The sequence below is a fragment of the Bradyrhizobium sp. LA2.1 genome (assembly GCF_040547725.1).
Taxonomy (GTDB): domain Bacteria; phylum Pseudomonadota; class Alphaproteobacteria; order Rhizobiales; family Xanthobacteraceae; genus Bradyrhizobium; species Bradyrhizobium barranii.
On record NZ_JBEPQI010000009.1, the window covers coordinates 225,618 to 336,944 of the forward strand.

111 protein-coding genes and 1 tRNA gene (2 of these 112 running past the window's edge) are annotated in these 111,327 nt (G+C 64.7%); 55 read left to right on the plus strand and 57 right to left on the minus strand.

Going from position 1 to position 111,327, the window contains the following annotated elements:
- Together ABIB95_RS19940 and ABIB95_RS19945 are read left to right on the plus strand one after the other, a co-directional pair.
- Positions 1-85, plus strand: the end of a protein-coding gene (locus tag ABIB95_RS19940) for a cytochrome b/b6 domain-containing protein (protein ID WP_354241398.1). It extends 545 nt beyond the left edge of the window; only the last 85 of its 630 coding nucleotides appear in the window; the start codon falls outside the window, past its left edge; its stop codon occupies positions 83-85.
- A gap of 72 nt (positions 86-157) precedes the next feature.
- The gene (locus ABIB95_RS19945) at positions 158-940 is read left to right on the plus strand and encodes a molybdopterin-binding protein (protein ID WP_063980374.1); all 783 of its coding nucleotides are present in this window, start codon (positions 158-160) and stop codon (positions 938-940) included.
- A gap of 137 nt (positions 941-1,077) precedes the next feature.
- On the opposite strand, the gene ABIB95_RS19950 is transcribed toward ABIB95_RS19945, so the two are convergent.
- Entirely contained in the window at positions 1,078-2,280 is a 1,203-nt protein-coding gene (locus tag ABIB95_RS19950; RefSeq protein WP_354241400.1) for a YbfB/YjiJ family MFS transporter, read from the minus strand.
- Between the two features lie 131 nt (positions 2,281-2,411).
- On the opposite strand from ABIB95_RS19950, the gene leuB (ABIB95_RS19955) reads away from it, so the two are divergent.
- Both leuB (ABIB95_RS19955) and ABIB95_RS19960 read left to right on the plus strand, forming a co-directional pair.
- Positions 2,412-3,524, plus strand: a complete 1,113-nt coding sequence (leuB, locus tag ABIB95_RS19955; RefSeq protein WP_231143761.1) for a 3-isopropylmalate dehydrogenase — start codon at positions 2,412-2,414, stop codon at positions 3,522-3,524.
- A 139-nt stretch (positions 3,525-3,663) separates the two neighbouring features.
- Positions 3,664-4,302, plus strand: coding sequence for a DapH/DapD/GlmU-related protein (locus ABIB95_RS19960; RefSeq protein WP_354241402.1), 639 nt, complete (start codon positions 3,664-3,666; stop codon positions 4,300-4,302).
- Between the two features lie 73 nt (positions 4,303-4,375).
- On the opposite strand, the gene ABIB95_RS19965 is transcribed toward ABIB95_RS19960, so the two are convergent.
- Positions 4,376-4,762 carry a hypothetical protein gene (locus tag ABIB95_RS19965; protein WP_028158592.1) on the minus strand — a complete coding sequence of 129 codons (387 nt, stop codon included), beginning with the start codon at positions 4,760-4,762 and terminating at the stop codon, positions 4,376-4,378.
- Positions 4,763-4,919: 157 nt separating this feature from the next.
- Complete coding sequence (locus tag ABIB95_RS19970) at positions 4,920-5,708, minus strand: hypothetical protein (protein WP_354241404.1); 789 nt, start codon at positions 5,706-5,708, stop codon at positions 4,920-4,922.
- Between the two features lie 116 nt (positions 5,709-5,824).
- Between ABIB95_RS19970 and ABIB95_RS19975 the strand changes: the two genes are divergently transcribed.
- Positions 5,825-6,859, plus strand: coding sequence for an aspartate-semialdehyde dehydrogenase (locus ABIB95_RS19975; RefSeq protein WP_063980378.1), 1,035 nt, complete (start codon positions 5,825-5,827; stop codon positions 6,857-6,859).
- Between the two features lie 104 nt (positions 6,860-6,963).
- Here ABIB95_RS19975 and ABIB95_RS19980 read toward each other — a convergent pair whose 3' ends face one another.
- Complete coding sequence (locus ABIB95_RS19980) at positions 6,964-7,608, minus strand: carbonic anhydrase (RefSeq protein ID WP_071908674.1); 645 nt, start codon at positions 7,606-7,608, stop codon at positions 6,964-6,966.
- Between the two features lie 169 nt (positions 7,609-7,777).
- Between ABIB95_RS19980 and ABIB95_RS19985 the strand changes: the two genes are divergently transcribed.
- Positions 7,778-8,659: an HpcH/HpaI aldolase/citrate lyase family protein gene (locus ABIB95_RS19985; protein ID WP_071908673.1), complete on the plus strand. Its 882-nt coding sequence runs from the start codon at positions 7,778-7,780 to the stop codon at positions 8,657-8,659.
- Between the two features lie 116 nt (positions 8,660-8,775).
- On the opposite strand, the gene ABIB95_RS19990 is transcribed toward ABIB95_RS19985, so the two are convergent.
- The gene (locus ABIB95_RS19990) at positions 8,776-9,576 is read right to left on the minus strand and encodes a Crp/Fnr family transcriptional regulator (RefSeq protein WP_063980381.1); all 801 of its coding nucleotides are present in this window, start codon (positions 9,574-9,576) and stop codon (positions 8,776-8,778) included.
- Between the two features lie 205 nt (positions 9,577-9,781).
- Complete coding sequence (locus tag ABIB95_RS19995; RefSeq protein ID WP_354241406.1) at positions 9,782-9,925, minus strand: hypothetical protein; 144 nt, start codon at positions 9,923-9,925, stop codon at positions 9,782-9,784.
- 78 nt (positions 9,926-10,003) lie between these two features.
- Here ABIB95_RS19995 and ABIB95_RS20000 point away from each other — a divergent pair, with 78 nt between their 5' ends.
- Complete coding sequence (locus ABIB95_RS20000; protein ID WP_354241408.1) at positions 10,004-11,695, plus strand: caspase family protein; 1,692 nt, start codon at positions 10,004-10,006, stop codon at positions 11,693-11,695.
- A 22-nt stretch (positions 11,696-11,717) separates the two neighbouring features.
- On the opposite strand, the gene ABIB95_RS20005 is transcribed toward ABIB95_RS20000, so the two are convergent.
- From ABIB95_RS20005 to ABIB95_RS20020, 4 genes are all read right to left on the minus strand, one after another.
- Positions 11,718-12,137, minus strand: a complete 420-nt coding sequence (locus tag ABIB95_RS20005; RefSeq protein WP_135213882.1) for a hypothetical protein — start codon at positions 12,135-12,137, stop codon at positions 11,718-11,720.
- Between the two features lie 291 nt (positions 12,138-12,428).
- Complete coding sequence (locus ABIB95_RS20010; RefSeq protein WP_354241410.1) at positions 12,429-13,214, minus strand: glycosyltransferase family 32 protein; 786 nt, start codon at positions 13,212-13,214, stop codon at positions 12,429-12,431.
- Between the two features lie 80 nt (positions 13,215-13,294).
- Positions 13,295-13,900 (minus strand): 3-isopropylmalate dehydratase small subunit, encoded by a 606-nt coding sequence (leuD, locus tag ABIB95_RS20015; protein ID WP_014490662.1) that lies wholly within the window; start codon positions 13,898-13,900, stop codon positions 13,295-13,297.
- A 106-nt stretch (positions 13,901-14,006) separates the two neighbouring features.
- A complete protein-coding gene (locus ABIB95_RS20020; protein WP_071908670.1) occupies positions 14,007-14,576 on the minus strand; it encodes a pyridoxamine 5'-phosphate oxidase family protein in 570 nt (189 codons plus the stop codon).
- Between the two features lie 99 nt (positions 14,577-14,675).
- On the opposite strand from ABIB95_RS20020, the gene ABIB95_RS20025 reads away from it, so the two are divergent.
- Complete coding sequence (locus tag ABIB95_RS20025) at positions 14,676-15,479, plus strand: helix-turn-helix transcriptional regulator (RefSeq protein ID WP_354241544.1); 804 nt, start codon at positions 14,676-14,678, stop codon at positions 15,477-15,479.
- A 4-nt stretch (positions 15,480-15,483) separates the two neighbouring features.
- Here ABIB95_RS20025 and ABIB95_RS20030 read toward each other — a convergent pair whose 3' ends face one another.
- Entirely contained in the window at positions 15,484-15,882 is a 399-nt protein-coding gene (locus ABIB95_RS20030) for a metallopeptidase family protein (RefSeq protein WP_354241412.1), read from the minus strand.
- A 166-nt stretch (positions 15,883-16,048) separates the two neighbouring features.
- On the opposite strand from ABIB95_RS20030, the gene ABIB95_RS20035 reads away from it, so the two are divergent.
- Together ABIB95_RS20035 and ABIB95_RS20040 are read left to right on the plus strand one after the other, a co-directional pair.
- Positions 16,049-16,330, plus strand: a complete 282-nt coding sequence (locus ABIB95_RS20035) for a hypothetical protein (protein ID WP_063980388.1) — start codon at positions 16,049-16,051, stop codon at positions 16,328-16,330.
- 49 nt (positions 16,331-16,379) lie between these two features.
- The gene (locus tag ABIB95_RS20040; protein WP_354241414.1) at positions 16,380-16,640 is read left to right on the plus strand and encodes a hypothetical protein; all 261 of its coding nucleotides are present in this window, start codon (positions 16,380-16,382) and stop codon (positions 16,638-16,640) included.
- Between the two features lie 9 nt (positions 16,641-16,649).
- Here the strand turns inward: ABIB95_RS20040 and ABIB95_RS20045 are convergent, their stop codons facing one another.
- Positions 16,650-16,949, minus strand: a complete 300-nt coding sequence (locus ABIB95_RS20045; protein WP_085402927.1) for a DUF1330 domain-containing protein — start codon at positions 16,947-16,949, stop codon at positions 16,650-16,652.
- A gap of 166 nt (positions 16,950-17,115) precedes the next feature.
- Between ABIB95_RS20045 and ABIB95_RS20050 the strand changes: the two genes are divergently transcribed.
- Positions 17,116-17,676, plus strand: coding sequence for a hypothetical protein (locus ABIB95_RS20050; RefSeq protein ID WP_354241417.1), 561 nt, complete (start codon positions 17,116-17,118; stop codon positions 17,674-17,676).
- 122 nt (positions 17,677-17,798) lie between these two features.
- Here ABIB95_RS20050 and ABIB95_RS20055 read toward each other — a convergent pair whose 3' ends face one another.
- The 7 genes from ABIB95_RS20055 to ffh all read right to left on the minus strand — a co-directional run bounded on the left by ABIB95_RS20055 (position 17,799) and on the right by ffh (position 23,736).
- Positions 17,799-18,008 carry a hypothetical protein gene (locus tag ABIB95_RS20055; protein WP_063980389.1) on the minus strand — a complete coding sequence of 70 codons (210 nt, stop codon included), beginning with the start codon at positions 18,006-18,008 and terminating at the stop codon, positions 17,799-17,801.
- Positions 18,009-18,102: 94 nt separating this feature from the next.
- Positions 18,103-19,509 (minus strand): 3-isopropylmalate dehydratase large subunit, encoded by a 1,407-nt coding sequence (gene leuC / locus ABIB95_RS20060; protein WP_063985988.1) that lies wholly within the window; start codon positions 19,507-19,509, stop codon positions 18,103-18,105.
- Positions 19,510-19,831: 322 nt separating this feature from the next.
- Positions 19,832-20,212 (minus strand): 50S ribosomal protein L19, encoded by a 381-nt coding sequence (gene rplS, locus ABIB95_RS20065; RefSeq protein WP_063980390.1) that lies wholly within the window; start codon positions 20,210-20,212, stop codon positions 19,832-19,834.
- Between the two features lie 108 nt (positions 20,213-20,320).
- Complete coding sequence (gene trmD, locus ABIB95_RS20070) at positions 20,321-21,076, minus strand: tRNA (guanosine(37)-N1)-methyltransferase TrmD (protein ID WP_354241420.1); 756 nt, start codon at positions 21,074-21,076, stop codon at positions 20,321-20,323.
- A gap of 118 nt (positions 21,077-21,194) precedes the next feature.
- Complete coding sequence (gene rimM / locus ABIB95_RS20075) at positions 21,195-21,764, minus strand: ribosome maturation factor RimM (protein WP_354241423.1); 570 nt, start codon at positions 21,762-21,764, stop codon at positions 21,195-21,197.
- A 9-nt stretch (positions 21,765-21,773) separates the two neighbouring features.
- The gene (gene rpsP / locus ABIB95_RS20080; protein WP_063980395.1) at positions 21,774-22,106 is read right to left on the minus strand and encodes a 30S ribosomal protein S16; all 333 of its coding nucleotides are present in this window, start codon (positions 22,104-22,106) and stop codon (positions 21,774-21,776) included.
- A gap of 85 nt (positions 22,107-22,191) precedes the next feature.
- Entirely contained in the window at positions 22,192-23,736 is a 1,545-nt protein-coding gene (gene ffh, locus ABIB95_RS20085; RefSeq protein WP_166346789.1) for a signal recognition particle protein, read from the minus strand.
- A gap of 448 nt (positions 23,737-24,184) precedes the next feature.
- On the opposite strand from ffh, the gene ABIB95_RS20090 reads away from it, so the two are divergent.
- Entirely contained in the window at positions 24,185-25,249 is a 1,065-nt protein-coding gene (locus ABIB95_RS20090) for an MBL fold metallo-hydrolase (RefSeq protein ID WP_354241427.1), read from the plus strand.
- 158 nt (positions 25,250-25,407) lie between these two features.
- Here the strand turns inward: ABIB95_RS20090 and ABIB95_RS20095 are convergent, their stop codons facing one another.
- Together ABIB95_RS20095 and ABIB95_RS20100 are read right to left on the minus strand one after the other, a co-directional pair.
- Positions 25,408-26,127: an SIMPL domain-containing protein gene (locus ABIB95_RS20095; RefSeq protein WP_354241430.1), complete on the minus strand. Its 720-nt coding sequence runs from the start codon at positions 26,125-26,127 to the stop codon at positions 25,408-25,410.
- 5 nt (positions 26,128-26,132) lie between these two features.
- Entirely contained in the window at positions 26,133-26,876 is a 744-nt protein-coding gene (locus ABIB95_RS20100) for a GyrI-like domain-containing protein (protein WP_071908659.1), read from the minus strand.
- A 206-nt stretch (positions 26,877-27,082) separates the two neighbouring features.
- Between ABIB95_RS20100 and dapF the strand changes: the two genes are divergently transcribed.
- Positions 27,083-27,958: a diaminopimelate epimerase gene (dapF, locus tag ABIB95_RS20105; RefSeq protein ID WP_071908658.1), complete on the plus strand. Its 876-nt coding sequence runs from the start codon at positions 27,083-27,085 to the stop codon at positions 27,956-27,958.
- Positions 27,958-29,211: a tRNA (N(6)-L-threonylcarbamoyladenosine(37)-C(2))-methylthiotransferase MtaB gene (mtaB, locus tag ABIB95_RS20110; RefSeq protein WP_354241434.1), complete on the plus strand. Its 1,254-nt coding sequence runs from the start codon at positions 27,958-27,960 to the stop codon at positions 29,209-29,211. The genes dapF and mtaB overlap by 1 nt, the downstream gene beginning before the upstream one ends.
- Before the next feature lie 133 nt (positions 29,212-29,344).
- Here the strand turns inward: mtaB and ABIB95_RS20115 are convergent, their stop codons facing one another.
- Together ABIB95_RS20115 and ABIB95_RS20120 are read right to left on the minus strand one after the other, a co-directional pair.
- A complete protein-coding gene (locus ABIB95_RS20115) occupies positions 29,345-30,454 on the minus strand; it encodes a DUF2336 domain-containing protein (protein WP_354241437.1) in 1,110 nt (369 codons plus the stop codon).
- Between the two features lie 222 nt (positions 30,455-30,676).
- Positions 30,677-31,378, minus strand: a complete 702-nt coding sequence (locus tag ABIB95_RS20120; RefSeq protein ID WP_167768189.1) for an RluA family pseudouridine synthase — start codon at positions 31,376-31,378, stop codon at positions 30,677-30,679.
- A 60-nt stretch (positions 31,379-31,438) separates the two neighbouring features.
- On the opposite strand from ABIB95_RS20120, the gene ftsY reads away from it, so the two are divergent.
- Positions 31,439-32,386, plus strand: coding sequence for a signal recognition particle-docking protein FtsY (gene ftsY, locus ABIB95_RS20125; RefSeq protein ID WP_247306788.1), 948 nt, complete (start codon positions 31,439-31,441; stop codon positions 32,384-32,386).
- A 2-nt stretch (positions 32,387-32,388) separates the two neighbouring features.
- Positions 32,389-32,991 carry a septation protein A gene (locus tag ABIB95_RS20130; RefSeq protein WP_063980403.1) on the plus strand — a complete coding sequence of 201 codons (603 nt, stop codon included), beginning with the start codon at positions 32,389-32,391 and terminating at the stop codon, positions 32,989-32,991.
- A 2-nt stretch (positions 32,992-32,993) separates the two neighbouring features.
- On the opposite strand, the gene ABIB95_RS20135 is transcribed toward ABIB95_RS20130, so the two are convergent.
- From ABIB95_RS20135 to ccmA, 7 genes are all read right to left on the minus strand, one after another.
- Entirely contained in the window at positions 32,994-34,760 is a 1,767-nt protein-coding gene (locus ABIB95_RS20135; RefSeq protein WP_354241440.1) for a Dyp-type peroxidase, read from the minus strand.
- The gene (locus ABIB95_RS20140; RefSeq protein ID WP_354241443.1) at positions 34,757-36,127 is read right to left on the minus strand and encodes a DUF8225 domain-containing protein; all 1,371 of its coding nucleotides are present in this window, start codon (positions 36,125-36,127) and stop codon (positions 34,757-34,759) included. The genes ABIB95_RS20135 and ABIB95_RS20140 overlap by 4 nt, the downstream gene beginning before the upstream one ends.
- A gap of 166 nt (positions 36,128-36,293) precedes the next feature.
- The gene (locus ABIB95_RS20145; protein ID WP_085398328.1) at positions 36,294-36,878 is read right to left on the minus strand and encodes a DsbE family thiol:disulfide interchange protein; all 585 of its coding nucleotides are present in this window, start codon (positions 36,876-36,878) and stop codon (positions 36,294-36,296) included.
- 10 nt (positions 36,879-36,888) lie between these two features.
- Positions 36,889-37,074 (minus strand): heme exporter protein CcmD, encoded by a 186-nt coding sequence (ccmD, locus tag ABIB95_RS20150; RefSeq protein ID WP_014490637.1) that lies wholly within the window; start codon positions 37,072-37,074, stop codon positions 36,889-36,891.
- Positions 37,071-37,802, minus strand: coding sequence for a heme ABC transporter permease (locus ABIB95_RS20155; RefSeq protein WP_071917003.1), 732 nt, complete (start codon positions 37,800-37,802; stop codon positions 37,071-37,073). Before ABIB95_RS20155 ends, ccmD begins: the two co-directional genes overlap by 4 nt.
- Positions 37,803-37,893: 91 nt before the next feature.
- A complete protein-coding gene (gene ccmB, locus ABIB95_RS20160; RefSeq protein ID WP_028150494.1) occupies positions 37,894-38,562 on the minus strand; it encodes a heme exporter protein CcmB in 669 nt (222 codons plus the stop codon).
- A 334-nt stretch (positions 38,563-38,896) separates the two neighbouring features.
- A complete protein-coding gene (ccmA, locus tag ABIB95_RS20165; RefSeq protein WP_354241547.1) occupies positions 38,897-39,499 on the minus strand; it encodes a heme ABC exporter ATP-binding protein CcmA in 603 nt (200 codons plus the stop codon).
- A 243-nt stretch (positions 39,500-39,742) separates the two neighbouring features.
- Between ccmA and acnA the strand changes: the two genes are divergently transcribed.
- The 3 genes from acnA (at position 39,743) to ABIB95_RS20180 (ending at position 44,442) form a co-directional block, all read left to right on the plus strand.
- Positions 39,743-42,463 carry an aconitate hydratase AcnA gene (gene acnA, locus ABIB95_RS20170; protein WP_063980406.1) on the plus strand — a complete coding sequence of 907 codons (2,721 nt, stop codon included), beginning with the start codon at positions 39,743-39,745 and terminating at the stop codon, positions 42,461-42,463.
- Positions 42,464-42,680: 217 nt separating this feature from the next.
- Positions 42,681-43,457, plus strand: coding sequence for a DUF1223 domain-containing protein (locus tag ABIB95_RS20175; protein WP_071908653.1), 777 nt, complete (start codon positions 42,681-42,683; stop codon positions 43,455-43,457).
- Between the two features lie 613 nt (positions 43,458-44,070).
- Positions 44,071-44,442, plus strand: a complete 372-nt coding sequence (locus ABIB95_RS20180; RefSeq protein WP_063980407.1) for a DUF2794 domain-containing protein — start codon at positions 44,071-44,073, stop codon at positions 44,440-44,442.
- Positions 44,443-44,591: 149 nt separating this feature from the next.
- Here the strand turns inward: ABIB95_RS20180 and ABIB95_RS20185 are convergent, their stop codons facing one another.
- The 4 genes from ABIB95_RS20185 to ABIB95_RS20200 all read right to left on the minus strand — a co-directional run bounded on the left by ABIB95_RS20185 (position 44,592) and on the right by ABIB95_RS20200 (position 49,774).
- Complete coding sequence (locus tag ABIB95_RS20185) at positions 44,592-45,119, minus strand: GNAT family N-acetyltransferase (protein ID WP_354241448.1); 528 nt, start codon at positions 45,117-45,119, stop codon at positions 44,592-44,594.
- Between the two features lie 303 nt (positions 45,120-45,422).
- Positions 45,423-46,214, minus strand: a complete 792-nt coding sequence (locus ABIB95_RS20190) for a Bax inhibitor-1/YccA family protein (RefSeq protein ID WP_014490629.1) — start codon at positions 46,212-46,214, stop codon at positions 45,423-45,425.
- A gap of 270 nt (positions 46,215-46,484) precedes the next feature.
- A complete protein-coding gene (locus tag ABIB95_RS20195) occupies positions 46,485-49,055 on the minus strand; it encodes an ABC transporter permease (RefSeq protein ID WP_354241451.1) in 2,571 nt (856 codons plus the stop codon).
- Positions 49,052-49,774 (minus strand): ABC transporter ATP-binding protein, encoded by a 723-nt coding sequence (locus ABIB95_RS20200; RefSeq protein ID WP_071908649.1) that lies wholly within the window; start codon positions 49,772-49,774, stop codon positions 49,052-49,054. The genes ABIB95_RS20195 and ABIB95_RS20200 overlap by 4 nt, the downstream gene beginning before the upstream one ends.
- Before the next feature lie 55 nt (positions 49,775-49,829).
- Here ABIB95_RS20200 and ABIB95_RS20205 point away from each other — a divergent pair, with 55 nt between their 5' ends.
- From ABIB95_RS20205 to ABIB95_RS20265, 13 genes are all read left to right on the plus strand, one after another.
- On the plus strand, positions 49,830-50,465 hold the full coding sequence (locus tag ABIB95_RS20205) for an arylesterase (RefSeq protein ID WP_208083924.1): 636 nt from the start codon (positions 49,830-49,832) through the stop codon (positions 50,463-50,465).
- A gap of 174 nt (positions 50,466-50,639) precedes the next feature.
- Positions 50,640-51,176: an RNA 2',3'-cyclic phosphodiesterase gene (gene thpR, locus ABIB95_RS20210; protein ID WP_063985994.1), complete on the plus strand. Its 537-nt coding sequence runs from the start codon at positions 50,640-50,642 to the stop codon at positions 51,174-51,176.
- A 240-nt stretch (positions 51,177-51,416) separates the two neighbouring features.
- Entirely contained in the window at positions 51,417-52,601 is a 1,185-nt protein-coding gene (zapE, locus tag ABIB95_RS20215; RefSeq protein WP_166053392.1) for a cell division protein ZapE, read from the plus strand.
- A gap of 264 nt (positions 52,602-52,865) precedes the next feature.
- Positions 52,866-53,834 carry a malate dehydrogenase gene (mdh, locus tag ABIB95_RS20220; RefSeq protein ID WP_063980412.1) on the plus strand — a complete coding sequence of 323 codons (969 nt, stop codon included), beginning with the start codon at positions 52,866-52,868 and terminating at the stop codon, positions 53,832-53,834.
- 204 nt (positions 53,835-54,038) lie between these two features.
- Positions 54,039-55,235: an ADP-forming succinate--CoA ligase subunit beta gene (gene sucC / locus ABIB95_RS20225; protein WP_085398660.1), complete on the plus strand. Its 1,197-nt coding sequence runs from the start codon at positions 54,039-54,041 to the stop codon at positions 55,233-55,235.
- Between the two features lie 4 nt (positions 55,236-55,239).
- Entirely contained in the window at positions 55,240-55,719 is a 480-nt protein-coding gene (locus tag ABIB95_RS20230) for a DUF1579 family protein (protein ID WP_354241455.1), read from the plus strand.
- A 33-nt stretch (positions 55,720-55,752) separates the two neighbouring features.
- Positions 55,753-56,637, plus strand: coding sequence for a succinate--CoA ligase subunit alpha (gene sucD, locus ABIB95_RS20235; protein WP_025575976.1), 885 nt, complete (start codon positions 55,753-55,755; stop codon positions 56,635-56,637).
- A 137-nt stretch (positions 56,638-56,774) separates the two neighbouring features.
- Positions 56,775-59,744 (plus strand): 2-oxoglutarate dehydrogenase E1 component, encoded by a 2,970-nt coding sequence (locus ABIB95_RS20240; RefSeq protein WP_354118470.1) that lies wholly within the window; start codon positions 56,775-56,777, stop codon positions 59,742-59,744.
- Positions 59,745-59,920: 176 nt separating this feature from the next.
- Positions 59,921-61,165 carry a 2-oxoglutarate dehydrogenase complex dihydrolipoyllysine-residue succinyltransferase gene (gene odhB / locus ABIB95_RS20245; RefSeq protein ID WP_354241459.1) on the plus strand — a complete coding sequence of 415 codons (1,245 nt, stop codon included), beginning with the start codon at positions 59,921-59,923 and terminating at the stop codon, positions 61,163-61,165.
- An 11-nt stretch (positions 61,166-61,176) separates the two neighbouring features.
- The gene (locus ABIB95_RS20250; RefSeq protein WP_018318867.1) at positions 61,177-61,410 is read left to right on the plus strand and encodes a hypothetical protein; all 234 of its coding nucleotides are present in this window, start codon (positions 61,177-61,179) and stop codon (positions 61,408-61,410) included.
- Positions 61,411-61,435: 25 nt separating this feature from the next.
- Positions 61,436-62,185 carry an SDR family oxidoreductase gene (locus ABIB95_RS20255; RefSeq protein WP_063985995.1) on the plus strand — a complete coding sequence of 250 codons (750 nt, stop codon included), beginning with the start codon at positions 61,436-61,438 and terminating at the stop codon, positions 62,183-62,185.
- 38 nt (positions 62,186-62,223) lie between these two features.
- Entirely contained in the window at positions 62,224-63,624 is a 1,401-nt protein-coding gene (lpdA, locus tag ABIB95_RS20260) for a dihydrolipoyl dehydrogenase (RefSeq protein WP_354241463.1), read from the plus strand.
- Positions 63,625-63,659: 35 nt separating this feature from the next.
- On the plus strand, positions 63,660-64,190 hold the full coding sequence (locus ABIB95_RS20265; RefSeq protein WP_354241466.1) for a hypothetical protein: 531 nt from the start codon (positions 63,660-63,662) through the stop codon (positions 64,188-64,190).
- A gap of 177 nt (positions 64,191-64,367) precedes the next feature.
- Here the strand turns inward: ABIB95_RS20265 and ABIB95_RS20270 are convergent, their stop codons facing one another.
- Together ABIB95_RS20270 and ABIB95_RS20275 are read right to left on the minus strand one after the other, a co-directional pair.
- Entirely contained in the window at positions 64,368-64,958 is a 591-nt protein-coding gene (locus ABIB95_RS20270; RefSeq protein WP_071908641.1) for a DUF4337 domain-containing protein, read from the minus strand.
- 88 nt (positions 64,959-65,046) lie between these two features.
- Positions 65,047-66,012: a tyrosine recombinase XerC gene (locus tag ABIB95_RS20275; RefSeq protein WP_063980419.1), complete on the minus strand. Its 966-nt coding sequence runs from the start codon at positions 66,010-66,012 to the stop codon at positions 65,047-65,049.
- A 123-nt stretch (positions 66,013-66,135) separates the two neighbouring features.
- Between ABIB95_RS20275 and ABIB95_RS20280 the strand changes: the two genes are divergently transcribed.
- Positions 66,136-68,346 carry a primosomal protein N' gene (locus tag ABIB95_RS20280; RefSeq protein WP_354241470.1) on the plus strand — a complete coding sequence of 737 codons (2,211 nt, stop codon included), beginning with the start codon at positions 66,136-66,138 and terminating at the stop codon, positions 68,344-68,346.
- A gap of 236 nt (positions 68,347-68,582) precedes the next feature.
- Here the strand turns inward: ABIB95_RS20280 and ABIB95_RS20285 are convergent, their stop codons facing one another.
- Positions 68,583-69,092, minus strand: a complete 510-nt coding sequence (locus tag ABIB95_RS20285; RefSeq protein WP_354241473.1) for a septal ring lytic transglycosylase RlpA family protein — start codon at positions 69,090-69,092, stop codon at positions 68,583-68,585.
- 635 nt (positions 69,093-69,727) lie between these two features.
- On the opposite strand from ABIB95_RS20285, the gene ABIB95_RS20290 reads away from it, so the two are divergent.
- From ABIB95_RS20290 to ABIB95_RS20315, 6 genes are all read left to right on the plus strand, one after another.
- Complete coding sequence (locus ABIB95_RS20290) at positions 69,728-70,288, plus strand: F0F1 ATP synthase subunit delta (protein ID WP_063980421.1); 561 nt, start codon at positions 69,728-69,730, stop codon at positions 70,286-70,288.
- Positions 70,288-71,817, plus strand: coding sequence for a F0F1 ATP synthase subunit alpha (gene atpA / locus ABIB95_RS20295; RefSeq protein ID WP_166346738.1), 1,530 nt, complete (start codon positions 70,288-70,290; stop codon positions 71,815-71,817). The genes ABIB95_RS20290 and atpA overlap by 1 nt, the downstream gene beginning before the upstream one ends.
- A gap of 141 nt (positions 71,818-71,958) precedes the next feature.
- Entirely contained in the window at positions 71,959-72,834 is an 876-nt protein-coding gene (locus tag ABIB95_RS20300; protein WP_063980423.1) for a F0F1 ATP synthase subunit gamma, read from the plus strand.
- 54 nt (positions 72,835-72,888) lie between these two features.
- A complete protein-coding gene (gene atpD, locus ABIB95_RS20305; protein ID WP_063980424.1) occupies positions 72,889-74,331 on the plus strand; it encodes a F0F1 ATP synthase subunit beta in 1,443 nt (480 codons plus the stop codon).
- A 96-nt stretch (positions 74,332-74,427) separates the two neighbouring features.
- The gene (locus ABIB95_RS20310; protein ID WP_071908637.1) at positions 74,428-74,835 is read left to right on the plus strand and encodes a F0F1 ATP synthase subunit epsilon; all 408 of its coding nucleotides are present in this window, start codon (positions 74,428-74,430) and stop codon (positions 74,833-74,835) included.
- Positions 74,836-74,984: 149 nt separating this feature from the next.
- Positions 74,985-76,655, plus strand: coding sequence for an adenylate/guanylate cyclase domain-containing protein (locus ABIB95_RS20315; protein ID WP_354241478.1), 1,671 nt, complete (start codon positions 74,985-74,987; stop codon positions 76,653-76,655).
- A gap of 136 nt (positions 76,656-76,791) precedes the next feature.
- On the opposite strand, the gene ABIB95_RS20320 is transcribed toward ABIB95_RS20315, so the two are convergent.
- The 10 genes from ABIB95_RS20320 to proB all read right to left on the minus strand — a co-directional run bounded on the left by ABIB95_RS20320 (position 76,792) and on the right by proB (position 86,395).
- On the minus strand, positions 76,792-77,292 hold the full coding sequence (locus ABIB95_RS20320) for an RNA pyrophosphohydrolase (RefSeq protein WP_071917000.1): 501 nt from the start codon (positions 77,290-77,292) through the stop codon (positions 76,792-76,794).
- A gap of 63 nt (positions 77,293-77,355) precedes the next feature.
- A complete protein-coding gene (locus tag ABIB95_RS20325) occupies positions 77,356-77,859 on the minus strand; it encodes an RNA pyrophosphohydrolase (protein ID WP_063980427.1) in 504 nt (167 codons plus the stop codon).
- Between the two features lie 72 nt (positions 77,860-77,931).
- Positions 77,932-79,155: a divergent polysaccharide deacetylase family protein gene (locus tag ABIB95_RS20330; RefSeq protein ID WP_354241481.1), complete on the minus strand. Its 1,224-nt coding sequence runs from the start codon at positions 79,153-79,155 to the stop codon at positions 77,932-77,934.
- Positions 79,156-79,300: 145 nt separating this feature from the next.
- Entirely contained in the window at positions 79,301-80,656 is a 1,356-nt protein-coding gene (locus ABIB95_RS20335) for a S41 family peptidase (protein WP_166346727.1), read from the minus strand.
- Positions 80,653-81,990 carry a murein hydrolase activator EnvC family protein gene (locus ABIB95_RS20340; protein WP_208089229.1) on the minus strand — a complete coding sequence of 446 codons (1,338 nt, stop codon included), beginning with the start codon at positions 81,988-81,990 and terminating at the stop codon, positions 80,653-80,655. Before ABIB95_RS20340 ends, ABIB95_RS20335 begins: the two co-directional genes overlap by 4 nt.
- Before the next feature lie 32 nt (positions 81,991-82,022).
- Complete coding sequence (gene rlmH, locus ABIB95_RS20345) at positions 82,023-82,505, minus strand: 23S rRNA (pseudouridine(1915)-N(3))-methyltransferase RlmH (protein WP_354241484.1); 483 nt, start codon at positions 82,503-82,505, stop codon at positions 82,023-82,025.
- Positions 82,506-82,598: 93 nt separating this feature from the next.
- Complete coding sequence (gene rsfS, locus ABIB95_RS20350; RefSeq protein ID WP_014490594.1) at positions 82,599-82,955, minus strand: ribosome silencing factor; 357 nt, start codon at positions 82,953-82,955, stop codon at positions 82,599-82,601.
- A gap of 208 nt (positions 82,956-83,163) precedes the next feature.
- Positions 83,164-83,808: a nicotinate-nucleotide adenylyltransferase gene (locus ABIB95_RS20355; protein WP_247306825.1), complete on the minus strand. Its 645-nt coding sequence runs from the start codon at positions 83,806-83,808 to the stop codon at positions 83,164-83,166.
- A 23-nt stretch (positions 83,809-83,831) separates the two neighbouring features.
- Positions 83,832-85,127, minus strand: coding sequence for a glutamate-5-semialdehyde dehydrogenase (locus ABIB95_RS20360; protein WP_354241488.1), 1,296 nt, complete (start codon positions 85,125-85,127; stop codon positions 83,832-83,834).
- Positions 85,128-85,273: 146 nt separating this feature from the next.
- Positions 85,274-86,395, minus strand: a complete 1,122-nt coding sequence (proB, locus tag ABIB95_RS20365; protein WP_354241490.1) for a glutamate 5-kinase — start codon at positions 86,393-86,395, stop codon at positions 85,274-85,276.
- Positions 86,396-86,590: 195 nt separating this feature from the next.
- On the opposite strand from proB, the gene ABIB95_RS20370 reads away from it, so the two are divergent.
- Positions 86,591-87,556, plus strand: coding sequence for a Bug family tripartite tricarboxylate transporter substrate binding protein (locus ABIB95_RS20370; RefSeq protein WP_354241492.1), 966 nt, complete (start codon positions 86,591-86,593; stop codon positions 87,554-87,556).
- 135 nt (positions 87,557-87,691) lie between these two features.
- Here ABIB95_RS20370 and ABIB95_RS20375 read toward each other — a convergent pair whose 3' ends face one another.
- The 3 genes from ABIB95_RS20375 to ABIB95_RS20385 all read right to left on the minus strand — a co-directional run bounded on the left by ABIB95_RS20375 (position 87,692) and on the right by ABIB95_RS20385 (position 91,191).
- Entirely contained in the window at positions 87,692-89,326 is a 1,635-nt protein-coding gene (locus ABIB95_RS20375) for an alkaline phosphatase family protein (protein ID WP_354241494.1), read from the minus strand.
- Positions 89,327-89,582: 256 nt separating this feature from the next.
- Entirely contained in the window at positions 89,583-90,623 is a 1,041-nt protein-coding gene (gene obgE, locus ABIB95_RS20380; protein WP_063980437.1) for a GTPase ObgE, read from the minus strand.
- An 85-nt stretch (positions 90,624-90,708) separates the two neighbouring features.
- Complete coding sequence (locus ABIB95_RS20385; protein ID WP_085399717.1) at positions 90,709-91,191, minus strand: MaoC family dehydratase; 483 nt, start codon at positions 91,189-91,191, stop codon at positions 90,709-90,711.
- Between the two features lie 118 nt (positions 91,192-91,309).
- Between ABIB95_RS20385 and ABIB95_RS20390 the strand changes: the two genes are divergently transcribed.
- Entirely contained in the window at positions 91,310-92,224 is a 915-nt protein-coding gene (locus ABIB95_RS20390; RefSeq protein ID WP_041960617.1) for a DMT family transporter, read from the plus strand.
- A gap of 40 nt (positions 92,225-92,264) precedes the next feature.
- Here the strand turns inward: ABIB95_RS20390 and ABIB95_RS20395 are convergent, their stop codons facing one another.
- From ABIB95_RS20395 to rplU, 3 genes are all read right to left on the minus strand, one after another.
- Positions 92,265-92,858, minus strand: coding sequence for a GNAT family N-acetyltransferase (locus ABIB95_RS20395; RefSeq protein ID WP_028149983.1), 594 nt, complete (start codon positions 92,856-92,858; stop codon positions 92,265-92,267).
- A 143-nt stretch (positions 92,859-93,001) separates the two neighbouring features.
- Positions 93,002-93,271 (minus strand): 50S ribosomal protein L27, encoded by a 270-nt coding sequence (gene rpmA / locus ABIB95_RS20400; protein ID WP_011083253.1) that lies wholly within the window; start codon positions 93,269-93,271, stop codon positions 93,002-93,004.
- Between the two features lie 97 nt (positions 93,272-93,368).
- Entirely contained in the window at positions 93,369-93,758 is a 390-nt protein-coding gene (gene rplU / locus ABIB95_RS20405; protein WP_063980440.1) for a 50S ribosomal protein L21, read from the minus strand.
- Between the two features lie 331 nt (positions 93,759-94,089).
- Between rplU and ABIB95_RS20410 the strand changes: the two genes are divergently transcribed.
- Positions 94,090-95,223, plus strand: a complete 1,134-nt coding sequence (locus ABIB95_RS20410; protein WP_354241497.1) for an ROK family protein — start codon at positions 94,090-94,092, stop codon at positions 95,221-95,223.
- Between the two features lie 182 nt (positions 95,224-95,405).
- On the opposite strand, the gene ABIB95_RS20415 is transcribed toward ABIB95_RS20410, so the two are convergent.
- Complete coding sequence (locus ABIB95_RS20415; RefSeq protein ID WP_354241499.1) at positions 95,406-96,269, minus strand: alpha/beta fold hydrolase; 864 nt, start codon at positions 96,267-96,269, stop codon at positions 95,406-95,408.
- A 235-nt stretch (positions 96,270-96,504) separates the two neighbouring features.
- On the opposite strand from ABIB95_RS20415, the gene ABIB95_RS20420 reads away from it, so the two are divergent.
- The 9 genes from ABIB95_RS20420 to ABIB95_RS20460 all read left to right on the plus strand — a co-directional run bounded on the left by ABIB95_RS20420 (position 96,505) and on the right by ABIB95_RS20460 (position 103,822).
- Positions 96,505-96,594: transfer RNA gene (locus ABIB95_RS20420), tRNA-Ser, on the plus strand.
- 163 nt (positions 96,595-96,757) lie between these two features.
- A complete protein-coding gene (locus ABIB95_RS20425; RefSeq protein WP_354241501.1) occupies positions 96,758-97,711 on the plus strand; it encodes a LysR family transcriptional regulator in 954 nt (317 codons plus the stop codon).
- Positions 97,712-97,853: 142 nt separating this feature from the next.
- Positions 97,854-99,287, plus strand: a complete 1,434-nt coding sequence (leuC, locus tag ABIB95_RS20430; RefSeq protein WP_502917847.1) for a 3-isopropylmalate dehydratase large subunit — start codon at positions 97,854-97,856, stop codon at positions 99,285-99,287.
- Positions 99,288-99,935, plus strand: coding sequence for a 3-isopropylmalate dehydratase small subunit (gene leuD, locus ABIB95_RS20435; RefSeq protein WP_354241503.1), 648 nt, complete (start codon positions 99,288-99,290; stop codon positions 99,933-99,935). It begins immediately after the preceding gene.
- On the plus strand, positions 99,932-101,071 hold the full coding sequence (gene leuB / locus ABIB95_RS20440; protein WP_354241505.1) for a 3-isopropylmalate dehydrogenase: 1,140 nt from the start codon (positions 99,932-99,934) through the stop codon (positions 101,069-101,071). The genes leuD (ABIB95_RS20435) and leuB (ABIB95_RS20440) overlap by 4 nt, the downstream gene beginning before the upstream one ends.
- The gene (locus ABIB95_RS20445) at positions 101,071-102,120 is read left to right on the plus strand and encodes an ABC transporter substrate-binding protein (RefSeq protein WP_354241507.1); all 1,050 of its coding nucleotides are present in this window, start codon (positions 101,071-101,073) and stop codon (positions 102,118-102,120) included. Before leuB (ABIB95_RS20440) ends, ABIB95_RS20445 begins: the two co-directional genes overlap by 1 nt.
- On the plus strand, positions 102,117-102,950 hold the full coding sequence (locus tag ABIB95_RS20450; RefSeq protein WP_187387865.1) for an ABC transporter ATP-binding protein: 834 nt from the start codon (positions 102,117-102,119) through the stop codon (positions 102,948-102,950). Before ABIB95_RS20445 ends, ABIB95_RS20450 begins: the two co-directional genes overlap by 4 nt.
- 38 nt (positions 102,951-102,988) lie before the next feature.
- On the plus strand, positions 102,989-103,192 hold the full coding sequence (locus tag ABIB95_RS20455) for a hypothetical protein (protein ID WP_354241509.1): 204 nt from the start codon (positions 102,989-102,991) through the stop codon (positions 103,190-103,192).
- On the plus strand, positions 103,193-103,822 hold the full coding sequence (locus ABIB95_RS20460) for an ABC transporter permease (RefSeq protein WP_354241511.1): 630 nt from the start codon (positions 103,193-103,195) through the stop codon (positions 103,820-103,822).
- A gap of 25 nt (positions 103,823-103,847) precedes the next feature.
- Here the strand turns inward: ABIB95_RS20460 and ABIB95_RS20465 are convergent, their stop codons facing one another.
- Positions 103,848-104,741, minus strand: coding sequence for a LysR family transcriptional regulator (locus ABIB95_RS20465; RefSeq protein WP_354241513.1), 894 nt, complete (start codon positions 104,739-104,741; stop codon positions 103,848-103,850).
- Positions 104,742-104,857: 116 nt separating this feature from the next.
- On the opposite strand from ABIB95_RS20465, the gene ABIB95_RS20470 reads away from it, so the two are divergent.
- From ABIB95_RS20470 to pip, 3 genes are all read left to right on the plus strand, one after another.
- Positions 104,858-106,498, plus strand: coding sequence for an FAD-dependent oxidoreductase (locus ABIB95_RS20470; protein WP_354241515.1), 1,641 nt, complete (start codon positions 104,858-104,860; stop codon positions 106,496-106,498).
- A gap of 79 nt (positions 106,499-106,577) precedes the next feature.
- Positions 106,578-107,558 (plus strand): Bug family tripartite tricarboxylate transporter substrate binding protein, encoded by a 981-nt coding sequence (locus ABIB95_RS20475; RefSeq protein ID WP_354241517.1) that lies wholly within the window; start codon positions 106,578-106,580, stop codon positions 107,556-107,558.
- A 122-nt stretch (positions 107,559-107,680) separates the two neighbouring features.
- Entirely contained in the window at positions 107,681-108,637 is a 957-nt protein-coding gene (pip, locus tag ABIB95_RS20480) for a prolyl aminopeptidase (protein ID WP_354241519.1), read from the plus strand.
- Positions 108,638-108,952: 315 nt separating this feature from the next.
- Here pip and ABIB95_RS20485 read toward each other — a convergent pair whose 3' ends face one another.
- A complete protein-coding gene (locus ABIB95_RS20485) occupies positions 108,953-109,348 on the minus strand; it encodes a VOC family protein (protein ID WP_354118498.1) in 396 nt (131 codons plus the stop codon).
- A gap of 412 nt (positions 109,349-109,760) precedes the next feature.
- Positions 109,761-109,958, minus strand: a complete 198-nt coding sequence (locus ABIB95_RS20490) for a hypothetical protein (RefSeq protein WP_166057974.1) — start codon at positions 109,956-109,958, stop codon at positions 109,761-109,763.
- Between the two features lie 183 nt (positions 109,959-110,141).
- Between ABIB95_RS20490 and ABIB95_RS20495 the strand changes: the two genes are divergently transcribed.
- Positions 110,142-111,327, plus strand: the 5' portion of a protein-coding gene (locus ABIB95_RS20495) for a DUF2157 domain-containing protein (RefSeq protein ID WP_354241522.1). 86 nt of this gene lie beyond the right edge of the window; the window shows 1,186 of its 1,272 coding nt (coding positions 1-1,186); it begins with the start codon at positions 110,142-110,144; the stop codon falls past the right edge of the window.

Sequence of the window (111,327 nt, forward strand, 5' to 3'; positions counted from 1 at the left end):
CGCGATCTGCGCCTTCCTCGTCATTCACGTCTTGCTCGCGCTGCTGGTGCCGAAGAGCCTGCGCGCGATGATCATTGGTCGCTGAGAGCATGATCCGGAAAAGTGGGAACCGGTTTTCCGACAAGATCATGTTCAAGATAAATATGTGAGACCCGTTATGGCCAAGCGCTCATTCCTCATCCCCGGCGTCGACAAGCGGCTCTTGATCAAGGACTCCATCAAGTCCATGCCGGACTTCACCCGCCGCCGCTTCATCGCCGGCGGCGCCAGCCTCGGCGCGCTGACGCTGCTCACCGGCTGCGACGTCGTCGATTCCTCGTCGGCCGATACCCTGCTCGCGAAGGTCTCGAAGTTCAACGACGCCGTGCAGGCGTGGATGTTCAATCCCGACGCGCTGGCGCCGACCTTCCCCGAGAGCGCGATTACGAAACCGTTCCCGTTCAACGCCTATTACGATCTCGACGACGCGCCCGACGTCGACGGCGCCGACTGGAAGCTCGAGGTGCGCGGTCTGGTCGACAACAAGAAGTCCTGGACGCTGGACGAGCTCTACAAGCTGCCGCAGGTCACGCAGATCACCCGCCACATCTGTGTCGAGGGCTGGAGCGCGATCGGAAGCTGGACCGGCACGCCGCTCCGCGATTTCCTCAAGCTGATCGGCGCCGACACGCGCGCAAAGTATGTCTGGTTCCAGTGCGCCGACAAGGACGGCTACAACTCGCCGCTCGACATGCGCAGCGCGCTGCATCCGCAGACCCAGATGACGTTCAAATACGCGAACGAGATATTGCCGCGCGCCTACGGTTTCCCGATGAAGATCCGCGTGCCGACAAAACTCGGCTTCAAGAACCCGAAATACGTGGTCTCGATGGAAGTCACCAACGACTACAAGGGCGGCTACTGGGAAGACCAGGGGTACAATTCGTTCAGCGGGAGCTGACGCCAGCCCCGCTGCCGTAGGGTGGGCAAAGCGACTTGTCCGCCATAGCTCGAAGAGCGAAGGCGGAAGCGTGCCCACCGATGCTGTATCCGCGACAACGGTCATGGTGGGCACGGCGCTTTGCGCCTTTGCCCACCCTACGGCACCGGTTCTTTGGCCGGCCCCACCTTGCGCTGGCACAATGCGGCCACCGCCCCCAACGCCAGCAGCGCCGCCGACACATTCAATGCGTAACTCAGACTCCCCAACGCATCCGTGATCGCGCCGACCACGATCGGCCCCAGCGTCTGGCCGACGCCGAACGAGATGGTCATCGCCGCGATCGCGGTGGGCCACGCCTCCGGCGGGTAGTTGAAGCGGACGAAGGCCGTGGTCGAGCCGACCACGGCGAAGAAGGCGACGCCGAACACCACCGCCGAGACCGCGAGCCACGCCGGCGAATGCCCCAGCATCGGCAAGGCCGCGCCGAGCGCGTTGGTGCCGAGGATGATGGCGGTGGCAAGTCCGCCGCGGTCGAGCGCCAGCACGCCGCGCCAGACCCAGGGTGTGACGAAGGCGCTGAGGCCGATCAGGCTCCAGAACGCGGCCTGCGCCGCGGCGCCGCCGCCGCCGTCGCGCACATACGCGATCATGAAGGTCATGTAGGCGATGTAGCCGGCGCCGAACAGGAAGTAGCCGGCGAGATAGATCAGTACTGGCAGAATCGCGAAGGCGGCGTGGCTGCCTTCCGAGAAGCGCACCCCGCTCTCGATGCGGATCAGGAACAGCGGCACGGTCATCACGACGGACAGCAGCGTCAGCGCCCACCACACCAGCCACCACGAGCCCGGCCCGAAATATTGCAGCGTGAACGGGGCGATCAGCCCCGAGGCGAGAATCCCGATGCCGGGCCCGGCATAGAACAGGCTGAGCAGGAAATTGGCCCGTTCCGGGCGCGACTGCGCGATGGCCGCGGCCAGCGCGCCGCCGGCGACGAAGCCGGCCGCGGCCCCCAGGCCCAGCACGAGGCGTGCGAGGCTCAGCGCCACGAAATTGCCGGTCAGCGCGCAGGTGGCGAGCGCTGCGACGCAGGCGAGGGTTCCGCCGCGGATCGCCGCCGACCAGCCGACGCGCTGGATCAGCCGGGACGCGACAAGCGCGCCCACGAGGTAGCCGACGGCATTGATGGTGTTCATGAAACCCGCCGCCGAGTAGGACCAGCCGAGGTCCTCCCGCATATCGGGCAGCACCAGCGCATAGGCAAAGCGGCCGATGCCGAGCCCGACCGTCGCTGCCAGCGACAGGGTCAGAATCAGCCGCGCGGGATGTGCGTCGGGCGGGGGACGATCAGGGGCGCGCAAGGGATACTCCGGCGCGCCCACTGTGGCAGGCCCCGCGGGCCTTGCACAGCCGCGAGGCGGCAATGGTGTCTTGCCAAGCGCGCAACGCCGCTCTAGCACTCCGGCCGAATTCGATCTCAGAGGAAACGACCATGGCGACCCACAAATTGCTGCTGCTCCCCGGCGACGGTATCGGCCCCGAGGTGATGGGCGAGGTGAAGCGGCTGATCGACTGGCTCAATTCGGCAGGGATCGCCAAATTCGAGACCGATACCGGCCTGGTCGGCGGCTCCGCCTACGACGCCCACAAGGTGTCGATCTCCGAGGGCGACATGGCCAAGGCGCTGGCCGCCGACGCCATCATCTTCGGCGCGGTCGGCGGCCCGAAGTGGGATGCCGTTCCTTACGAGGTGCGTCCCGAAGCCGGCCTGCTCCGCCTGCGCAAGGATCTCGCCCTGTTCGCCAACCTCCGTCCCGCCGTCTGCTATCCGGCGCTGGCCGATGCCTCCAGCCTGAAGCGTGAGGCGGTCGAGGGTCTCGACATCGTCATCGTGCGCGAGCTCACCGGCGGCGTCTATTTCGGCGAGCCCAAGACCATCACCGATCTCGGCAACGGCCAGAAGCGTGCCGTCGATACCCAGGTCTACGACACCTATGAGATCGAGCGCATCGGCCGCGTCGCCTTCGAGCTTGCGAGGAAGCGCAAGAACAAGGTGACGTCGATGGAGAAGCGCAACGTCATGAAGTCGGGCGTGCTCTGGAATGAGGTCATGACGGCGGTCCACAAGCGCGAATATCCCGACGTGACGCTCGAGCACCAGCTCGCCGATTCCGGCGGCATGATGCTGGTGAAGGCGCCGAAGCAGTTCGACGTCATCGTCACCGACAATCTGTTCGGCGACATGCTGTCCGACATCGCGGCAATGCTGACCGGTTCGCTCGGTATGCTGCCCTCGGCCTCGCTCGGCGAGGTCGATGTGAAGAGCAAGAAGCGCAAGGCGCTGTACGAGCCCGTGCACGGTTCGGCGCCTGACATCGCAGGCCAAGGCCTCGCGAACCCCATCGCGATGATCTCGTCCTTCGGCATGGCGCTGCGCTATTCCTTCGATATGGGCGATCTCGCCGACAAGGTCGATGCCGCGATCGCCGCGGTGCTGGCGAGCGGCCTGCGCACCGCCGACATCAAGTCGGAAGGCACCACGGCCGCCTCGACCACGCAGATGGGCGAAGCGATCCTGAAGGAATTGCAGAAGCTGCACGCGTAGCCACAAACACCGCAATCGTAGGGTGGGCAAAGCGATCGTGCCCACCATTTCGATCGCGATTGCCGCGAGATGGTGGGCACGGTGCTTCGCGCCTTTGCCCACCCTGCGGCTCTGCCGACGACCTCAGGGAAGCCACCTCATGGATGCCTCGCCCCGCCCCAAGATCGCGGAAACCATCATCCATGAAACGGCGCGCCAGCGCGAAGCCCAGATCGGGCGGCGCTGCGAAATCCTCGCCAACACCCGCATCGAATATGCCGCGCTCGGCGACTACTCCTATCTCGGCGAGAACTGCGAGGTCGCCGACGCGGTGATCGGAAAATTCACCGCCATCGCCAACTCGGTGCGGATCGGCGCGCCCAATCATCCGATGGGCCGTCCGTCGCAGCATCGCTTCACCTATTGCCCTGAATATTACGAGGCGACCGCGAGCCGTGACCGCGACTTCTTCGCGGATCGCCGCAGCGACCGGGTCATCGTCGGCAATGATGTCTGGATCGGGCACGCCGCCATCCTGCTACCGGGCGTCACGGTCGGCGACGGCGCGGTGATTGCCGCGGGCGCGGTCGTCAGCCGCGATGTCGAGCCCTACACGATCGTCGGTGGCGTTCCCGCGCGCGCCATCCGCAAGCGCTTTGACGATTCGGTCGCGGCAAGCCTGCGCCGCATTGCCTGGTGGGATTGGCCGGACGAACTCATCTTCGAGCGCCTGGGCGATTTCCGCTCCGAGGCGATCGAAGAATTTTGCAGGCGCTACGACCCGGCAGCCAACGCCTGAAGCGGACGCATCTCTCACAAACAAAAATGGCCGGGCGTGAGCCCGGCCATTTTGATTCGGTCGATCATTCCGCTCAGTACAGCGGGAAATTCCGCGGATAGCCGCCGACGTCGGCCGGCGTGCTCAGCGGCTGGCGATCGATCGGGCGGTTGTTGTTCTCGCGGGCGAAGGTCGGATAGCCGATCGCCGGCGGGAAAGCGTAGTCGGAGAACTTGCGGTCGCCCGGATTGACCTCGGTGCCGCCGTCGAGCCAGGAGCGCTTGCTCACATAGAGGCGGGTGCGACCCTGCTGATAGACCGCGTTGGGGCCGCTCGGACCGTAATAGGGCCGGCTGTTGTCGTAACGTTGCTTCTTGGTGTCGGCCGAGGCGGGTGTCGCGAGGGCTGAGGACATGGCAACCACGGCGCCGGCCGCAAGCCACATCGCCAGTTTGTTCGCGGCGGAGAAATTCGAGCTCATCACGTCCCCTTCAGGCGGCAAGCCGCCAATCGATTTCATCCCCATACTAGCCCGGCAAGGGTGGCCGCAACTAGGTCTATTGGGTCACACCAGCTCGGAATAATCGTGCGCGCTGGCAAAAGTTGCATCAATACCAGCCACTTGACCTTGATGCCGGTTAGAGCGCCCCGCGCAATTGCGCGTTCGCCGCGCCCAGCAGCCAGTCCGACGAACCCTGGGGAGCACAGGAGCGGCGCTTCAGCTCCGCATGGGCGAACAATTCCGCCAGCTTCGGCTCGTTACCCGAGGTCAGGAGCGTCAGCCGGTTCAGCGTGCAGGCGATCGCCGCGCGCTGGGCGGGCAGGGTGTCGCCCTGGCAGGAGAAGCCGGAGATCTGAAGCGCCGGCTCCTCGCTGCGCTTGAGGTAGCCGAGGCACGCCCGCGCGGCCTCCGCCGTGCCGGTGGGCCGGAACAGGGCGACGGGACCGAATTTCGTGTCGATCAGGCCGGCCTGCTCGAGCGGCGTTGCGTCCCCCAGGCCCATTTGGACGGCCAGGTCCGCTGTCGCCGGGCGGGTCACGTCGAATTCGCCGCCTTCGCGGTAGATCTCGAGCTCCGCCACGGGCTTGTCCGCCTCGCCGGTCCAGCGCATCACGTCCCTGCGGCCGCCCTCGGGATGCCTGAGAATGGCGTAAGAGGCTGTTTTTTCTGATGAATCGAGCCGACTGAGGGCGAAGGCCGGTTGCGAGCGATCGGCCACGCTCCACCCCGGCTTCTCCGCGGGCTCTTCGTCACGCAGGCTGGGCAGCTGGTCGAACGCGGCGAGGGCGAGGATGGCAAACAGGGCCAGCGCCCCCACATAGGCGAACAGGCGCGCCAGCGTGCCGACGATCTCGTCGGCGAGGGCTGCGAGCGCCAGATGGATCTGGGTAGGGGTTGCGGCCGTGCTGGCCTCTGGCGACTGCATCCACGGCCTTCAGGCATGGTCCAACGTTGTCTTGAGGCCGGTTCTCGCATAGAAGCGCTGCTCTTCCTGTTTAAGCGTCAGCTTCAGGAACGGGCTTTTTCATCGGAGAGTGAACGATGGGTTACAAAGTCGCAGTCGTCGGCGCGACCGGCAATGTCGGACGGGAAATGCTCAACATCCTCGATGAGCGCAAATTCCCCGCGGACGAGGTCGTGGCCCTGGCGTCACGCCGCAGCGTCGGCGTCGAGGTCTCCTATGGCGACCGCACCCTGAAGGTCAAAGCGCTCGAGCACTATGACTTCTCCGATGTCGATATCTGCCTGATGTCGGCGGGCGGCTCGGTGTCGAAGGAATGGTCGCCGAAGATCGGCGCCGCCGGCACGGTCGTGATCGACAACTCGTCCGCCTGGCGCATGGATCCGGACGTCCCGCTGATCGTGCCGGAAGTGAACGCGGACGCGACGGCCGGCTTCAAGAAGAAGAACATCATCGCCAACCCGAACTGCTCGACCGCGCAGCTCGTGGTTGCGCTGAAGCCGCTGCACGACAAGGCGACGATCAAGCGCGTCGTGGTCTCGACCTATCAATCGGTCTCGGGCGCCGGCAAGGATGCGATGGACGAATTGTTCTCGCAGACCAAGGCCGTCTACACCAACAGCGAGCTGATCGCGAAGAAATTCCCCAAGCGCATCGCCTTCAACGTCATCCCCCAGATCGACGTCTTCATGGAGGACGGCTACACCAAGGAAGAGTGGAAGATGATGGCGGAGACCAAGAAGATTCTTGATCCCAAGATCAAGCTCTCCGCGACCTGCGTGCGCGTGCCGGTGTTCGTCGGCCACTCCGAGGCCGTCAACATCGAGTTCGAGAATCCGATCACGGCGGACGAGGCACGCGACATCCTGCGCAAGGCGCCGGGCTGCCTCGTCATCGACAAGCAGGAGCCCGGTGGCTACGCCACGCCGTATGAAGCCGCCGGCGAGGACGCCACCTATATCAGCCGCATCCGCGAGGACGCGACGGTGGAGAACGGCCTCGTGCTGTGGTGCGTGTCCGACAATCTGCGCAAGGGCGCGGCGCTCAACGCCATCCAGATCGCGGAAGTGCTGATCAACCGCAAGCTGATCAGCGCGAAGAAGAAGGCGGCGTAACGAGCGGGATCTCGTAGGGTGGGCAAAGCGAAGCGTGCCCACCAAGGTCTCAATCGGGAAAGATGGTGGGCACGGCGCGTTGCGCCTTTGCCCACCCTACGAATTCAAGCCGCGTTGCGCACGCTCCTGAATTCCTTCGCGACCTTGTCCAGCACGAACAGCGATCCCTCCGCCACGCCGAAATAGGCGCCGTGGGTCTGCATCTGGCCTGAGTCCACCGCCTTCTGCACGAACGGAAACGTCATCAGGTTTTCCAGGCTGCGGAACACCGCGGCCTTCTCGATGCGCTCGACGAACTGCGCCATGGTCTCGTGGTCGCGCTGCTCGACCACTTCGCCCGGCTTGATGAACATCTGCATCCATTTGCCGATGAAGTCGCCCGGCGTGAGTGGCTCGATCTTGTCGACGAAGGCACGGATGCCGCCGCATTGCGCGTGGCCGAGCACGACGATGTGCTTCACCTTCAGGACCGTCACGGCATATTCCAGCGCCGCGGAGACGCCGTGCGCATTGCCGTCGGGCTGATACACCGGCACCAGATTGGCGATGTTGCGGACGACGAACAGTTCACCCGGGCCGACGTCGAAGATCACCTCGGGCGAGACGCGGCTGTCGCAGCAGCCGATCACCATCACTTCCGGGAACTGCCCCTTCACCGACAGCTCGCGATAGCGGCTCTGCTCGGTCGGCAGCCGCTGGGTGGCGAAGGCCTTGTAGCCTTCCAGCAAATGCTTCGGGAATGTGATCATGGCCTATGCCTAACCATAGACCAGAGGGGCGAACAAGCCTTTCGAATAGGCAGGCCAGATGCTATCGGCTTGGCTTGTTGTTTGAGCATGATCCTTTCGGAAAACCGCCGCACATTTTTCCGGGATCATGCTCCAGAATACACCTGAGGAAACTGGAAGGAATGCTCGCATGACCCGCCCGCGCCGCAGCCATCTGTTCATGCCCGGCTCCAACCCCCGCGCGCTGGAAAAGGCGCGAAATCTCGCCGCCGACGGCCTGATCCTCGATCTGGAAGATTCCGTCGCCCCCGACCTCAAGGGGGTGGCGCGTGACGGCATCGCCGCTGCGATCGCGGACAAGGGGTTCGGCAAGCGCGAGATTTTAATCCGGACCAACGGCCTCGACACGCCCTGGTGGGCCGATGACGTCGCGATGGCCGCCAAGGCCTCGCCTGACGGCATTCTGGTTCCAAAAGTTTCAAGCATCGAGGATCTCCAGGCGATCGGCGCTCGCCTTGCCGAGCTCGGCGCCGCGCCGACGGTGAAAGTCTGGGCGATGATCGAGACCGCGCGCGCCGTGCTTCATGCCGAGGAGCTGGCTGCCGCGGGCCGCGATCCCAAGACGCGCCTCTCCGGTTTCGTGTTCGGCCCGAACGACATCTCGCGCGAGACGCGCATCAAGATGCTGCCGGGCCGCGCGGCGATGATCCCGATGATCACCCATTGCATTCTGGCGACGCGGGCCCACGGCCTCGAGATCCTCGACGGCCCCTATAGCGACATCGCCAATTCCGACGGTTTTGCCACCGAATGCGCACAGGGCCGCGACCTCGGCTTCGACGGCAAGACGCTGATCCATCCGTCGCAGATCGAGGCTTGCAACGCGATCTTCACGCCGCCCGAAGAGGAAGTCGCGCGCGCGCGAAAGATCATCGCGGCATTCGAGCTGCCCGAGAACGTCTCGCGCGGCGCGATCCGGCTCGATGGCGCAATGGTGGAGCGTCTGCACGCCGACATGGCGCGGCGCACGATCGAGATCGCGGACGCGATCGCAGCGATGAGCAAGGGCTGAGGCGTCAACTCGAAGAAGCGATATCCGCTTTTCCCCGCCAGGCGGACATCTTCTCGACGTCAAGAGGACTGCCGCTTGTGACCCAAGCGGTCATCGCGACGGTCAGTCCCAATCGCCTATTTTCCCGCCCGCGAAGCGGCTCTGGATTCGTCACCCGCGACGATGGCGCTTTCGCGGGACGGTGCATCGACAGGCTGCGGCGCCGCCAATTCCTGGCAATACATCTGATCGATCTTGCGCTGCATGAGCGCATAGCAATCGCATGCGACCTTCTCGAGCCGCGCCCGATGGATCTCGACAAACCCGCGCCGGTCGGACGGGACGGCGCCGGCATCGCGTAGCTTGCTCATCGTCAGGGTCACTGTCGTCCGTCGCACCCCAAGCAATTGCGCAAGCGCCTCGTGCGTCACCGGAAGCCGGTCATCGGGAACGCGGTCGTGCAGCTGCAGGAGCCACCGCGCCATGCGGCCATCGACCCGGTGCAGCGCGTTGCAGGCGGCGACGTGCTGGAGCTGCAACAACACCGCGCGGGCGTGGACTTGCACGACGTTCCTGATGGCGGCGCTTTGCGCAAAGGCCGCGCGAAACTTGGCGGCGGAAATCAGCGATGCTGTGCCGGCGATCCGAGCAATCGCGGTCACGGATGACAGCGACGGGCCGAGCACGGAGAACGAGGCCAAAGCGCCTTCCCGTCCCATCAAGGTGGTTGCGACCGTTTGCCCGTCCGGCATATCGATCATGAAGGCGATGGCGCCGCTATGGGGAAAATAAACCGGGTCGAGCTCATCGCCCGACCGCACCAGGATGGCATCGGGTTCGAACGAGACCTTCTGGAAGTAGGGCGTGAGCAAACCGAGATCCGCCGGCGGCAACGCCGCCAATAGTCGATTCCCGATGCCCGTGCGGTGGACGGTCACGGCGCTTTCCGGTGAACGAGCACCCAACGAACGACGGTAACCATCTATTTCGTTTGCCATGATTATCCGAAATACGAACTGCCGAAGGGCAACCATCCAAACAGAGCCGTTCGTCGAGATCAAGCACGGACAATTGCGGAGACATTGCCGGCATCCTCGCCAGGCAAACAGGGCCTTGCATACATCATACTATTGATGCCCCTTGCTACCCGGCGACGTGCCACACGTGGTGATCGACCAGTGATTGTTGCGGCAGCGCGTGAGTCTGCCCCTCGGGCCCTTGCCCTTTCGCGCCGATGCGGAGCTGCACCAGCATCGTCGGCAGCTCGTCGTCGGCTCGTCTCGACAACGGCCGTTTCGCCGAAGTCCACGATCTCGGCTTTTCCCGTTGCGGTAGTGAACAGGGGTGCTACCCTCGAAGCCATTGGTGGGTTCGGGCAATCTATTGATGCGTTTTTTTGGGGCAGCTGTCTTTCTCGTCATGTCGCTTTTGTCCGCTCAGCCCGCCGTTGCGCAGGCGCGGGTTGCTCTTGTCATCGGCAATGGCGCCTACGAGAAGGTGCCCGAGCTGCCGAACCCGACTCGCGATGCGGCCGATATCGGCCGCGCGCTGGAGCGGCTGGATTTCAAGGTCACTCAAGTCAAGAACGCCACCGCGCAAGAGATGAGGAAGGCCGTCGTTGACTTCGGCCGATCCGCCGAAATGTCCGACATCGCCGTCGTGTTCTACGCCGGGCACGGGATGGAAGTCGGCGGCGAGAATTGGCTGATCCCGATCAGCGCCGAGCTGCGCAGCGATTCCGACGCCGAAAGCGAGGCGATCAGCCTGCGTTCGGTGAGCCGTCAGGTTTCGAAGGCACGGAAGTTGGGCCTCGTGATACTTGACGCGTGCCGCAATAACCCTTTTGCCGCGAAGATGAAGCGCTCGTTGAGCACCCGGGCCGTGGCTCGCGGGCTCGCGCCGACGGAGCCGTCCGACAACGTCCTGATCGCGTATGCCGCCCGGGACGGCACCACGGCGAGCGACGGCGATGGCCGGAATAGCCCCTTCACGACGTCGCTGCTTCGCCATATCGAAACGCCCGGCCTGGAGATATCGTTTCTGTTTCGCCGGGTTCGTGACGACGTGATGGCGGCCACCAGGCGCGAACAGCAGCCTTTCGTGTATGGCTCCTTGTCGAAGGAAGAGATTTACCTCAAGGCCCCTGCCGTCGCCGCTCAGGCACCAGCTGCATCAACTCCGGCGCCCGCAGCTCCCGCGGAAGACGAGAAGTTCTGGCAGGCTGTCCGGACGTCGACGGTGGCAGCTCTCTTTGAGGAATTTCTCGCCAGATATCCCCGCAGCGACCACGCCGTCGAAGCCCGCCAACGAATCAAGGATCTCAAGGGCAACGAGGTTGCGGCGCTATCATCTCCGGCTGCTGCTCCGAAATCCGATGCGAGCGGACGCCAGGAGGCTGATGCCAAGCGCGCCGTACGAAATCCATTTACGCCCGACGACAACAAAAAAATCTCTGTCATCGCGGCAGCTCAGCAACTCGAATTGCCGAGCTTCACCATCTCGTCCGATCAGAACGATCCACTCAACGCCAATTCCAGGTTTGTCGGCGTGTGGTCCAACAAGCGTGGGTGGACCGATGGCAAGGGACGCTACGCCATGCTGATCGTCACGGAGGTCTCCGCGACGGGCTTGGCCAAGGGATACTACCTCTGGGGGCCGCCCACGAAACAATCATGGGTGAAGGATGTGGCGGGATACAAATCGTTCGTCGAGTACATTTCGAACGATAAATTCTCCATCAATGGGACGCCTGTTACGGCCAAGCTGGACAAGAACGTCCTTGCCCTGACTTCCGTCAATAAGGAGAAGCCGTCAGAGACCGCGAATATCGAGCTTCGTCCAGTCTGGCAGCTTGTGCCGGTGCCCGAGGATGCCGAGCCTCCGACCAAACGCGATAAGACTGCGCGACCTCATGCAGTCAAGAAAGAGAGCGCGGCCGAACCTGGCCCTCCAGGTCATGCCGGCGGAGCGAGTATGGAAGAGCGCTATCGAGCGTGCAGAAAGCTCGTGAAAGGATTTGCCCAGCGCGACGCTTGCGCGCGAAGCGGCACGATCTGATCTTTTCGATCCCGACGACGCGTCAGCGCGGGGCGACGTCGGCCCGATCGAGCGACTCCAGCGTCGATGCATTGCCACAATAGCCGTGGTAGTTCTCCGCGGCGGTGCCCTCGGCGAGATCGCGGTCGCATTGTCCCTTGTGATTGCAGAGCGAGCAGACGCGCTCCATGTCGCGGAGCAGCAGCGGCTGTGCACGACCGAGCCTGTCTGCGCTGATGCCGAGCTGCTCGAGCATCTTCGGCAGCTCGTCGGCGGCGTGCTTGCCGTGACGGACCAGCTCCTCCAGATCGTCAGGCGCGATCCTGAGATCTTGCGCGATCCGGTCGAAATCGGCGCGATCAAGCTGCCGCATCTCGTTCATCTCGCGGCGATGCTTCAGCCAGGCGGCAAAGGACTCGATGAGGTCCTGAACGATGGGATAAGGCCTGCTTGCGGTGCTCATGGAAAGCTCCATTCGGGCGGCGGAATTGGAGCCAGATTAGGCACAATGGTGCAGAGGCGCGTTGCGCTGGATCAAATTTGGAAGCGTTGGAGTGTGGCGCGTTGGTGGTTGGTTTCGTGTCCCGGACGCGGTACGGCGCGAAGTGCCGCTCCGCAGAGCCGGGACCCATCTCGCCGCATCTCTGGGCCCCGGCTCCGCAGCGCATCACCATAGCGCGTCGAAGACGCGCGTGAACGCGCTTATGGCGCTGCGCTGCGTCCGGGGCAGGAGAGCGCCGAGTAGCGGACTGAGTTACGCGAACCGTTCCGTCGCCCACGCATACAGGCTGCCCGGGATCGGCTTTTCGCCGCCGCGGCCCTTGGGCGAGATGTGCAGGCCGATGATCTCGGGGGCGGTGACGAGGCCGAGATAGCTCGAGGGATCGAAGAACAGTTTTGGCTCGGCATGCACGGCGTAGAACGATTGCTTCGGCAGCGCGTTCTGTAGTTCACCGGTGCGGCGCGCGAGCGCGGTGAGCGCCGCCGGCCCGAAGATCGCGACGCGAATGTCCGAGAGACGGTTCGAGCCCCCGCGCAGGCGACGCATCATGAAGGTGATGCGATGGCGCACCGACAGCCAGTTCGGCGTCAGCTCCTCCTGCTCCATCAGCTCCTCGAAGGCGGCAACGATGCCGTGCTCCGCCGGCAGATAGATCACGGAATTGCCGAGCTGGCGCGGCCGCTCCCAGGCGAAGTAGGGTTTTGCCGGATCGATCTCGACGGGTTTCAGCAGCAGCACGTCGGCATCGAGCCAGAGGCCGAGGTTCTTCGCCATCAGCTTCATGCGGAAGAAGTCGCTGAACTGAAGCGTGGTCCAGTCGCGCCAGCTTCCGTCCGGCTGCGGCGGTCGCAATCGTTCGGAGAACGCATGCGGCAGGATCGCCTCGGCGTCCGCATTCCCGATGCCCGCGGGCAGGCCGGGAATGGTGTCGAAACTGTAGACCGTGACCTTGTGGCCGGCAGCTAACTGCGAGCGCAGACAGGTCTGGCGCAGTGCGTCCATCGGGCCGTGCCAGAAGGTGACGATGTCGGGCAGCATGCGCGTCAGTCTAGGGGTTAATCAGGACAAAGAAAAAGCCCCGGCGCTATCAGCACCGGGGCTCGAACTGGAGCTCGACCTCAGGCCCAGGCGCGCTCGCGCTTGAGCTTTTCCTCGTAGGTGTCGATCGAGGCCTTCTTCTCCATCGTCAGGCCGATGTCGTCGAGGCCGTTGATCAGGCAGTGCTTGCGGAACGGGTCGATCTCGAACTTGACCTTGCCGCCGTCGGGGCCGCGGATCTCCTGGTTCGGCAGGTCGATCGTCAGCGTCGCATTGGCGCCGCGCTCGGCGTCGTCGAACAGCTTGTCGAGGTCTTCCTGCGAGACGCGGATCGGCAGAATGCCGTTCTTGAAGCAGTTGTTGTAGAAGATGTCGCCGAACGAGGTCGAGATCACGCAGCGGATGCCGAAGTCGAGCAGCGCCCAGGGCGCGTGCTCGCGGCTCGAGCCGCAGCCGAAATTGTCGCCGGCGACCAGCACCTTCGAATTGCGATAGGCGGGCTGGTTGAGGACGAAATCCGGATTCTCGCTGCCGTCGTCCTTGTAGCGCTGCTCGGAGAAGAGCCCCTTGCCAAGGCCGGTGCGCTTGATGGTCTTGAGGTACTGCTTCGGAATGATCATGTCGGTGTCGACATTGATGATCTTCAGCGGCGCCGCGACGCCTTCCAGCGTGGTGAACTTGTCCATTTCAGGCTTCCCGGTTTGAAGTCAGGGGAGGGCTATTTAGCCCGGTTGGCACACAAATCCTAGGCCGGATTCGGCAGGCCTAAGGGGCGTAAATCGAGGTTCGTCTTCAGCCTGGCGGAGCCATGCTGTCAGGGGCAAAGCCGGTCGGCAGGCCGTCGATGCTCTTCATGTTCTTCAGACCCCAGTATTTTCGCAAATTGTTGACACCCTGCGCCGTCCAGTAGCGCACGAGGCTGCCGCGTTCTTGTCTGTAGTCGAACAGCGGCACGCCCATACCGCATGACGTCTGCACGAGGTCGACCGAGAGGCGCACGATTTGGCGTGCGCCTGCCATGTCCTCGAAGTCAGGAACGAGATCGGAATATTCCGGCGTGCCGCGCATGAGCGATCGAGCCTGGCCATAGAGCCGCAGGATCATCGGGGCGCCGTCGAAGGCGCAAAACATGATGGTCAGCCGCTTGTCGTCGGAGGCGGTCAGATGCGCACGGGTCTCGCTGCCGCTGCCGGTGCAATCGAGGTAGGCGACGTCGCTCTCTCCCAGCACCCGGAATGACGACAGGCCCTTGGGAGACACGTTGATGCGTCCCTTCGGCGGGGCGCTCGCGACGAAGAAGATCTTCTGCCGTTCGATGAAAGCCCTGTGCTCGGGTTCGATCCTTGCGAATTGCCTGCCCATACCCGTTCGTCCTTTCCGCAGCGACGCCGCAGCGGCAAAGAGTTAGCATGCCGATTATACCCGTTTAAGAATGTTATTTATGCTGGTATAAAAACCACCATGAAGGGATCAGGCCCGATCGCTCCAGCTCTCTCGCTCAGCGCGTTCCTGCGCGCGCTCCGGGAGCGCCAGTCTCCGGCAGAATTCGGCCTCGCCGCCGGAGCACGGCGGCGCACGCCCGGCCTCCGGCGCGAGGAGGTCGCTCAGCTCTGCGGATTGAGCGTCACCTGGTACACGTGGATCGAGCAGGGTCGCGATGTCTCCGTCTCGGCTTCGACACTTGCGCGCCTCGCACGCGGATTGCGCCTGTCACGAGCGGAGCGCAGCTATCTGTTCGAAGTTGGGGGCAAGCGCGATCCCGAGCGTCCCGGCCACAGCGATGATCCGCCTGAGGAGGTGCTGGCCTGCGTCGATGCGATCGATGGGCCGGCCTACATTCTCGATCGCACATGGGGCGCGCGTCGTTGGAATGCGAAAGCGTCCCGGTTGTTTGCCGGATGGCTCGATGCTGACGGCGAAAAAAATCTTCTGCGCTACATCTTCCTCAGGCCCGAGGCGCGAACACTGATCCTCGACTGGACCTCACGCGCGCAACGCGTCGTCGCAGAATTCCGCGCCGCTGTTACAGCCTATTCCGACGATCCGGACATTCGCCGGCTCGTCGAGGAACTGAGAGTTGGAAGCCCCGACTTCGAACGCTGCTGGGAGACGCAGGGGGTTCTGGCACGCGAAGGCGGCGAGCGTGCGTTCGATCATCCGACCATGGGACTGCTGCATTATCAGCAGGTGTCGCTGTCTCTCGCGGGCTGGTCCGACTATCGACTGACGATGCTTCTCGCTGCGCCAACCATACGCAACCGATGACGTCCTACTCCGCCTGAGCCTCAATCGCCGCCATATCGTCGTCCGATAGGCCGAAATGGTGGCCGATCTCATGGATCAGGACGTGGCGGACGATGTGGCCGAGGCTCTCGTCGTGCTCGGCCCAGTAATCCAGGATCGGCCGGCGGTAGAGCCAGACCATGTTCGGCAGCCGCGCCACGTCGCCCAGGCTCTGCTGGGGCAGGCCGACGCCCTGGAACAGGCCGAGCAGGTCGAACTCACTCTCGCATTCCATCTCGTCCATCACTTCCTCGGTCGGGAAGTCGTCGACGCGGAGGATCACGCCCTCACAGAGGCCGCGAAATTCCGCCGGCAGGCGCTCGAAGATGTCATGCGCCGTCGTTTCCATCTCGGCCAGCGAGGGCGCTTTCAATTCCGTCCACATGGGCTTTTCTTAGCGCGGGTTCCGTGGCGATGCATCCGGCTTTATAGAGGGCGACGAAGAGTTGACGCCGCGCGCGAAAACGGGGAGCGTACGGCGCCTCAAGGGGATAGCTCAAGTGGGTGGTGGTGCGATGCGGGCAGGAACAGCAGTACTGGTTCTACTTTGCATGGGGTTGTTTTCGCAATTTTGCGTTGGTGCCGAAGCCCAGACGGCCGGCGCCGGTGTCAGGCTGGCCCAGGCGGCCTCGCCAGACGACGTTCCCCCGCCGCGCAGGCGCCCGCCCGCCCGGCTGCGCGTCACGCCCTACTACGCTCCGGACGGCGTCTATCCGCGCTACTATCCGGGTCCCGATGCGGTCCGCGAGTGCAACGCCACCTATGTGCAGGAATATCGGCCGAGCGGCACGGTGATCGTGCCGCATATGAGCTGCTACTGGCGGCGGGGCTGACGCGCTTCAACGGCCGCGTGATGCCCGCATCTTGAGGGCGGAGTTCGTCATGACGAGATGGATTGCATTGGCCGTTGTCGCCGGGCTCGCGGCGGGTTTGCCTCGCGCTTCAACCGCGCAGAGTGTGACGAAGTCGGATGCCTCGGCCGGGACAGCGATTTTCGATGCGAGACGGCACGCAAGACACCATGCCGTTGCGCGGCGCTCAGCGCCCCATGATCCGCACTATTACGCGCGGCCCATCTACTATCGTCCCTATCCCTACGGCGTGCCGGCACCCTTCGTGTTCGGCTACGGGCCGTGGTGGTGACGCGCCGCGTTAGCCCGCCGGCGCAAATCCCCTGACCAGCAGCACGGTTGCCTGCGCGCCCGCCTTGCGATCGCGCGAGATCTCTTCGTAGTCCGGCGAATTCGAGAAGGCGAGGAACGCCGCCTCGTCGGGAAATGACATCATGACGAGCTTGTCGAACGGCCACGGGCCCTCGAGCACGCGCGGCTGCTCGTCGGCGGCGAGCAGCCGTCCATTGTACTTTCTGAACACGTCGAAGAACCGCGCCTGATAGCGGTCATAGGCCGCGCGGTCCGTCATCTTCAATTGCGCGATCGCGTAGACGGTCATCTTTCGAATTCCTTTTGTCGTGGCACGGCGCCTCGGCAGGAAGCTTGTTCATTCACAAGGCGTTCACGTCGCTGTCCCTAATTTAATCTTGGGAGCGACTGCAATTGAACAGCGATGCGAGCGACGCTGCGCCGCAATGCCGCCGTTCAGATTCAGGGAGAATTCCATGCTGAGGATCTTGGAAGCTCGGACAAGCCCGATACGCTTGCTCGGGCTCGCGGCCGTTGCCACGCTGATGCTGTCGGCCGGGACTGCACAACGTGCCGAAGCGATGACTCCGATCAATCCGACGCCGTTGCCGGCGGCGAAGGCTGCAAGCGACGACATGATCACGCAGGTTCGCCACGGTGGCGGCGGTGGTGGACATGGTGGCGGCTTCCATGGCGGCGGCGGTTTTCGTGGCGGTGGTTTCCATGGTGGCGGAGGGCATATCGGCGGTTTCCGCGGCGGTGGCTTTCGTGGCGGCCATATCGGCGGCTTCCGCGCCGCGCCGGCCTTTCACGGTGGCGGCTATCGCTACGGCGGATTTCGCCACTATGGCGGTTTTCATCGCTACGGGATCTATCGCCCGCATTACGGCTATCGTCACTTCCACCGGCGCTATTATTACGGCGGCTACTATCCCTACTACCACTATCCGCGCCGCTGTCGGGTGATCTGGACCTATTACGGCCCGCGCCGCGTCTGCCGGTGGCATCGCTGGCACTATCCGTACCGCTATTGGTAATGTGAGTTGCTGCTAGCTCCGCACTCGTCATGGCCGGGCTTGTCCCGGCCATCCACGTTCTTGTGCTGCGAAGAAAATTCGTGGATGCCCGGGACGAGCCCGGGCATGACGGTGAGCTTGGCCTAGAGCCAATCCTTCAATTTCCATGACGCCGGCTTCCACCGCGTCAGGTTCTCGAGCTTCCACTGCTTGATCATCGCCGGCGGCCAGCGGCTGAGCTTCGAGGTCTCCTCGACCTCGGGCTTGGCGACGATGGGCAAGGGCGTTGCGCGCCGCCGGTGCTGGCGCGTCGCCTCGCCGATCAGATCGACATATTCAGGCTTGTTGGCCATGAGCTGTGTCCTCGCGAAACCGTCGCGAGGACGCAGTGTCGGCGATGCCGATTAACGGCCGTTTGCCGCTTTAGCTCAAATTGCAGGGAGCGGCTTACCGCCACTCCCTGACGTCGACGAAGTGACCCGCGATCGCGGCGGCTGCCGCCATCGCCGGCGACACCAGATGCGTGCGGCCCTTGAAACCCTGGCGGCCCTCGAAGTTGCGGTTCGAGGTTGAGGCGCAGCGCTCTTCCGGGGCCAGCTTGTCCGGGTTCATCGCGAGGCACATCGAGCAACCGGGCTCGCGCCATTCGAAGCCGGCCTTGATGAAGATCTTGTCCAGGCCCTCAGCCTCGGCCTGCTCCTTCACGAGGCCGGAGCCCGGCACGACCATGGCGTTGACATGCGCTGAAACGGTCTTGCCTTCCGCGATCTTGGCGGCAGCGCGTAAGTCTTCGATGCGGCCGTTGGTGCAGGAGCCGATGAAGATGCGGTCGAGCTTGATGTCGGTGATCTTCGTGCCCGCGGTCAGGCCCATATATTTCAGCGCGCGGTGCTTGGAGAGACGCTTGGCCTCGTCCGCGATCTGGTCCGGATCGGGCACGATGCCGGTCACCGAGATGACGTCCTCAGGCGAGGTGCCCCAGGTCACGATCGGCGGCAGCTTGGCAGCGTCGAGGCGCAGCTCGTGGTCGAAATGCGCGCCGTCGTCGGAGCGCAGCTTCTCCCAGTAGCGCATCGCCGCGTCCCAGTCCGCGCCCTTCGGCGCCTTCGGGCGGCCGCGCAGGAAGTCGAACGCCTTCTGGTCGGGCGCAACCAGGCCGGCGCGCGCGCCGCCCTCGATCGACATGTTGCAGACCGTCATGCGGCCTTCCATCGACAACGCGCGGATCGCATCGCCGGCGTATTCCAGCACGTAGCCGGTGCCGCCGGCAGTGCCGATCTCGCCGATGATGGCGAGGATGATGTCCTTGCCCGTCACGCCTTCAGGCAATTTGCCGTCGACGGTCACGCGCATATTCTTCGCCTTCTTCTGGATCAGCGTCTGCGTCGCTAGCACGTGCTCGACCTCGGAGGTGCCGATGCCGTGCGCGAGCGCGCCGAACGCGCCATGCGTCGAGGTGTGGCTGTCACCGCAGACGATGGTGGTGCCGGGCAGCGTAAAACCCTGCTCGGGGCCGATAACGTGGACGACGCCCTGGCGCTTGTCGAACTCGTCGTAATATTCGATGCCGAATTGCTTGGCGTTCTCGGCCAGCGCCTTGATCTGCTCGATGCTCTCCGGATCGGGATTCGGCTTGGTGCGATCGGTGGTCGGCACGTTGTGGTCGACGACGGCGAGCGTCTTTTCCGGCGAGTGCACCTTGCGGCCGGTGGCGCGCAGACCTTCGAACGCCTGCGGCGAGGTTACTTCGTGCACCAGATGGCGGTCGATATAGAGCAGGCAGGTGCCGTCGTCGGCTTCGTGCACCAGATGGTCGTTCCAGATCTTGTCGTACAATGTGGTCGGCTTGGACATGAGCTTCAGCTCCAGGAATGTTGTGGTGCGGATATGCGCGGTCACGCGCGGGCAACAAAATCGTCAGCGCAGCTTTTAGGCTGCGCGCGTAAGCTCTGACGTTGCCGAGGTCGCGAAGCGTCCGAAGAACCGGCCAGGCAGCCGCGAGCGATCGTCGATGACGATGCGCGTGACGGGGGCGAGGCTGGTCTGATCTGGAAACATTCCAAGAATATATAGCAGGCCGATTTGGAAGCGCGAGGGGTTTGACGCGCACGGCTGACGCAACAAAAAAGCGCGGGGTTTTGCCCCGCGCTCTCTAGAACTCGTCTGGTAGCGGTGCTTACTCGTTGACGGCCTTGGCGTGCTCAGTCTTCTCGACGATGCGGGCCGACTTGCCGCGAAGGTTGCGGAGGTAATAGAGCTTGGCACGACGCACCTTGCCGCGGCGCACCACCTTGATCGAGTCGATCATCGGGGAGAGCAGCGGGAACACGCGCTCGACGCCTTCGCCATAGGAGATCTTGCGGACGGTGAAGCTCTCGTTGAGGCCGCCGCCGGAACGGCCGATGCAGACGCCTTCATAGGCCTGCACGCGGGTGCGGTCGCCTTCGACGACCTTCACGTTGACGATCACGGTGTCACCGGGACCGAACTCCGGAATCTCCTTGCTGGCGGAGAGCTTGTCGAATTGCTCTTTTTCGAGCTGTTGGATCAGGTTCATGGGTAAGTCTCCATCGGCGCGCCCAGCCGCAGGACGGGGGCTGCGCGAAATTCGTTGATCCAGCTATTGCGGATGTGGCCGCTCCTATAAGGCAAGCCGGAGGGTTTGTCACCCGTCTGTCTTGTTTTTTGGCGTTTTTTGGCGTCTTGCCCGATTCGGGGCTTTGGCCGGGATTTGGGCCCACAAATCAGGCCGCCGGGCCGCGGTCAGGGCCTCGGATTGTGCCCGCCGCCAGGCTGCAACCTTGGCGTGGTCGCCGGAGGTCAGGGTCTCCGGGATCGGAGCCCCCTCGAACAGCTGCGGGCGGGTGTATTGGGGGTATTCGAGGAGGCCCTCCGAGAAGCTTTCCTCGGTTCCCGAGGCCTCCTTGCCCATCACGCCGGGCAACAGCCGGACGCAGGCGTCGATCAGGACCAGCGCTGCGATCTCGCCCCCGGACAGCACGTAGTCGCCGATCGAGACCTCCTCCAGGCCCCGTCCGTCGATCACCCGCTGGTCCACGCCCTCGAACCGTCCGCAAACGATCAGGGGACCCGGACCCTCGGCCAGCTCCACCACCCGGGCCTGGGTCAATGGCCGACCCCTCGGGCTCATCAGCAGTTTCGGCCGGTCCGGGCCGATCTCGACGGCATCGATCGCCGCCGCCAGAACATCGGCCCGCAGCACCATGCCGGGTCCGCCGCCGGCCGGGGTGTCATCGACGCTCCGATGCCGGTCGGTGGCCGAGGCCCGGATGTCCCGCGCCTCGAGCTCCCAGAGCCCGCCAGCCAGCGCCCGGCCGGCCAGGCTCACGCCGAGCGGCCCCGGAAACATCTCCGGAAACAGCGTCAGCACGGTCGCGCGCCAGGGTGAGGAGGTCGTCATGGCTTCCCGATCTCGTCGTCCCGGGGCGCGCGGAGCGCGAGCCCGGGACCCATAACCATCGCACTTCGTTTTGCGATGATCGAGGCTACCAGCTTAGCCAAAAAACCACGGCCTGCGATTATGGGTCCCCGCCTTCGCGGGGACGACCCGTGGATAGGGCTTCGTCCTTGTCCTCACCCTCGATCTCCTGCGGCAGCGCGATCACGACGCGGCCGCCTGTGAGATCGACTTCCGGCACCACCGCGTTTGTGAACGGCAGCAGCATCGTCGTGCCCTTTGCAGATCCTTTGGGCGGAGCGATCTCGATGATGTCGCCGGCGCCGAAATTGTGGATCGCGAGCACGCGGCCGAGCGCGTCGCCGTCGGTGGTGACGGCGGCGAGCCCGATCAGGTCGGTGTGGTAATATTCGTCCTCGTCGGTCGCGGGCAGCTTTTCGCGCGCGACGTAGAGCTCGATGCCGTTGAGGCGCTCGGCCTCATCGCGGGTCGTGACGCCCTTGAACGTCGCGACCAGATGATCCTTGGCTTCGCGCGCCTGCGCGACCTCGAACTGGCGCTTGCCATCCTTGGACAGAAGCGGCCCGTAGCGCCTGACCGCAAAGGGATCTTCGGTGAAGGTCCACAGCTTGACCGCACCGCGCACACCATGCGCGGCGCCGATCCGCGCGACGCAGACCAGCGCCGACATGGTCTGGCCTTAACCCTTCGCGGCGGCTTCGGCCTGCGCCTTGCGCTCCTTGCGCGGCACGGCCTTCTCAGGGTTGTTGCGCGCTTCGCGCTTCTTGACGCCGGCGGCGTCGAGGAAACGCGCCACGCGGTCCGACGGCTGCGCGCCCTTGGCGACCCAGGCCTTCACCTTGTCCATGTCGAGCTTGAGGCGGGCCTCGTTGTCCTTCGGCAACAGCGGGTTGAAATAACCGAGACGCTCGATGAAGCGGCCATCGCGGGGAAAGCGCGAATCGGCGACGACGACGTGATAGACGGGGCGCTTCTTGGTGCCTGCACGAGCGAGGCGGATAACGACGGACATCTGGTTCTCCTTCAAAGTACAGTTTGTTCGGTTGATTGGTATTCCGCGTCGCGCGAGATGCTTAGGATCCCTCGCGACGAATTCCTCATTTCTTCTTGCCCGGAAATCCGCCGAGGCCCGGCAGCGTCGGCTTGCCGCTCAGCCCGGTCAGTCCGGGAACGTTGGGCAGGCCGGTGCGCAGACCAGCGGGCAAATCCTTCGGCAGGCTGGGCAGACCTTGTCCGCCGCCTTGCATCTTCTCCTGCAACGCCTTCATCTCTTCCGGTGAGGGCGGCTTCATGCCGCCGCCAAAGCCCATCGCCTGCGCAATGCCGGCGAGCGGGCCACGCTTGCCCGAGCCCATGGCCTTCATCACGTCGGCCATGTTCCGGTGCATCTTGAGCAGCTTGTTGACCTGCTCGACGCTCTGGCCGCTTCCTGCGGCGATGCGCTTCTTGCGGCTGGCCTTGAGCAGGTCGGGATGACGGCGCTCGTCGCGCGTCATGGAGTCAATCACCGCGACCTGGCGCTTCAAGATCTTGTCGTCGATGCCGGCTGCCGCGATCTGGTTCTTCATCTTGGCGATGCCGGGCATCATGCCCATCAGCCCGCTGATGCCGCCCATGTTCGCCATCTGCAACAGCTGCTCGCGCATGTCGTTGAGGTCGAACTGACCCTTGCGCATGCGCTCGGCGGTGCGCGCGGCCTTTTCGGCGTCGATGTTGGCGGCGGCACGTTCGACCAGCGAGACCACGTCGCCCATGCCGAGGATGCGGCCGGCGATACGGTCGGGATGGAAATCTTCCAGCGCATCGGTCTTTTCACCGGTGCCGATCAGCTTGATCGGCTTGCCGGTGACGGCGCGCATCGACAGCGCGGCGCCGCCGCGGCCGTCGCCGTCGACGCGTGTCAGCACGATGCCGGTGAGGCCGACGCGCTGATCGAAGGCGCGGGCAAGGTTGACCGCGTCCTGGCCGGTGAGGCTGTCGGCGACCAGCAGCACTTCATGCGGATTGGCAGCGGCTTTGATCGCAGCCGCTTCCGCCATCATGTCTTCGTCGAGCGTGGTGCGGCCGGCGGTGTCGAGCAGCACGACATCGTAGCCGCCGAGCTTGCCGGCCTCCAGCGCGCGCTTCGCGATCTGAGCCGGCTGCTGGCCGGCGACGATCGGCAGCGTCGGAATGTCGAGATCGCGCCCGAGTACGGCCAGCTGCTCCATCGCCGCCGGGCGATAGATGTCGAGCGAAGCCATCAGCACCTTGCGCTTGTCGCGCTGGACCATGCGGCGGGCGAGCTTGGCGGTGGTGGTGGTCTTACCGGAGCCTTGCAGGCCGACCATCATGATCGGAACCGGCGGCACGGAATTGATGTCGATGGTCTGGCTTTCGGCACCGAGCGTGTTGATCAGCTCGTCATGGACGATCTTGACCACCATCTGGCCGGGCGTGACCGACTTGACGACGGTGGCGCCGATCGCCTGCTCGCGGACGCGCTCGGTGAAGCTGCGCACCACCTCTAACGCGACGTCGGCCTCCAGCAGCGCGCGGCGCACCTCGCGCATCGCGGCGTCGACGTCCTTTTCGGTCAGCGCACCGCGCCCCGTCAGACGATCGAGAATGCCACCAAGCCGTTCCGACAGATTGTCGAACAATGCCGTTGTCCCTTGTCCTGCTCGCGCAGGGTTGCCGCGTTCACCAGTGTCATGCCCCGGCTTCACCGGGGCATCCAGTACGCCGCGGCACCTCGGTTCAGCCGAGCTGCCTCTGGGATACTGGATCGCCCGATCAAGTCGGGCGATGACCACTTCCTAAGCAAGCGATCTTCCAAACACCTTTACGCCCGAGGGCGCACAGCGCTGTCGGGCGTTGGCCTCTGGCCTCCAGGGCCAGTGGGCGGGTCGAAAAGAAAGCCTTTCCGAGAAAGTGGCGGGGTTAAACGCCGCTCCCGCCCAAAAGTCAAGGAAAGTTAGGGCGCCGGGGTGCCTTTGCCAGGGCAAGGCTATGAAAATACGGAGCTTTTGGCGACCGGTTCCTTTTGCCTGGGCTCCGCCCATATAGGAGATGATGACTTACCTCCGTTACCATCCCTGAAGCCCGCTTGTGCCGATCACCCGCCGCCGCCTCTTTGGATCGCTCGCCGGTGGCGCCGCGCTGGTTGGTGTTCCGCCTCTCTGGATGTCCCGCATGAAAACCTATGACGGCCCGGTCTCCGACCATTTTGACGGCCTGACCTTCTTCGATCCCGACGGGGCGCCGCCGAGATCGCTCGGCGAGGTGCTGCGGTGGCAATTAGGTGGCCGGGGGCAGCGCGCGGACTGGCCCGACTGGGTGCCCAACCCCCATGCCGACACGCCGCCGCAGCGCATCGAGGGCGACAAGGTGCGGCTCTCCTTCGTCGGCCACGTCAGCTGGCTGGTCCAGGCCGGCGGCCTCAACATCCTCGTCGATCCCGTCTGGTCCTCGCGGGTCTCGCCCGTCAGCTTTGCCGGACCGAAGCGGCACAACGACCCCGGCATTGCGTTCGAGAAGCTCCCGAAGATCGACGTCGTGTTGGTCTCGCACGGTCATTACGATCATCTGGATATTGCGACGCTGTCGCGGCTCGCGAAGAATTTTGCGCCGCGCGTGGTGACGCCACTCGGCAATGACGTGACGATGCGCAGCGCCGACTCGTCGATCAAGGCGGAGGCGTTCGATTGGCACGACCGCGTCGAGCTCGGCGGCGGCATCGCCGTGACGCTGGTGCCGACCCGGCACTGGTCGGCGCGCGGCATGTTCGATCGCAACAAGGCGCTGTGGGCGAGTTTCGTGCTGGAGACGCCTGCGGGAAAAATCTACGTCGTCTGCGATTCCGGCTATGGCGACGGCGGGCATTTCCGCCGCGTCGCCGAGAAGCACGGGCCGCTGCGTCTGGCGATCCTTCCCATCGGCGCCTACGAGCCGCGCTGGTTCATGCGCGACCAGCACATGAATCCGGAAGACGCCGTGAAGGCGCTGGCCGATTGCGGCGCGCAAGCCGCGCTCGGACATCATCACGGCACGTTCCAGCTGACGGACGAAGCGATCGACGCGCCGGCGAAGGCGCTGGTCGAAGCGCTGGATGCCGCGAAGATTCCGCAGGAGCAGTTTGTGGCGATGCAGCCGGGGCAGGTGGTGGAGATCTGACTCCATCCACGTACACAACTTGCCCCGGATGCAGCGCAGCGTCTCTTCGACGGTGCGCTGCAGAGCCGGGGCCCATGCAGCAGCACGTGCCGTTGGCTTTCTGGGTCCCGGCCCTGCGCAGCGGCGTTTCACGCTGCAGCGCGTCCGGGACAAGAGACTTATTTGCCTTCAGGGCGAATAATCGCCCAGCTCACATTCACCGTCACCGACAGCGTTTCCTCGCCCGGGGCGACTGCCGCGGGCGCCGCCATCGGCGCGGTCGCCATTCTTGCCTTGAACAGCGGCACCGGAGCGCCGCCCTCGGATACGCTGAGCGGCGCGCCGAGCGTGACGCCGGTGGCCTTGGCGTAGATCTCGGCCTTGCGGCGGGCGTCCACGACCGCCTGTTCGCGGGCGTCATCGAGCAGTTTTGAGGCCTGCGTCACCTCGAAGGAGATGTTGCCGATGTCGTTGGCGCCGGCGCCGACCAGCGTGTCGATGATGCCAGCGACCTTGGTCACGTCGCGGATCTTCACGGTGACGCGGTTAGAGGCGCGGAACCCGACCACGGGCGAAGCGCCGGTGGATTTGTTCTGGCCGTATTGCGGCTGCAAGGACAGGCGCGAGGTCTGATAGTCCTTCTCGGCGATGCCGGCGCCCTTCAGCGCCAGCAGCACCTTGCCCATCGCGGCGTTGTTGGCGTCGGAGGCTTCCTTCGCCGTCTTGGCGTCGTTGGCGACGCCGGCATCGATCTGCGCGAGATCGGGTGCCGCGGAAATCGTGGCTTCGCCGCTCACCGAGATCGCGGAGGGAAAATCGTCCGCGCGTGCGGGCGTCGCCAGCAGAGTGGCGGCGAAAGCGGCGGCAATAGACGTAAAAAGGACGGCAGGCTTCTTCATCTCTCTCACTTCAATGGCACGAACACGTTGATCACGAGCTTGTCCTCGGCCGTCTTCAGGGGATCGGTGAGGTACTCCTCGATAAAGGTGTCCTTGGCTTCCAGCTTCTTGTCGTCGAGGTGATTGGTGATCGCCTCATAGGTGTTGTCCATGTTGTCGTAGGAGCCGCGATGGACGAATTTCAACGCCTTGCCTTCCGGCGATTTGCCGATGCTCATGTCCTTGGGCAGGTTCTTCGGGTCCTGCTCGACCGGGATCTCGGCCAGGAAGGTGAAGCCGGTGTCGTCGGTCGAGGTGTAGACGATCATCGAATTGCCGGCGGGCTTGATGCCCTGCTTGTCCAGCAGCGTGTTCAGCGCCTTGAAAGCGTCGATCAGCGTGTCGAAGGCCGAATCCCAATTGGCAGTGCCCTTGACCATCACGACCTTCTTCGGCTCGAGCGTGGTCTCCAGGCCAAAGGGATCGGCGGTCTGCACCGGGGCAGGCGTCGCGGCCGCAGCGGGCGGTGGGGCCGCCGGAGCGGGTGAGGGCGAAGCGCTGGCCGCAGGCGATGGCGCCGGAGAGGGCGCCGCCGCGGGCGCCGGTGCGGCACTTGCGGCCGGGGAGGGCGAGGCCGACGGAGCCGGCGAGGGGCTGGCCGACGCGGCGGGCGCCGGGCTCGGGGTCTGCGCCAGAGCGCCGGGCACGCCAAACGACATGGTCGCTGCCGGGATCAGCGCGAGCAGTGCGAGGCGACAAAAACGATTCATTCTATTCTCCCCAAGGGCTTATGCGCCAAGGCCTTACGTCCCCAAGGCCTTGAGCCGGCCGCGCGTCCCGGATTGCGCGAACCGTGCCGTTCTAACACGCGAGTGCCGAATTCGTCCCATGACAGATGCGTCATGGCCATGGCGGCAAATCACTGGCCAAGCCGCCAAGGATCGCCATATAAGGCAGGCGAAATTCGGGACATTTCATGAGCGCTCTGGCCAACCACGCATTTGCCAAGATGAACGGCATCGGCAACGAGATCGTCGTTGTCGACATGCGTGATTCCGCCGCGCCGGTGACGCCGGACGACGCCCGCGCGGTCGCGTCCGCGCCGGGCGGCGTGCCTTACGACCAGCTCATGGTGCTCCGGAAGCCGCGGTTCGACGGGACCGAGGCCTTCATCAGCATCTACAACAATGACGGCTCCGAGGCCGGCGCCTGCGGCAACGGCATGCGTTGCGTGGTGCGGCGGATCTTCGAGAAGACCGGGCAGACCACGGCAACGTTCGAGACCGCCGCAGGCCTGCTCAATTGCTGGCAGGGCCCGGCGCCCGATCTCTACACCGTCGATATGGGCGCGCCAAAGTTCGGCTGGCAGGAGATTCCGCTGGCGGAAGAGTTTCGCGACACCCGCTACATCGAATTGCAGATCGGGCCGATCGACAATCCGATCCTGCATTCGCCTTCAGTGGTGAGCATGGGCAATCCGCATGCGATCTTCTGGGTCGAGGACGTCAACGCCTACGATCTCGAGCGTTTTGGTCCGCTGCTGGAAAATCATCCGATCTTCCCCGAACGTGCCAACATCACGCTCGCCCATATCGTCGATCCCCAGCACATCACGATCCGCACCTGGGAGCGTGGCGCGGGCCTGACCAGAGCTTGCGGTTCGGCGGCCTGCGCGACCGCGGTCGCTGCCGCGCGGCTGAAGCGCACCGAGCGCAATGTCGAGATCACGCTGCCCGGCGGCAAGCTCGGGATCGAATGGCGTGAAAGCGACGACCACGTGCTGATGACGGGCCCCGCGACCTTCGAATATGAGGGCTCCTTCGATCCGGCGCTGTTCGCGCCGGTCGGCTGATGGCCGTCGACGTCGTCACCTTCGGCTGCCGCCTCAACGCCTTCGAGGCCGAATTGATCCGCCGCGAGGCTGAAGGCGCTGGCCTTTCCGATACCATCGTCATCAACAGCTGCGCCGTCACCAACGAAGCGGTGGCGCAGGCGCGCCAGTCGATCCGTAAATTGAAGCGCGAACGACCGGGCGCGCGCATCGTCGTCACCGGCTGTGCGGCGCAGACGCAGAGCCGGATGTTCGCAGACATGGCCGAGGTCGATCGCGTCCTCGGCAATGACGACAAGATGCGCAGCGAAGCCTGGCGCGATGCGCGTGCCGCGTTCGATCTCGGTGCGAGCGAAAAGATCGCCGTCAGCGACATCATGGCGGTGAAGCAGATGGCGCCGCATCTGATCGGCGGCTTTGCGAGCGGCCTGCCGCGCGTGTTCGTCCAGGTGCAGAACGGCTGCGACCATCGCTGTACGTTCTGCATCATCCCCTACGGCCGCGGCAATTCACGCTCGGTGCCGATGGGCGCGGTGGTCGATCAGGTGCGGGCGCTTGTTGCGCGCGGCCATGCCGAGATCGTGCTGACCGGTGTGGACCTCACCAGCTATGGCGCCGACCTGCCGGGTGCACCAAGACTCGGCATGCTGACCAAGCAGATCTTGCGGCATGTGCCGGAGCTGAAGCGCCTGCGCATCTCCTCGATCGATTCGATCGAGGCCGATGCCGATCTGCTGGATGCCATAGGCGACGATGCGCGCCTGATGCCGCATCTGCACCTGTCGCTGCAATCCGGCGACGACATGATTTTGAAGCGCATGAAACGGCGGCATTCGCGCAACGATGCGATCGCGTTCTGCGACCAGGTTCGCCGCCTGCGTCCGGATATCGCCTTCGGCGCCGACATCATCGCGGGCTTTCCGACCGAGACCGAGGAGATGTTTTCGCGCTCGCTGGATCTCGTGGAGGAGTGCGGTCTGACGTTCCTGCACGTCTTCCCGTATTCGCCGCGCCCCGGCACGCCGGCCGCGCGGATGCCGCAGGTCGCGGGCGGTGCGATCAAGGAGCGTGCGAAGCGGCTGCGTGCGGCGGGCGAAGCGGCGTTACGACGGCGGTTGCAAGCCGAGGCCGGCGCCACGCGTGACGTGCTGATCGAGAGCGACAGCCAGGGCCGAACGGAGCATTATCTGCCGGTGGCGATCGCGGGCGAACGTGTTGGCCGTGTGGTGCCGCTGATGATTGCCGGCAGTGATGGCGAGCGGCTGACCACGTAATCAGTGTCGTCGCCCGGCTTGACCGGGCGACCCAGTACGCCGCGGCTCCTCGGTTCTATCGCTGCCGTCTCTGGAATACTGGATTGCCCGCTTTCGCGGGCAATGACAGCGGAGTGTGTGATGAGCAGCAGGCCTACAACGCCCGCACCTGCCAGAATCGCAGCGTCCGCCGCGCGTTCTCCGACGTCATTCGCGCGTAATTGCTTTTCGCCCTCGCGATATCAGCGGGTTTCATCGCGCCGGTGGCAAAGCGACTCTCGAGCACGGCGGCTGTGGTTTCCCAACTGAGCTGGGCCGCCTTGCACGGCACCAGCAAGCCGTCCTCGCGCAGGCTCTGCATCAGCGGGCGAATCACTTCGACGGTCGATCCGGACAGGGCCGCTAATGCAGCCACGGTTTCCTCGTAGCGCCGCTGCGTGGCGAAGCCGAGCAGCGTCGCCTCGGTCAGCTGGCCCGTCGCCTTGAGATTTGCGATGGCCCGCTTGGCGCCTTCGAAATCGCGGACGGCCGACATCTCGCGCTCGACACCGACGGTCACGGCGGCGATCGCGCCCTGGATCTCCTCGAACAGATGCGGCGGTGCGCGCGACAGCAGACGGGTCCGCACGGTATCCGTGGCCGAGCGCAGCAACCGGCGGCGCAAGTCGGACGGCAGGTCGACGCGGACGCCGACGCTCACGGCGAGCTCGGGATCGGCCTCGGCCTGCCCGACGATGACGGCAAATCCGTTTCCGGAAACGCGCGCGCCGGGATTGGCGGCAAGCCGCCGGCTGACGCTGGGATAGCGCCGCGCCAGCAGCGCGTCGGTGACGATCTCCTTGAGCCACCAGCGACCGGCGACCGCGAGCAGATGCGATTCGCCCTTGCTGGAGGCGATCTTCACCAGCTCGCCATCGTCGAGGCGCGCGGATTCCTGGAGCACGGGGCCGGCGATGCGAATTTCGTCATTATTGGCGAGGCGGCGGATCACGGAGGGCGGCGCCTGCGCGATCGGCGCAAGCTGCGCGCTGATCTCGGCCAGCGCAACGCGTGCGCCCATGTCGGCGATGGCGCGCAGCTCGATGGTGCCGATCAGGCGCTCGAGCACGTCGTCGAACAGTGCGATCTGCTCGTTGTCAAAACTTCCGGCGGAGGAGAGGAAGAGGTCGGTGACGCGGCGGGCCGTTTCCAGGCCCTTTTCCGCCGAGCCGAGCCGAATCGCGGATTCGACTTCATCGATGATCGAAAACTCGGCCGTGGACATGACGCGTTGCTCGTCCTGAGCGGATGACGGAAGCTTGTTCTAAGCAATCGCTATTAATAGAGACGAGCACTGAACGTTTCGTAAACCACGGCCCATGACCCTCATCCTGAGGAGCCTGCGAAGCGGGCGTCTCGAAGGATCGAGGCCCGGCTGCAACAGGGGGCCTTTTCATGGTTCGAGACGGCCGCTACGCGGCCTCCTCACCATGAGGGTCTGGCAACGTTATTCCCCGTTCCACCCGCAGGCGCGGAGCTTCTCATGCATGTGGGGCGGGGCCGGCGCGACCACGCGGATCGGCTCCTTGTTCCGGGAGATCGGTACCACGATCTCGCGGGAATGCAGGTGCAGCCGCGGCTCGCCGAAGCGCGGGCCGTTGCCGTAAATGTTATCGCCGAAGATCGGCCAGCCGGTCGCGGCCGAATGCACCCGCAATTGATGGGTTCGGCCGGTCACCGGTTCCATGGCGAGCCAAGCCAGCCCGTCGCCCCGGCCCATCACCTTCCAGTTGGTGATCGCCTTCTGGCCCTCGGGATCGGGTTTCTGCCACCAGCCGCGCTCGGCATTGAGCCGGCCGAGCGGCATGTCGATGGTGCCTTCGTCCTCGGCAGGGCCGCCCTCGACCACGGTCCAGTAGGTCTTGCCGATCTTGCCGTGCTTGAAGAGGAGGCCGAGCGAGGCCGTCGCCTTGCGATGGCGGCCGAGCACGAGGCAGCCGGAGGTGTCCTTGTCCAGCCGGTGGGCCAGCACCGGCGGCCGCGGCAGGCCGAAACGAAGCGCGTCGAACGACGTTTCCAGATTGGCCCCGCCCTTGGGGCCGCGATGCACCGGCAGGCCGGCGGGCTTGTCGATGACCAGCATCAGCCCATCGCGATGGAGCACGCGCGCCAGAATCTCGTCGGCGGTCAATTCGGGAACATCGAGCAATTGCAAGACTTTCGGTCAACACTTTCGTTTGGGAGCCGGAACGGCTAACACACCGCCACCATGAACGATACCACGTCAGATCCCCCCAAGCTGAGCTGGTGGCGCCGCCTGTCCAACGGGCTGAAGCGTACCTCGTCCTCGCTCGGGACCGCGGTCGCCGACCTCGTCACCAAGCGCAAGCTCGACCGCGCCATGCTCGACGACATCGAGGACGTGCTGCTGCGCGCCGACCTCGGCACGTCGGTCGCGGTGCGGATCGCGGACGCCGTCGGCACGGGGCGCTATGACAAGGCGATCTCGGCGGACGAGGTCAAGGACGTCGTCGCCACCGAGGTCGAGAAGGTGCTGGCGCCGGTGGCAAAGCCGCTCGAGATCGACGCGGGCAGGAAGCCGTTCGTCATCCTCGTCGTCGGCGTCAACGGCTCCGGCAAGACCACAACCATCGGAAAGCTCTCGCAAAAATTCGCATCCGAAGGCCGCAAGGTGATGCTGGCCGCCGGCGACACGTTTCGCGCGGCCGCGATCGAGCAGCTCAAGGTCTGGGGCGAGCGCACCAGGACGCCGGTCATATCAGGCACGCAGGGCTCGGATTCGGCAAGCCTCGCCTTCAACGCGCTGACGGCAGCGAAGGAGCAGGCCATCGACGTGCTCCTGATCGACACGGCCGGCCGCCTGCAGAACAAGGCCGAGCTGATGAACGAGCTCGAAAAGGTCGTGCGCGTGATCCGCAAGGTGGACGACACTGCGCCGCATGCCGTGCTGCTTGTGCTGGATGCTACGGTCGGCCAGAACGCGCTGTCGCAGGTCGAGGCCTTCCATCGCACGGCGGGGGTCACCGGCCTCGTGATGACGAAGCTCGACGGCACCGCGCGCGGCGGCATCCTGGTGGCGCTCGCGGAGAAATTCAAACTGCCGGTGCATTTCATCGGCGTCGGCGAAGGCGTCGACGATCTCGCGCCGTTCACCGCGCGCGATTTCGCCCGCGCGATCGCCGGAATCGAAAGCTGAGAATGGACAAGACCCAGCCGCATCCGCTGTTCAAGCTCGCGACCGAGCTCGGTCCGCTGCTCGTGTTCTTCTTCGTGAATGCGAAGTTCAATCTGTTCGCCGCGACCGGCGCCTTCATGGTCGCGATCGTCGCGGCGATGATCGCGTCCTATGTGGTGACGCGCCACATCCCGATCATGGCGATCGTGACAGGCGTGATCGTGCTGGTGTTCGGCACGCTGACGCTGGTGCTGCACGACGAGACCTTCATCAAGGTCAAGCCGACCATCATCTACGGCCTGTTCGCGGCGATCCTCGGCGGCGGGCTGTTGTTCGGCCGCTCCTTCATCGCCGTGATGTTCGACCAGATGTTCAACCTGACCCCGCAGGGCTGGCGCATCCTCACGCTGCGCTGGGCGCTGTTCTTCGCCGGCATGGCCATCCTGAACGAGATCGTCTGGCGCACCCAGAGCACGGATTTCTGGGTGAACTTCAAGGTGTTCGGCGTCACGCCGATCACGATGGTCTTCGCCATCGCCCAGATGCCGCTGACCAAGCGCTACGGGATCGAGCCGGCGTCGCTGGAGGCGAGCGAGGCCGACGCGGGGGATGTGCGGAAGGGGTAGCGTCAGCGCTTGCCGCGCGCCTTTCGTCCCGAAGATGTCTTGCGTCCCGAAGACGTCTTGCGCGCCACCTTCGGAAGATCCTTGTCCGGGCTCACACCTTCCAGCCGGTGATCGGCAGAGAGTTGAACGGACAGCGCCGGTTGCGTGCCGGCAATGACGGTTCCGAGCGCCGTGATCGAAGGGACGAAGAAGTAGCCTCCGCCGGACGCCGTCACGAATTCTCCGTCGGCCTCGACCCGCGCCTGCTGCAATCCCTTGCCGAAAATGCCGCACCTGCGCACGCCGTCCGCCGTAGCGGCGTTTTGCCCGACGATCATGTCGTGGCCGCTCGGTGCCTTGGGTCGCGCTTCGTCGTTGATCCATCGCGCCTGGAGGAATTCGAATTGCTCCTCGATCGAGCTTTGAATGCTCAGGAACAACAATCCGCGCTCCGGTTCGCCCTCCACCTTCCTGGCGTAGCGATTTTTGAGTGACGGGCCGAAGGGGACGCCGACGCGCAGGAGTCTCCGCTCGTAGGTGGAACTGCGTCCGCCCATATCCGAGGGCGCATCTCGCGTGTTCACCTTGCGGATGTGTGCGGCAAGCGGGCACGTCCGTCCGACCGGATCCGCCTCGGCCTGCGGAAACGGGTCCTTGCCGCCGATGAGCTTCAAGGCATGCGTGTTGGAATCAAAGCGGAAGTGATTGTTGGCGAACGAGTTCTCACCCAGGTCCTCGTCGTCGCCCTCGGGCACCCGGTTGACGGGCGCTCCGCTCGGCCAACGTCCGACCAGCCGGGACGCAAGCGTTTTCTCGTCCATCTTGTCGAAGCCGGGAAGGGTGGAGAGACGCTCCGCTTCATCGCGCATCGTTCGCCAGAACAGGCCGACATCCTGCAACAGGCGGCGATAGACCAGATATGACCCGTTTCGCATCCACCACGGTGATGGTTCGAGGACAGGGCCCGGTATCAGCGGGTCCGGGCCTGTTTGCGGATAACCGATGACGAATTCACCCGGCCAAACCAGGTCTTGTCCCGGATAGCCATAGAGCGCGGCCGCCGGAAATTGTGAGCGGTCCACATATCTGTCGGTGATGAAGTCGTCATCTGCGCCGGATGCCCGTCCGCGGACGCCAGGTTGCGACACACCATCGTCGAAGCCGAAGTGCTCGTGACCGACCTGGCCCTCGACGTCGTCCCGGACATTGCCGACCTGCTCGTTGACCTTGGCGCCGGTGGCCACGAAGGCCTTCACGATCTCGTCCGAGCGCAGCCGGACAGATTTCCGGTCGTCGCCGGCGACGACCACGAGAATGTCGAGTTCTTCACTGGGCTTGCCGACGCTCCATGTCGTCGGATTGCCGGGCGTGCCCGGCGTCGTCGAGTCACCCAGCAAGGCAGAGCGCGCGACCATCCCGTTCTTGTACGCTACGCTCGGGATCAGCGCGGCGCCGACCGCGAGATCGAACAGTCCCTGGTAGCCGAAGCCGATCGCCACCAGGGGCGGGAACACCGTCTTCTGCTTCTGGTCGGAGGACTTGGAGCTGGGCGATTTGGCCAACTGCCGGTGTTCGCGGCGATCGCGCAAGGTGTCGGCCGCGGTCGAGATATCGGGCGTCAGCTTCGCCAGAAGCGTTCTGAGGCTCGCCATGTCGGCCTCTTTGCGCTGATAGCGAATGCCCAGCAGAATTTGATGCGGCTTCAGGAAGCCGGGCACCGCGATCCCCTGGATGTCGTCCATGTCGAGGACAGGCTCGAGCGGCCAAGGCATGTTACCGGCGCTGCTCATCGGACCCCCCTGACGGGCCGCGCGCTTGCAAGTGCTGCGCGGGTCACCCGCTGCTCCAGTTCTCCGCTTTCATGGACGAAGGCCGGGATGGTCCCGTTGGGCACCCCCATTCGCGAGCGTACGAAAACTTCGCGGGCGCCGACGGGATCGACATTTCCGACGGTCGGCATCGGCAGCGACGGATTGTTCGTCGAGCCAAGCGCCCCCGCCGCGCCGACGAGCTTGACCGTGATGCATTCGGCGATGTGCCCGCCGAACGCGATGGGAACGCCGCCGATCGTGATGTCGGACACCGTGAACTCGTCGCCGGGCACTTCCACGACCAAGCGCTCGATGAGATGAGGCTGCCCGCGCACGACATGGACGCAATCGTTCCTGCTCATGCCGCCGGGAAACTCCCAGCCTGCGAGGTCGATGTGATCCATGTAGAGCCCGACGGGGTTTGCCAGCGTGATCATGGCCCCCGCTCTGGCGAGCGCGTTCACGGTAGCGGCTATCGTCGGATCGCTGTTGCGGTTCGGCCCGCCCATGCCCGTGCCCGCGATGAATGCGTCGGGATCGACCACCGGATTGCCATGCGCATTATGATAGAGCTGGGTGGCGTCGGCGCCGAGCTGGATCTCGGCGGTCAGCGCGTTGGGCGGTGCGGTCAGGTGCACGATGCCGTGCGTCGTATTCCACTTGTTGTGGGGGTTGTAGTCGCCGGGATTCAAATTGCCGAAGGGCGAATTGATCGGCGTCTGCGCCTGGAGGTCCTTCATCTCGACGTTGGGGCTGACGAGCTTGCGATAGAGCTCCAGCACCAGATCCTTGGACCCCGGGAAGGGGACACTCGATCCAGGCACCGTGCCACCATACATCGCGAACCAATATTCCGGTGGCTCGGACGTGAAGCACACGCGGCGGATTCGGCCCGAATCCGGATCGCGGTCGACGTGCCATTCACAATATTCGACTAAAGGCCGGTAGAAGATGTCGTCGGGAAAGTCGACGCCTGGTGCGCCGGCGCCGGTACGCGCTGGTACGTCCGGGTTGTAGCGCCAATCATATCGATATGCCGACATCGGCCATAGCTGATCGGCCTCGATCAGCGCGCGCCTCCGGCCGAAACGACGCAGCAACTCCTTGGGAAACGCATTCCAGAGAACCGCCTGCTCGATCGTCGGGCCGGGGTCGAACCGTACGGCGGAGAAGAACGCGGAGCGCGCCGTCGCACCCTTTGCAACGTTCTGTAAGGCAGCTTCTTCTATGCCGATCGAGGAATCAAAGGCCTCGAGAACAAACTTGTGCCAGGCCTCGCGCTGTCCCTCGATGAGGTCGAAATCCGTCATCCGCGCGGGAGGGTCGTAGGCTTCGAGCAGCGCCATGCGCAATTCCTCGCTCACAAGCAATCGTCATAAAAATTCAAAAATGAAATCGATGACTGGAATGGCCGGTCACTGGTGGCGAGCCTAGCTCTCACCCTTTGGTTGTCAAGCAGGGTTGGTGAGAATTTCGCGAAGCAATCCGGGATGCCGGCAGGCCTCCACGTCTCTACTTCAACGCCTTCTCCATCTGCGGCAACAACACGGTCCGCAAATTGTCCGGCGTGATCGGTCCCACCAGCTTGTAGACGATGGTGCCTTCGCGCCCGACGACGAACGTCTCCGGCACGCCATAGACGCCCCATTCGATCGAGGCGCGGCCGTTGGCGTCCACACCGACGCGGCCGAACGGGTTGCCGTAGCGGCCGAGGAAACGGCGCGCATTGTCGGCCGCGTCCTTGTAGTTGATGCCGACGAGCTGGAAGCGTTTGTCCTTGGCGAGCTCGGTCAGGAGCGGTGCCTCGTCATGGCAGGGCACGCACCAGGACGCCCAGACATTGACGAGGCTGACCTTGCCTTTGAACGCGGCGGGATCGAGGCCCGGCACCTGCGAATTGTCGGCCTGCAATCCCTCGAGCGCCGGCAGCGCGGTCTGTGGCGCCGGCCGGCCGATCAGCGCGGACGGAATCCGCGAGGGATCGCCGCTGCCGAGCCGGAACCAGAACAGCAGCGCCAGGGCGATGAAGGCGATCAGCGGCAGCACCATCAGGAAGGTGCGGCGCTGCGGCGGAGCGGAAGTCGGTTGATCGCTCATGATTGATCGCTCACGGCGTATCCGTTGCGCTGCGTCCGGAGCGGCGCGTGACGCCGCTGCGGTCGAGCTCGCGCAGGCGCTCGGTCTGGCTGCGATAGTCGAGCACGATCCAGCCGATCAGGATCACGACCACGAGCGCGGCCGCGGCATAGGACGTCACGATGAAGGACGCGTAGGGACCAAGCGACATCGTCATGCGGCCTTCTGGCTCGCCTGCATCATCTGCAAGGAGCGGACGCGGCGGCGCAAGATCTCGTTGCGCATCGCCGCGATATGCAACGTGACGAACAGCAGCGTGAACGCGATGGCCATCAGCAGCAGCGGGATCAGGAACGATTTGTCGAGCGTCGAGCCGCCCATGCGCATCACCGACGCCGGCTGGTGCAGCGTGTTCCACCAATCAACCGAGAATTTGATGATCGGCAGGTTGATCGCGCCGACCAGCGTCAGCACCGCGGCGGCGCGCGCCGCGCGCGAGGGATCCTCGACCGCGCGCCACAGCGCCATCAGGCCGAGATACATCAGGAAGAGGATCAGCACCGAGGTCAGCCGCGCGTCCCATTCCCAATAGGTGCCCCACATCGGCCGGCCCCACAGCGATCCCGTGAGCAGCGCGAGGAAGGTGAAGGCGGCGCCGATCGGCGCGGCGGCTTTGGCGGCGACGTCGGCGAGCGGATGCCGCCACACCAGCGTACCCAATGAGGCGATGCTCATCACGCCCCAGACGAACATCGACAGCCAGGCGTTGGGCACGTGGATGAACATGATCTTCACCGTCGCGCCCTGCTGGTAGTCGTCGGGCGCGAGAGCGGACTGGTAGAGGCCGATGGTGAGCAGGATGACGGTCGCGGCCGCAAGCCACGGCAACACCCGCGCCGTCAGCGCGAGGAACCGTGTCGGATTGGCGAGATCGATCAGCGTCATGGTATTCTGATAATCACAGGTCAGCACTCACGCAATCAGCATAAAAGCGCGCAGCGAAAGTTGATCGGGGTCAAGGGTAATCCAGCCCATTTCAGTCGAGACCATGGCGTAGGCTCGCCGCCGCCGCGAAAGGGCCGATGACGAGGCTGACCAGCGACAGCGCGCACAGGATCGAGAACGGCGCGCCGAACGTCATCGGACCGACGATCACGGCCTGCGAGGCCGCGACGCCGAAAATCAGCACCGGGATCGACAGCGGCAGCACCAGCACGGCCATCAACAGTCCACCCCGGTGCAGCGTCACCGCCAGCGCCGCGCCGATCATGCCGGTGAAGGTCAGCGCCGGCGTACCGGCCAGGAGCGTCAGCGCCACCGCCCCGGTCGCGACCATGTCGAGGTTGAGCAGCAGGCCGAGCACCGGGGTTGCGACAATCAGTGGCAGGCCCGCGGCCAGCCAATGCGCCAGCGCCTTGGCGGCGCAGGCGAGTTCCAGCGGCGTCCGGCTCATCGTGATCAGGTCGAGCGAGCCGTCCTCGTGATCGGCCATGAACAGCCGGTCCAGGGTGAGCAGGCTTGCCAGCAGCGCGCCGAGCCACAGGATCGCCGGCCCCAGCCGCGACAGCAGCGCCAGATCCGGCCCCACCGCGAACGGCATCAGCACAACGACGGTCAGGAAGAACAGCACGCCGATCAGCGCCCCGCCGCCGACGCGGAGCGCGATCCGGATATCCCGGCGGATGAGGGCGGACAGGGCGGTCATGCCACGGCTCCCATGGGTGAGGAGACGACCCCAGCCGGTTGCCCCGGGCGAGCTGCGCTCCCTCCCCCCTCCTGTCCGCCGAAGCCTTGGCGAAGGCGGATGCGGGGGAGGGCGGGGGAGAGGGGTAGCCCCGGGAGGAATGGTTGTTGGGGATGAGCTGCCGGCAACAGAGCCCCTGTTTTCCCAACGCTAGACTCGAAAGTGCGCGCCGTGTGGCACCCCTCTCCCTGACCCTCCCCCGCATCCGCCTTCGCCAAGGCTTCGGCGGACAAGAGGGGGGAGGGAACGGAGAGAGTCAGCCCCGGCCGCTTGGAAAACTGAGGGTCCATCGGAATCATGCTGAACCCCCAATCCTCAGCTCCCGCGAATCGATCCCCAGCGGCGCATGGGTCGCCGCGATGATCAGGCCGCCGCGCGCCAGATGCTCCCGCATCAGGCCCTCGAACATGCCCTGGCCGGCCACGTCCAGCGCCGTGGTCGGCTCGTCCAGCAGCCAGACCGGGCGGCGCACCGTCAGCAGCCGGGCCAGCGACAGGCGGCGGCGCTGGCCGGCGGACAGGAAGGCGGCCGGCAAATGGGTGGCGTGATCGAGCCCGACGATGGCGAGGCTCTTGGCCGCATCACTGCGCTCGCCGCCCAGAAAATCAGCCCAGAATGACAGGTTTTCCGCCACGCTCAGTGCCGGCTTCAGGGCGTCGCGATGGCCGAGATAGTGGCACTGCTCCGGCAGCGTCAGCTCGGCATCGCCGCCATCGAGCGCGATTGTCCCGCCGGCCGGAATCAGCAGGCCCGCGATCAGCCGCAGCAGCGAGGTCTTGCCCGAGCCGTTGCGGCCCACGACCGCCACGGCTTCGCCCGCGACCGCCTCGAAATCGAGCCCGGAAAACACCTCGCGGCCACCGCGCACGCAGATGACCCCGCGTCCGGACAGCTGCATCTTGCCTTGGTTCAATCCGCTCAAAGCCTGGCCTCAGGAAATCTTGGGGTAGCGCATGGGAATTTTTGGCTCGCGGATTGCTGCGGCACGATTGTGGCTGTGGCGGCGCGGTTAGAAAGCTTCTATAAGCCCGGAACTACTTGATGCAGCAACTCAACCTGCCCCTGCAAGCGACCCAGCCGGACTCGCTGACGGTGTTAAAATACCCCTTGCCGGGTATAACTAACAATTGGGATTTCCTACATGACCTCGCTCGACAGCTTCAAATGCAAAAAGACCCTCAAGGTCGGCGCCAAGACCTATGTCTATTACAGCCTGCCCACGGCCGAGAAGAATGGTCTGAAGGGAATTTCGAAACTCCCCTATTCGATGAAGGTTCTACTCGAGAACCTCCTGCGCAACGAGGACGGCCGCACGGTCAAGAAGGAAGACATCGTGGCGGTGTCGAAGTGGCTGCGCAAGAAGTCGCTGGAGCATGAGATCGCATTCCGCCCGGCCCGCGTGCTGATGCAGGATTTCACCGGCGTGCCGGCCGTGGTCGACCTCGCCGCGATGCGCAACGCGATGCAGAAGCTCGGCGGCGATGCCGAGAAGATCAATCCGCTGGTGCCGGTCGACCTCGTCATCGACCACTCCGTGATCGTGAACTTCTTCGGCGACAACAAGGCCTTCGGTAAGAACGTCACCGAGGAATACAAGCAGAACCAGGAGCGCTACGAGTTCCTGAAGTGGGGCCAGAAGGCGTTCTCGAACTTCTCGGTCGTGCCGCCCGGCACCGGCATCTGCCATCAGGTCAATCTCGAATATCTCTCCCAGACGGTCTGGACCAAGAAGGAGAAGATGACGGTCGGCAAGAAGACCGGCACCTTCGAGGTCGCCTATCCCGACTCGCTGGTCGGCACCGACTCCCACACCACCATGGTCAACGGTCTCGCCGTGCTCGGCTGGGGCGTCGGCGGCATCGAGGCGGAAGCCTGCATGCTCGGCCAGCCGCTGTCGATGCTGCTGCCCACCGTCGTCGGCTTCAAGCTGAAGGGCGCGATGAAGGAAGGCGTCACCGCGACCGACCTCGTGCTGACCGTGACGCAGATGCTGCGCAAGCTCGGCGTGGTCGGCAAGTTCGTCGAGTTCTTCGGTCCCGGCCTTGATCACCTGTCCGTCGCCGACAAGGCGACCATCGCCAACATGGCGCCGGAATATGGCGCGACCTGCGGCTTCTTCCCGGTCGACGCTGCTGCGCTCGATTACCTCAAGACCTCCGGCCGCGCTCCGGCGCGCGTCGCGCTGGTGCAGGCCTATGCCAAGGCGCAGGGCCTGTTCCGCACCGCCAAGTCGGCCGATCCGGTGTTCACGGAAACGCTGACCCTCGACCTCGGCGACGTCGTTCCCTCGATGGCCGGTCCGAAGCGTCCCGAAGGCCGCATCGCGCTGCCGTCGGTCGCCGAAGGCTTTTCGCTCGCGCTCGGCACCGAGTACAAGAAGACCGACGAGCCCGGGAAGCGCTTTGCCGTCGACGGCAAGAACTTCGAGATCGGTCATGGCGACGTCGTGATCGCCGCCATCACCTCCTGCACCAACACCTCGAATCCGAGCGTCTTGATCGGCGCCGGCCTGCTTGCGCGCAACGCTGCCGCCAAGGGCCTCAAGGCAAAACCGTGGGTGAAGACGTCACTCGCGCCGGGCAGCCAGGTGGTCGCGGCCTATCTCGCCGATTCCGGTCTGCAGGCTGATCTCGACAAGGTCGGCTTCAACCTGGTCGGCTTCGGCTGCACCACCTGCATCGGCAATTCCGGTCCGCTGCCCGAGGAGATATCGAAGTCGATCAACGACAACGGCATCGTCGCGGCCGCCGTGCTCTCCGGCAACCGCAACTTCGAAGGCCGCGTCTCGCCGGACGTGCAGGCGAACTATCTCGCTTCGCCGCCGCTGGTCGTCGCCCACGCGCTCGCGGGCAGCGTCACCAAGAACCTCGCCGTCGAGCCGCTCGGTGAAGGCAAGGACGGCAAGCCGGTGTACCTCAAGGACATCTGGCCGACGACGAAGGAGATCAACGCCTTCATGAAGAAGTTCGTGACCGCGTCGATCTTCAAGAAGAAGTATGCCGACGTGTTCAAGGGCGACACCAACTGGCGCAAGATCAAGACGGTCGAGAGCGAGACCTATCGCTGGAACATGAGCTCGACCTATGTGCAGAACCCGCCCTATTTCGATGGCATGAAGAAGGAGCCGGAGCCGGTCACCGACATCATCGAGGCGCGCATCCTCGCCATGTTCGGCGACAAGATCACCACCGACCACATCTCGCCGGCCGGTTCGATCAAGCTCACCTCGCCCGCCGGCAAATATCTCAGCGAACACCAGGTGCGTCCGGCCGACTTCAACCAGTACGGCACGCGTCGCGGCAACCATGAAGTGATGATGCGCGGCACCTTCGCCAACATCCGCATCAAGAACTTCATGCTGAAGGGCGCTGACGGAAATATCCCGGAAGGCGGTCTCACCAAGCACTGGCCCGACGGCGAGCAGATGTCGATCTACGACGCCGCGATGAAGTACCAGCAGGAGCAGGTGCCGCTGGTGGTGTTCGCCGGCGCCGAATACGGCAACGGTTCCTCGCGCGACTGGGCTGCGAAGGGCACGCGCCTGCTCGGCGTCCGCGCCGTGATCTGCCAGAGCTTCGAGCGTATCCACCGCTCCAACCTGGTCGGCATGGGCGTGCTGCCGCTGACCTTCGAAGAGGGCACCTCCTGGTCGTCGCTCGGCCTGAAGGGCGACGAGAAGGTCACGCTGCGCGGCCTGGTCGGCGACCTGAAGCCGCGTCAGAAGCTGACCGCGGAGATCGTCTCCGGCGACGGTTCGTTGCAGCGGGTTTCGCTGCTTTGCCGCATCGATACGCTGGACGAGCTCGATTACTACCGGAACGGCGGCATTCTGCACTACGTGCTGCGCAAGCTCGCGGCCTAAGCGCGAATTTGTGAACGGTGGCTCACCGCGACGTGAGTAGAAGGTTAAACGAGGGCGGCCTATCACAAGGCCGCCTTCGTGCGTTAGAACACGCGTCCGATGGTCCCGCCCGGCGGAAAACCTCGCCCCGGACGGTTGAGTGTACGATGCCCGTAAGACTACGGTGACCATCAGGCGATAGGATCTTCCCCCACGCGTGCGAGGTGTGACATTCAACATGACTGCAATGATGGCTTCTAATCTGGTTTCGCGCTGGTCCGGTGCACTCTGGTCGGGAGCACTTGGTATCTGCGCCATCGTCGCCGTCATCCGTCCCGCCGAGGCTGATCCTCGCGCCGTAGTCGAGCTCTTCACATCGCAGGGCTGCTCCTCCTGCCCGCCCGCCGACCAGGTCATAGGCGATCTCTCCAACGACCCGTCGATCATCGCGCTGAGCATGCCGATCGACTATTGGGATTATCTCGGCTGGAAGGATACGCTTGCGGATTCGCGCTTCTCGGCGCGGCAGCGCGCCTATTCGCGCATGCGCGGCGACCGCGAGGTCTATACGCCGCAAGTCGTGGTCAACGGTTCGACGCATGTCATCGGCAGCGATCGCGCCGGCATCGAGAGCGCGATCGGCAAGACCGACAACGGCACGGGCGTAATGAGCGTGCCGGTGACGATGTCGCTTGCAGGCAAGCAGATCAACGTGTCGGTGGCGGCGAGCAAGGAGTCGGCGGTCTCGCACGGTGAGGTCTGGATCTGCTCGATCACGAAATCGGTGCCGATCGCAATCAGCCGTGGTGAAAATCGCGGACAGCAGATCACCTATCACAACGTCGTGCGCAACCTGCTCAAGGTCGGCGACTGGAACGGGCGTCCGGAAAGCTGGACGGTGCCGTTGGAAAATCTCACGCGCGAGGGCGTCGACGGCGCTGTGGTCTATGTCCAGGACGGCAGCCGTGAGAAGCCGGGTGCGATGCTCGGCGCAGCTTACACGTCGCTGCACTAGATCAGATTTCTCTCGCCGGCGTCGCACTCGCTCTCACGCCTCATGGTGAGGAGCGCGCCCTCTCGCGCGAGGCGGACGATGCTGCGCATCGCCGCGAGAACCATGCAGGCCCGGCTGATGCAGCGCGGCCTTCCATCCTTCGAGACGCCGCCTCGCGGCTCCTCAGGATGAGGGGAGAGAGTTGTCTTCGCGTCAATCAGAGGGAAGTTGGTCGTGCCGGAAACATCTCGGCACAAACCAAAAAGGACCAACTTGCGTTGGCCCTCCTTGTCGCGCGTACAGACCCGATCCTGACGGCCCCGGGGGGCTGGGGGCTGAGGAATCCGGAACCGAAAGGACCGGGTCAACGCACACAGGTCTTTTCGCAATGCAGGGCGGCAGGCGCTTGGCGGAAAAGCGGCGATATCAAGATTCCTTCTAACGATCCCGTGACGGTTTGCCGCGACAGAATTCCACTCCTGCGTGTGCTCCGATTCGCACCCGATTCAATCAGTTGAGTGAAGAGCCCCTTGCGGCGGGGAACAGTTGGCGCGATCATGCAATTGTCATGATCCGCGGTTCCGGGGACGGTCCTTCGCGGATGCGATCATGCCGCGAGATGAGGAGGCGCTCGATGAGTCTGACGCCGGAGGATGCCGATCCGAGCGAGCAGCGCGCAGTGGCGCGCCCCACCGCTGCGAATGCCCAACCCAACCGGGTGACATTCAACCGGCTGGAACTGAACCGCATTCTCAACCTCTACGGCCGCATGGTCGCCGACGGCGAGTGGCGCGACTATGCCATCGACTTCCTGAAGGACCGCGCGGTGTTCTCGGTCTTCCGCCGCGCCTCGGAAGTGCCGATCTATCGCATCGAGAAGGACCCGCGGCTGGCGCGCAAGCAGGGCATGTACAGTGTGATCTCGGCGACCGGCCTGATCCTGCGCCGCGGCCACGAGCTCGAGCGCGTGCTGCTGGTGATCGATCGCAAGCTGGCGGTGGTTTAGCCTTACGGACGGTGCCGTAGGGTGGGCAAAGGCGCACCGCGCCGTGACCCACCATCTTTCCTCAATCGCCGGGCATGGTGGGCACGCTTCCGCCTTCGTTCTCCGAGCTACGGCGGACAAGTCGCTTTGCCCGCCCTACGAGACCGAGGCTATTTCGGCACCGTGCTCGCGCCCTCGCCGAGGTCGCGTTGCATCATCACCGTGTCGAGCCAGCGGCCGAATTTCAGGCCAACATTGGGATGCGTGCCGATCATCTTGAAACCGCCGCGCGTGTGCACGCCGATCGAGCCGGCATTGGCGGAATCGCCGATCACCGCGATCATCTGGCGGAAGCCGCGCGCCTCGCATTCGGTGATCAGCCGGTCCAGCAGCAACGAGCCGATGCCGCGGCGGTGGAGGGAGGGATCGAGATAGATCGAGTTCTCGACCGTGAATCGGTAGGCCGGCCGCGGCCGGTAGGCGCCGGCATAGGCATAGCCGGCGACGCGACCGTCGAGGACGGCGACGAAATAGGGGTAGCCGCCGTCGATCAGCGCGCGGTAGCGGCGCGTCATCTCGGCCAGATCCGGCGGCGCCAGCTCGAATGTCGCGGTGCCCTCGCGGACGGCCTGCTTGTAGATGGCGGTGATGGCGGGAAGGTCGGCCTCAATGGCGGGCCTGATCTCAGGTGCGGACATGGCGGCGAGATTAGAGCCTTCCCGCGGTCACTGGAAGGGGCAACACCGCTTCCCCATGCTTCGCCATCGCCAGCGCAGCAGCCCTCCAATCTTCTCCGCTGTCATGCCCCGCGCAGGCGGGGCATCCAGTACTCCGAGACAGCGCGGCTAGAACCGAGCCGCTGCGGCATACTGGATTGCCCGCCCCAGTGCGCAATTGCGCACAAGGCGGGCGATGACGGCGGGGGGGCGTCGCGCATCCCGGCCCAAACAAAAACCCCGGCCTCTCGGCCGGGGTTCGTATCCATTCCATCGTCGAAGCGCTTAGTCGCGCTGGCCGAGGAGCTGCAGGAGCAGCGTGAACAGGTTGATGAAGTTCAGGTACAGCGACAGCGCGCCGGTGATGGCCGCACGCTCTGCGATGTCACCGCCGGCCGAGGCGTAGCCGTAGATGTAGTCGTTCTTCAGCCGCTGGGTGTCCCAGGCGGTGAGGCCGGCGAACACCAGCACGCCGACCACGGACACGATGAACTGCAGCATCGTGCTCGCCAGGAACAGGTTGACCAGGCTCGCGATGATGATGCCGATCAGGCCCATGAACAGGAACGAGCCCATCCCGGTCAGATCACGCTTGGTGGTGTAGCCGTAGAGGCTCAGTGCGCCAAACGTGGCCGCGGTGATAAAGAACACCCGCACGATCGAGGTGTGCGTGAACACCAGGAAGATCGAGGACAGCGAGATGCCCATCAGCGCCGCGAACACCCAGAACAGGATCTGCGCGGTCGAGGGGGCGAGACGGTTGATGCCCGCCGAGATTACGAACACCATCGCGAGCGGCGCGAGCATGAACAGCCACTTCAGGGGGCTGACGAACATCGCGTAGCCGAACGGCGTCAGGAACAGCTTGCCGACGCGGACGGCTTCCGGGGTCGGAACGTCGGTCACGGCGGCCATATAGACGCCGAGCGCGGCCAGGCCGGTGATGGCGAGGCCGATGCTCATGTAATTGTAGATGCGCAGCATATAGGCGCGCAGGCCGGCATCGACCGTCGCGGCGTCAACACGCCCGGCGGCCCTGCCGAAAGGAGAAGCGTAGTTACGGTCTAGGTCCGACATGGTCGAATTCCCGTTGGTTAGCCCGGTCCGGCATGAGGGTCGCCATGCCGCCGGTTCGTCAAATTCTATCTCGGATACCGATCTGTGCCGACTAAATTCTGGCTCATAATCGGGGGTCCGAACCCATTGGATATGTGGGAAACTAACACATTCGCTGCAACCGTCCACGCGCGGCTGAATGTCGCCCTCGCCCGCAATCCTGGCGAGCAGACGTGGTTAATCGCTGGAATCGTGCGATTCCGACATCGCGGGCTCGCCCGCTACCATTTGTCACAAATTCCGCAACACCGTGGCGGGCTTTTTGTTCAATGCCAGCAGCGTCCCGGCGAGCCCAAGTCCGACCGTGACGACCAGGGCCGCCGCGACCACGCCGGCCGCGCTGCCGGCCTGCCAGACGAAACTCAGCGTCATCAGCCGCGTCACGATCATCCAGGCCGCGACGCTGCCGGCGATCACGCCGAACACCGCGGTGGCAAGCCCGATCAGCAGGTATTCGAGGGCATAGGCGCCGAGCAGCCGCAGCCGGGTCGCGCCGAGGGTCTTGAGGATCACCGCATCGTAGACCCGGTGGCGGTGGCCGGCGGCGAGCGCGCCGCCCAGCACCAGGATCGCCGAGATCAGGGTCACCGCGCTGGCGCCGCGGATCGCGAGCGCCAGATTGGTCACGACCGAGCCGACCGTCTCCATCACCTCGCGCACGCGCACGCTCGTCACCATCGGATAGGTGTCGGCGACTTGCCTGATGATCTTGCCGTCGCCGGCCGCAGTGCCGCCGGCCTCGGTGAGCGTCGCGATATGGGTATGCGGCGCGCCCTTGAAGGCGTTGGGCGAGAACACCAGCACGAAATTGATGCCCATGCCCTGCCAGTCGATGGTGCGCAGATTGCCGATTTTGGCCGGGATGTCGCGGCCGAGCACGTTGACCACGATCTCGTCGCCGAGCTTGAGACCGAGCCCGTCGGCGATCTTCTTCTCCATCGAGACCAGCAGCGGGCCGGAATAGTCGGCGCTCCACCATTCGCCCTCGACCACCTTGGAGCCCTTCGGCAACTCGGCGGTATAGGTCAGGCCGCGGTCGCTTTGCAGCACCCATTCGGAATCGGTGGTGGGCTTGAGGTCCTCGGCACGCACGCCGCGCGCGGCAACGATGCGCCCGCGCAGCATCGGCACGTCCTCGACCTTTGCGCCCGGCGCGATCCCGCGCAGATAGTCGTCGAACTGCTCGGCCTGCGTGCTCGGGATGTCGATGAAGAAGAACGACGGCGCGTGCTCAGGGAGGGCCGCAAGGAACTGCCGGCGCAGATTGCCGTCGATCTGGGTGATGGTGACGAGCACGGCGAGCCCGAGCCCGAGCGACAGCACGACGGATGGCGTCAGCGCGCCCGGCCGGTGGATGTTGGCGATCGCCAGCCGCAGCATCGGCAGGCGCGTGCGCGGCAGCCGGCGCGCGATCGTCATCAGCAGGGCGGCGATGCCGCGGAGCAGGGCGAACACGACGACGGAGGAGGCCACGAACACCGCGGCGATGCGCTTGTCGAAGGACAATCCGATCACGACCGCGATCAGCAGCGCGATCACGACGGCCATGAACACGACATAGCTCCAGCGCGGCCGGTGCCATTCGGAGCTGATGGTGTCGCGGAACAGCGCGGCGACTGGCACGTCGTGCACGCGCCCGAGCGGCCACAGGCCGAAGGCGAGCGCCGTGAGCAGGCCATAGACGAAGGACAGCGCGAGCTCGTCGGCATGTACGGCCGGCACCACCGGCAGTGGCAGCAGTTTTCCGAACAGGCCGACGATGGCGAACGGCATGGCGGCGCCGAGCGCAAGGCCGATCACCGAGCCAATTCCCGCCAGCAGGAGGACCTGCGCCAGATAGATACCGAACACGTCGCGGCCGGTGGCGCCGACCGCCTTGAAGGCCGCGATGACCTCGAGCCGGCGGTCGATATGGCTCTTGACGGCATTGGCGACGCCGACGCCGCCGACCAGGAGCGCGGCGAGGCCGACCAGCGTCAAGAATTGCGTGAAGCGGTTGATGTTGCGCTCCAGCTGCGGCGAGGCATTGGAGCGGCTGCGGATCTCCCAGCCGGCCTGCGGCGCAGCGTTGCGCGCGTCCGCGATGAAGGCGTCGGTGGCGCGCTCGCTGTTGCCGGTATCAGGCAGCTTCACCCGGTAGACCCAGCGCACCAGGCTGCCGGGCTGGATCAGGCCGGTGGCGCGCAGGCCCGCCTCGCTGATCAGGAAGCGCGGCCCGAAACCGATGCCGCCGGCGAGCTTGTCGGGCTCGGCTTCGACGGTGCTGCGGATCTGGAACGTTGCGCTCCCGATGGTGACGCGGTCGCCGGTCTTCAGCGACAGCCGCGCCAGCAGCGTCGGATCGGCGGCGGCACCGAACGCGCCGTCGCGCTCCGCGAGCAGGTCGGACATCGGCAGCGGCGGCGCCAGCGTCAGCTGACCCAGCATCGGATAGGTGTCGTCGACCGCCTTCATCTCGACCAGCGCGAGCTGGCCGTCGGCGGAGCGCGCCATGCCGCGCAAGGTCGCGGCTGTCGAGACCGTGCCGCGCGAGCGCAGGAAGGAGACTTCCTCGGGCTTCGCCTCGCGCTGGAACAGCACGAAGGAGACGTCGCCGCCGAGCAGCGTACGGCCCTCGCGCGCGAGACCGTCGCTCAGGCTCGCCGAGACCGAGCCGACGCCGGCGATGGCCATCACGCCGAGCGCGATGCAGGCGATGAAGACATAGAAGCCGCGCAGGCCTCCGCGCAATTCGCGCAGCGCGTAGCGCAGCGACAGCGCGACGCCGTTGGGTTTCGCGAACGGTTCGGCCGCGATGCTCATGCCGGCGCAGACTGGGTGTCGATGCGGCCCGAGCGCAGCCGGATCACGCGATCGCAGCGCTGCGCGAGCGAGGAATCGTGCGTGACCAGCACCAGCGTCATGCCGCGCTCGGCGTGTTTGTTGAACAGAAGATCGACGATCTGTTTTCCGGTGGCCTCGTCGAGATTGCCGGTCGGCTCGTCCGCGACGAGGATGGCGGGATCGGGCGCCAGCGCGCGGGCGAGCGCGACGCGCTGCTGCTCGCCGCCGGACAGCTGCGTCGGATAGTGATGCAGGCGATCGCCGAGCCCGACCGATTGCAGCTCCTGCGCCGCGCGTCTTGCAGCGTCAGGGTTGCCGGCGAGTTCGAGCGGCACGGCGACGTTCTCGAGCGCCGTCATGGTCGGGATCAGATGGAAGGACTGGAAGACGATGCCGACCTGGCGGCCGCGGAAGCGGGCCAGCGCGTCCTCGTCGAGGGCATTGAAAGGCGTGCCTGACACCACCACCTCTCCGCTATCAGGACGCTCCAGCCCCGCCATCACCATCAGCAGCGTGGATTTGCCCGAGCCTGACGGGCCGATCAGGCCGATCGTCTCGCCCGAGGCGACCCGCAGGCTGATATCCTTGAGGATGTGAACGCGTGCCGCGCCCGTACCCAATGAAAGATTGACGTTGGAGATGGCGATGGTGTCCGGCGCGGTGCCGGCGAGCGAAGAGGTTTCGATGCGACTATCCATGGTCCGGTCATATGGCAACTCCGCACACGCGGTCGAGAGGCGTTACGGATTCTTCATGCACATAGCCGTGTTGATGATCGCTTTGATGACGGTGGTGGATCCGGCGTGGGCCGAAGCGGCAAAGCCGGTCAAGCTTGTCGTTCTCGGCGATTCCCTGAGCGCCGGCCTCGGCCTCCCGGCCCAGGACGCATTCCCCACAAAGCTTCAAAAAGCCTTGCAGGCCAAAGGCATAGCAGTCGACATGACCAATGCCGGCGTGTCCGGCGACACCTCGTCCGGCGGCCGTGACCGGCTCGACTGGTCGGTCCCGGACGGAACCGACGGCGTGATCGTCGAGCTCGGTGCCAACGACGCGCTGCGCGGCATCGATCCCGATTTGACGCGTACCGCGTTGACCGACATTGTCCAGCGATTGAAGACACGCAAGATCGCGGTGATGCTGTGCGGCATGCTGGCGCCGCCGAATTACGGCGCGGAATACGCCGCGCGCTTCAATTCGATTTATCCGGATCTTGCGAAAAAATTCGACGTGCCGCTCTATCCGTTCTTCCTCGACGGCGTCGCGGCCGACGCCAAGCTCAACCAGGCCGACGGCATTCATCCGACCGCGGCCGGCGTCGACATCATCGTTAACAACATCATGCCCAGCGTGGAGGCATTTTTGCGCAACATAAGCGAGCAGCGCCGCTGAAAAGCGGGCAGCGCTAACCGTAATTCCCAGGGTTTTACCGGGGTGAGGCGCGCGATGCTTCGCAGAGTCACACAACTGCGATAGGAATCAGGGTACCGGTGATTCGTCGCCGGCTCTACAATTTGGATATGATCCTTCCCAGGGATCATGCCCAAGCATCGGGAGTGCGAAACGATGCCGCGTTTGTTCACAGGTCTGGAAATTCCGGCCGAGATCGGCCAGACGCTTTCCAATTTGCGGGGCGGCCTTCCCGGCGCCCGCTGGATCGATCCCGAAAATTATCACGTTACCCTGCGCTTCATCGGCGATATCGACGGCATGTCCGCCAACGAGATCGCATCGATGCTGTTTCGCGTTGATCGCAAGCCCTTCGAGGTGAAGGTGCAGGGGCTCATGAGCTTCGGCGGCCGCAAGCCGCGCGCGGTGGTCGCAACCATCGCGCCGAGCAAGCCGCTGATGGAATTGCAGGCCGAGCTCGAACGCATGATGCAGCGGATCGGCCTCGACCCTGAGGGGCGCAAGTTCACCCCGCATGTCACGCTGGCCCGGCTGCACGACGCGTCCGACCGCGACGTCGCCGACTATCTCTCGCTGCGCGGTTACTTCCCGAGCAAGGCGTTCATGGCCGAACGGTTTGTCTTGTTCTCGTCCCGCGCATCGACCGGTGGCGGCCCCTATGTGGTCGAGGACGCCTACGAGCTGTGTGAGTAGCACCGCTCTCGTGCCCCGGACGCGGCGCAGCGCCATCAGCGCGTTTACGCGCGTCTTCGACACGCTACGGCGGTGCGCTGCTGGGCCGGGGCCCATCGCTCCACGATGGATGTACGAAATAGTGGGTCCCCGCTCTGCGCAGCGTCACTGCTTCCCGTAGCGCGTCCGGGACGCGGAACGCATACCCCGCCCACCAATTCACGGCTTGCAATTTCCGCGCATCTCTGGCGGTAAAGAGCTATGCTCTCCACTCCCAGTTCCTCATTCCGCGAGGCATACCAGGCCCAGATCGCGTCCGGCGCGATCGAGCCCGATGCTGCGCAGGCCGAAATCGCCGAAGCCTATGCGGCGCTCGATCAGCGGCTCGCGAATTACAAGCCGCAGCGCAAGCAGGGCCTGCTCAGTCGTTTGTTCAGCGGCGACAAGGACGAGGCGCCGCGCGGGCTCTACGTCCATGGCGAGGTCGGCCGCGGCAAGACCATGCTGATGGATCTGTTCTTCCAGCACAGTACCGTCGAGCACAAGCGCCGCGCGCATTTCCACGAGTTCATGGCGGAAGCGCATGAGCGCATCTACGATTATCGCCAGGGCATCTCGCGCGGCGAGATCGCCGATGGCGACGTCATCACGCTGACCGCGAACGCGATCTTCGAGGAAAGCTGGCTGCTTTGCTTCGACGAATTCCACGTCACCGACATCGCGGACGCGATGATCCTCGGCCGCCTGTTCGCAAAGCTGTTCGAGCTCGGCACCGTGGTGGTCGCGACCTCCAACGTCGCGCCCGACGATCTCTACAAGGGCGGCCTGAACCGTTCGCTGTTCCTGCCCTTCATCAAGCAGATCACCGACCACATGGACGTGCTGCGGCTCGATGCGCGCACGGATTTCCGCCTGGAAAAGCTTCAGGGCGTGCCGATGTGGCTGACGCCGGCCGACGGCGACGCCGGCGCGGCCCTCGACCGCGCCTGGTCGAAAATGACCGGCGGCGCCAAATGCAAGTCGCGCGATATTTCGTTCAAGGGCCGCATCCTGCACGTGCCGTGCTCGGCCCATGGCGTGGCGCGGTTCGGATTTGCGGATCTCTGCGAAAAACCGCTCGGCGCGTCCGACTACCTCCGCCTCGCGCACGACTATCACACCATCCTGGTCGACCATATTCCAGTGATGGATTTTTCCCAGCGCAACGCCGCCAAGCGTTTCATCACGCTGATCGATACGCTCTATGACAATGCCGTGAAGCTGATGGCCTCGGCCGATGCCAATCCGATCTCACTCTACCTCGCCCACGAGGGCAACGAGGCCATGGAGTTCAAGCGGACGGCCTCGCGCCTGATCGAGATGAGCTCGGAATCCTATCTGGCGCTGCCTCACGGCCGCAAGGATTCCACCGCCAGCGGCTCCACCAAGGGCCTGGTGGAGACTTAAGTCCTATTTGCCAGCGCTGTCATTCCGGGGCGTCGCAAAGCGACGAGCCCGGAATCCATACTCCCGCTGGTGGTTATGGATTCCCAGATGCGCAATTGCGCATCGTAGCTCGCGACTTTCGTCGCGCCCCGGAATGACAGGGATGCGCTTCAATGTTCGCCAAGCCCGACAATTGGGCATCCACCGACTTGAACGGGGGGAGCGAAAGGGATAACCACCCGTCTCAGTTTTCCCCTCCTTAACGTGTCTAAAGGACAGGTTCACATGGCGCGCGACAAGATTGCTTTGATTGGCTCCGGTCAGATCGGCGGAACGTTGGCTCATCTCATCGGCCTGAAAGAACTGGGCGACGTGGTGATGTTCGACATCGCCGAGGGCGTGCCGCAGGGCAAGGCGCTTGACATCGCCCAGTCCTCGCCGGTCGACGGCTTTGACGCGCACTACACCGGCGCGAATTCGTACGAAGCCCTCGACAACGCCAAAGTCTGCATCGTCACCGCCGGCGTGCCGCGCAAGCCCGGCATGAGCCGCGACGACCTCCTCTCCATCAACCTCAAGGTCATGGAGCAGGTCGGCGCCGGCATCAAGAAATACGCCCCCGACGCCTTCGTCATCTGCATCACCAACCCGCTCGACGCGATGGTGTGGGCGCTGCAGAAGGCTTCGGGCCTGCCGCACAAGAAGGTCGTCGGCATGGCCGGCGTGCTGGATTCCTCGCGCTTCCGTTACTTCCTGGCCGACGAGTTCAACGTCTCGGTCGAGGACGTCACCGCCTTCGTGCTCGGCGGTCATGGCGACACCATGGTGCCGCTGGTGAAGTACTCCACCGTCGCCGGCATTCCGCTGCCCGACCTCGTCAAGATGGGCTGGACCTCGCAGGCGCGCCTCGACGAGATCGTCGACCGCACCCGCAACGGCGGCGCCGAGATCGTCAATCTGCTCAAGACCGGCTCGGCCTTCTACGCGCCTGCTGCTTCCGCGATCGCGATGGCCGAGAGCTATCTGCGGGACAAGAAGCGCGTGCTGGCCAGCGCCGCCTACCTCAACGGCGAATACGGCGTGAAGGACATGTATGTCGGCGTGCCCGTCGTGATCGGCGCCAAGGGTGTCGAGCGCGTCGTCGAGATCGAGCTCACCGGCAAGGACCGCGAGGCGTTCGACAAGTCGGTCGGCGCCGTACAGGGCCTGGTCGATGCCTGCAAGAAGATCGCACCCGATCTTCTCGGCCGCTAAGCGAGAGCAATCCCGCCGAAGATCGAAAAACCGGTCTTCGGCGGTTTCATTTCCGGGCCCCGCGTCGGGCGGGTTCCGGGTCCGCAGTCCAGAGATCTCGATGTCAAAGAATCCGGGTTGCAGTTCCTGTGGTATATGGTATGCCAGCCACAAGACTGAGGTGGGCCCTAGAGGTCACCGCCCGCGGGTTCAGGGAGCGACCATATGAATATCCATGAATATCAGGCCAAAGCGCTGCTGAACGAGTTCGGCGTCGCGATCTCAAAGGGCGTCCCCGTCCTGAAGCCCGCGGACGCGGAAGCCGCCGCCAAGGCCCTCCCGGGCCCGGTCTGGGTGGTGAAGAGCCAGATCCACGCCGGCGGCCGCGGCAAGGGCAAGTTCAAGGAAGCCTCGGCCGGCGACAAGGGCGGCGTCCGTATCGCCAAGTCGGCCGCGGAGGTCACCGAATTTGCCAAGCAGATGCTGGGCGCGACCCTCGTGACGATCCAGACCGGCCCCGCTGGCAAGCAGGTCAACCGCCTCTACATCGAGGACGGCTCGGACATCGACAAGGAATTCTATCTCTCGATCCTGGTCGACCGCGAGACCTCCCGCGTGTCGTTCGTGGTGTCGACCGAGGGCGGCGTCAACATCGAGGACGTCGCGCATAACACCCCTGAGAAGATCGTCACCTTCTCGATCGATCCCGCGACCGGCATCATGGGCCATCACGGCCGCACCGTTGCGAACGCGCTGAAGCTGTCCGGCGATCTCGCCAAGCAGGCCGAAAAGCTCACCGCGCAGCTCTACACCGCCTTCGTCGCCAAGGACATGTCGATGCTGGAGATCAACCCGCTGGTCGTGACCAAGCAAGGCCAGCTCCGCGTGCTCGACGCCAAGGTGTCGTTCGACGACAACGCGCTGTTCCGTCATCCCGAGGTGCTCGCGCTACGCGACGAGACCGAGGAAGACGCCAAGGAAATCGAGGCGTCCAAGTACGACCTCAACTACGTCACCCTCGACGGCAATATCGGCTGCATGGTCAACGGCGCCGGCCTCGCCATGGCGACGATGGACATCATCAAGCTCTACGGCATGGCGCCGGCGAACTTCCTCGACGTCGGCGGCAGCGCCAGCAAGGAGAAGGTCGCGGCCGCGTTCAAGATCATCACCGCCGATCCCAACGTGAAGGGCATTCTGGTCAACATTTTCGGTGGCATCATGAAGTGCGACGTGATCGCCGAAGGCGTCACCGCCGCCGTGCGCGAGGTCGGCCTCAGCGTGCCGCTGGTGGTCCGCCTCGAAGGCACCAATGTCGAGCTCGGCAAGAAGATCATCCGTGAATCCGGCCTGAACGTGGTGCCGGCCGACAATCTCGACGACGCCGCGCAGAAGATCGTGAAGGCCGTCAAGGGAGGCTGAGGCCATGACCCAGGACCATCTCGCCGCATCATCTCCGCTTGCAGAGCACACGCGCCTCGCCGCGTTCGCCGGCGAATGGAATGGCGAAGAGGTGGTCTTCCCGTCGCGCTGGGTCGCCGGCGGGCCGGCGACCTCGCATGTCGTCGCGCGCATGGATCTCAACGGCTTCTACCTGATCCAGGACTGTGTCCAGATGCGCGACGGCAAGCAGGCTTTCGCCACCCACGGCCTCTTCACCTACGACCGCGACGACCGGACCTACAAATTGTTCTGGTACGACTCGCTCGGCTACACGCCGCCCTCGCCCGCCTCCGGCGGCTGGGTCGGCAAGACCCTGACGCTGGTGCGCGGCTCGCTCCGCGGCAATGCGCGCCACGTCTACGAAATCATCGACGACGATTCCTACTCGTTGAAGATCCAGTTCTCGCCGGACGCGGAAGGCTGGGCCGACGTGCTCACCGGCATCTACCGCCGCATCCACTGACCTCTCACTCGTTAGTTCGCGAAAGCAGACCTCATGTCCATCCTGATCGACAAGAACACCAAGGTCATCTGCCAGGGCTTCACCGGCAAGAACGGCACCTTCCACTCGGAGGCCGCGCTTGCCTACGGCACCAAGATGGTCGGCGGCACCTCGCCGGGCAAAGGCGGCGCCACCCATCTGGGCCTGCCGGTGTTCGACACGGTGCGCGAGGCGCGCGAGAAGACCGGTGCCGATGCGTCGGTGATCTACGTGCCGCCGCCGGGCGCGGCCGATGCGATCTGCGAAGCCATCGACGCGGAGATCCCGCTGATCGTCTGCATCACCGAAGGCATTCCTGTTATCGACATGGTCCGCGTGAAGCGCTCGCTGGCCGGTTCCAAGTCGCGCCTGATCGGGCCGAACTGCCCGGGCGTCATGACTGCCGGCGAGTGCAAGATCGGCATCATGCCCGCCAACATCTTCAAGACCGGCAGCGTCGGCATCGTCTCCCGCTCCGGCACGCTGACCTATGAAGCCGTGTTCCAGACCTCGCAGGAAGGCCTCGGCCAGACCACCGCGGTCGGCATCGGCGGCGACCCGGTCAAGGGCACCGAGTTCATCGACGTGCTGGAAATGCTGCTCGCCGACCCCAAGACCGAATCGATCATCATGATCGGCGAGATCGGCGGTTCCGCCGAGGAGGACGCCGCCCAGTTCCTCAAGGACGAGGCCAAGCGCGGCCGCAAGAAGCCGATGGTCGGTTTCATTGCCGGTGTCACCGCGCCTCCCGGCCGCCGCATGGGCCATGCCGGTGCGATCATCTCAGGCGGCAAGGGCGACGCCGGTTCCAAGACCGACGCGATGAAATCGGCTGGGATTACAGTGTCTCCGTCTCCCGCCCGCCTCGGCCACACGCTTGCCGAAAAGTTGAAAGGCTAATTCACTTCTTCGTACTTTTCCGGGCGAAGTTTCGTAGCAAATAGGATAAATGGTGCCTGTCGCGCTGGGCCTCTGCCGGGGAGCTCAGCGCCAGCGCCGTTTGTTATGCGCGAACCGAAATCGCCAGGAACTCAAGAATGTCTCGCCAGGACGCGAACGCAGCCTTTGCCCTCTCTTCCTTTTTGCAGGGCACCAACGCCACCTACATCGACGAAATCTACGCCCGCTACGAGAAGGACCCGTCCTCGGTCGACGCCGAGTGGCAGGAGTTCTTCAAGAGCCTCAACGACCAGCCCGGCGATATCAGCAAGAACGCCGAAGGCCCGTCCTGGGAGCGCGCCAACTGGCCGCTGACCCCGCAGGACGACCTCACCTCCGCCCTCGACGGCAACTGGGCCCAGGTCGAGAAGGCGGTCGGTGCCAAGATCGCCGCCAAGGCGCAGGCCCAGGCGGGCAACAAGGGCGCTGATTTCTCGTCCGCCGACCTGCTCCAGGCCACGCGCGACTCGGTCCGCGCGCTGATGCTGATCCGCTCCTACCGTATGCGCGGCCACTTCCACGCCAAGCTCGATCCGCTCGGCATCGAAGCCCCGCGCAACCGCGAAGAGCTCGACCCGCGCACCTACGGCTTCAGCGAAGCCGATTTCGACCGCAAGATCTTCCTCGATCACGTGCTCGGTCTCGAATACGCCACGCTGCGCGAGATCACCGCGATCTGCGAGCGCACCTACTGCCAGACGCTCGGCGTCGAGTTCATGCACATCAGCAACGCCGCGCAGAAGGCGTGGATCCAGGAGCGCATCGAGGGACCGGACAAGGAAATCTCGTTCACCCGCGAAGGCCGGCGCGCCATCCTGACGAAGCTGGTCGAAGCCGAGGGCTTCGAGAAGTTCTGCGACACCAAGTTCACCGGCACCAAGCGCTTCGGCCTCGACGGCGGTGAATCGCTGATTCCCGCGCTCGAGCAGATCATCAAGCGCGGCGGCAATCTCGGCGTGAAGGAAGTCGTGCTCGGCATGCCGCATCGCGGCCGCCTCAACGTGCTGACCCAGGTGATGGGCAAGGCGCACCGCGCCCTGTTCCATGAATTCAAGGGCGGCTCGGCCAACCCCGATGCGGTCGAAGGCTCCGGCGACGTCAAATATCACCTCGGCGCCTCCTCGGACCGCGAGTTCGACGGCAACCGCATCCATCTGTCGCTGACCGCCAACCCCTCGCATCTCGAGATCGTCGATCCTGTGGTGCTCGGCAAGGTCCGCGCCAAGCAGGACCAGCACGGCGATCCGCCGGACCAGCGCATCTCGGTGATGCCGCTCCTGATGCATGGCGACGCCGCGTTCGCCGGCCAGGGCGTGGTCGCGGAATGCTTCGGCCTGTCTGACCTGAAGGGCTACCGCACCGGCGGCTCCGTGCACTTCATCGTCAACAACCAGATCGGCTTCACCACCTATCCGCGCTACTCGCGCTCCTCGCCCTATCCGTCTGACGTGGCGAAGATGATCGACGCGCCGATCTTCCACGTGAACGGCGACGATCCGGAAGCGGTGGTTTTCGCGGCCAAGGTCGCGACCGAATTCCGGCAGAAATTCCACAAGCCCGTCGTCATCGACATGTTCTGCTACCGCAGGCATGGCCATAACGAGGGCGACGAGCCGGCGTTCACCCAGCCGGTGATGTACAAGAGGATCGCCGCGCATCCGTCGACGCTTGAGCTCTACGCCCGCCGCCTGATCAGCGAAGGCGTGATGACCGAGGGCGAGGTCGACAAGGCCAAGGCCGACTGGCGCGCACGGCTCGATGCCGAGTTCGAGGCCGGCACCTCCTACAAGCCGAACAAGGCCGACTGGCTCGACGGCAAGTGGTCCGGCTTCAAGATCGCCGACCAGGAAGAGGATGCGCGCCGCGGCGTCACTGGCGTCGACACCGCCGAGCTGAAGGAAATCGGCCGCAAGATCACCAAGGTGCCGGATGGCTTCCGCGTCCACCGCACCATCCAGCGCTTCCTCGACAATCGCGCCAAGGCAATCGACACCGGCGCCGGCATCGATTGGGCGACCGGCGAGGCATTGGCGTTCTGCACGCTGCTCAACGAGAACCACCATGTCCGCCTATCGGGCCAGGATTCCGAGCGCGGCACCTTCTCGCAGCGCCATTCGGTCCTGATCGACCAGGAAGACGAGAGCCGCTACACGCCGTTCAACCATCTCGGCCACGAGCAGGGACATTACGAGGTCATCAACTCGCTGCTGTCGGAAGAAGCCGTGCTCGGCTTCGAATACGGCTACTCGCTCGCCGAGCCGAACACGCTGACCCTGTGGGAAGCCCAGTTCGGCGACTTCGCCAACGGTGCGCAGGTCGTGTTCGACCAGTTCATCTCCTCGGGCGAGCGCAAATGGCTGCGCATGTCCGGTCTCGTCTGCCTCTTGCCGCACGGCTATGAGGGCCAGGGACCGGAGCACTCCTCGGCGCGTCTGGAGCGTTATCTGCAGATGTGCGCCGAAGACAACATGCAGGTGGTCTACCCGACCACGCCGGCGAACTACTTCCACGTGCTGCGCCGCCAGCTGCATCGCGAGATCCGCAAGCCGCTGATCCTGATGACGCCGAAGTCGCTGCTGCGCCACAAGCGGGCGGTGTCGCGCCTCGAGGAGCTCGCGAAGGGAACGACCTTCCACCGCATCCTCTATGATGACGCCCAGATGCTGCCGAACGAGGCGATCAAGCTCGTCCCCGACGAGAAGGTCCGCCGCATCGTGCTGTGCTCCGGCAAGGTCTATTACGACCTCTACGAGGAGCGCGAGAAGCGCGGCATCGACGACATCTACCTGATGCGCGTCGAGCAGCTTTATCCGGTGCCGCTGAAGGCGCTGGTGGCCGAGCTGTCGCGCTTCAAGAAGGCTGAAGTGGTGTGGTGCCAGGAAGAGCCCCGCAACATGGGCGCCTGGCACTTCATCGAGCCCTATCTGGAATGGGTGCTGAACCAGGTGAACGGTGCGAGCCGGCGTCCGCGTTATGTCGGCCGCGCCGCTTCCGCCGCGACCGCCACTGGTCTGATGTCCAAGCATCAGGCGCAGTTGAAGGCGTTCCTGGACGAAGCACTGAGCTGATCTTTCTGAACTGCGTCATGCCCCGCCTCGTGCGCAATCGCGCACTGGAGCGGGGTACCAGTACGCCGCGACGTCCGTGCAGAATACGAACGTCCGGCTTGCTGGATGGCTTGCCTTTCGCGGGCCGATGACGACCGAATTTTTGACCGCACCGGCGATCCCTTAAGGAAAAGACCATGACTGAAATTCGTGTGCCGACGCTCGGCGAATCCGTCACCGAGGCCACCATCGGCCGCTGGTTCAAGAAGGCCGGCGATCCCGTCGCCGTCGACGAGCCCTTGGTGGAGCTCGAGACCGACAAGGTCACCATCGAGGTCCCCGCGCCGTCCGCGGGCACGCTGAGCGAGATCGTCGCTGCCGATGGCGCAACCGTTGCGGTCGGTGCGCTGCTCGGCCAGATCACCGACGGTGCCGGCGCTGCGAAGCCCGCCGCCGCTCCCGCGAAGCCCGCCGCCGCTGCTGCTCCGGCCGCCGTGGCTGCTGCGCCGGCTCCGGCCGCTGCGAAGGCGCCGCCGGCCGACGCCCCGCTCGCTCCGTCCGTGCGAAAGCTCTCGGCCGAGACCGGCATCGACGCTTCGACCGTTCCGGGCTCCGGCAAGGATGGCCGCGTCACCAAGGGCGACATGCTTGCTGCGATCGAGCGCGCGGCCTCGGCGCCGACCCCGGTCAACCAGCCCGCCGCCGCCGTTCAGGTCCGCGCGCCGTCGCCGGCCGACGATGCCGCCCGCGAAGAACGCGTCAAGATGACCCGCCTGCGCCAGACCATCGCGCGCCGCCTCAAGGACGTGCAGAACACCGCGGCCATGCTCACGACCTTCAACGAGGTCGACATGACCAACGTGATGGCGCTGCGCGCCCACTACAAGGATGCGTTCGAGAAGAAGCACGGCTCGAAGCTCGGCTTCATGGGCTTCTTCACCAAGGCCGTCGTGCAGGCGCTGAAGGACATCCCGGCGGTCAACGCCGAGATCGACGGCACCGATCTGATCTACAAGAACTATTACCACATCGGCGTCGCCGTCGGCACCGACAAGGGTCTGGTCGTGCCCGTCGTGCGCGACTGCGACAACAAGTCGATCGCCGACATCGAGAAGGGTATCGCCGATTTCGGTCGCCGCGCCCGTGACGGCCAGCTCAAGATCGACGAGATGCAGGGCGGCACCTTCACCATCACCAATGGCGGCATCTACGGCTCGCTGATGTCGACCCCGATCCTGAACGCGCCGCAGTCCGGCATCCTCGGCATGCACAAGATCCAGGAGCGGCCGATGGTCGTCGCCGGCAAGATCGAGGTCCGCCCGATGATGTACCTGGCGCTGTCCTACGATCACCGCGTCATCGACGGCAAGGAAGCCGTCACCTTCCTGGTCCGCGTCAAGGAGAGCCTGGAAGATCCGGCGCGCTTGGTGCTGGACCTCTGAGGGAGGCGACGATGGGGGAGCCGTCGCTTGCGCATGCGCTCATCTCCATGGTGCCGTTCCTGCTGACCACCCTTATTTTCTTCTTCTTTGCGATTCCGATCAGTCGCAGGAAGGGTAAGGGGGTCGGCTTCGCGGCCTGGTGCCTGATTCCGTTTCTCACGCCCTTCATTCTGTTCCATTTGGTCAGCCTGACGGATAAGTCCGTGCTGGATCGGTTGGCAGCTCTTGAGGGCAAGACGTCGTAGTGCGCTCGAACTCGTGGGGATTGATGTGACCGATAAAGTCGTTGTCATCACCGGCGGCAGCCGCGGCATCGGGCGGGCGACCGCGATTGCGGCGGCCGCGCGCGGCTTCCGTGTCGTCGTCGGCTACGCTAGCAACAAAACGGCTGCCGACGAGGTCGTCGCCCAGATCGCGGCCAGCAACGGCAAGGCCATCGCGGTGAAATGCGATGTCGCCGAGGAAAGCGACATCATCGAGCTGTTCAAGGCTGCCGACAAGTTCGGCACGCTCGGTGCACTCGTCAACAATGGCGGCATCGTCGGCCAGAGCGGTGTGCGCGTCGACGAGATGTCGGCCGAGCGCATCCGGCGCGTGATGGCCGTCAACGTCACCGGCTCGATCCTGTGCGCGCGCGAAGCGGTGAAGCGGATGTCGACCAAGCACGGCGGCCAGGGCGGCGTCATCGTCAATCTGTCATCGGTCGCTGCCAGACTTGGTGCGCCGAATACCTATGTCGACTATGCCGCGTCCAAGGGCGCGATCGATTCCTTCACCGTCGGTCTCGGCTATGAGGTCGCAGGCGAAGGCATTCGTGTCGCGGGCATCCGCCCCGGCCTGATCGACACCGAAATCCACGCCGCCGGCGGCGAGCCCGATCGCGCCCATCGTCTGGCCCATATGGTGCCGATGAAGCGCGTCGGTACCGCCGACGAAATCGCCAATGCCATCGTCTGGCTGATGTCGGACGAAGCCTCCTACGTCACCTCGGCCATTCTCGATGTGTCCGGCGGACGCTGACACATCCTCATCACGCTAAACTTACGGGACTTTCTCTCATGGCTACCTACGATCTCGTCGTCATCGGCACCGGACCTGGCGGTTATGTCTGCGCGGTGCGCGCGGCCCAGCTCGGCATGAAGGTCGCCGTGGTCGAAAAGGACGCCACGCTCGGCGGCACCTGCCTGAACGTCGGCTGCATGCCGTCGAAGGCGCTGCTGCACGCGTCCGAAATGTTCGAGGAAGCCGCGCACTCCTTCGCCAAGATGGGCGTTTCCGTTTCCGCGCCGAAGCTCGAGCTTCCGGCGATGATGAACTTCAAGCAGCAGGGCATCGACGGCAACGTCAAGGGCGTCGAATTCCTGATGAAGAAGAACAAGATCGACGTGCTCAAGGGCACCGGCAAGATCTTGGGCACCGGCAAGGTCGAAGTGTCCGCTGATGGCAAGTCGCAAGTGGTCGAGACGAAGAGCATCGTGATTGCGACCGGCTCCGACATCGCGCGCCTCAAAGGCATCGAGATCGACGAGAAGCGCATCGTGTCGTCCACCGGCGCGCTGTCGCTGGACAAGGTCCCCGGCAAGCTCCTGATCGTCGGCGCCGGCGTGATCGGCCTCGAGCTCGGCTCGGTGTGGAAGCGGCTCGGCGCTGAAGTCGTCGTCGTCGAATTCCTCGATCGCATCCTGCCCGGCATGGACGGCGAAATCGCCAAGCAATTCCAGCGCATCCTGGAAAAGCAGGGTTTTGCATTCAAGCTCGGCGCCAAGGTCACGGCCGTCGACACCTCCGGCAAGTCGCTGAAGGCGACCATCGAGCCCGCCGCCGGCGGCGCCGCGGAGTCGATCGAAGCCGACGTCGTTCTCGTCTGCATCGGCCGCGTGCCGTACACCGATGGGCTCGGCCTGAAGGAAGCCGGTGTGGCGCTGGACAATCGCGGCCGCGTGCAGATCGATCCGCATTTCGCCACCAGCGTGAAGGGCGTCTATGCCATCGGCGACGTCGTCGCGGGCCCGATGCTCGCGCACAAGGCCGAGGATGAAGGCGTTGCGGTTGCGGAGATCATCGCAGGGCAGGCCGGCCACGTGAACTACGACGTTATCCCAGGCGTCGTGTATACCACGCCGGAAGTATCCTCCGTCGGCAAGACCGAGGAGGAGCTGAAGCAGGCGGGTCAGGCGTATACCGTCGGGAAGTTTCCCTTTACCGCCAACGGCCGCTCCAAGGTCAACCAGACCACCGACGGCTTCGTGAAGATTCTCGCAGATGCGAAGACCGATCGCGTGCTCGGCGTGCACATTATCGGCCGTGAAGCCGGCGAAATGATCCATGAGGCCTGCGTTCTCATGGAGTTTGGCGGCAGCGCGGAAGATCTCGCGCGCACCTGCCACGCGCATCCGACCCGTTCAGAGGCGATCAAGGAAGCCGCGCTTGCGGTGGGCAAGCGGGCCATCCATATGTAGGCGACGCGCCTAGCGTCGAATCGGGCGGGAAAGACATGCTGCGCCGCCTACTTCAACCGGTCTGGGTCCTGCTGGCGATCATTTTCCTGATCGAAGCCTGGCTGTGGGACCATCTCGAGCCGATCGTCGCGCGGGTTGTCGCAGCCATCCCGCTCGCACGCTTCAAGCAATGGCTGACCGAGCGCGTCGATGCGCTGCCGCCGGCCATGACGCTGATCGTGTTCGCGGTGCCAATCATCCCGCTGTTTCCGCTCAAGCTGATTGGCCTGTATCTGCTCACGCATGAATACTGGCTGAGCGGCGTATCCACGTTTCTGTTCGCAAAGCTGCTCGGCGTCGGCGTCACCGCCTTCGTGTTTGACGTGACGCGCGACAAGCTGATGGAGATGCGCTGGTTCGAGCGGCTCTACGATCTCGTGATGAAGCTGCGCGCCAAGGCCGCCGAGCTGGTCGACCCGATCAAGCAGCGCATCCGCGAGCTGATCGCCGGCAACGGCGAAGGCTGGTCCTCCCGTACGCTCCGCCTGATCCAGCGCTTTCGCAAGAGCGTGCACCAGGCGCGGTGAGCTGCCTGCTATAGACTCACTGTCATTGCCACACACTCGATGTCATTGCCCGCGAAGGCGGGCAATCCAGTATTCCAGAGACGGTAAGGCTAGAACCGAGAAGCTGCGGCGTACTGGATGCCCCGCTTTCGCGGGGCATGACACCCGGGACGTGACGGCTGCGCGCGCCTCAACGCTCTAATGCAGATGCACCAGATGCGGCCACCACAGGCCGAGCGCGGTCATGAGGAGGCCGGCCAGCGTCAGGACGCCGGCGACATAGGCGAGCGCGATCATGCCGGTGATGATGGTGGCCGAAGCCAGAACGATGCCGATCTGGAAGGCGGCGGAGGCCAGCTCGAAGTGATGATATTTCGCGGTCGCCTCGTCGCGCTCGTGCTCGGCGTGCTTGGCCTTCTCGGCGAGCTGCTCGGTGCCTTCGCCGGTCTCGGGCTCTGAGCGATAGCGCTGCGCGGTCTTGGTCCAGTCGTCGACCTGCTTCTGCACCGTCGCCTTCAGGGCGTCGTCGGTCGTGGCGCCCAGCGTGAGCTTGCCCTGCTCGGACGCGGTCAGCACCACGGTGCGACGGATAGTCTTGGCCTGGAAGAATGCCCAGAGATTGGCGGACTCGACGTTCTTGCTGATCGATTCGGTCTGGGCGCCCTTGCCGAGCGTCTCGGAGATCGCCAGGAACAGCGCCAGCACGGCGATCAGAAGAGCGATCTTCTTGTTCGATCCGGACGCGTGCTCGGCGTGTTCGGCATGCTCCATGCTTTCGTGTGCGCTCATGATTCCCTCCAGTCGCGGTTCCCCACGATTGACCGAACCGCGGGCGCCGCGCAAGAGGCACGCGCGCTATGACAGCTTCATGTCAGGTTCACCGCCGCGGGTGCGCGCTCGCATAGACTTCGAGCAGCCGCTCCGAATCGATACCGGTGTAGATCTGCGTGGTCGAGAGCGAGGAGTGACCCAGCAGCTCCTGGATTGCGCGCAAATCCCCGCCACGCGAGAGCAGATGCGTGGCGAAGGAATGGCGGAGCGCGTGAGGCGTCGCGCTGTCGGGCAGCCCGAGCGCGCCGCGCAGCCGCTCCATCGCGAGCTGGATGATGCGCGGGCTCAAGGGCCCGCCGCGCGCGCCGAGGAAGATCGGGCCTTCCGCCGGCAGCGGATAGGGGCACATCGCAACGTATTCCTGCACCAGCGCGAGCACGTTCTGCAGCACCGGCACCATGCGGGTCTTGTTGCCTTTGCCTGTCACGATCAGTACGTCGCCCTCGCCGGGCCGTGGCACCTCGCGGCGCTTCAACCCCAACGCTTCGGAGATGCGCAGACCCGAGCCATACAACAGCGCCATCACCGCGGCGTCGCGGGCCAGAACCCACGTCTCGCGTTCCTCGCCGGCGCGCTCGTCGGCGTCGGCGAGACGTTTTGCGGATGCCATCGGCAGCGGCTTCGGCAAAGTCTTGGCCACCTTGGGCGCGCGGATTGCCGACAATGCGCCGACCTTGCCCTTGCCTTCGCGTTCGAGGAAACGGCCGAACGAGCGCAGGCCCGCCAGCGCGCGCATCAGCGATCGGCCGGCGATATCGTCCGCGCGGCGCATCGCCATGAAGGCGCGGATGTCGGTGGCTTCCAGCGCGGCAAAGCGCGCCAGCGTCACGCGCTCGCCCCAATGGGCGCAAAGGAAGTCCAGGCATTGCCGCAGGTCGCGGCCATAGGCCTCCAGCGTCTTCGGCGACAGCCGCCGCTCGGCGCCGAGATGCGACAGCCAGCGCGTCATCTCCTGCGCGATCGAGGGATCGGCGCTGGCGAGCTCGATTGGGGGGGCGGCCGCTTTGCTCATGCGCTCTGGACGTAATGATTCCACTCAGTATATCGCATCACACCCGTTTACTCTTAGCTAAGGCCGCCCGGGGGCGTTAGCTTCAAGGCCCCAAGGTTCCGATTCTCCCTCCAAAGACCTTTGATGGATCATTCGTCGCGCAGCACGATCACCCCCGCCAACGCGACCCGCATGGTCGACGTGCTGGTGCCGGTCGCGCTCGACCAGACCTATTCCTACAAGGTGCCGCGCGGGATGGAGCTGAAGGCGGGCGATCTCGTCGGCGTGCCGCTCGGGCCCCGCGAGGTGCTGGCCGTGGTCTGGGCGGAGAACGCCAATCCCGACCCGCGCCTGCACAATCGCCTCAAGGAGGTCAGCGAAAAGCTCGATCTTCCTCCGCTGAAGCCTGAGCTGCGCTCGGTCGTGGATTGGGTCGCCAATTACACGCTGAGCCCGCGCGGCATGGTGCTGCGGATGTGCCTGCGCATGGGCGAGAATCTCGGCCCGGAGCGGGTGCGCGCCGGCGTGCGCCTGGTCGGCGATCCGCCGCGGCGGCTGACGCCGGCGCGGCAGCGCGTGATCGAGTTGCTATCGGACCGGCTGCTGCACGGCAAGTCCGAGGCGGCGAAGGAAGCCGGCGTCTCGGCCGGCGTGATCGACGGCCTCGTTGACGAAGGCACGCTCACGGTCGAGCCGATGCCGCCGCCTCCGCCGCCGCCGGCACCCGATCCGGATTTTGGCCAGCCGGATTTTTCACCGCTCCAGCGCGCCGGGGTGGATGCAATGCGCGCGCTCGCCGCCAACGGCACCTTTCACGTTGCGCTGCTCGACGGCGTTACCGGCTCGGGCAAAACCGAGGTCTATTTCGAGGCGATTGCAGAGACCATCCGCCGCGGCAAGCAATCGCTGATCCTGATGCCGGAGATCGCGCTGACCGGCCAGTTCCTCGACCGCTTCGCGCAGCGTTTTGGCGTGCGGCCGATCGAATGGCACTCCGAGCTGACGCCGCGCACCCGCGCGCGCAATTGGGCCGCGATCTCCGACGGCAGTGCGCCGGTCGTGGTCGGCGCGCGCTCGGCGTTGTTTCTGCCTTACGCCAATCTCGGCCTCATCGTGGTCGATGAAGAGCACGACCAGGCCTACAAGCAGGACGAGGGCGTGCATTATCACGCCCGTGACATGGCGGTGGTGCGCGCGCATATCGCAAAGATCCCGATCGTGCTGGCCTCCGCCACGCCGTCGGTCGAATCCGAGGTCAATGCGCGCAAGAGCCGCTATCAGCGCATCGCGCTGCCCTCGCGCTTCGGCGGCCAGCACATGCCGCATATCGAGGCCATCGACATGCGCCGCGAGCCGCCGGCGCGCGGCCGCTATATCTCGCCGCGGCTGGCCGGTGAGATCAGAAAAGCGATCGAAAAACGCGAGCAGGCGCTGCTGTTCCTCAATCGCCGCGGCTATGCGCCGCTGACGCTGTGCCGTGCCTGCGGTCATCGCTTCGCCTGCACCATCTGCGATGCCTGGCTGGTCGATCACCGCTTTCGCCAGCGGCTGGTCTGTCACCATTGCGGCTTCTCGATGCCGCGCCCGCAGACCTGCCCGCATTGCGCGGCGGAGGAATCGCTGGTCGCGGTCGGGCCGGGCGTCGAGCGCTTGCAGGAGGAGGCGGCCGCGCTGTTCCCCGAGGCGCGCACCATGGTGCTGTCGAGCGATCTGATCACCTCGATCGAGACGATGCGCTCCGAGCTTACCGAGATCGCTGAGGGCCGCGTCGACATCATCATCGGCACGCAGCTCGTCGCCAAGGGCCACAACTTTCCGCGGCTCAATCTCGTCGGCGTGGTCGATGCGGATCTGGGCCTGTCCAACGGCGATCCGCGCGCGTCGGAGCGTACCTGGCAGCTGCTCAACCAGGTGATCGGCCGCGCCGGGCGCGAGCAGGGCCGCGGCGTCGGCTATCTCCAGACCCACCAGCCCGATCATCCCGTGATGAAGGCGCTGATCGCCTGCGACCGCGAGGCCTTCTACGACAGCGAGATCGATCTGCGCGAGCGCACGCTCTATCCGCCGTTCGGCCGGCTCGCGAGCCTGATCATTTCGGCCGGCGACCGTCCGAGCGCCGAAGGTTTGGGCCGCCGCCTCGTTGCGCTCGCACCGCGCGACGAGCGCGTCGTGGTGCTGGGACCGGCGGAGGCCCCGCTCGCCGTGATCAAGGGCCGCTACCGTTTCCGCATCCTGGTGAAATCGGCGCGCGGTTTCGATCTGTCGGACTATTTGCGCAACTGGCTGGCCGTCTGCCCGAAGCCGAAGGGCAATCAAAAGCTCGAAGTCGACGTCGACCCGCAGAGCTTTTTGTAGTTCCCCCGTCATTCCGGGGCACGCGAAGCGTGAACCCGGAATCCATTCATCCACCAACTCTACGGCCTGATGGATTCCGGGCTCGATGCTACGCATCGCCCCGGAATGACGGGGCAAACAAAAAGCCCGCCGTCCCCCAAGACGGCGGGCTTGTTTCGCCCGAACTGGTCTCGCCGCTCACACGTCCGCGGACGATGGCGAGATTTGCGCTTTGTCGGTGAGGCGCTGGTGGCGCCTTAGGAGACGACTTCCGCGGTGACGCGGCCGACGCCGGCGCCGGTGAGGCCGATGGCGCGGGCAGCGCCAGTGGAGAGGTCGAGGACGCGGCCGCGAATGAACGGGCCACGGTCATTGATGGTGACGATGACGCTCGAGCCGCCATGGGTGACGCGCAGCTTGGTGCCGAACGGCAGCGAACGGTGCGCCGCGGTCATGGCATTCTGGTTGAAGCGCTGCCCCGACGCAGTCCGGCTGCCGGACTCGTTGCCATAATAGGAGGCCATGCCGGAGAAGCTGCGGCCCGTGCCCGACGACGGCGTCATCGACGCGTTGGCGTTGCGCCAATCGGAGGTCGTGTTGGCATCGCTCTGGGCGTGGTGGCGGTGATGATGGTGAGAGTACCGGTGGTGATGCCGGGATTTGGCAGAAGCTTCGGTGGCGGTTCCACCGACGAGGAGAGTGGCGGCAACGAAAGCGATCGCCGTGCGCGGCCGGGGCGCGGAGCCCAGCGTCTTCAAAGACAGCATTTAGTGGTCCCTAATCTAGTATTGCCACATATGTGGCAAGTGGAGCCCCCGTAAGTCTGTGAGCGGGATCGCGTTTCGATTCCTAATGAGGCGTGAATTGGGCAGTAAATCCGTTCTGTGTCGTCATGAAATATTCTGTGATTGGCATCAATGTTGCAGCCAGTGTTCTGGAATCTTTCGCTTTAACAATTCTTTAACTATTTTATTACTCATTAATACTGTAAAACGAGGTTCACTATACTTCATGTTTAGAATTAGGAAAGTATTCAGGGGAGCCGCTCGTCACGTCCGAGTCACGCCTCAGCGATCCGTGTTCATGGCCGCTATGCGCTGAGGGCAGGAACGAATGGCCGGGATGCCGCCGAGGGGGCGCGTCATTCCGCGACGTGGCAGGCTGCTGTCGCCGCGCCGTCGGCTGCGACGAACTGGCGACAGAACGTCGTGCCTTTAATTTGGCGTCATGTTGCACGTGCGCGCCTGCTATGTTAGCAAAGCCGCGATTTTAACGGACCCGGCACCTCCCGTGTCGGCCGAAAATCGAAGTCCCGCTTGAATTCCAAGGGCTTGGATCGCTTGGCGCCGCTTTGTGGCGACGGTTTTTCCCTTGCGAGTTTGACAGCAAAAAGAGCGCGTCTGTGGCTGCAGAAGATACGTCCGTTTCCGGTGTGTCGGGCCGTTATGCAACGGCCTTGTTTGAACTGGCCCGCGACCAGAATGTGGTCGACGAGGTCAAAGCCGATCTCGACAAATTCGAGGGCTTGCTGAGCGAAAGCGCCGATCTGACGCGCCTCGTCCGCAGCCCGGTGTTTGCGGCCGATACCCAGTCCAGGGCCCTCTCGGCCGTGCTGGACAAGGCGGGTATCGCCGGCATCTCCGCCAATTTCCTGAAAGTCCTGACCGCCAACCGCCGCCTGTTCGCGGTGGCCGACGTCATTCGCGCCTATCGCGCCCTCGTCGCCAGGTTCAAGGGCGAGACGACGGCCGACGTCACCGTGGCGGAGGCGCTTTCGGACAAGAATCTCGACGCCCTCAAGGTTGCCCTGAAGTCGGTGACCGGCAAGGACGTCGCGCTCAACGTGAAGGTCGATCCCTCGATCATCGGTGGCCTCGTGGTCAAGCTTGGCAGCCGCATGATCGATAGTTCGCTTCGCACCAAACTCAATTCGATCAAGCACGCGATGAAAGAGGCAGGCTGATGGACATCCGCGCCGCGGAAATTTCCGCGATCCTCAAGGACCAGATCAAGAATTTCGGCCAGGAAGCTGAAGTCTCCGAAGTCGGACAGGTGCTGTCCGTCGGCGACGGTATTGCCCGCGTCTATGGTCTGGACAACGTCCAGGCCGGCGAAATGGTCGAGTTCGAGAACGGCACCCGCGGTATGGCGCTGAACCTCGAAACCGACAACGTCGGTATCGTTATTTTCGGCGCCGACCGCGAGATCAAGGAAGGCCAGACCGTCAAGCGCACCCGCGCCATCGTGGACGCGCCGGTCGGCAAGGGCCTGCTCGGCCGCGTCGTCGACGCGCTCGGTAACCCGATCGACGGCAAGGGCCCGATCGTGGCCGACAAGCGCATGCGCGTCGACGTCAAGGCGCCCGGCATCATTCCGCGCAAGTCGGTGAGCGAGCCGATGGCGACCGGCCTCAAGGCGATCGACGCCCTGATCCCGATCGGCCGTGGCCAGCGCGAGCTGATCATCGGCGACCGTCAGACCGGCAAGACCGCGATCGCGCTCGACACCATCCTCAACCAGAAGCCGCTCAACGCGCAGCCGGACGAGAACATCAAGCTGTATTGCGTCTACGTCGCGATCGGCCAGAAGCGTTCGACCGTCGCCCAGTTCGTGAAGGTGCTGGAAGAGCAGGGCGCGCTCGAATACTCGATCATCGTCGCCGCCACCGCTTCGGATCCGGCTCCGATGCAGTACATCGCGCCGTTCACCGGCTGCACCATGGGCGAGTACTTCCGCGATAACGGCATGCACGCCGTCATCATCTATGACGATCTGTCCAAGCAGGCCGTCGCCTACCGTCAGATGTCGCTGCTGCTGCGCCGCCCGCCGGGCCGCGAAGCCTATCCGGGCGACGTGTTCTATCTGCACTCCCGCCTGCTCGAGCGCGCGGCGAAGCTGAACAAGGACCAGGGCTCGGGCTCGCTGACGGCGCTGCCGGTCATCGAAACCCAGGCCAACGACGTGTCGGCCTACATTCCGACCAACGTCATCTCGATCACCGACGGCCAGATCTTCCTGGAAACCGACCTGTTCTTCCAGGGCATCCGTCCCGCGGTGAACGTCGGTCTGTCGGTGTCGCGCGTCGGTTCGTCCGCGCAGACCAAGGCCACCAAGAAGGTCGCCGGCAAGATCAAGGGCGAGCTCGCGCAGTACCGCGAAATGGCGGCGTTCGCGCAGTTCGGCTCCGATCTCGACGCCTCGACCCAGCGCCTGCTCAACCGCGGTTCGCGCCTGACCGAGCTGCTCAAGCAGCCGCAGTTCGCGCCGCTGAAGATGGAAGAGCAGGTCTGCGTGATCTGGGCCGGCACCAACGGCTATCTCGATCCGCTCCCGCTCAACAAGGTGCGCGCGTTCGAGGACGGTCTGCTGTCGCTGCTGCGCGGCAAGAACGCCGAGATCCTCAACGCGATCCGCGACAGCCGCGATCTCTCCGACGACACCGCCGCCAAGCTGAAGTCGGTGGTCGAAGGCTTCGCGAAGAGCTTCGCGTAAATGCCGTCATGGCCGGGCTTGTCCCGGCCATCCACGTCTAACGGCGTGTGAGGCACCGCGTGGATGCCCGGGGCGAGCCCGGGCATGACGACTGGATAGGTTTGCGATCAGGCCAAAGGGTCGGATCGTCGGGGACGAAGAATGGCGTCACTTAAAGACATGCGCGTCCGCATCGCCTCCACCAAGGCGACGCAGAAGATCACCAAGGCGATGCAGATGGTCGCGGCGTCGAGGTTGCGCCGTGCCCAGCAAGCGGCCGAGGCGGCGCGGCCCTATGCCGACAAGATGAGCGCGGTGATCTCCAACATCGCCAGCGCCGCGGCAGGTTCGCCCGGCGCGCCGGCGCTGCTGGCCGGCACCGGCAGGGACCAGGTCCACCTGCTGCTGGTCTGCACCGGCGAGCGCGGTCTGTCCGGCGCCTTCAACTCCTCGATCGTGCGCCTCGCCCGCGAGCGCGCCCAGGCGCTGATCGCGCAGGGCAAGGAAGTGAAATTCTTCTGTGTCGGCCGCAAGGGCTATGAGCAGCTCCGCCGCCTGTTCGACAAGCAGATCGTCGAGCACCTCGACCTGCGTAGCGTTCGTCAGCTCGGCTTCGTCAACGCCGAGGACATCGCCAAGAAGGTGCTGGCCCGTTTCGACAACGGTGAGTTCGACGTCTGCACGCTGTTCTACGCGCAGTTCAAGTCGGTGATCGCCCAGATCCCGACCGCGCAGCAGATCATCCCGCTGGTCGTCGAGGAAAAGGCGGCGAACGCGCCGACGACGTCCTACGATTACGAGCCGGAGGAGGACGAACTGCTGTCCGGCCTGTTGCCGCGCAACATCGCGGTGCAGATCTTCCGCGCGCTGCTGGAAAACAACGCTTCGTTCTATGGCGCGCAGATGAGCTCGATGGACAACGCCACCCGCAATGCCGGCGAAATGATCCGCAAGCAAACCCAGATCTACAACCGAACCCGTCAAGCCCAGATCACCAAGGAGCTGATCGAGATCATCTCCGGCGCCGAGGCGGTCTGACGCACGAACCAAACGACGGTCGTTCAAGTCCAGAATTTCGAAGGAGAGCTATTCATGGCTACAGCAGCTAACCAGGTCGGTCGCGTCACCCAGGTCATGGGCGCCGTCGTCGACGTGCAGTTCGAGGGCCACCTGCCCGCCATTCTCAATTCGCTGGAAACCCGGAACGGCAACATCCGCCTCGTGCTGGAAGTTGCGCAGCATCTCGGTGAGTCCACCGTGCGCACGATCGCGATGGACGTGACCGAAGGTCTGGTGCGCGGCCAGGAAGTGACCGACACCGGCCAGCCGATCGCGGTTCCGGTGGGCGACGGCACGCTCGGCCGCATCATGAACGTGATCGGCGAGCCGATCGACGAAGCCGGCCCGATCAAGTCCGAAGGTCTCCGCGCCATCCACCAGGAAGCGCCGAGCTACACCGACCAGTCGACCGAAGCTGAAATTCTCGTCACCGGCATCAAGGTCGTCGATCTTCTTGCTCCGTATGCGAAGGGCGGCAAGATCGGCCTGTTCGGCGGCGCCGGCGTCGGCAAGACCGTGCTGATTCAGGAGCTGATCAACAACGTCGCGAAGGCGCACGGTGGTTACTCCGTGTTCGCCGGCGTCGGCGAGCGTACCCGCGAAGGCAACGACCTCTATCACGAGTTCATCGAGTCCAAGGTCAACGCCGATCCGCACAATCCGGATCCGAGCGTGAAATCGAAGTGTGCACTGGTGTTCGGCCAGATGAACGAGCCGCCGGGCGCCCGCGCCCGCGTCGGCCTCACCGGTCTCACCGTCGCCGAGCACTTCCGCGACCAGGGCCAGGACGTGCTGTTCTTCGTCGACAACATCTTCCGCTTCACCCAGGCCGGCTCGGAAGTGTCGGCGCTGCTCGGCCGTATTCCTTCGGCGGTGGGTTATCAGCCGACGCTCGCCACCGACATGGGCGCGCTCCAGGAGCGCATCACCACCACGCAGAAGGGCTCGATCACCTCGGTGCAGGCCATCTACGTTCCGGCCGACGACTTGACCGACCCGGCGCCCGCGACCTCGTTCGCGCATCTGGACGCGACCACGGTGTTGAACCGCGCGATCTCGGAAAAGGGCATCTACCCCGCGGTGGACCCGCTCGACTCGACCTCGCGCATGCTCTCGCCGCTCGTCGTCGGTCAGGAGCACTACGACACCGCGCGTCAGGTCCAGCAGGTGCTGCAGCGCTACAAGTCGCTCCAGGACATCATCGCCATTCTCGGCATGGACGAGCTTTCGGAAGAGGACAAGCTGACGGTGGCCCGCGCCCGCAAGATCGAGCGCTTCCTGTCGCAGCCGTTCCACGTCGCCGAAATCTTCACCGGCTCGCCCGGCAAGTTCGTCGACCTCGCGGACACCATCAAGGGCTTCCGCGGCCTCTGCGAAGGCAAGTATGACCACCTGCCGGAAGCCGCCTTCTACATGGTCGGCACCATCGAAGAGGCAGTCGAGAAGGGCAAGAAGCTGGCGGCGGAAGCCGCCTAAGCTGGCGAATAGCGAATAGGGAGTGGCGAGTAGAATCTATTCGCCATTCGCTGCTCGCCACTCGCGCGTTCGCTACTCACCATTCGCAGGTTTCCAATGGCCACCATCCACTTCGATCTCGTCTCGCCGGAAAAGCTCGCATTCTCGGGTCAGGTCGATCAGGTCGATATCCCCGGCGTCGAGGGTGACTTCGGCGTGCTGGCGGGACATGCGCCGGTCGTGGCTGCGATCCGGCCCGGCATCCTCACCGTGACCACGGGCGGCAGGCACGTGAAGATCATCGTGCTCGGCGGTATCGCCGAAGTCTCCGAGAAGGGCCTCACCGTGCTCGCCGACGTCGCGACGTCGCTCGACGAACTCGACCGTGCCCAGTTCGCCGCGACCATCTCCGAGATGGAAGACGGCCTGAAGGAGCACGAAGGCGGCGAGCTCGATCAGGCCATCGAGCGGCTCGACCACTTCAAGAGCATCCAGCAGCAGCTCAACAGTACGGCTATGCACTAAGCCCCGGTGCATTGCTCCGGGGCTCAAGCTACAAGTTCCTGAACAGGTTCAGCGCTCGTCACGGAAGTGGCGGGCGCTGAAACTTTGTTGCACCGCGCCGCCGATAGCGGCATTCTGCGCCCGCGAATTTGTTTCGGGGCTGGCAGCAGATGAAACGCAAGATCGCAGCGATTTTCGCAGCCGATATTGCCGGTTACTCAAGACTGGTCGCGGAAGACGAAGAGGAGACGCTGCGGCGTCTCGCCTCCTATCGCGAGGTCGTCGACGACTTCATTGCGAAGGCCAACGGACGCATCTTCAACACGGCGGGCGACGCCGTGCTCGCGGAATTTCCGAGCGCGGTCGATGCGGTGCGCTGCGCGATCGACATCCAGGAATCCCTGCGAACCCGCAACATGGCCTATCCGCCGAGCCGGCAGATGTCGTTCCGCATCGGCATCACCATCGGTGACGTGGTCGAGCGCAACGGCGATCTGCTTGGTGACGGCGTCAATATCGCCGCCCGGCTCGAAGGCCTCGCCGAGGTCGGCGGCATCTGCGTTTCCCGCGCCGTGCACGAGCAGGTCGCCAACAAGCTGTCGGTGCACTTTGCCGACATCGGCGCGCAGGAGGTCAAGAACATCCCGACGCCGGTGCATGCCTACATGGTGGCGATGCGGCGCGAGGACGGCACCTACGCCACGCCGAAACTGAAGAAGCCCGCCTCCAAGCTGGCCGCGGCACCCGTCTGGATGTGGCCGCTGGTGGTCGCCGTCGTCTCGGTCGTCGCCATCCTTGTCACCGGCTTCCTTTACAACACCAAGCTCAAGCAGACGGTCACCGCCGCAGTCGCACCGGCCGCGACGCCAAGTGCTGCAATGCCAAGTGCAGCGCCAGCGGCAGATGCCGTGGCGCCGAGCCCGATGCCGACCCAGATGGCAAAGGCGCCGATGGCTCCGATGAGCCCAGCCGGCGCTGCGATGGCGCCGATGCCCGCGCCCTCCGCCGCGCCGCTATCGGGCAAGCTGGCCGCCGATAGCGTGCCCTTCATCAACGAGCGCGTCCGCAACTATCTGGCCGGCGACTATTCCGCCTCCGGCGACTACAAGGCCTTCGCGCTCAATATCGGCGGCTTCACAGGCGCGGCGTTGAACCAGCCGACCGAGGAAGCCGCGCGCAACATGGCGCTGGAGCAGTGCCAGAAGCGCGCCGATGCCGCGCAATCGCCGCGGCGCTGCGAGCTCTATGCGGTCGGCAACGACGTTGTCTACACGCACGGCAAGCCGCCGATGCCGCCGCAGCCCTGGGTGCGCCACGACGCCATGACCGAGCGGGCCTTCGCGCCGAAGGATTTTCCGATGGTGCGGGATCCGGCAAAAGTCCGGCTCGAGAACATGTTCGTGCCGGCGGCGAAATCCCGCGCGATCGCGCTCGGCCCGGGCGGTCAATATTTCATGGTGCTGGGCGCGTCATCCGTCGACGATTCGGCGCGGCGTTCGCTGGAATCGTGCGGCGCCATCGCCGGCATGGCTTGTCTGATCGTCGCGGTCGATGACAATTTCGTCGTGCCGATCCCGACCCTGCTCAGGATCACGGGCTTCTTCCATGCCGCTTCCAACGCCTCGATCGCCGCCGACGCGCGGGCCGAGGTCGTACGCAAGCTCGCCGATGGCATGGGCTGGAACGCGGTCGCGGCCGGAACCGCGGGCCGGCCGGGCCTCGGCCTGAAGGCGGCGGACGAGCAGACCGCCGTCAACTCCGCGCTCGCCGACTGCGCCAAGCGCGACAGCGATTGCCACGTCATCGCGATCGGCCCGTTCACGGTCGGACCGACGAATTAGAGCTTGCTGGACATAGGCCGCCACGACGATTGCGCCGTGCGGCCGATTCTCTCCGACGCTTCAAAAACTTCGCCACAACCACCGCGCATCGCACCGGCAATCGCCGGCTACTGTGCATGGGGTTGTTTTCGCAGTTTTAGTTTGCGAAGGGCGCAAACTGCTGAGCGACCGCGCGGTAGACCTCGCGGCGGAACGGCACCACGAACTCGGTGACGCGGTCGAGCCGCTCCCAACGCCAGGCGTCGAACTCCGCAGGCTGTTCGTTGCGCGGCGTCAGCGGATCGATCTCGTCGTCGCGACCGGTGAAGCGCAGCGCGAACCATTTCTGGCGCTGCCCGCGGAACTTCGCCAGCCGGTGCGTCTGCGGCCCGTCGTAGGGCGGGAACTCGTAAGTCAGCCAGTCTGTCTCGCCGAGATAGTCCGCACTCTTGACGCTGGTCTCTTCCCAAAGCTCGCGCAGCGCCGCATCGCGCAGGTTCTCGCCCTCATCGACACCGCCTTGCGGCATCTGCCAGTCGAGGCCCGGCAGGATGATCTCGGGGCCGTCGCCCTTGAAGCGGTGGCCGATCAGCACGCGGCCATCGGCATTGAAGAGGGCGATCCCCACGTTGGGACGGTAGGGTTTTTGATTGGTCACGCGCGCGTCTTTCATCGTCATTCCGGCGATGCATTAGCACCGAACCCGGGATGACGATTTGATTTATTCATCCGCCAGCGCGGAAAATTCCTTCACGACGCGCTCATAGACCGGGCGCTTGAACGGGATGATCAAACCGGTCAGGTTCTTCATCGGCTCCCAGCGCCAGCTCACGAACTCGGCCTTGTGGCCGCCGCCGGGCTTTTCGACATTGATCTCGCTGTCCTTGCCGGTGAACCGGACCGCGAACCATTTCTGGCGCTGGCCGCGATAGCGGCCCTTCCAGGCGCGCCCGGCAACCGTGCGCGGGATGTCGTAGACGAGCCAGTCCGGGACCTCGCCGAGCCGCTCGACCGAGCGCACGCTGGTCTCCTCATAGAGCTCGCGCTTGGCGGCATCCCAGGTGTCCTCACCGGGATCGACGCCGCCCTGCGGCATCTGCCAGACATGGGCGTCGTCGACATGCTCGATGCCACCGGCGCGGCGGCCGATGAACACCAGACCCTTCATGTTGATCAGCATCACACCGACGCAGGTACGGTAGGGCAGATCCTCGTAACGTGCCATTCCGCCAGACCTCTCGCGTGCTTTTGGTGGGTATGCCGGTCCCGAGGGCCCGTAACGTACCAATCCGTTGATTTAGCTAGATTTTGATTTCAGCATCGCGGTTGTCAACGGCACCAAAAGGATACCACGGTCGCTCAATGTCTTGGTCCAGCTGCTGATGCGCTCGATCGAGACCGGCAGGGCGGAGGCGGTGCCGATGGCGACGCCGCGCTCGCGCGCCATCGATTCGAGCTTGTTCAGGGCGCGGTCGATCTCCGCCGGGGTCGGCACCACGTCGATCGCGATATCGCCCTTGCCGAACGGCATCGCCTGGCTGCCCGCGGCCTGGGGCGCGATGCTGCGCGGCGAGGAGCCGTCGTCGAAGAAGCCGAGGCCGCGCTTGGCCGCCTCGCGAATGATCGGCTGCATGGCGGCGTCGGTCGCCACGAAGCGGGCGCCCATGAAATTGGTGAGGCCGGCATAGCCCTGCATCCGGCTCAGGTGCCAGTACAGGCGGTCTATGTTCTGGTCGGTGGTGAGCGAGGTCAGCAGCGTCTGCGGGCCCGGGTCGTTGTCCGGGAAGTCGTAGGGCTCCATCGGGATCTGGAGGAAGATCTCGTGGCGCTGGGCGCGAGCCCGCTCAGCGAGCTTGCCGGGGTCGGCGCCATAGGGCGTGAAGGCCAGCGTCACCGCCGGCGGCAGCCGCATGATCGCGTCGGTGGTCTTGGCCGCGCCGACGCCGAGGCCGCCGATCAGGATCGCGACCACAGGCATCTTTGCCGCCTTGGCGCGGTCGGCATCCGCCGCGTAGACGTTGAACGGCTTCGCGCCCTCGGCCGTCACGGGAATCATGCCGTAGCGCGATTTTTCCAGCAGTTTCGGGTCGATCCCGGCCATCACGGGCGGAGGGGCGGAGGCGGCCGCCGCGTCGCCCTTGTCGGCGGCATCGCCGCCACCGATCACCACGTCGTGGCGCGTGCCGGTGGAACCGTCGATCATGGTGACGGTCTTCTGCTCGCCCGCCTGTTTCGGCGCTTCCTTCGCCTCGTGCTTGCTCTCTGGCTTGCTCTCCTGGCCAAGGCTCGTGGCGGCCGGCTTCTCGTCGGTGGCCCTGGGCTCACGGATCGCAATCCGCGTCATCGGCTCACCGCCGAGCGGATCCTTGTTGAAGATGGCGAAGCCGGCGAAGGCGACCAGGAACAGGCCGAGCATGACCGCGAGGGCCTGCATGGCTGTGAACGGCAGCCGCAGCCGCCGTTTCCGGCGCGGCTTGTCCTGTCCGAGCGGGGCGCTCAGATCATCGGCCGTTTCAGTCATGCGAGATCCCGAATCACTCCCGCCGACGATACCACGCCGAGGTCAAGCGGCGTCAGGCCGGGATAGGCCGGGGGTAGCAGGAGCCCCAAGCAAAAAGGGCGGCTCCCGGAGCCGCCCTTTTCGAGAGATGAGGTGACGCGCCGACTTAGTTCGCCGCTTTGGGCTTGTCGGTCGTGGCCTTATTGTCGCCCGGCGTCGGCGCCGCGGAGGCGCTGTTCTTGATGCCGTGGAGCAGGTCGTCCGCGAGCTTGAGCGCCTTGTCGTCCTTGGCGTCCGGCGGGACGTAGGACTGCGAGCCGGTCTTCTCGTCGCCGTCGTTCTTGAGATGGCCGCGCAGCGAAGCCTCGCCCTTGGTGTCGGTGCGCGACTTCAGCTCGTCCGGCACGTCCTGGAGCACTTCGATGTCGGGCACGATGCCCTTGGCCTGGATCGACTTGCCCGACGGCGTGTAGTAGCGCGCCGTGGTCAGACGCAGTGCGCCGTTACCCGAGCCGAGCGGAATGATGGTCTGCACCGAGCCCTTGCCGAACGAGCGCGTACCGACGATGGTCGCGCGCTTGTGGTCCTGCAGCGCGCCGGCGACGATTTCCGATGCCGAAGCCGAACCGCCATTGACCAGCACGATGACAGGCTTGCCCTTGGTGAGGTCGCCCGCATGCGCGGTGCGGCGCTGGGTCTCCTCGGCATTGCGGCCACGGGTCGACACGATCTCGCCCTTCTCCAGGAACGAGTCGGAGACGGTGACCGCTTCCTCGAGCAGGCCGCCCGGGTTGTTGCGGAGATCGATGATGTAGCCCTTGAGCTTGTCGCCGATCTGATTCGAGAGGTTGGCGACCTCGCGCTTCAGGCCTTCGGTGGTCTGCTCGTTGAAGGTGGTGATGCGGATATAGCCGATGTCGTCGGCCTCGATGCGCGCGCGCACCGAGCGGACGCGAATGTTGTCGCGCACCAGGGTGACGTCGATCGGATTGTCCTGGCCCTTGCGGATGATCTTGAGCTTGATCTTGGTGTTGACCGGACCGCGCATCTTCTCGACCGCCTGGTTCAGGGTCAGGCCCTGCACGGCTTCGTCGTCGAGATTGGTGATGATGTCGTTGGCCATGACGCCGGCGCGCGAAGCGGGGGTGTCGTCGATCGGCGAGACCACCTTGATCAGGCCGTCCTCCATCGTGACTTCGATGCCGAGGCCGCCGAACTCACCGCGGGTCTGCACCTGCATGTCGCGGAAGCTCTTGGCGTCCATGTAGCTCGAATGCGGATCGAGGCCGGTGAGCATGCCGCTGATGGCGGATTCGATCAGCTTCGTGTCATCGGGCTTCTCGACATAGTCCGAGCGCACGCGCTCGAACACATCGCCGAACAGATTGAGCTGGCGATAGGTGTCTGCAGTTGCGGCTCGCGCGCTGGAGCCCATGAAGACCGCGCGCGGCTGGGTCACGAACAGCGTCAGCGCAGCACCGGTGGCCGCGCTGAGGAGGATAACTGAAGTCTTGCGCATCATCCGCGAACCTTCTCGCCTTCATTTGCGGCCCACCATGGGCCTGGATCGATTGGAGTGCCGTCCTTACGGAACTCGACATACAGCACAGGTTGACTCGCGTTCGTGGCGAGAATGGAGGCGACTTGTGAGGTCGATCCCATGGTCGCGACCGGCTCCCCCGTGAGCACAAACTGACCGATGTTAACCGAAATGCGCTCCATCCCGGCGATCAGGACATGATACCCGCCCCCGGCGTTGAGGATCAAGAGTTGTCCATAGCTGCGGAACGGGCCGGAATAGACAACCCAGCCATCACACGGCGTCGTGACCTGGGAGCCGGGCCTGGTTGCCAGCGAAATGCCCTTCTGGACACCGCCGACCCCATCGGAACCGCCAAAATCCCTGATCTTGTTACCGTTAACCGGGAGAGGCAGGAGCCCCTTGGCCGCCGCGAAGGCGATCGCCGGGGTGGTCCGGGACCGGTCCTTGAAAGTGCCCGGACCGGGCTTGGCGCTGGCGGCCGCCTTGGCCTCGGCCTGCTTGGCGGCCTCGGCCGCCTTCTCGGCGGCCTTGGCGGCGCTCTGCAGATCCTGCTCCATCTTGGTGATCAGCCCCTGGAGATCGCCGACCTGCCTGGAGAGCGCGATGGCGCGCGAGTTCTCGGCGTCGAGGTCTTTTTCACGCGACGCCTGCTGGCGCTGCCGCTCGTCGACCAGGGCGGTGAGCCGGGTCTGGTCGTTGCGGACCTTGTCGCGGTCGGTGGCGAGCTGGTCGCGTTCGGCGGCGATGTTCTTGCGCAAGGCCACGAGCTCGCCGAGGTCGCCCGCGAGCTTCTCGGCGCGGCCGCGCAATTCCGGCACTACGGCGCCGAGCAGCATGGCGGTGCGCAGTGATTGCAGCGCGTCCTCGGGCCGCACCAACAGCGCCGGCGGCGTGCGCCGGCCGGCGCGCTGCAGGGCCGCCAGCACCTCGACGATGTCGGCGCGGCGCGACTCCAGCGAGGTGCGCATCTGCTGCTCGCGGCCGTTGAGCGAGCGCAGCCGCGCTTCGGCTTCGTCGATCTTGGTCTCGACGGTCCGCACATTGGCTGCGGTATCGATCAGCTGCTGATTGAGCTGGGTGCGGTCCTGGCCGAGCGAGCTGATCTCGGCCTTGAGCTTGGCCTGCGCTTCCTCGGCGCTCTTCTGCCTCGCGCGGGCGGCCTCGAGCTCCTGCTCGCGCTGCTTGATCGCATCGGGCGAGACGGCCGCCGTCTGTGGCGCGGGCGCAATTGTCTGACCTTGCGTCTGAGCTTGCGCGAGGCTTGCGCCCGTAACGCCGGCGATCAGCAGCAGGTTGAGGATCGGCGCTCGCATCGCTTTACGCAAAGGTGCTCGTTGTGCGCGCATCACGCGCGGTGATAGGGGTGGCCGGCCAGAATGGTGGCGGCCCGATAAAGCTGTTCCAGAAGCATGACGCGGACCATTTGGTGCGGCCAGGTCGCAGAGCCTAACGCGATCGCGAGCTTGGCCTTACGGCGCAATTCGGGCGAAAGTCCGTCCGCCCCTCCGATCACGAAGATAGTATGTCCGGCACCCTCGTCGCGCCAGCGCCCGAGGTGCCGTGCGAATACGGTGGAGTCGAGATTCTGGCCGCGCTCGTCCAGCGCCACCAGGATCGATTTTTCCGGGATGTGCGCACCGATCGCCGCGGCCTCTTCGGCCATCCGAGTCGCGGTGTCCCGCGCGCGGCTTTCGGGGATTTCGTGGATGATGAGCTCGCGGAATCCGAGCTTGCGGCCGGCTTCGTCGAACCGCTCGAAATAGCGGTCGGCAAGCTCCCGTTCGGGGCCCTGCTTCAGCCGGCCCACCGCAATGACAGCAACGCGCATGATATCTTCAGGTCGTGTTTCAAGACCGCGCGCAGTATGCGCGCGCACGACGCTAGCATGCGCGTCAGCCGATTCGAAATCGGCTCGATGAGCCTAGATCGCCTTCGCCGCCCCTGGGCCCTGCGTGTACAATCTCTCGAGATTGTAGAACTCACGGACCTCGGGTCTGAACACGTGCACGATCACATCGCCGGAATCGATCAGCACCCAGTCGCAATTGGGCAAGCCCTCGACGTGGATGTTCCTGATGCCGTTTTCCTTGAGGCCCTTGGCGACGTTGTCCGCGATCGCGCCGACGTGCCGGTTCACCCGGCCGGTGGTGACGATCATGTAGTCGGAGTACGCCGATTTGCCGCGAAGGTCGATGGTGACCGTCTCTTCCGCCTTCATGTCGTCGAGGCGGGAGAGGATCAGGCTCAGCGTCTTGTCGGCGTCGGGTTGCGCCTTCAAGGCCGCAGCTTTGGTCGATGTTTTACGCGCCGGTTTCGCTACCTTGGGTAAAACAGACTTGGACAATACAGATGTGGTCAGGGACCATTCCTTTCACTGTATCGCGAACGCCGAATCCGACGCTCACTGGTTACACTACATCATGTGGGGTTAAGGGTTTCAATATGCCAGAGAGTCCGAAATCCCCACAACGTCCACACACTCCGTCTCACTTCGGACCTTTCCAGCTCCCGTCCGGGTTCCGCAAGCCGGTCGAGGACAGGTTCAGTTTCAATCCCGTCAGAAAGACCCAGGCCGGCGCCGGCCGATCCGGAAGCAATGCCGCGTCCGTCTCGGGCACGCGGTAGCGTGCAAGGGCCTGGGCAGCGGGCGAGGCGAGGGCGCGAAAACTCTGCGGCGGGCGATCGATGACCGCAATCGGCACCTGGTCGGCGATGCGCCGCCAGTGCTGCCAACGATGGAATTGAGCGAGATTGTCGGCGCCCATGATCCAGACAAAGCGCAAGCCACTGAGACGGCGGCGCAGGGTGTTGATCGTGTCGATAGTGTAGCGCGTACGAATGACGGATTCGAGACAGCTCACCTCGATCCTGGGATCGTCGGCGACGTCGCGCGCGGCCTGCATGCGCGCGCCGAGCTCATGCAGCGTGCCGTTCTCCTTCAGTGGATTGCCCGGCGTCACCAGCCACCACACGCGGTCGAGTCGGAGGCGTTTCAGCGCGAACTGGCTGATGGCGCGATGGGCCTCGTGCGGCGGATTGAACGAGCCGCCGAGCAGGCCGACGCGCATGCCTTCGGTGTAGGGCGGAATGGCCTGCGCGAAGAAACGTGGCGCGACGAAATTGTTACTCAATGCCCCACGCCTCGCGACATGACTTACGGCCGCGTCTGACCTGTGCCGTGGACGCGATATTTGAAGCTCGTGAGCTGCTCGGCGCCGACAGGACCACGGGCGTGGAATCGGCCAGTGGCGATGCCGATCTCGGCGCCGAAACCGAACTCGCCGCCGTCGGCGAACTGCGTCGAGGCATTGTGCAGCACGATCGCGGAATCGACCTCGCTCAGGAATTTCTTCGCAGCAGCCTCATCCGCGCTCACGATCGCATCGGTGTGGTGCGAGCCGTGGTTCTGGATATGCGCGATCGCGCCGTCGACACCGTCCACCACCTTCGCCGCGATGATCGCGTCGAGATATTCGGTGTCCCAATCGTCTTCGCTGGCAGGCTTGACGCGCGCATCGGTCTTCTGCACGGCGTCGTCGCCGCGCACTTCGCAGCCGGCCTCGATCAGCATCTCGACCAGCGGCCTCAGGTTCTTGGCGGCAGCGGCGCGATCGACCAGCAGCGTCTCGGCCGCGCCGCAGACGCCGGTGCGGCGCATCTTGGCGTTGAGCACGATCGACTTCGCCATGGCGAGGTCGGCGCCGGCATCGATATAGACGTGGTTGACGCCTTCGAGATGCGCGAACACGGGCACGCGGGCTTCCTGCTCGACGCGCGCGACGAGGCTCTTGCCTCCGCGCGGAACGATCACGTCGATGGCGCCGTTCAACCCTGACAGCATCATGCCGACCGCCGCGCGGTCGCGCGTCGGCACCAGCGTGATCGCCGCTTCGGGGAGCCCGGCGTCACGCAGGCCCTGGACGAGACATTCATGGATCGCGCGGCACGAACGAAAACTGTCGGAGCCGCCGCGCAGGATCACGGCATTGCCGGATTTCAGGCACAGCACGCCGGCATCCGCCGCAACGTTCGGGCGGCTTTCGAAAATCACGCCGACGACACCGAGCGGCACGCGCACGCGCTCGATGGTCATGCCGTTCGGCCGCTGCCAGCTCTCGGTGACGATGCCGATCGGATCGGCGATGCCGCGCACGATACCGATGCCCTCGGCCATCGACTCGACGCGCGCAGGTGTCAGTGTCAGGCGGTCGATGAAGGAGGCGATCATGGTGCCCGAGGCGCGGGCCTCCGCGACGTCCTCGGCATTGGCGGCAAGGATCGCGGCAGAGTTCGCGCGGATCGCCCGCTCCATGGCCTCGAGCGCCCGGTTCTTCTGCTCCGGCGGCGCCAGCGCCAGCACGCGCGCGGCAGCGCGGGCGCGGGCGGCGAGATCGGACATCAGCGCCTGGAGATCGGCATTGCCGTCGACGGCTTTGAGGGGGGCGGCCATTGGAGCTTCAACCTTCTGCTAAGGCGGTGTCCTAGCATGGAAATCCCGCGTCTGCGAAGGGTCGGGAGGGTATGGCTGGTCTCTCCGGCAAGGCGCCGGCTAGGTCATTGGCCCAGCAAATTCAGTGAAAAGGGCCGTCGCGGCCCTTACCCGCCCACCACCAGATCGTCGCGGTGGATCATCTCGGACCTCCCGCTGATGCCGAGGATGGCCATCACGTCCGGGGACGAGCGGCCCTTGATCCGCTCGGCGACCTCGGCATCGTAGGCGATCAGGCCGCGGCCGACCTCGCTGGTATCAGGGCCGCGCACGATCACGGCATCGCCGCGGGCGAACTGGCCTTCGACCTTGATCACACCGGCCGGCAGCAGGCTGGCGCCGGCACGCAGCGCCGTCACGGCGCCGGCATCGATGGTCAGTGTGCCCTTCGGCTCCAGCGTGCCCGCGATCCACCGCTTGCGCGAGGTGATGGGGTTGGCCGGCGTCAGGAACCAGGTGCAGCGGCCGCCGTCGGCGATCGCCTGCAGGGGATGCTCGATCTTGCCCGAGGCGATCAGCATATGCGTGCCGCCTGTGGTCGCGATCTTGGCTGCCTCGACCTTGGTGCGCATGCCGCCGCGCGACAGCTCGGACTCCGCGTCGCCTGCCACCGCCTCGATCTCCGAGGAAATGCTGTCGACCACGGGAATGAGTTTTGCGTTCGGATTGTTCTTCGGCGGGGCGTCGTAGAGCCCGTCGATGTCGGACAGCAGCACCAGCAAATCGGCGCTCGCCATGGTGGCGACGCGCGCGGCGAGGCGGTCATTGTCGCCGTAGCGGATCTCGTTGGTGGCGACCGTGTCGTTCTCGTTGATGACGGGGATCGCGCGCCATTCCAGCAGCTTGCCGATGGTGGAGCGCGCGTTGAGATAGCGGCGGCGCTCCTCGGTATCCTGGAGCGTGACCAGGATCTGCCCGGCGTCGATGCCGTGGGCCCCGAGCACCTCCGACCAGATCCGCGCCAGCGCGATCTGGCCGACGGCGGCGGCCGCCTGGCTCTCCTCCAGCTTCAGCGGGCCGCGCGGCAATTTCAGCCGACTGCGGCCGAGCGCGATCGAGCCGGAGGAGACGACGAGCACGTCGCGTCCCTCGCGATGCAGCTTGGCCATGTCGTCGGCGAGCGCGGCGAGCCAGGAGGCGCGCACCTCGCCCTTGTCGGAATCGACCAGCAGGGCGGAGCCGACCTTGACGACGATGCGGCGGAATTGACTGAGTTCGGGGCTGGTCATGTTTGTATGTGTTGGCGCGTGTGACGGATTGCTCTGCATCGGAAACGGCGGAGCGACAGGCGGCGCCGGTTAAGGCCTGCTTTTGCAGCAGGACGATGGCCGGCGCAAGGCGGCTAAAATGGTAAACGGCGCTTGTCCGGGACACGCGCCTGGCTCTAATTGTCGCCAACCATAATGGGCTCAAAGAGGAAACCGATGGATCGCCGCAACTTCATCGCCGGATGTCTCGGGTTGCCGCTGTTGGCGCAGGCGGGCGGATCGCAAGCGCAGGCCGGGCTGACAAAGATGATCTTCCCGTTCGCGGCGGGAGCGGGCGGCGACACGCTGTGCCGGCTGATCGCGCAGGAGATGGCGCCGGCGCTGCAACGGACCATCGTCGTCGAGAACCGTACCGGCGGCGACGGCCTGATCGGTATCAAGGCCGTGAAGGGCGCGAGTGCCGACGGCAGCATGGTGCTGGTGACGACCGGGCCGACCATGTACCTGCTGCCGATGGTGGAGACGACGCCGAGCTTCGACACGGCGAAGGATTTCATGCCGGTGTCGCTGTTGGCGCGGTTCGAATTCGCAGTCGTGATCGGCCCGGCGATTGACGCTGCCGATTTCAAGTCATTCGTGGCGTGGCTGAAGGCGCATCCGGACAAGACGTCGTTCGGGGTGCCGAGCAACGGCACCATTCCGCATTTCATGGGCTCCAAGCTCGAGAAGGATCTCGGCATTCCCTTGACCCGCGTGCCCTATCGCGGGAGCGCGCCTATCCTCAACGATCTCATCGGCGGCCATCTGTCGTTTGGCATCGTGACATTGGCCGATGCGCTGCCGCAGCACCGCGCCAAGGGCGTGAAGATCATCGCGGTCGCGAGCGCGGAACGTTCGCCGTTCGCACCTGAGGTTCCGACGCTGAAGGAGAGCGGCATCGATCTCGTCGCGGATGCCTGGTACGGCATGTGGCTTCCCGCCGGCAGCCCGCCGGACTTCGCCAGCAAGCTCGGCGCCGCCGCGAGTGCCGCGCTCGCCAGGCCCGAGGTGAAGGAGAAGCTCACCGCGATCGGGCTGATCCCGGTCGGCAGCACCGCGGATGGCCTGACCAAGGAGCTCGCCGCGAACACGGCGTTCTGGCAGCCGATCGTGAAGGCGACGGGGTACAAGATCGAGAATTAGGCCTAGCGTCCAACTCTATCCCCTCATCCTGAGGAGCGCGCTCTCGCGCGCGTCTCGAAGGATGAAAGGCCCGGCTGCGAGCGGGGGCCTTCATGGTTCGAGACGGCGCTGTCGCGCCTCCTCACCATGAGGGTTTTAGAGCTTCGCGCGTTGCGCGATCCCGTCCTTGATCGACGCAAGCTCCGCCTCATCCCAGACGCCGATCAAAATGCCGCCCTTCACCTGGAGCTGGTTGTCGGCATAATTCGCGATCTTCTCGCGCGGCGTGGTGATGTGGTCGTTGGGATGCAGGGCCCAGTCGAACAGCTCGGCCTGAAGGCGCGCGATGATGCCGGCGCACTCCGGATCGTCGCCGCGATCCAGAAACTCGTCCGGATCGGTTTCGAGATCATACAGCATCGGGCGGAAGCCGGAGGCGTGGATGTACTTCCAGCGGCCGTCGAACACCATGAACAGGCGGCAGCGCTCGATCGGCTGGTTCAGCTTCAGCCGCACATCCTGCATGGCGTAGTCGTATTCGGAGAACGCCACCTTGCGCCAGTCGGACGGCCTCTCGCCGCGCAGCAGCGGCAGCAGCGAGCGTCCTTCTAGGATGTGGCCCGGCACCTTGCCGCCGAAATAATCGACGAAGGTCGGCGCGAGATCGATTCCCTCGACCAGCGCGTCGCTGCGCGTGCCACGCGTGGCGTCGGCTTCCCCGGAGGGATCGATGACGATCAGCGGAATTTTGGCCGACTGTTCGTGGAACAGATCCTTCTCGCCCATCCAGTGATCGCCGAGATAATCGCCATGATCCGAGGTGAACACGATCATGGTGCTTTCCAGCAGGTCGCGTTCCACCAGGAACTTCATCAGCACGCCCATCTGGTCGTCGATCTGCGTGATCAGGCCCATATAGGTCGGGATCACCTTCTCGCGGGCCTCGTCGCGCGCCATGTTGCGGGAGTAGCGCATGTCCATGTAGGCGCCGAACACCGGATGCGGATTCTGGCGTTCGCGCTCGGAGCGGATCGCCGGGATCATGTCATCCGCCGAATACATGCTCGCATAGGGCTCGGGCGCGATATAGGGCCAGTGCGGCTTGATGTAGGACAGATGCAGGCACCACGGCCTGCCGTCGGTCTCGGCCTCGCTGATGAAGTCCATCGCGCGCCGCGTCATGTAGGGCGTCTCAGAGTGTTCGTCCGGCACGCGCGCGGCCTTGTCGGCATGCACCAGGAGCCAGCCGTTCTGCAGGGAGCCGTCGTCCGCTGCGCCTGAATTCGCCCAATGCTCCCAGGGATTGGTCGCTTCAAAACCTTGCTGGCGCAGGTACTCATCGTATTTCGGGCGCGGCCGTCCCGTCGGATGCAGGCCGTCGTCTCGCTCATAAGGCTCGAACCCGCATTCGGTGACGTGCACGCCGATCATCGATTCCGGCGGGATGCCGAGCGCCTTCATGCCCTCGAGATCGGGCGCCATGTGGGTCTTGCCGACCAGCACGTTGCGCACGCCGATCTTCTTGAGGTGATCGCCGAGCGTGGGCTCGCCGACGCGCAGCGGCCAGCCGTTCCAGTGCGAGCCGTGCGAGCGCATGTAACGCCCGGTGTAGAACGACATCCGCGACGGGCCGCAGATCGGCGATTGCACATACGCCTTGCTGAAGAGCACGCCACGCTTGGCCATGGCGTCGATGTTCGGGGTCTTCAGCGTGGGATGGCCGGTGCAGCCGAGATAGTCGTAGCGAAGCTGGTCGCACATGATCCAGAGAACGTTCTTCGCGCGCGCCATGCTTCGCCCCTGCCGTTTCTTGATTTTTTAATGCTGCGCTATCGCGGTCGTGATGACAAGCCGCGATGCGCGTGCCCGCGGCCGCGCACTCCGCTGTCGTCCCTGCGAAAGCAGGGACCCATAACCCCAAGACGTAGTTTTGCGAAGGCTCGTTGTTCGGTACTACAACCATCCGCAATCGAAAGATCACGCGGTATGGGTCCCCGCTCCCCGTGCGCAATTGCGCACTAGGCGGGGACGACCGTGGGGAGAGAGATCAGGCCGACCACGGCTCCGCTTCGGCCGCGCTCTTCGCCTTGGCCGATACCGGGGCCTCGCCGATCACTTCGACAAGCGCGCGCAACGCTTCCTTCACGCCGTCGCCGGTGATGCCGGAGAGCAGCAGCGGTGTCTTCTTGGCGGCGCGCTTCAGCCGGTCCTTCTGCTTCTTCAACTCGTCCGGCCCGACCGCGTCGATCTTGTTCAGCGCGACGATCTCGATCTTGTCGGTGAGCAGCCCGCCATAGGCGTTGAGCTCGTTGCGCACCGTCTTGTAGGCCTTGCCCGCGTGCTCGCAGGTCGCATCGACGAGATGCAGCAGCACGCGGCAGCGCTCGACATGGCCGAGGAAGCGGTCGCCGAGGCCGGCGCCTTCATGCGCGCCTTCGATCAGACCGGGAATGTCCGCCAGCACGAATTCGCGGCCGTCGGAATTCACGACGCCGAGCTGCGGATGCAGCGTGGTGAAGGGATAATCGGCGATCTTCGGCTTCGCCGCGCTGACCTTGGAGAGGAAGGTCGACTTGCCGGCATTGGGCAGGCCGACCAGGCCGGCATCCGCGATCAGTTTCAGCCGCAGCCAGATCCAACGCTCCTCGCCGGGCTGGCCGGGATTGGCGTTGCGCGGCGCGCGGTTGGTCGACGATTTGAAATGCGCGTTGCCGAAGCCGCCATTGCCGCCCTCGGCCAGCACGAACTTCTCGCCGACATCAGTGAAGTCGTGGATCAGGGTCTCGCGGTCCTCGTCGAAGATCTGCGTGCCCACGGGGACCTTCAGCACGATCGCCTTGCCGTTGGCGCCATGACGGTCCGAGCCCGAACCGTTCTCGCCCTTCTGGGCCTTGAAATGTTGCTGGTAGCGGTAGTCGATCAGCGTGTTGAGGCCGTCGGCGACCTCGATGACCACGTTGCCGCCGCGGCCGCCATTGCCGCCGGAAGGACCGCCGAATTCGATGAACTTCTCGCGGCGGAACGCCACGCAGCCGTTCCCGCCGTCACCGGAGCGGATATAGACCTTTGCTTCGTCGAGGAATTTCATGGGCCATAGGTAGGGCAGGCGGTCCCGCGCGGCAACCCGGACTTATCCCTGAATCGGCCGAATTTCCGCGAATTTGACCCCGTGCTTAACCCGCAGGCCGTCTCCGGATCAGGAACTTCTGCATTCCCTCCAGCACCAGCTCCTTGCGCTGGTTGAATACGGTGCTTTTGAGCGTCACCGCGCCGGTCGTGCGACCCGGCACCAGCTCCGTGACCTCGAGCGCGGGATAGATAGTGTCGTCGGCGAACACCGGTTTGAGGAACCGGCTCGATTGCTCGAGGAAGCCGACCAGGGAGTCCTCGACCATGAACGGAAACAGGCCTGCGCCGGGCGCCGTGTGGATCAAGGTCTGGAAGCCGTGGGCGAGCAGATGCGGCATGCCGCGGCTGCGGCAATATTCCACGTCGTAATGCACGGGATGGGTGTCGCCGCTCGCGGTCTGGAAGGCGGCGAACACCGCCGAGGTCTGGGTGCGGCTCGGCAGTACGAAGCGCTCGCCGACCACGAAATCCTCAAACCAGCGTTGCGCGGGGATCATGCGATGCCGGGTCGGGTCGAATTCGGTCATGTCCATGCTCTCTGGTTCGGGAGGCGCCTATCGCTATCGCGCCGCGAAGAGTGCGACAATCCGTTCAATCAGCAGATGCGGGCTTGTCCGGCGCGCCCACGTGATTAAAACGGCGCCAATGCCCTTCTTCAAGAATCTCTCCGCCTATGACGACCGCTCCGCACGCCTGGCCGGCATTGCGCTGATGGTGCTGTCGATCTTCATGTTCTCGTTCGGCGACGCCATGGGCAAGTTCCTCGTCGGGACGTATTCGGTGGGGCAGCTCTTGTTCCTGCGCGCCTGCGCGGCGCTGCTGCTGCTGTCGCCGCTGGTCTGGCGGCAGCGTCACCAGTTCCTGCATCTGGAGCGGCCGCGCCTGCAGCTGTTTCGCGTCGTGCTGTCGACGCTGGAAGTGGCCGCTTTCTTCCTCGCGACGGTCTATCTGCCGCTCGCCGACGTCATCACTTATTATCTCGCCGGCCCCATCTTCGTCACCGCGATGTCGGCGATCTTCCTCGGCGAGAAGGTCGGCTGGCGGCGCTGGACGGCGATCCTGATCGGCTTCTGCGGCGTGCTGATCGCGTTGCGGCCGTCGGCCCAGACGGTCAGCCTGCCGGCGCTGATCGCGCTCGGCGGCAGTCTGTCGTTTGCGACCCTGATGCTGATCACGCGCAGCCTGCGCAAGACGCCCGACATCGTGATGGCGTCGTCGCAATTCATCGGCACGTTCTCGCTGGGTGCCGTGCTGTCGGCATTCCACTGGGTGCCGCCGACACCGGGCAGCCTCGCGATCTTCGCGCTGGCGGGTTGCGTCTCGGTGACGGCGCTGTTCTGCGTCAACCGCTCGCTCAAGCTGGCACCGGCGAGCGTCGTGGTGCCCTATCAATATTCGATGATCGTCTGGGCCGTGATCTTCGGCTTCGTCGTGTTCGGCGACGTGCCGTCGATTGCCACCATCATCGGCGCCGCCATCATCATCGGCGCCGGGTTCTACATTTACTTGCGCGAACGCGATCTCGGCCGCCCGAGCAACGAGGTGAATCCGCCGGCGTAGCTCTTACCCTCCCCTGGAGGGGAGGGTAAGCAACTGCGCCCTACCTCATCCGTCTCGCACTGCTCCAGTTCTTCAGCGACGACCACACGCCGCGTGACAGGCGGAAGCAATCGACCGGCGTGGACGAGCCCAGCGCGAGGAAGCGATGCAGCTGGACGCCGCTCCACTGGAAGCCGCACTTCTCCAGCACGTTGCGCGAGGCCGGATTGGTGACGCGCGCACCCGCATAGAGATGATCGTCCTCGAACTCCTCGAAGAAGAAGTCGATCGCGCCGCGCGCGGCCTCGGTGGCAAAGCCCTGGCCCCAATGCTCGACGCCGAGCCAGTAGCCGAGCTCGGCATTGTCGGGCGTGGAGCGGTCGATACCGACCATGCCGACCGGCCCGGTGTCGTGCTCGATCAGGAACACGGTCTCGCTGCCGAGCGCGGCGGTGGCGCGGACGAATTCGACGGCGTCGTCCTGCGAATAGGGGTGTGGAAGGCGGCGGGTGTTTTCCGCGACACGGCGGTCGTTGGCGAGGTGGGCGATGGTCCTGACGTCGGCGAGAGTCGGGCGCCGCAACGTCAGCCGCTCGGTGGCGACGACGCTCGGTCTCGCCTCCCGCAAGGTCACGCTCGAGAAATCCTGCAACATGTCCGGCTCCGTCAAAGTCACTAAGTGAAAAGTGAGCAAGTCAAACGAAAGGGGAGGCCGGTTTCCCTGCCTCCCCTGGAGCCGTCTTGTGGACTCCGCCGGTTCGGTCAAGGACCCGGCGGACTCCAAATTTGGTCCACCGTCTATTCAGCCGCCTCGGCGATCGGGAGTACCGATACGAATGTGCGGCCGTTGGCTTTGGCTTGGAACGTGACGCGACCCTCGATCTTGGCGAACAGAGTGTGGTCCGTGCCCATGCCGACATTAAGGCCGGGATGCCAGGTGGTGCCGCGCTGACGCGCAATGATGTTGCCGGGAATCACGACTTCGCCGCCGAACGCCTTGATGCCGAGGCGCTTGCCCTTCGAATCGCGACCGTTGCGCGATGAACCGCCTGCTTTTTTATGAGCCATGGCTCGTCTCCAAAATCCTGCGTACTTCTAGATCAATTCCTTGACGGAATCATTTCACAATTTCTCACGCATCAATTCGTGATTGCGCGTGATCAAATTATGCGGCGGCTTCTTCGGTGGTCGCTTCCTTGGCGACCTTCTCCCGCTTCGGACGCGGGCCCTTGGTGGGCTTGGCGCCGTCCGTCAGGATCTCGGAGATACGGAGGACCGTGATCTCGTCGCGATAGCCGCGCTTGCGGCGCGAATTTTTGCGGCGGCGCTTCTTGAACGCGATGACCTTCGGCCCGCGCTTGTGGTCGAGCACCTCGACCGCAACGGACGCGCCTGCGACCGTCGGGACGCCCAGGACCGGCGTGTCACCGCCGAGCACCAGCACTTCATTCAGCTGTATGATCGAGCCGACTTCGCCTTCGATCTTGCCTACTTCGAGAACATCATCCGGCACGACGCGGTATTGCTTGCCGCCGGTTTTGATGACTGCGAACATCGTTTTTTCTCCGTGTTCAAATCCCGGCCTCGCGACGAGAATCGTCCGGGCCGGCTTTTTGTCAGTCGCTATGGGTTTATGCGCGTTTTGTGCGGGCGGGAGTTATCCCTTTGAAAACCCACGCAAAAACAAACAGCGCGAGAAACGCCCCGCGCCGGTTGCGGGACTTATAGCCGCCGGACGCCGCAAGTCAAGGAAAACCACCGGAAACAGCCCGGATTTGAAGGATTTGGGCCGTCGGCCGGCCCGGAATCGAATCTCGGCCGGCGCTGCAACCAACGGGTTCCCGCGCCGTTGTCCCGGCCGGAACAGGTAACCGGGCAGGGCTTTCATGGCAACGGACGAACTGGTCAAGACGACGACGGGCATCGCCGCCCACGGTGCGGCGCGGCTGCCGTCGGTGGACATCGACAGCTTCAACATCGAGATGAAGGACGAGGACGGTTTCCTCGGCGACCGCGCCAGCAAGGGCGCATTCCGCGAAATCCTCGAGCGCTGGCGCAAGCCGCTGCGCAAGTCCGGCGAGGATCCGTTCGGCAAGGAGCCATCGGATGAGATCAGCAAGAAGACGCTGGACGCCATCCTGATCGGCGACGACACCGAGGCCTGGGCCGTGGTGCATAGCGCCATCGAGGACTTTGCCCAGGAGCTCGCTTACGTCACCCGTCGCTTCCTCAAGAGCAAGGCCTGGGCGAAGACCGAGCGCATCGTCGTCGGCGGCGGCTTCCGCGATTCACGGCTCGGCGAGCTCGCGATCGCGCGCACCGGGATCATCCTCAAGGCCGAGGATTTCAAGATCGACATGGTGCCGATCCGCGCCCATCCCGATGAAGCCGGATTGATAGGCGCGCTGCATCTGGCGCCGTCATGGATATTCGAGGCCCATGACAGCATCCTCGCCGTCGACATCGGCGGCACCAACATCCGCTGCGGCCTGGTGGAGACCGGCTGGAAGAAGGCCAAGGACCTCTCCAAGGCCAAGGTGGTGAAATCCGAGCTGTGGCGTCATGCCGATGACGAGCCGACCCGCGAGGGCGCGGTGAAGCGGCTCACCAAGATGCTGAAGGGGCTGATCACCGAGGCCGAGAAAGACGGCTACAAGCTCGCGCCCTTCATCGGCATCGCCTGTCCCGGCGTGATCAAAGAGGATGGCGGAATCGAGAAGGGCGCACAGAACCTGCCGGGCAATTGGGAGAGCAGCAAGTTCAACCTGCCGGCGAGCCTGATCGAGGGCATCCCCGTGATCGGCGAGCACGACACCGCGATCCTGATGCACAATGACGGCGTGGTTCAGGGCCTCTCCGAGGTGCCGTTCATGCAGGACGTCGATCGCTGGGGCGTGCTGACCATCGGCACCGGGCTCGGCAATGCCCGCTTCACCAACCGCCGCAAGGACAACGGCAACGGAAAAGACCGGGATTCTACTGAGAACGGCAAGAAAAAGGGCAAGGCGGACAAGGAGTAACCTTGACTGGTTAGGTTAAGGACTGGATTGCGTTGCGGCGCACACGACACTCGCTACGGTCGAATCGTCGCCTCACCCTGGCCGGCGAAGCCGCCCTTCCCAGCCAGTATTTCAATGAGCGGCACGGGACCGCCAGTGTTTACCGCGTCTGGCGGTCCCACCCGTTCTTCAGACGTCCCGCTTCAGCTCCAGCCAATCCGCTGAAAGAACGCCGCAATCTCCGCGGCCGCGCGATCCGGATCTTCCCGATGCGGGAAGTGGCCGACGCCCGGAAACATCGCGAGATCGAGCGCGCTGAACGTCTCGCCGAGACGATCGGTCCAGGCATAGGGAAACAGCGGGTCGTGCTCGGCCCAGCGCACGCAGGTCGGCACGTTGATCGGTGCCAGCTGCGGGGCATCGCCCTTCATCATCGCGACCCGCCCGGCATGCGAGGCGCGATAATGCGCAAAGCCGCCGGCGAGATTGCCCGCCTTGAAGAAATTGTCGGCGAAGGCGTCGAGCACGTCGTCGAAGGCGTCCTTCCGATGCGCCCAACCCTTGAGGAAGTGACTGATATAGAGCCGGCAGCTCTCGCGGCTCGCGCCGACGAGCGCGGGCGCCATCTCCATCTGGTGGAAAGATTGATACCAGATGTGGTTGAGCCGATCAGGCGCCGCCATGCGCGGCCCGATGCCGGGATAGACGAAGTCGAAGAAAAACAGCCCCGCGAGCCGCTCGGGCGCCTGCCGGGCCAAAGGCTGCATCACGGCGCCGCCGACATCATGGCCGACCACGGCGAATCGCTCGATGCCGAGCCCGTCCATCAGCGCCAGCATGTCCGCCGCATGGCCGTCCGGCCCAAAAGGCCCGTCCGGCTTGTCGCTGTCGCCGAAGCCGCGCAGATCGGGCGCAATCAGCATGAAACGGTCCGAAAGCCTGGACATCACCGGCTCCCAGGTCAGCCAGAATTCCGGCCAACCATGCAGCAAAAGCAGCGGTTTGCCGCTGCCAGCGCGGACCAGGTGGAAATCGGCGCCATTGGCCTTGATGGTGAGATGCTCCACGGCAGTTCCTCCCGGCGGTGAGAGCGCTTTCGAGCGAAGCGGACCCCGGTTCGCCTCAAGAAAACGCGTCAAAACAAGAATCTGGAGCCCCGCTCCGATTCATCGGACCGAAGACGGCTCAAGGGCAGGCTGAAAGAGGCAGCGGATTTTCCCCTTTCGCGCCTTGTCTGGCCCGCCATCCTCGCCTATTAACGCCCCCAACCACAGGGGCCCTGCTCCTACCATGGCGCCTTCAGGAGAGGTGGCAGAGTGGTTGAATGCACCGCACTCGAAATGCGGCATAGGTGCAAGCCTATCGGGGGTTCGAATCCCTCCCTCTCCGCCATATCAAAGCGACTTTGAGAACTCCCACCAAGGACAGTCTCTCTGCGTCCCAGCAGCCTCTGCTGTCGTCCCCCCGGGGACCGCAATCTGACACCGCACTTGCGACTGGCTGCCAAGCTTCTCCACAATGCCCCTCGTGACGACCCGCCCGAGGATCATTCCGGATGACGGCTAAAATCGATCTGCTGACGCTGCAATTGTTCGTGGCGATCGTCGAGGAGCAGAGCATCGCGAAGGCGGCGGAGAAGAAGAACATCGCGGCGTCCGCGGTCAGCCGCCGCGTCTCGGATATCGAGGACCTGTTTCAGGTCGAGTTGCTGCATCGCCATTCGAAGGGGATCGAGCCGACACCGGCCGGCTTCGCCCTGCTCGAGCATGCCCGCATCATCCTGGGTAACCTGAGCAAGCTCGAGAGCGAGCTGACGGGATACCGGCAGGGCAAGCGCGGGCTGATCCGGATCTGCGCCAACAAGTCCGCGATCCTCGAAGCCCTGGCGGACGAGCTCAGCCTGTTCCTGGAGCGGCATCCGCTGGTCCACATCGACATCGAGGAGGATCTCAGCCCCGCGATCGTGCGCGCGGTGGTGGAGAACCGGGCCGACATCGGCATTTTCGGGGGCAACATCGACGGACAGGATCTGGAGTTGCTGTCCTATCGCAGGGACAGCCTGGTCGCGCTGGTCACGCGCGACCACCCGCTGGCGGGCCGCAGCAGCGTTCGCTTCCGCGAGCTGGTGGATTTCGACTTCGTCAGCCTGGAGAAGGGCAGCTCGATCGAGACGCTGTGCGTCATGGCCGCCGCGGCCCTTGGGCAGCACCTCAAGGTGCGCATCCGCGTCAGCAGTTTCGATGCGCTGTTCCGCGTCGTCGATGCCCGGATGGGGGTCGGAATCGTGCCGCTGGAGATCGTTCGCGACCGCTACGGCGTCGACAGTCTCGTCACCGTCCCGCTCGATGAGTCCTGGGCGCGCCGCGACCTGGTCATCGGCGTGCGCGATTACAAGTCGTTGCCTTCGGTCACGAAGCTGCTGGTGGAGCATTTGCGGACCCATGATGATGCGCGTCTCACCACAGGCGGTGTCTCCGACCGGCTGACGGTCGTGCGCGGCAGAAGCTAGCATCGCTCGTGCGAGAGGCCAGCCATCGCCGGCCGCGATGGCACCCTGCTCAACCGTCACTGCACATTTCCGCGACGGACTTCTATCCTGCTTCTCAAGCTCGCTGTCGGTCGGCATGATCGGCGGCAACACGGCACATCAGATGCCGAACAGGGGAGGACGGATCGTGGACACGCGTGGCCGCACGCTGCTGGCCAAAATCTGGGACCAGCATGTCATCGCCCATGTCAGCGATGACACCGATCTGCTTCACGTGGATCGCCATCTGCTGCATGACCTCGGCGGCTCCAGCGGCCTGATCAATCTCAAAAGCCGCAACATTCCGGTCCACAATCCCGAACTGACCTTCGCCACGCCGGATCATGCGATTTCGACGGCGTCCGGGCGTGCCGGCACGATCAAGACCGGGTGGGAGCTGTTGGCGGCGTTGCGGACCGAGACATCGGCAAGCGGCATCCGGCTTTTCGACCTCGACCAGCCCGGGCAGGGCATCGTCCATGTCATCGGGCCGGAGCTCGGCCTCAGCCTGCCCGGCTGCCTGATCGTCTGCGGCGACAGCCATACCTGCACCCATGGCGGGCTCGGCGCGCTCGCCTTCGGCATAGGCTCCAGCGAGCTTACGCATGTGCTGGCGACCCAGACCATCATCCAGCGCCGGCCGAAAACCATGCGCGTCACGTTCGACGGCCGGTTGCCGTTCGGCGTGACGGCGAAGGATCTCATCCTCGCTCTTATCGGCCGTGTCGGCGCCGCCGGCGGCACCGGTTACGCCGTCGAATATGCCGGCAGTGCGATCAGGGACATGCCGATCGAAGGGCGGCTCACCATCTGCAATCTGTCGGTCGAGCTCGGCGCCAAGATGGGGCTGATCGCGCCGGATGAGACGACGTTTGATTACATCCGCGGCCGTCCCTACGCGCCGCAAGGCGAGATGTGGGAGCGGGCCGTCGCGGCCTGGCGGACGCTGCAGAGCGACAGCGACGCAATGTTCGATCGCGAGGTGTCGATCGATGTCGGAACCATCATCCCGCAGATCACCTGGGGCACCAGTCCGGAACATGTCCTTGGTGTCGATGGCCGCATCCCGGATCCCGCCGACATCGCCGATCCCGCGCGCCGCGGCGCCATCGAGATCGCGCTCGACTATATGGGCCTGAAGCCCGGTGCGCCGATCGCCGGCACGCCAGTGGATTGGGTCTTCATCGGCTCCTGCACCAACAGCCGCCTCAGCGATCTGCGTGCCGCGGCCGAAGTCGCGCGCGGCCGCAAGGTGGCGCCGGGCGTGCGGGCCTGGGTCGTGCCGGGGTCGGAGACCGTCAGGCGCGATGCGATGGCCGAAGGGCTCGACAAGATCTTCATCGACGCGGGCTTTGAATGGCGCGAGCCCGGATGCTCGATGTGCCTTGCCGCAAACGGTGAAACCGTGCCGCCCGGCCAGCGCTCGGTGTCGACGTCGAACCGGAATTTCATCGGCCGGCAAGGGCCGCGTGCCCGCACCCATCTGGCAAGTCCGGCCATGGCCGTGGCGGCGGCCGTGTCCGGTGCCATCGCCGACGTCCGAACGATGGAGCGCTAGATGCCGCAAGCCTTCACCAAGCTGACCGCGACGGCCGCGCCGATCATGCGCACGAATGTCGATACGGACGTCATCATCAGCATCAACCGCATGATCGGAAACTCCGTCCGCGGCAGTCTCGGCAAATGGGCGTTCGGTTCGCTCCGCTATTTGCCTGATGGCTCGGACAATCCGGAGTTCATCCTCAATCGCGAGCCTTATCGCGCGGCGGAAATCCTGGTCACGGGTCCGAATTTCGGCTGCGGCTCGTCGCGGGAGGCGGCGGTGTGGTCGCTGCAGGAAATGGGCATCCGCGCCATCATCGGCTCCGGCTTCGGCGACATCTTCTTCGCCAATTGTTTCCAGAACGGCATCCTGCCTGTCGTGCTGGACAAGGCCGTCATCGATGGCCTCGCCGCGGAGATCGAAGCGAGCCAGGGCGCGGGGCGCGTCAGTGTCGACCTCAAGGAGCAGACCGTCACCTCGCCATCGGGCGTGCGGCACGTCTTCGAGATCGATCCGCGCCGGCGTGCGGGTTTGCTCGAAGGCTTAGATGAGATTTCGCTGACGTTGCGGCGGGACCACGAAATCCGCGCATTCCAGGCATCCGACCGCGACGCGCGGCCGTGGATTCACTTTGCAGGACATCAGGCAGGGCAATTGGCATGAACACGCTCTCGAACATGATCAAGGTCGCCGTGGTCGGCGGTGAAGGCATCGGTCCTGAAGTGACCGACCAGTCTCACCGCATTCTCAAATGGTTTTCGGCGAGGCGCGGCATTCCCGTGGCGCTGCGCGAAGCGCAATACGGTCTCATCCCCTATCTCGCGACGGGCAAAGTGTTGCCGGATGATACCGTCGAGGCGATGGAGGAGGCGGACGCCATACTCTGGGGCGCGACAGGTGGTCCCGAAACCACTGAGGTCCCTCCGGCGGCGCGCAAGGCGGGAAGCCTGCTGTCGCTGCGCAGCAAGTACGACCTCTATGCGAATCTCCGGCCCATCGTCGCCAATCCCGCGCTGGCGGATTCCGCGCCGCTCAAAGCCGCGGTGCTGAAAGACGTCGACTTCATCATCATCCGCGAGCTCACCAGCGGTATCTATTTCGGCGAGCCGCGCGGCATCGAAACGCTGCCCGATGGCCAGCGCCGCGGTTTCAACACCCAGCAATACACCACCAGCCAGATTCGCCGGGTGGCGCGAACCGCGTTCGAACTGGCGCGGACGCGCAAGGGCCGGGTCTGCTCCGTCGACAAGGCCAATGTGCTGGAAACCAGCGTGCTGTGGCGCGAGGAGGTCACTGCGCTGCATGAAGCGGAATTCTCCGATGTGGAGCTGACACACCTCTATGTCGACAACGCCGCGATGCAGATCGTGCGGGCGCCGTCGCAGTTCGACGTCATGGCGACCTGCAATATCTTCGGCGACATTCTCTCCGATTGCGCCGCGATGGCCTCGGGCTCGCTCGGCATGCTGCCGTCGGTCTCGCTCGGGCCGCCGGACCGGCTGGGCCGCCGCAAGGCGCTCTATGAACCGGTCCACGGCAGCGCGCCTGATATTGCGGGCAAGGGCATCGCCAATCCGCTCGGCTCGATCCTCAGCGTCGCAATGATGTTGCGCATCACCCTCAATCGGCCCGATGATGCCGTGCTGCTGGAGAAGGCCGTGGATACGGCGCTGGCTGCCGGCGCAAGAACGGCCGATATCGCCGAACCCGGCGCAAAAAGACTTTCGACCCAGGAGATGGGCGATGCGGTTCTGAACGCGCTCGACAAGGTGGTCGGCAAGGAGAGGGAGCACGCGTGATGAGGACTCGGGTCACCAGACGGGCCGCGTTGACGATCGTCGCCGGCGCCGGTGCGTCCATGGCGACGGGGCGGGCGTGGGCGGATACCCCGTCGGGCCGCGTGATCTATCCGGTGGCCATTCCGGTCTATCAGTCTCAATTCGTCGCCGACCGGGCCGGGTTCTTCAAGGAGGCCGGTCTTGACTGCAAGCTGATCCAGGGCGGCAGCGGGGTGAAGACGCGCGAGATCATCGCGTCGTCCCAGGGCGATATCGGTATCGGCGACATCACCCACCCGATGCAGCTCAGCAATCACGGCCGCAGCGCGCGGGTCTTGATGCCGGTCGATACAAGAAGCAACGCGGCGATCTTCATCATCCGCAAGGATCTGTTCGATCAGGGCATCACCACCCTGGAGGCGCTGGCGAAGTGGAAGCGGCCTGACGGACGAAAGCCGATCGTTTCGGTGTCGTCGCTGGGCGGCACCAACCACGTCTGGGCGTCCTACTACATGGAAACCATGGGGCTGGACGACAAGGTGACCTGGATCGGCACCGGCAATGTCGACACCATGATGGGCACGTTGAAGACGAAGCAGGTCGATGTTCTCATCAACTCGCCTTCGATCCTGAAGGATTCGGTCGAGCAGGGCTGGGGCGCACTGTTGTTCGATGGAACGGACGAGGCGGTCTGGGCCAAGTATATCGGCGGCAAGGTCCCGGTGACGTCTCATTTCACGCTGCAGGCGACCATCGACAAGGACCCGCAGAAGATGCAGGCGTTCGTCACGGCGCTGTGGCGCGCCACCCTGTGGATCAAGGGGCACTCTCCCGAAGAGATCTACGATATGATCGAGCCTTACGTCGGAAGCACGTCGCGCGATGCGAATATTTTCGACAGCGGCGTCATGAAGAAGGTTACCGATTACGAAGGCATCATCGATGCCGCCAGCTTCGCGCGCGGCCAGAAGGTCTGGTTCCGTGAAATGACCGGCATCAAGCCGCTCGCGATGGCCGATGTCGTCAACACCAGCTTCATCGAAGCGGCACGCAAGGCCTATCCGGCTTGACGATCCAGGCCTTACACACGCCGCACGTCGATGCGCCGCCTGAGACGCGGCGCATCGACGTGCGCGGTTTGTGCAAGACTTTCCAGCTGGCGGGTACGGCCATCGAGGCCGTGCGCGACGTCTCCTTCAATGTCCGGCGCGGCGAATTCGTCGCCCTGCTGGGGCCATCCGGCTCGGGCAAGAGTACCGTCCTCAACATGATCGCAACCCTGGTCAAGCCGACCAGCGGTCAGATCCTGATTGATGGTACGCCCGTCGTCCCCGGACAGGCGACGCCCAATGTCGGCTATGTGTTCCAGCGCGACACCCTGTTTCCCTGGCGCACTGTCGCCGACAACATCGGCTACGGCCTCGAACTGGCGGGTGTCCCGGCGGCGGAGCGAAAGGATCGGGTCCGTGCTTGCCTGGCGCAAGCCGGACTGCAGGATTTCGACAATGCCTATCCCTCGGCACTGTCGGGCGGCATGCGCCAGCGCGCCGCCTTGATGCGAACGCTGGTCGTCGAGCCGCAGGTTCTGCTGATGGACGAGCCGTTCGGCGCGCTCGACACCCACACCAAGATCGACATGCACGATGTGCTGCTGCGCATCTGGGAACGCGAGCAGCAGACCGTGCTGTTCGTGACCCATGATCTCGGCGAGGCCCTGACGCTGGCAGACCGCATCATTCTGTTTTCCGCGCGGCCGGGCCGGATCAAGGAGAGTTTCGAGGTGGATTTCGCCCGCCCGCGCAATGCCGTGAAGATCCGGGAGACGCCGCGCTATGCCGAGCTGTTTCAGCTGATCTGGCACTCGCTCGGCGAGGAATTCATCAAGGGCCGCAAGCCATGAGGCGCGCGCGCCGCCCCGGCAGAACGTTCGCATGGCAGATGTTGATCTGCGTTGGCTTCCTGTCGATCTGGCAGTGGGGGTACGATCTGCACGGCCGCCTTCCCTGGCTGGTGCCGGATCTGCTCGACCCCTATTTCGTGTCCAAGCCGTCCGACATCTTCGAGCACTTCCTGATCCTGAGCTGCCTCAAGTCCAAGCTCGGCGTGTTCAACGGCTGGTTCAATGGTGAATTCGCCCGCTGAATGGCGCGATCCGAGAACAATCTCTGGATCGCGACCGCCGTCACCCTGAAGAACACGTTCTTCGGCTTCGTCACCGGCGTCAGCAGCGGTTTTGCCGCGGGCCTCGTGCTCGGCCGTTCGGATCGGCTCAGCGCGATCTTCCAGCCGTTCATCACGGCGGTGAATTCGATCCCCCGTATCGCGCTGGCGCCGATCATCGTGCTGGCCTTCGGCATCGGCGATACCTCGAAGATCGTCACGTCGTGGATCGTGGTCGTCTTCCTGGTGTTCTTCAATACGTTCGAAGGGGCGCGCTCGATCGACGAGGGCTTTGTCAACGCAGCGCGGCTGCTCGGCGCCAGCGAGTGGCAGATCACCCGCACCGTGGTCATCCCCTCGACCATGGCCTGGGTCTTCGCCTCGCTGACGCCTGCGATCTCCTTCGCCCTGATCGGCGTGATCGTCGGCGAGTTCATCGGTGCGGAGCGAGGAATCGGTCGCCTGATCATCGAATCCGAGGCGCGCGCGGAGGCATCGGGAATGATGGTCGCCGTCGTCGTGCTGATGCTGGTCGGCGTCGCGCTGTCCGCGTTGATCTGGCGATTGCAGGCCTATCTGTTGCGCTGGCAGCAGCATAATCTCGCGGAGTAGCCCGAGCAGCGGCCTGCGGCGTTGATCACGGCCCCGCCAGCACCATCCGAGCCGTCGCCACAAACGCCTGCGCCGCCGGCGACAGCGTCCGTCCCTGACGCTGCAGCAGCGACACCGGGCGGGTGATCGCCGGGCGTATCAACGGTCTTGCGATTAGTGTCGGGAATTGGTCGGCGGGCAGCATCGTCGCGGGGAGGATGGCGAGGCCGAGCCCTTGGGCTGTCATGGCGAGCGCGGTGTTGATCAGCGTGACCTCATAGGTTGGAGAAAGGTGCTTGCCCTGCGCGCCGAGGGCCTGATCGATCTGCATACGAATTCGCGTCTCGCGCCGCATCGCGATGGTCGGAAGCTGCGCCAGCTCGTCCCATGTCAGCGCGCGCCGCGCGGCGAAGTCGGCGGTGCGACGGCCGATCGCGCTCAGCCGGCCGCGGGTCAGCGTCTCGATCGTCATCTCCGCGAACTCACCCTCGACGCTGCCGATCGCGAACTCGGCATCGGTTGCGATCAGGCGCGGAATGAGGTCGTCGGCGGCGACGTCGCGCATGTCGATGTCGATCTCGGGATGGCCTGCGCGGAATTTCGCGAGAACCTGCGGCAGCAGTGCCGAAGCGGCACCCGCCGACGCGACGAACGCGACGCGGCCGGCGCGCGCCTGCGCGAGGTCATGCATGCGCCGTGACAGGCCCAGCGCATCGCTCAACATGCGCTCGGCGGCGTGAAAGGCCTCGTCGGCGGCCAGCGTCGGCTGCACCGAACGCGTGGAGCGGTCGAACAGTTTGACGCCGAGCTGCACTTCGAGTTGCTGGATCAGGAGGCTCGCGGCCGATTGCGTGATGCCCAGCTCGCGGGCGGCCCGCGTGATGCTGCGCGTGCGATACACGCCAGTGAAGGCCCGCAATTGTCGCAAGGTGACATTCATCGGAAAAGCTCATGAATTGATGAGTTCTTTCCGACTTATCGCATAAGACAGCCTGCAATAAAATGCATGCTGCGCGGGCAACGAATCCGCGATGATGCAAGGGGATGGAAACGAGCATGAGGACACAGGTGCTGGTTGTGGGCGCCGGGCCCGTGGGACTGACCGCGGCCATGGATCTGGCCTCGCGCGGGATCGACGTCGTCGTCGCGGAGATCCGCCACGCCGGCGATCCGCCCAGCGTCAAATGCAATCATGTCTCGGCGCGCTCGATGGAAATCTTCCGCCGGCTCGGCGTCGCCGCAAAGCTGCGCGACGCGGGCCTGCCCGCCGAGTTCCCGAACGATTGCTCCTACCGGACCACGGCGACCGGCATCGAGCTCTGCCGTATCGACATTCCCTCGCGCGCGCGCCGCTACAGCGCCACCGGCGGCCCCGACACCTGGTGGCCGACGCCCGAGCCGCCGCACCGGATCAACCAGGTCTATCTCGAGCCGATCCTGTTCGGCCACGCTGCCGCTCAGCCGCGCATCACCATTTTGGCGCGCACGGAAATCACCGATATCGAGCAGGACGACGATCGTGTGGTCGCGCTGGGTCGCGACCTCGACAGTGGAAACGCGCTCCGCATCGAAGCCGACTTCGTGGTCGGCTGCGACGGCAGCCGCTCGCCGGTTCGCAAATCGATCGGCGCCAGCCTGTCCGGCACACCGGTGATCCAGCGGGTGCAATCAACCTTCATCGAGGCGCCGCAACTGAAGGAGTTGATGGGCGCGCACAAGCCGGCCTGGATGGTGCTCTCGCTCAACCCGCGCCGCTCCGGCACGACGGTTGCAATCGACGGCAACGACCGCTGGCTGATCCATAATCATCTGAGGCCCGACGAGCCTGAGTTCGACTCGGTCGATCGCGACTGGTCGATCCGTGCCATCCTCGGCGTCGACGAGCGGTTCGAGTACAAAATCCTCAGCAAGGAGGACTGGGTCGGGCGCCGGCTCGTGGCCGACCGCTTCCGCGACCGCAGGGTCTTCATCTGCGGCGATGCCGCGCATCTGTGGATGCCCTATGCGGGCTACGGCATGAATGCGGGCATTGCTGATGCCGTCGATCTCTGCTGGCAATTGGCGGCGCATCTGAACGGATGGGCGCCGGCTGCGATCCTTGATGCCTATGAGGCGGAGCGTCAGCCCATCACCGACCAGGTGTCGCGCTTTGCCATGGACCATGCGATGAAGATGATGGCGCAGCGCGGCGGCGTGTCCACGGAGATCGAGGATGACACGCCGCGCGGCCACGCGGCGCGCGCTTCGCTTGCGAGAGCAGCCTACGATCTCAACGTGCAGCAATATTGCTGCGCGGGCCTCAACTTCGGTTACTACTACGACGCCTCGCCGATCATCGCCTATGACGGCGAAACCCCGCCGGCCTACGCGATGGGAAGCTTTACGCCCTCCACCGTGCCGGGCGCCCGCGCGCCGCATGTCTTCTTGCGCGACGGACGATCGCTCTACGATGCTTTCGGAGCGGGCTACACGTTGCTCCGGCTCGACCCGACGATCGATGTGGCGCCGCTGCTCTCTGCCGCAGAACAGCGCGGCATGCCGCTTGCGCTGGTCGACATCGCGTCGGATGAGGCGAATGGGGCCTATGCCGAGAAGCTCGTGTTGGCACGACCCGACCAGCACATCGCCTGGCGCGGGCAGGCCGCGCCCGAAAATCCAGAAGGCCTGCTGGCGCGCATCACTGGTGCTGCGGCGTGATCGAATAGCAGGCTGCCTGCCGACGGCACGGCAGCCTGGTCGTGCCTACAAACAAGAATACGTAATGGGGGAGGAGAAATTGTTTCACGTTGCAAGGCGCCGCATTCTGGCCGTGCTGGCGGCCGCGACTTTCGCCGTGTTGCCGCTGGAAGCCGGCCGCGCGGCCTATCCGGAGCAATTGATCAAGATCATCGTGACCTTCCCGCCCGGCGGCAGCGCCGACACCGTCATCCGTGCGCTCGAGCCGCTGGTCACCGCGGAGCTCAAGCAGAGCCTGGTGATCGAGAACCGTGCCGGGGCAGGGGGCAATATCGGCATGGCCGCGGTGGCCCAGGCCAGGCCCGACGGCTACACGCTCGGCGTCGCGCCGGCGGGTGCGCTGACGGTGAACCCGCACCTCAATTCGTCGATGCCGTTCGATCCAAAGGATCTCGCGCCGATCACCCTGCTAGCGGAAATTCCCTTTGTGCTGGTCGCGTCCGCGGACGTGCCTGCGCACAATGCAACAGAGACGATCGCGCTCGCCAAGGCAAAGCCGGGCGCGCTGTCGATCGGGCATGGCGGCAATTCGACGGCGATGCATCTGACGGCCGCGCTGTTCACGCAGAAGGCCGGAATCAGCATGGAGCTCGTTCCGTATCGCGGGACGGCGCCGGCAGCGGTTGATGTCCTTGCGGGACACGTCCCCTTCGCGGTGCTGGATATCCCCGCATCGAGGCAACTGATTCTCGAAGGCAAGCTCAACGCCGTCGGCGTCTCCTCGGTACGTCGCCTCCCATCCCTGCCCGATGTGCCGACCCTTGCCGAGAGCGGTATTGCGGGCTTTGAATCCGTGGGCTGGTTCGGGCTCGTTGCTCCCTCAGGCACGCCTGCGGACGTCATCAGCAGGCTGAACGAGGCTTTCACAAAAGCCCTGAAAGACCCGGTGGTGGCCGAGAAAATCCGGACCCTCGGCGCAGAGCCCGCGCCGACCTCGCCGGAGCAGTTCGGCCGCTTCATTCAGAGCGAGAGCACGAAATGGGGCAAGCTCATCAGCGAGGCCGGCATCAAGGCGAACTAGGCCGTGTACCTATAAACCCGGTGCGACCTGTGACTGGTGGCTTCGTCCGCTTTGCTCCTATAACCGAAACCACCATGATCGCGGCGTGCTAATCGAACCTCGTGGTGCCAAACGGAGGCCGTATGAGTCAGTTGAGGTCCATGTACCCACCCATCGAGCCCTATAGCGCTGGCGTCCTCGACGTTGGAGAAGGCCACCGGGTTTATTACGAACGGGTGGGGACGCCGGGCGCGAAGCCGGCGGTCTTCCTGCACGGCGGACCGGGCGGAGGTTTGTCCCCTGAACATAGGCGTCTGTTTGATCCCAATCGATATGATGTCATGCTCTTCGATCAGCGAGGATGTGGGCAATCAACTCCGTATGCGGGGCTCGAAGCGAATACGACTTGGCATTTGGTATCGGACATCGAGCGCTTGCGTGAACTTGCAGGCGTCGATAAATGGCTCGTGTTCGGTGGCTCGTGGGGATCGACTCTCGCGTTAGCTTATGCAGAAACGCATCCCGACCGCGTCAGCGAGCTTGTTCTCCGTGGCGTCTACACCGTCACCAAGGCGGAGCTGCAATGGTACTATCAGTTCGGCGTTTCAGAGATCTTTCCGGAGAAGTGGGAAAAGTTCCAGGCACCGATACCCCTGAGCGAGCGAGGCGACATGATTGCGGCGTATCGCAGCCGGCTGACGGGCGACGATCGAGCCATCCAGCTCGAGGCAGCCAAGGCTTGGGCTATTTGGGAGGGCGAAACGATCACGCTGCTGCCTAATCCAGCATTCTCGACATCGTTTGGCGACGACCAGTTTGCGCTCGCGTTTGCGCGATTGGAGAACCACTATTTCGTTCACGATTGCTGGCTGGAGGATGGGCAACTTCTGCGCAACGCTCACCGCATCCGCGGTATCCCGGGAGCCATTGTTCACGGCCGCTACGACATGCCCTGTCCAGCCCGATATGCGTACGCGCTGCATAGGGCGTGGCCTGAAGCCGCATTCCATCTGGTCGAGGGTGCAGGTCATGCTTGGTCGGAGCCAGGTATCCTCGATCAACTGGTGCGCGCCACCGATCGCTTCGCGACAGCACTATGAAGAGGGCAACGACGAAGTCGGAATAAATCCGGGCGCAGAAGAGGAGAATCATCCGTTGGCGGCGGGCTGGTCTCTGGGGCCGCATCATCGACACGCTGGGTGCTTGCTACTCCACGTAAGAAGAGCGTCTGCGACACGTCGATTGTCCGCGTGCATCAGCACGGAGCGCTTCTTCAACAGGATCAAGTAATGCCGTCGTGTGGCGACGCGTTATGACACGCTTGCCGCCAACTATCTCGCCTTCGTCCAACTCGCTTCAATCAGGCTATGGCTCGGCGCTAATGAGTCCACGTCCCAGGCCTTCCTCTCCGCCGCTCAAGCTTGCTTGTTCTGACGGAGCTGTGACGGCCAGCCGATCCTGACCAGGGTCTCGTCCGGGTCCGACAGCGCAAACTCGTACATTCCCCACGGCGTGTCCTCCGGCCCCCGTCCGTTGGCCAACTCGCCCGAAAACTCTCGCGCGAGTTCGTCGACGGCCTCGGTGTAGAGATAGAGGCCGAACGGGTTGCGGCCTCTGATCAGCCAGCCTTCGACGGCATCGGTGAGATGGAGATGGCCGCCCTTTCCATCGGAGAGGATGCGATAGCTGTCCTCACCGTCCTCCGGCTTGTCGCCGTCCGCGCGCGTAAAACCGAGCCGGGCGTAGAATTTCTCCGAGGCGGCGAGGTCGTTGCAGGGAAGGATGGACGTCAGTGCGTGAGTTGGAGGCATGCGAATCCCTTTGCGTTAGACCGCCGATACGTGGGGACGGAAGGTTCAAAGTCGTCACGGCCCGCCGTCCCGACCAGCTTGCGTCCTTTTGAAGACGACCTTATAACCTCGCGCAGGTGCCGAAAGGGCGCCTTCCCGCACAAGAGGCTCTCACCCTTCGAGAGGTTGTCCGTTTTCTTCCGGCGGTACGGTCCTTCGATCGGCATCCGGGAAGGCCAACGATGACGAGCCCTTTGTTCGGCAATAGCGGGAGTGTCGGACGCCTCACTGGGGTTGTCATGAACACCGTATTCTCGTCGGGCGCTGCGATGCTCGAATTCCCAAGCACGTGCGATGAATTGTTGCGTGAAATCAAAATTCGCGCGCGGTTACGCTTGAACGATCTGACCAATGAATCGCCGGATGTCATATTCTACGCACGCTGGATATCGAGGCGGCGACGCTGGGCGTGGCCCGCGAAATGGAAGTTCCCGCGCTCGGGAACGCGCAGACCATCGGGACTGCATTGCAGTCGACCAAAGTACAGCTCGTGATCCTGGACGGCCTGACCCATGAAGCCGAACTGAGTGCGGTCGATCTCGTCCTGCCTCGAGTTCGTCAGTTTCTGCATGGCGGGTCATCATCATGACGGCCGGTGACTTACTCGGTTCGACCGTGAACGCGAAGCCGCTGTCGCGGGGGGGCACGCGCCCGGTGCCCCCGCGACCAGAGCGGTGACAGGTTGAACCTGCTACCGTCGCGGCCCGACCAACAGCATCCCGCCAGCCGGCAGGGAGCGAGGTGTTTCACGACGATGTTCGACAAAACCTACCGGCAGCGCCTCGAGGCTGATCTTTCGCAGTGGGAAGCCGACGGCGTGATCGCGCCGGCGGCTGCCACCTCCATCCGCAGCGCGCTGCCGCCGCTCTCGCCCGGCATCAACATCGCCGTCGTCGTTGCCATCGTCGGTGGCCTCTTGATCGCAGCCGCCTTCCTCGCCTTCGTCGCGGCGCACTGGACGGAGATCCCGCGGCTGCTGCGGTTCGCGATCCTGATCGCCGGTATGATCGTCGCCGGCGGCCTCGGAGCGTGGTTCGCCGCGACGGGCCGCAATGTTCTCGCCGATCTCTGCGCGAGCATCGGTGCGATCATCTTCGGCGCGGGCATCGCGCTGGTCGGCCAGATGTATCATCTCGGCGAGGACTTCGCCGGCGGCATGCTGCTGTGGTCGATCGGAGGATTTGCCGCCGCACTGCTGACCGGATCGCGCGGCGCGCTTGCGGTCGCGCTCGTCGCGGCCTGCATCTGGACCTGCATGCGCAGCTATAATGCGCCTGATGTCCTGCATCTTCCGTTCGTGGCGGTCTGGTTGATCGCTGCCGCGCTCGCGCTTGCATGGAATTCCCGCGTGGCGGCCCATCTCGTCGCGGTCGCGCTGCTTCCGTGGTGGATCGCGATGTCGCTCCGCTTCGAGCTCGACGGTGCCCAGCCGTCGTTCGTGCTCGCGAACGGCGCCGCCTTGCTGTTCGGCGCCGGGCTCGCGATCGCCGCTGTGCCGTCGCCGAGGGCGCTGCGCCTCGGAATGGTCCTGTCGATCTACGGAGCGTTTTCGCTGGCCGCCGTCGCTTGCCTGGAGGTGACAACGGTCGACGACATCATCCGCTTCCGGAACAGCACGGTGCCGGCCCAGCCGCTTTGGGCGGTCCTGTGCGGGGCCGCGGGCGTGATCCTCGCGCTTGCGTCCGCCGGCATCACCAGGCGTGCAGGTGAAATCCTTGCGGCATGTTCGATCGGGCTGGTCCTGCTCGCGGCGCCGATCTGGCCGGCATCCACGGCCGGCGAGCCCTGGTTCGCCTATGCCGCGCTGCTCTGCGCCATGCTGTGCCTCGTTGTCTCCGGTGTGCTCGACGATGTGCGTCCGCGGATCGTTGCCGGCTGGCTCGGGATCGCCGGCGTCATCGCGGGCATCACCTGGGCGGTAAAGGGCTCGCTGCTGCGCC

Excerpts from the sequence above, each read along its gene's own strand:
- leuB (WP_231143761.1), top strand. The coding sequence starts at position 2,412 with ATGGCGACCCACAAATTGCTGCTGCTCCCCGGCGACGGTATCGGCCCC.
- ABIB95_RS20490 (WP_166057974.1), bottom strand. The coding sequence starts at position 109,958 with ATGCAGAAACTGACGAACTCGAGGCAGGACGAGATCGACCGCACTCAG.
- obgE (WP_063980437.1), bottom strand. The coding sequence starts at position 90,623 with ATGAAATTCCTCGACGAAGCAAAGGTCTATATCCGCTCCGGTGACGGC.
- ABIB95_RS20410 (WP_354241497.1), top strand. The coding sequence starts at position 94,090 with ATGGCAACGGACGAACTGGTCAAGACGACGACGGGCATCGCCGCCCAC.
- ABIB95_RS20140 (WP_354241443.1), bottom strand. The coding sequence starts at position 36,127 with ATGGCGCTGCTCGAAGCCTACGACCCTCCCGCGCGGATGACGGATTTC.
- acnA (WP_063980406.1), top strand. The coding sequence starts at position 39,743 with ATGACCTCGCTCGACAGCTTCAAATGCAAAAAGACCCTCAAGGTCGGC.
- ABIB95_RS20465 (WP_354241513.1), bottom strand. The coding sequence starts at position 104,741 with ATGAATGTCACCTTGCGACAATTGCGGGCCTTCACTGGCGTGTATCGC.
- ABIB95_RS20130 (WP_063980403.1), top strand. The coding sequence starts at position 32,389 with ATGGACAAGACCCAGCCGCATCCGCTGTTCAAGCTCGCGACCGAGCTC.
- rlmH (WP_354241484.1), bottom strand. The coding sequence starts at position 82,505 with ATGCGCGTTGCTGTCATTGCGGTGGGCCGGCTGAAGCAGGGCCCCGAA.
- ccmA (WP_354241547.1), bottom strand. The coding sequence starts at position 39,499 with ATGCAGCTGTCCGGACGCGGGGTCATCTGCGTGCGCGGTGGCCGCGAG.
- ABIB95_RS20455 (WP_354241509.1), top strand. The coding sequence starts at position 102,989 with ATGTTGATCTGCGTTGGCTTCCTGTCGATCTGGCAGTGGGGGTACGAT.
- ABIB95_RS20035 (WP_063980388.1), top strand. The coding sequence starts at position 16,049 with ATGGGGTTGTTTTCGCAATTTTGCGTTGGTGCCGAAGCCCAGACGGCC.
- sucD (WP_025575976.1), top strand. The coding sequence starts at position 55,753 with ATGTCCATCCTGATCGACAAGAACACCAAGGTCATCTGCCAGGGCTTC.
- ABIB95_RS20190 (WP_014490629.1), bottom strand. The coding sequence starts at position 46,214 with ATGTCGGACCTAGACCGTAACTACGCTTCTCCTTTCGGCAGGGCCGCC.
- ABIB95_RS20275 (WP_063980419.1), bottom strand. The coding sequence starts at position 66,012 with ATGAGCAAAGCGGCCGCCCCCCCAATCGAGCTCGCCAGCGCCGATCCC.
- ABIB95_RS20100 (WP_071908659.1), bottom strand. The coding sequence starts at position 26,876 with ATGAATCGTTTTTGTCGCCTCGCACTGCTCGCGCTGATCCCGGCAGCG.
- rpsP (WP_063980395.1), bottom strand. The coding sequence starts at position 22,106 with ATGTCCGTCGTTATCCGCCTCGCTCGTGCAGGCACCAAGAAGCGCCCC.
- ABIB95_RS20485 (WP_354118498.1), bottom strand. The coding sequence starts at position 109,348 with ATGCCTCCAACTCACGCACTGACGTCCATCCTTCCCTGCAACGACCTC.
- rpmA (WP_011083253.1), bottom strand. The coding sequence starts at position 93,271 with ATGGCTCATAAAAAAGCAGGCGGTTCATCGCGCAACGGTCGCGATTCG.
- leuB (WP_354241505.1), top strand. The coding sequence starts at position 99,932 with ATGAACACGCTCTCGAACATGATCAAGGTCGCCGTGGTCGGCGGTGAA.
- ABIB95_RS20040 (WP_354241414.1), top strand. The coding sequence starts at position 16,380 with ATGACGAGATGGATTGCATTGGCCGTTGTCGCCGGGCTCGCGGCGGGT.
- proB (WP_354241490.1), bottom strand. The coding sequence starts at position 86,395 with ATGACCAGCCCCGAACTCAGTCAATTCCGCCGCATCGTCGTCAAGGTC.
- odhB (WP_354241459.1), top strand. The coding sequence starts at position 59,921 with ATGACTGAAATTCGTGTGCCGACGCTCGGCGAATCCGTCACCGAGGCC.
- ABIB95_RS20145 (WP_085398328.1), bottom strand. The coding sequence starts at position 36,878 with ATGAGCGATCAACCGACTTCCGCTCCGCCGCAGCGCCGCACCTTCCTG.
- ABIB95_RS20200 (WP_071908649.1), bottom strand. The coding sequence starts at position 49,774 with ATGGATAGTCGCATCGAAACCTCTTCGCTCGCCGGCACCGCGCCGGAC.
- ABIB95_RS20195 (WP_354241451.1), bottom strand. The coding sequence starts at position 49,055 with ATGAGCATCGCGGCCGAACCGTTCGCGAAACCCAACGGCGTCGCGCTG.
- ABIB95_RS19965 (WP_028158592.1), bottom strand. The coding sequence starts at position 4,762 with ATGAGCTCGAATTTCTCCGCCGCGAACAAACTGGCGATGTGGCTTGCG.
- atpD (WP_063980424.1), top strand. The coding sequence starts at position 72,889 with ATGGCTACAGCAGCTAACCAGGTCGGTCGCGTCACCCAGGTCATGGGC.
- ABIB95_RS20315 (WP_354241478.1), top strand. The coding sequence starts at position 74,985 with ATGAAACGCAAGATCGCAGCGATTTTCGCAGCCGATATTGCCGGTTAC.
- lpdA (WP_354241463.1), top strand. The coding sequence starts at position 62,224 with ATGGCTACCTACGATCTCGTCGTCATCGGCACCGGACCTGGCGGTTAT.
- rimM (WP_354241423.1), bottom strand. The coding sequence starts at position 21,764 with ATGTCGGCGCTGGTCTGCGTCGCGCGGATCGGCGCCGCGCATGGTGTG.
- ABIB95_RS20340 (WP_208089229.1), bottom strand. The coding sequence starts at position 81,990 with ATGCGAGCGCCGATCCTCAACCTGCTGCTGATCGCCGGCGTTACGGGC.
- ABIB95_RS20185 (WP_354241448.1), bottom strand. The coding sequence starts at position 45,119 with ATGTCCGCACCTGAGATCAGGCCCGCCATTGAGGCCGACCTTCCCGCC.
- rplS (WP_063980390.1), bottom strand. The coding sequence starts at position 20,212 with ATGAACCTGATCCAACAGCTCGAAAAAGAGCAATTCGACAAGCTCTCC.
- ABIB95_RS20445 (WP_354241507.1), top strand. The coding sequence starts at position 101,071 with ATGAGGACTCGGGTCACCAGACGGGCCGCGTTGACGATCGTCGCCGGC.
- ABIB95_RS20335 (WP_166346727.1), bottom strand. The coding sequence starts at position 80,656 with ATGATGCGCAAGACTTCAGTTATCCTCCTCAGCGCGGCCACCGGTGCT.
- atpA (WP_166346738.1), top strand. The coding sequence starts at position 70,288 with ATGGACATCCGCGCCGCGGAAATTTCCGCGATCCTCAAGGACCAGATC.
- ABIB95_RS20395 (WP_028149983.1), bottom strand. The coding sequence starts at position 92,858 with ATGTTGCAGGATTTCTCGAGCGTGACCTTGCGGGAGGCGAGACCGAGC.
- ABIB95_RS20175 (WP_071908653.1), top strand. The coding sequence starts at position 42,681 with ATGACTGCAATGATGGCTTCTAATCTGGTTTCGCGCTGGTCCGGTGCA.
- ABIB95_RS19960 (WP_354241402.1), top strand. The coding sequence starts at position 3,664 with ATGGATGCCTCGCCCCGCCCCAAGATCGCGGAAACCATCATCCATGAA.
- pip (WP_354241519.1), top strand. The coding sequence starts at position 107,681 with ATGAGTCAGTTGAGGTCCATGTACCCACCCATCGAGCCCTATAGCGCT.
- ABIB95_RS19980 (WP_071908674.1), bottom strand. The coding sequence starts at position 7,608 with ATGATCACATTCCCGAAGCATTTGCTGGAAGGCTACAAGGCCTTCGCC.
- ABIB95_RS20205 (WP_208083924.1), top strand. The coding sequence starts at position 49,830 with ATGCACATAGCCGTGTTGATGATCGCTTTGATGACGGTGGTGGATCCG.
- ABIB95_RS20030 (WP_354241412.1), bottom strand. The coding sequence starts at position 15,882 with ATGTGGACGGAATTGAAAGCGCCCTCGCTGGCCGAGATGGAAACGACG.
- ABIB95_RS20460 (WP_354241511.1), top strand. The coding sequence starts at position 103,193 with ATGGCGCGATCCGAGAACAATCTCTGGATCGCGACCGCCGTCACCCTG.
- zapE (WP_166053392.1), top strand. The coding sequence starts at position 51,417 with ATGCTCTCCACTCCCAGTTCCTCATTCCGCGAGGCATACCAGGCCCAG.
- mtaB (WP_354241434.1), top strand. The coding sequence starts at position 27,958 with ATGGCCGTCGACGTCGTCACCTTCGGCTGCCGCCTCAACGCCTTCGAG.
- rplU (WP_063980440.1), bottom strand. The coding sequence starts at position 93,758 with ATGTTCGCAGTCATCAAAACCGGCGGCAAGCAATACCGCGTCGTGCCG.
- ABIB95_RS20005 (WP_135213882.1), bottom strand. The coding sequence starts at position 12,137 with ATGAGCACCGCAAGCAGGCCTTATCCCATCGTTCAGGACCTCATCGAG.
- ABIB95_RS20135 (WP_354241440.1), bottom strand. The coding sequence starts at position 34,760 with ATGAGCAGCGCCGGTAACATGCCTTGGCCGCTCGAGCCTGTCCTCGAC.
- ABIB95_RS20270 (WP_071908641.1), bottom strand. The coding sequence starts at position 64,958 with ATGAGCGCACACGAAAGCATGGAGCATGCCGAACACGCCGAGCACGCG.
- ABIB95_RS20280 (WP_354241470.1), top strand. The coding sequence starts at position 66,136 with ATGGATCATTCGTCGCGCAGCACGATCACCCCCGCCAACGCGACCCGC.
- ABIB95_RS20025 (WP_354241544.1), top strand. The coding sequence starts at position 14,676 with ATGAAGGGATCAGGCCCGATCGCTCCAGCTCTCTCGCTCAGCGCGTTC.
- ABIB95_RS20390 (WP_041960617.1), top strand. The coding sequence starts at position 91,310 with ATGCCCTTCTTCAAGAATCTCTCCGCCTATGACGACCGCTCCGCACGC.
- ABIB95_RS20360 (WP_354241488.1), bottom strand. The coding sequence starts at position 85,127 with ATGGCCGCCCCCCTCAAAGCCGTCGACGGCAATGCCGATCTCCAGGCG.
- ABIB95_RS20370 (WP_354241492.1), top strand. The coding sequence starts at position 86,591 with ATGGATCGCCGCAACTTCATCGCCGGATGTCTCGGGTTGCCGCTGTTG.
- leuC (WP_063985988.1), bottom strand. The coding sequence starts at position 19,509 with ATGTCCAAGCCGACCACATTGTACGACAAGATCTGGAACGACCATCTG.
- ABIB95_RS19975 (WP_063980378.1), top strand. The coding sequence starts at position 5,825 with ATGGGTTACAAAGTCGCAGTCGTCGGCGCGACCGGCAATGTCGGACGG.
- ABIB95_RS20470 (WP_354241515.1), top strand. The coding sequence starts at position 104,858 with ATGAGGACACAGGTGCTGGTTGTGGGCGCCGGGCCCGTGGGACTGACC.
- leuC (WP_502917847.1), top strand. The coding sequence starts at position 97,854 with ATGCCGAACAGGGGAGGACGGATCGTGGACACGCGTGGCCGCACGCTG.
- ABIB95_RS20055 (WP_063980389.1), bottom strand. The coding sequence starts at position 18,008 with ATGGCCAACAAGCCTGAATATGTCGATCTGATCGGCGAGGCGACGCGC.
- ABIB95_RS20095 (WP_354241430.1), bottom strand. The coding sequence starts at position 26,127 with ATGAAGAAGCCTGCCGTCCTTTTTACGTCTATTGCCGCCGCTTTCGCC.
- ABIB95_RS20020 (WP_071908670.1), bottom strand. The coding sequence starts at position 14,576 with ATGGGCAGGCAATTCGCAAGGATCGAACCCGAGCACAGGGCTTTCATC.
- ABIB95_RS20425 (WP_354241501.1), top strand. The coding sequence starts at position 96,758 with ATGACGGCTAAAATCGATCTGCTGACGCTGCAATTGTTCGTGGCGATC.
- ABIB95_RS20325 (WP_063980427.1), bottom strand. The coding sequence starts at position 77,859 with ATGGCACGTTACGAGGATCTGCCCTACCGTACCTGCGTCGGTGTGATG.
- ftsY (WP_247306788.1), top strand. The coding sequence starts at position 31,439 with ATGAACGATACCACGTCAGATCCCCCCAAGCTGAGCTGGTGGCGCCGC.
- ABIB95_RS19985 (WP_071908673.1), top strand. The coding sequence starts at position 7,778 with ATGACCCGCCCGCGCCGCAGCCATCTGTTCATGCCCGGCTCCAACCCC.
- ccmB (WP_028150494.1), bottom strand. The coding sequence starts at position 38,562 with ATGACCGCCCTGTCCGCCCTCATCCGCCGGGATATCCGGATCGCGCTC.
- leuD (WP_014490662.1), bottom strand. The coding sequence starts at position 13,900 with ATGGACAAGTTCACCACGCTGGAAGGCGTCGCGGCGCCGCTGAAGATC.
- dapF (WP_071908658.1), top strand. The coding sequence starts at position 27,083 with ATGAGCGCTCTGGCCAACCACGCATTTGCCAAGATGAACGGCATCGGC.
- ccmD (WP_014490637.1), bottom strand. The coding sequence starts at position 37,074 with ATGACGATGTCGCTTGGTCCCTACGCGTCCTTCATCGTGACGTCCTAT.
- ABIB95_RS20375 (WP_354241494.1), bottom strand. The coding sequence starts at position 89,326 with ATGGCGCGCGCGAAGAACGTTCTCTGGATCATGTGCGACCAGCTTCGC.
- ABIB95_RS20180 (WP_063980407.1), top strand. The coding sequence starts at position 44,071 with ATGAGTCTGACGCCGGAGGATGCCGATCCGAGCGAGCAGCGCGCAGTG.
- ABIB95_RS20115 (WP_354241437.1), bottom strand. The coding sequence starts at position 30,454 with ATGTCCACGGCCGAGTTTTCGATCATCGATGAAGTCGAATCCGCGATT.
- ABIB95_RS20385 (WP_085399717.1), bottom strand. The coding sequence starts at position 91,191 with ATGACCGAATTCGACCCGACCCGGCATCGCATGATCCCCGCGCAACGC.
- mdh (WP_063980412.1), top strand. The coding sequence starts at position 52,866 with ATGGCGCGCGACAAGATTGCTTTGATTGGCTCCGGTCAGATCGGCGGA.
- ABIB95_RS19945 (WP_063980374.1), top strand. The coding sequence starts at position 158 with ATGGCCAAGCGCTCATTCCTCATCCCCGGCGTCGACAAGCGGCTCTTG.
- ABIB95_RS20250 (WP_018318867.1), top strand. The coding sequence starts at position 61,177 with ATGGGGGAGCCGTCGCTTGCGCATGCGCTCATCTCCATGGTGCCGTTC.
- trmD (WP_354241420.1), bottom strand. The coding sequence starts at position 21,076 with ATGACGACCTCCTCACCCTGGCGCGCGACCGTGCTGACGCTGTTTCCG.
- ABIB95_RS19970 (WP_354241404.1), bottom strand. The coding sequence starts at position 5,708 with ATGCAGTCGCCAGAGGCCAGCACGGCCGCAACCCCTACCCAGATCCAT.
- ABIB95_RS20050 (WP_354241417.1), top strand. The coding sequence starts at position 17,116 with ATGCTGAGGATCTTGGAAGCTCGGACAAGCCCGATACGCTTGCTCGGG.
- leuD (WP_354241503.1), top strand. The coding sequence starts at position 99,288 with ATGCCGCAAGCCTTCACCAAGCTGACCGCGACGGCCGCGCCGATCATG.
- thpR (WP_063985994.1), top strand. The coding sequence starts at position 50,640 with ATGCCGCGTTTGTTCACAGGTCTGGAAATTCCGGCCGAGATCGGCCAG.
- ABIB95_RS20285 (WP_354241473.1), bottom strand. The coding sequence starts at position 69,092 with ATGCTGTCTTTGAAGACGCTGGGCTCCGCGCCCCGGCCGCGCACGGCG.
- ABIB95_RS20300 (WP_063980423.1), top strand. The coding sequence starts at position 71,959 with ATGGCGTCACTTAAAGACATGCGCGTCCGCATCGCCTCCACCAAGGCG.
- ABIB95_RS20310 (WP_071908637.1), top strand. The coding sequence starts at position 74,428 with ATGGCCACCATCCACTTCGATCTCGTCTCGCCGGAAAAGCTCGCATTC.
- sucC (WP_085398660.1), top strand. The coding sequence starts at position 54,039 with ATGAATATCCATGAATATCAGGCCAAAGCGCTGCTGAACGAGTTCGGC.
- ABIB95_RS20265 (WP_354241466.1), top strand. The coding sequence starts at position 63,660 with ATGCTGCGCCGCCTACTTCAACCGGTCTGGGTCCTGCTGGCGATCATT.
- ABIB95_RS20230 (WP_354241455.1), top strand. The coding sequence starts at position 55,240 with ATGACCCAGGACCATCTCGCCGCATCATCTCCGCTTGCAGAGCACACG.
- ABIB95_RS20155 (WP_071917003.1), bottom strand. The coding sequence starts at position 37,802 with ATGACGCTGATCGATCTCGCCAATCCGACACGGTTCCTCGCGCTGACG.
- ABIB95_RS20330 (WP_354241481.1), bottom strand. The coding sequence starts at position 79,155 with ATGACTGAAACGGCCGATGATCTGAGCGCCCCGCTCGGACAGGACAAG.
- ABIB95_RS20240 (WP_354118470.1), top strand. The coding sequence starts at position 56,775 with ATGTCTCGCCAGGACGCGAACGCAGCCTTTGCCCTCTCTTCCTTTTTG.
- ABIB95_RS20045 (WP_085402927.1), bottom strand. The coding sequence starts at position 16,949 with ATGACCGTCTACGCGATCGCGCAATTGAAGATGACGGACCGCGCGGCC.
- ABIB95_RS20010 (WP_354241410.1), bottom strand. The coding sequence starts at position 13,214 with ATGCTGCCCGACATCGTCACCTTCTGGCACGGCCCGATGGACGCACTG.